The following is a 114,402-nucleotide window of genomic DNA, read 5'->3' as shown; positions in this document are numbered from 1 at the left end:
CGGCTCCCGGCCGGCCTGCGGGGAGTCAGCCGGCGGCGGCTCCGGTGACCCGCTCGGCGTCCTTGGCGGAGACCTCGCGCAGCATGCAGGTCAGACGGGCGGTGCAGACCCGCCTGTCCTGCTCGTCGGTGATGACGATCTCGTACGTGGCGGTGGAGCGGCCCCGGTGGACGGGGGTGGCCACGCCGGTCACCAGCCCGCTGCGGACTCCCCGGTGGTGGGTGCAGTTCAGGTCGACGCCCACGGCGATCCTGGACACGCCGCCGTGCAGCATCGAACCGACCGAGCCGAGGGTCTCCGCCAGCACGGCGGAGGCCCCGCCGTGCAGAAGCCCGTACGGCTGGGTGTTGCCCTCGACCGGCATGGTGCCGACGACCCGCTCGGCGGACGCCTCCACGATCTGCACGCCCATGCGGTTGCCGAGGTGCCCGGCGGAGAACAGCGCGGGCAGGTCGACTCCCAGCGCGGCGTACTCGTCGAGAACCTCCTGCGGGAACTTCACGCCTGTCTGTTCACCCATGGGCCCGGCTCCGTTCGTCGTCGTACGTCGTCAGCCGCCTAAGCGAACGCTCAGGCGGACGGTGATTGTTCCAGACGCACGATCACGGACTTGCTGGCGGGGGTGTTGCTGACGTCCGCGGTGGACTCCAGGGGCACCAGGACGTTCGTCTCGGGGTAGTACGCGGCGGCGCAGCCCCGGGCGGTCGGGTAGTGGGCCACCCGGAAGCCCGCCGCCCGGCGCTCGGTGCCGTCGGTCCACTCGCTGACCAGGTCGGTGTACGCGCCGTCCTCAAGGCCCCGCTCGCGGGCGTCGTCCGGATGGACCAGGACCACGCGGCGGCCGCCCTTGATGCCCCGGTAACGGTCGTCGAGGCCGTAGATCGTGGTGTTGTACTGGTCGTGCGAGCGCAGCGTCTGCAACAGCAGCCGGCCCTGGGGGACCCGGGGGTACTCGACGGGGGCGGCGGTGAAGTTGGCCTTGCCGGTCGCGGTGGGGAAACGCCGCTCGTCGCGCGGGGCGTGCGGCAGTGCGAAGCCGCCGGGACGGGCGATCCTGGTGTTGAAGTCCTCGAAGCCGGGGACCACGCGGGAGATGCGGTCGCGGATCGTCGCGTAGTCCCGCTCGAACTCCTCCCACGGCGTCGTCGAACCCGCGCCCAGCACGGCCCGCGCCATGCGGGCGACGATGGCGGGCTCGGAGAGCAGACGCGGGCCGGCGGGCGGGAGATTGCCCCGGGAGGCGTGCACCAGGCCCATCGAGTCCTCGACGGTGACGAACTGCGCCACCCCCTTCCCGCCGGAGGCGCCGCCGCGCAGGTCCTTGTCGGTGCGGCCCAGGGTGGGCAGGATCAGCGCGCGCGTGCCGGTGACCGCGTGCGACCGGTTCAGCTTGGTCGACACGTGCACGGTGAGCCGGGCGCGGCGCATCGCCGCCTCGGTGACCTCGGTGTCCGGCGTCGCTCCGACGAAGTTGCCGCCCATGGCGAAGAAGACCTTCGCCTCGCCGTCGCGCAGGGCCTGGATGGACCGGACGACGTCGAACCCGTGGTGGCGGGGGGAGGTGATGCCGAACTCCTTGTCCAGGGCGTCCAGGAACGCGGCCGAGGGCCGCTCGAAGATGCCCATCGTGCGGTCGCCCTGCACGTTGGAGTGGCCCCGCACGGGGCAGACACCGGCGCCGGGGCGTCCGATGTTGCCGCGCAGCAGCAGGAAGTTGACCACCTCGCGGATGGTCGGCACGGAGTGCTTGTGCTGGGTGAGGCCCATGGCCCAGCACACGATGGTGCGCTCGGAGGCCAGGACCATGCCCAGGGCCCGCTCGATCTCGTCGCGCTCCAGGCCCGTGGCGGCGAGGGTCTCGTCCCAGTCGGCGGCCCGCGCGGCGGTCGTGAAGGCGTCGTACCCGTGCGTGTGGTCGCGGACGAACTCCTCGTCGACCGCGCCCGGGGTGTCGAGGATCAGCCTGTTCAGCAGGCGGAACAGGGCCTGGTCGCCGCCGATGCGGATCTGCAGGAAGAGATCGGTGAGGTCGGTGCCCTTGAGCATGCCGCGCGGGGTCTGCGGGTTCCTGAACCGCTCCAGACCCGCCTCGGGCAGCGGATTCACCGAAATGATCTTCGCGCCGGCGGACTTGGCCTGCTCCAGCGCCGAGAGCATCCGCGGGTGGTTCGTGCCGGGGTTCTGTCCCGCGACGATGATCAGGTCGGCGCGGTGCAGATCCTCCAGCGAGACGCTTCCCTTGCCGACGCCGATCGTCTCCGTCAGGGCCGAGCCGGACGACTCGTGGCACATGTTCGAGCAGTCCGGCAGATTGTTGGTGCCGAACTCGCGGGCGAAGAGCTGGAGCAGGAACGCCGCTTCGTTGCTGGTGCGCCCCGAGGTGTAGAAGAGCGCCTCGTCGGGGGAGGAGAGCGCCCTCAGCTCCTCCGCGATGATCGCGAACGCGCGCTCCCAGCTCACCGCCTCGTACCGGTCCGCGCCCTCCGGCAGGTACATCGGCTCGGTGATCCGGCCCTGCTGCCCCAGCCAGTACCCGCTGCGCGCGTCGAGGTCCGCGACGGGGTGGGCGGCGAAGAAGTCCGGGGTGACACGGCGCAGCGTCGCCTCCTCGGCGACGGCCTTCGCCCCGTTCTCGCAGAACTCCGCGACATGCCGCTTGTCGCCCTCGGGCCAGGCGCAGCCGGGACAGTCGAAGCCGTCCTTCTGATTGACCTTGAGCAGCGTGCGCGCCGTGCGGCGCACCCCCATCTGCTGCTGGGAGATCCGCAGTGTGTGGGCGACGGCGGGCAGCCCCGCGGCCGCGTGCTGCACCGCCCCGACCTGCGGTGCGTCCTGGACCGGGTCACCCGCGGGCGGCTTGCTGGCCATCGCGCTCTCCTTCGAGCTCGCTGCTTGTGCGCTACACCCACGATCCTGTCACGCGCCACCGACAGGGGCTCCCGCCCGGTCCCGGCCGGTCGGGATTGTCGGTGGTCCGTGGCAGGATCGTGTCCGTGGCTGAGACAGCATCGAAGAAGACCGAAGACAACCGTCCCCGCCTGCTCCTCATGGACGGGCACTCCCTGGCGTACCGGGCGTTCTTCGCGCTGCCCGCGGAGAACTTCACGACCGCGAGCGGTCAGACGACCAACGCCATCTACGGCTTCGCGTCGATGCTGGCGAACACGCTGCGCGACGAGGCGCCCACGCATTTCGCCGTGGCCTTCGACGTGTCCCGCAAGACCTGGCGCTCGCAGGACTTCCCCGAGTACAAGGCGAACCGCTCCAAGACCCCCGACGAGTTCAAGGGGCAGGTCGAGCTGATCGGCGAGCTCCTCGACACCATGAACGCGGTGCGGTTCGCGGTGGACGGCTTCGAGGCCGACGACATCATCGCCACCCTCGCCACGCAGGCCGAGGCCGCGGGGTTCGAGGTGCTGATCGTCACCGGCGACCGGGACTCCTTCCAGCTGGTCTCCGACCATGTGACCGTGCTGTACCCGACCAAGGGCGTCTCCGAGCTGACCCGCTTCACTCCGGCGAAGGTCGAGGAGAAGTACGGCCTCACCCCCCGGCAGTACCCGGACTTCGCGGCGCTGCGCGGCGACCCGTCCGACAACCTTCCGGGCATCCCCGGTGTCGGTGAGAAGACCGCCACGAAGTGGATCAACCAGTTCGGCTCGTTCGCGGAGCTCGTGGAGCGTGCCGACGAGGTCAAGGGCAAGGTCGGCCAGGCCCTGCGCGACCACCTGGAGTCGGTCAGGCTCAACCGGCACCTGACCGAGCTGGTCCGTGACGTCGAGCTGCCCAAGGCGGTCGCCGAGCTGGAGCGCGCGCCCTACGACCGCACCGCCCTGAAGGGCTTCCTGGAGGTCCTGGAGATCCGCAACCCCAGCCTGCGGGAGCGGCTCCTCGCGGTCGACCCCGGTGCGGAGGAGGAAGAGGCCCCGGCGCCCGAGGCGGGCGTCGAGGTGGACGGCGACGTGCTGGGCGCCGGCGAGCTGGCTCCCTGGCTGGAGCGGCACGGCGGACAGCCGCTCGGCGTGGCGACCGTCGCCACCTGGGCCCTGGGCGTCGGCAACGTCAGCGAGGTCGCGCTGGCGGCCGCCGGGGGCGCCTCCGGCACCGAGGGCCACGGGGGCGGGAAGGCGGCCTGGTTCGACACGACCCAGCTGGACGAGGCCGACGAGCGGGCCTTCGCGGCCTGGCTGGCCGACCCCGACCGGCCCAAGGTCATGCACAACGCCAAGGAGGCCCTGCGGGTCTTTCCCGAGCACGGCTGGGACGTCGCCGGCATCACCATGGACACGGCGCTCGCCGCCTATCTGGTCAAGCCCGGCCGCCGGTCCTTCGCCCTGGACGCCCTCTCCGTCGAGTACCTCCACCGCGAGCTGGCCCCGGCCGCCGCCGACGGGCAGCTGGCCTTCGGCACGGAGGAGGAGCACGCCGAGGCGGACGCGCTGATGGCGCAGGCCCGCGCGGTCCTCGACCTCGGCGACGCGTTCGGCGAGAAGCTGGACGAGGTCGGCGCGACCGAGCTGCTGCACGACGTGGAGCTGCCCACCTCGCTGCTGCTGGCCCGGATGGAGCGGCACGGCATCTCCGCCGACCGCGCGCACCTGGAGGCCATGGAGCAGCAGTTCGCCGGCGCCGTCCAGCAGGCGGTCAAGGAGGCGCACGCCTCGGTCGGCCACGAGTTCAACCTCGGCTCGCCCAAGCAGCTCCAGGAGGTCTTCTTCGGTGAGCTGAACCTCCCCAAGACGAAGAAGACCAAGACCGGTTACACCACCGACGCCGACGCCCTGGCCTGGCTGGCCGGGCAGACCGAGCACGAGCTGCCGGTCATCATGCTGCGCCACCGCGAGCAGGCCCGGCTGCGCTCCACCGTCGAGGGGCTGATCAAGACGATCGCGGCCGACGGCCGGATCCACACCACGTTCAGCCAGACGGTCGCGGCGACCGGACGACTGTCGTCCACCGACCCCAATCTGCAGAACGTGCCCGTCCGCACCGACGAGGGCCGTGCCATCCGCCACGGCTTCGTCGTCGGCGAGGGCTTCGAGTCGCTGATGACCGCCGACTACAGCCAGATCGAGCTGCGGGTGATGGCGCACCTGTCGGAGGACGAGGGCCTGATCGAGGCGTTCGCCTCGGGCGAGGACCTGCACAACACCGTCGCCTCCCAGGTCTTCGGTGTGGAGCGCTCGGCGGTCGACGCGGAGATGCGCCGCAAGATCAAGGCCATGTCGTACGGCCTGGCGTACGGCCTCTCCGCCTTCGGCCTCTCCCAGCAGCTGAACATCGAGGCCGGTGAGGCGCGGGCCCTGATGGACACGTACTTCGAGCGGTTCGGCGGAGTGCGCGACTACCTGCGCCGTGTCGTCGACGAGGCCCGTGCCACCGGCTACACGGAGACGATGCTCGGCCGCCGCCGTTATCTGCCCGACCTGAACAGCGACAACAGGCAGCGCCGCGAGGCCGCCGAGCGGATGGCGCTCAACGCCCCGATCCAGGGCACCGCCGCCGACATCGTGAAGGTCGCCATGCTGAACGTCGGCCGGGCGCTGGAGGAGGCGCGACTGCGCTCCCGGATGCTGCTCCAGGTCCACGACGAAATCGTCCTGGAGGTGGCCGCGGGGGAGCGCGAGCGGGTGGAGGAGATCGTCCGTCGCGAGATGTCGGCCGCGGTCGTCCTGCGCGCGCCGCTGGACGTCTCGGTGGGCGTGGGCCCCGACTGGGAGTCCGCCGCGCACTGACACCCCGTGCGTCCGCCCCGGCCCGGGGCGGACGCACCGGCGGGCGCCGCGTGACGCCCTTCGGCGTCCGCCCCGGGCGCGCGGCACGGGCGCCGGGTGCCGTCCCGGGGATGCCGGAGGCGGGATGAGACAGGCGGGACCAGGCAGGCCGGACCAGGCAGGCGGGGATACGGGGGCGGGGCCCGCCCGGTCAGTCCCGGCGCGAGGAGGCCGTCGACGCCGGAACGGAATCCGCGGGGAGAGACCCAGCACGGGTGCGGGCCGGACGCAGGCGCATTCCCGCCCCGTACAGGAGCAGCCCGACCGCGAGTCCCGCTCCCGCGCCGAAGCAGGCGGTCGGAATGATGTCCAGGGGCGTCTCGATCCGCCCCCAGTAGGCGTACCAGCGCAGGCAGCGGTGCACGGCCCCCGCCGCCAGGCACCCCGCCAGCAGCGCCGCGGCCAGCACGCGCCCCCGGCGGCCCAGGACCGGCACCGCCCCCGGAGCCGGGGTCCCCGCCGGTACCCGCCTCAGCGCACTGCCCGTGAACCACACCAGCGCGACGAGCGCCAGGGCGGACCCGCCGTACTGCGCGTGGAGATACAGCGGGAAACCGCCCACGACCTCCCCCAGCACCGGCAGCACCTGTGTGCCCCACCGTCCCGGATGCGTGAACAGATCCCACACCACATGCGTCGTGGCGCCGAGCACGGCCGACGCATAGCCCCACGCCGCCAGCGCGACCGGTCGCCGGTCCCGCCACGGCCGGCCGCGCAGCAGCGTGTGCACCCGCCCCCGCCAGCGGCCGGGCAGCAACGCGACAAGCGGCTCACGGACCATCAGCCACACCGCCACCATGACGAAGGTGATGGCCGCGTCGACGGTGAGGACGCCCCCCACGCCGTGCGTGACGTCACCGAACCCCATCGCGCCCGGGACCAGGGAGTCCGCGAAGTACGTCATATCAGGTGAGAACGATCCCGCGACGAGCGCCGAGGCGACGAGCGGACCGCGCGCGGCGCCCGACCTCCGTATGCCCGGCAGTACGGCCGCGGCATGGCTGAGCGTGAACGGCATGGCGGTGGTGCCCCCCCGTGGTCCCTGTCCCCGTCGGCCCTGGGGCCGCCCCCTGGTGAATGACGCCCAGTATGGGGGAAGTTCAGGTGTGACGAACCGGGCGACGTACAGGTGACGAAAGCGTGAAAAGCGGTCAGGAGGCGGTATCCCAGGGCCCCGAGTTGACGTAGGGTCGCCTGTGTCCTTGCGCTGGGGAGCGCGGGCAGACGTCGACGGGGAGGGACCATGGACATGGCAGCGCAGATCGGCCGTCGTTTGCGCAAGGGGGCCACGAGCACCGCCGTGGCCGCGGCGGCGGTGGCCGCGCTCTCGGCCTCACAGGCGCCGGGTGTCGTGCCCTCCGCCGGCGGGGGCGACCAGGCCGCGGACGCCACCCCGCCGTCCGCCGGTGGCGGCTCGGCGACCGGCGACTCGCCGTACTACACCGATCTGCCGCCCCTCAACACGCCCGGCAAGCCGGGCACTTCGATAGACCTCCCGGCGGCGACGGGCCCTGCGGAAGCAGGCATTCCGGCGACCGTGCTCGCGGCGTACCGGCAGGCCGAGCAGCACCTCAAGAGCAAGGACCCGGGCTGCAACCTCCCCTGGCAGCTCCTCGCGGGCATCGGGAAGGTCGAGTCGGGGCAGGCGCGCGGCGGCCGGGTCGACGCCAACGGCACCACTTTCTCGCCCATCCTCGGGCCGGTCCTCAACGGCGTCGGCTTCGCCAACATCTCCGACACCGACGGCGGCGCGTTCGACGGCGACAGGACCCATGACCGCGCGGTCGGGCCGATGCAGTTCATCCCCGCCACCTGGGCGACCTGGGGCCAGGACGGCAACGGCGACGGCCGCAAGGACCCCAACAACATCTACGACGCCGCACAGGCCGCCGGCATGTACCTCTGCGCCAACAACCGCGACCTGGCGCTCAAGGCGGACCTCGACAAGGCGATCCTCAGCTACAACCAGTCGCGGGAATACCTGCGCACGGTGCTCTCCTGGTTCGAGTACTACAAGAACGCCAGCCACGAGATCCCCGACGGCACGGGCGCCCTGCCGGGCGGCCGCAGCGACTCCGGGACCGGGACCGGCACCACGCCCACCCCGTCCCCCACGCCGACCCCTGTCCCGACCCCCACGCCGAAGCCCACTCCGGGCCCCTCGAAGCCCACCCCGGGCCCCTCGAAGCCCACCCCGGGCCCGTCGAAGCCGGCACCCGGCAAGCCCGGAGGCGGCACCGGTACGCCCACGCCCACCCCGACACCCCCGCCCACGCCTGCCCCCTCGCCCTCCGGGACCGTGGCGCGCCTCACGGACGCGGGCACCGGGACGCTCACCGCGACGGCGGGCAGCCGGTTCGAGGAGAGCCCCGAGATCCGCGCGGTCGACGCGGCGGGCAAGCCGGTCGCCAAGGTCCCCGTCACCTTCGCGATCGTCGGCGAGACGGACTCCCGCTTCCCCGGGGCCCTCACCAAGGCCACCGTCGTCACGGGGGCCGACGGAACCGCCGCGGCACCCGCGCTCCAGGCGGGCGAGCGGACCGGTGACTTCGTCGTACGGGCCACCCTCACGGGCCGGACCCTGCCCGGCGTCGACTACACCGCGACCGTCACCGCCCGCCAGGCCGACGGCCTGAGCCGGGCCGACGACAAGGCGCTCACGGCCGCGCCCGGCGCGGAGTTCACCGGGCAGGTCACGGTGAAGGCGACGTACAAGGGAGCCGTCGCACCCGGCGTCGCCGTGACCGCGACCATGATCACAGCGGCGGACGACCCGAAGGCCAACGACAAGGGCCCCTGGTTCAAGGACGAGCAGGGCAATCCGGTCCGTACCCTCACCGAGCTCAGGACCGACGCGGACGGCGTGCTCACGCTGCCGAAGATGTACGCGGACGAGCAGACCGGCACCTTCCTGCTGCGCCTGACGACCGCCGGCGGGGCGACCCTGACCGTCGAGCTCACGGTCGCCTGACCCGAGGGCGCCGCGGAGACCGCACACCCGCACCGCCCCTCCGCACGACGGAGGGGCGGTGCGCGGTTTCCGGCAGCCGGCGCGGGACGCCGGCTCAGCGCCGTTCGGTCCGTGCCTTCGTGAAACGCGTCGGCTCGGCAGTGGAGGGATCCTCCGGCCACGGGTGCTTCGGGTAGCGGCCGCGCAGCTCCGCGCGTACCGAGCGGTAGCCCTCACGCCAGAAGGACGCCAGATCGGCCGTGACGGCGGCCGGCCGCCCGGCCGGGGAGAGCAGATGGACCAGGACCGGTACGCCCGCGACCCGGGGCGACCGCGTCAGGCCGAACATCTCCTGGAGCTTCACCGCGAGGACGGGCTGCCCACCGCCGTACTCGACCCGGATCCGCGACCCGCTCGGCACCTCGATCCGCTCCGGGGCGAGCTCGTCGAGACGGCCCGCCTCACCGCTCGCCCAGGGCAGCAGGCGCCGCAGCGCCTGCCCCGCGTCGATACGCCCCAGGTCCGCCCGCCGCCGCGCGCGGGACAGCTCGGGTTCCAGCCACTCGCCGGCCCGGTCCAGCAGAGCGGCGTCCGAGACGTCCGGCCACGGCGCGCCCAGCTCCCGGTGCAGGAACGCCAGCCGCGGGCGCAGCTCCGCCGCCTCCCTCGACCAGCGCAGCAGCCCCGGACCCTCCGCCCGCAGCCCGTCCAGCAGCGCGCCGCGCACGAGGGCTGGGTCCGGGTCCCTCAGCGCCCGTACGGCCAGTTCCACGGCGCCCAGCCGTTCCACCGACCTCGCCACGACGTCGCCGTCCGTCCAGCGCACCTCGTCGCCCGCGACGAGCAGCCGTCCGGCAGCGGCCCTGGCGGTGTCCTCGTCGACCACGGCCGCGAGCCGCACCCGGGCGGACGCGGCGTGCACCGGCCGGTCCGCGACCGCCACCGCGAGCCAGGGCGCGGAGCGCAACCGGGACCCCTCGCCGAGCTCGGCACCCGTCCCGGACGCCATCAGAAACGTTCCCTCACCCCGTGCGCGGGCCACCCGCTCCGGAAACGCCAGAGAGGTGACGGTGCCCACGACGGCGTCGTCGGTGAGCTCACCGGCCACGTCGCGCTCCCCCGCGACGCCCCGGTCCAGCTGCCCCGCCAGCCTCCGTGCCTCCTGGCGCCAGCGGGCCCCGTACGCGTCCGTGTTCCGGCGGGCCGCCCGCCAGGCCGCCGCGAGGTCGTCGCCGTAGGCGCGCGGCGGCTCCTCGCTCAGCAGCGCCACCACCTCGGCCGCCCGCCGGGCACCCACGAGCGGAGCACCGTCCAGCAGTGCCCGGGCCAGCCGCGGGTGCAGCCCCAGGCGGGACATCCGCACGCCCCGGTCCGTCACCCGGCCCGACCCGTCCACCGCGCCGATCGCGGCCAGCACGGTCCGGGCGGCCGCCATCGCACCGGCCGGCGGAGGGTCCAGCAGGGCGAGCCCGGACGCGTCCGGATCGCCCCAGCCCGCGGCCTGCAACGCGAACCGCGCCAGGTCCGCCACCTGGATCTCCGGCGCGGGGAAGGACGGCAGCCGCGCCTCCTCCGCCCGGTCCCAGCACCGGTACACCACACCCGGCGCCTCGCGCCCCGCCCGGCCCGCGCGCTGCCGGGCCGCGGCGCGCGACGCCCTCACCGTCGTCAGCGCGCTCAGGCCCCGCGCGTGGTCCACCCGGGGTTCACGTGCCAGGCCCGAGTCGACCACCACCCGCACGCCCGGCACGGTCAGCGACGACTCGGCGACCGCCGTCGCCAGCACGACCCTGCGCCGGGGCCCCGGAGCCAGTACCGCCTCCTGCACTGCCGCGGGCGCCCGCCCGTGCACCTGGAGGACGTCCGCACCCGGGTCGCCCAGCATCCCCGCCACGCGCGCGATCTCCCCGACGCCCGGCAGGAAGCACAGCACGTCGCCGGAGTGCCCGGCCAGCGCCCGTCGTACGACCGACGCCACGTGCGTCAGCAACGCCGGGTCCACCCGCATCCCGTGCGGCGGCCGCACCGCTGCCGCCGGGGGAGCCCACACCACGTCCACCGGATGCGCGACCCCGGCCGCCTCCACCACCGGCGCGTCGCCCAGCAGCCGCGACCACCCCTCGGCGTCCGTCGTCGCGGAGGCCGCCACCAGCTCCAGCTCCGGGCGCAGGTTCTCGCGCACGTCCAGCAGGAACGCCGCCACGGTGTCCGCGTCCAGATGCCGCTCATGGCACTCGTCGAGGATGACCACGTCGACCCCGGTCAGCTCCTGGTCGCGCTGGAGCCGCTGCAGCAGTACGCCCGTGGTCACCACCTCGACCTCGGTGCGCGCCGACACCACCCGCTCGCCCCGCACGGTGAAACCGACGCGGCCCCCCACCGGCTCGCCGAGCAGCCAGGCCATCCGCCGGGCCGCCGCCCGCGCGGCGATCCGCCGCGGCTCGGCCACCACGACCCGCTTGCCGCGTCCGGCCAGCGTCAGCGGCACGAGCGTGGTCTTGCCGGTGCCCGGCGGCGCGCACAGGACGGCCGCGCCGTGCTCGGCCAGCGCCCGCTCCAGCGCCGGCAGAGCGGTGCGTACGGGAAGGCCCAGGCCCTCGTCACGGATCACGCGCGCTCGCACACGAAGATCGCCGTGCCGGGGATCAGACGGCCGCGCAGCGGGGACCAGCCGCCCCACTCCTGGCTGTTCCAGTCCGGCCACTCCGGCTCGACCAGGTCCACCAGCCGGAAACCGCCCGCGACGACGTCCCGCACCCGGTCCCCGAGGGTCCGGTGGTGCTCCACGTACACCGCGCGCCCCTCGTCGTCCTGCTCCACATAAGGGGTGCGGTCGAAGTAGGAGGCGGCGACGGACAGGCCCTCGGGCCCCGGCTCGTCCGGGAACGCCCAGCGGATCGGATGGGTCACGGAGAACACCCAGCGGCCCCCGGGCCGCAGCACCCGCCGCACCTCGCGGAACACCCCGACCGGGTCGGCCACGAACGGCACCGCTCCGTAGGCCGAGCACGCCAGGTCGAAGGAGCCGTCACGGAAGGGCAGCGCGCCCGCGTCCGCCTCGACGAGCGGGACCGGCAGGGCGGGGTCGGCGATCCGCAGCGCGTGCTGGAGCTGGCGGTGGGAGAGGTCGAGCGCGACCGGGCGGGCCCCCTGCGCGGCCAGCCAGCGCGAACACTGCGCGGCGCCGGCGCCGATCTCCAGGATGTCGAGCCCCTTCAGCGACTCCGCCGGCCCCAGGAGCCCGGCCCGCGCCTCGTCCAGTCCCTCGGGTCCCCAGACGAACCGGTCGTCGCCCAGGAAGGCCCCGTGCTCCGACTGGTACTCGTCGGCGTTCCGGTCCCACCAGCCGCGGCTCGCCCGGCTGCTCTCCGCTTCGCCGGCGTCACGCCGGGTCGCATCAGGCTCGTACTCTTGGATCATCTCGCCCGCCGTTGTAGTTTGCGCACCAGCGCGTACGGCCCGCCCGCCCCCGACCGGTGCGCGACCGCGTGCCCCGCCGGGAGCACAGGTGCGTATGAACAGTGTCCGCCGCGGCCATCTTGGCCTCGCGAAACAATAGTTGTGCCGGGTATGCGACATTCCGCCCCGGGTGTGCGCCTTCGCGCATTGACCCTGCCCGGCTGCCCCCGTATGCTAAAGGTTGCGCTGCGGGCCTGCGCGCCTCAGACGGAGCAGGCCGCGCTCGCACCTGTTGTATGTCCCCTCGGTTTTCGAGGCGCCCCACCGTTCGCGGGAAGGCGCTTCCGTGGCTGTCCGGCTTCTTCAGTGCGATACGGGCTCTCGGCGTAGCAGTACCTACGACTTTCTGTCCGTAACCGGAGCCCTTTCCCACATGACGAGCAGCACCGAGACCACCGCCACCACCCCGCAGGTTGCGGTCAACGACATCGGTAACGAGGAAGCCTTCCTCGCCGCGATCGACGAGACGATCAAGTACTTCAACGACGGCGACATCGTCGACGGCGTCATCGTGAAGGTCGACCGGGACGAGGTCCTGCTCGACATCGGTTACAAGACCGAAGGTGTCATCCCGAGCCGCGAGCTCTCGATCAAGCACGACGTCGACCCGAACGAGGTCGTCAAGGTCGGCGACGAGATCGAGGCCCTTGTCCTTCAGAAGGAGGACAAGGAAGGCCGCCTGATCCTCTCGAAGAAGCGCGCCCAGTACGAGCGTGCCTGGGGCACCATCGAGAAGATCAAGGAAGAGGACGGCATCGTCACCGGCACCGTCATCGAGGTCGTCAAGGGTGGTCTCATCCTCGACATCGGCCTCCGTGGCTTCCTGCCGGCCTCCCTCGTCGAGATGCGTCGTGTCCGCGACCTCCAGCCCTACGTGGGCAAGGAGCTCGAGGCCAAGATCATCGAGCTGGACAAGAACCGCAACAACGTGGTCCTGTCCCGCCGTGCCTGGCTGGAGCAGACCCAGTCCGAGGTCCGCCAGACGTTCCTCACCACCCTGCAGAAGGGTCAGGTCCGCTCCGGCGTCGTCTCCTCGATCGTCAACTTCGGTGCCTTCGTGGACCTGGGCGGCGTCGACGGTCTCGTCCACGTCTCCGAGCTGTCCTGGAAGCACATCGACCACCCGTCCGAGGTCGTCGAGGTCGGTCAGGAAGTCACCGTCGAGGTCCTCGACGTCGACATGGACCGCGAGCGTGTCTCCCTGTCGCTGAAGGCGACCCAGGAGGACCCGTGGCAGCAGTTCGCCCGGACCCACCAGATCGGTCAGGTCGTCCCGGGTAAGGTCACCAAGCTGGTTCCGTTCGGTGCGTTCGTCCGCGTGGACGAGGGCATCGAGGGTCTGGTCCACATCTCCGAGCTGGCCGAGCGCCACGTGGAGATCCCGGAGCAGGTCGTCCAGGTCAACGACGAGATCTTCGTCAAGGTCATCGACATCGACCTCGAGCGTCGTCGCATCAGCCTCTCGCTGAAGCAGGCCAACGAGTCCTTCGGTGCCGACCCGGCCTCGGTCGAGTTCGACCCGACCCTGTACGGCATGGCCGCGTCCTACGACGACCAGGGCAACTACATCTACCCCGAGGGCTTCGACCCGGAGACCAACGACTGGCTGGAGGGCTTCGAGGCTCAGCGCGAGGCCTGGGAGACCCAGTACGCCGAGGCGCAGCAGCGCTTCGAGCAGCACCAGGCTCAGGTCATCAAGTCCCGCGAGGCCGACGAGGCTGCCGCTGCCGAGGGTGGCGCCGCCGCTCCGGCCGGTGCCCCGGCGGGCGTCTCCGGTGGTTCGTACTCCTCGGAGTCGGACGACACCTCCGGCGCCCTGGCGTCGGACGAGGCGCTGGCTGCCCTCCGCGAGAAGCTCGCCGGCGGCCAGAGCTGAGCTCACGCTCACTCGCCGCTAGTCGATAGCCGGTAGCACCGAGGCCCGTCCCCGAAAGGGGGCGGGCCTCGGTGTCGTATCGGGGCGGGGCGGGGCGGTGATGCGGGGCGGGGCGCGGGGGCGTGGTTCCCCGCCGGTGCTACGGGGTGATGGGCACGCCCGGCGTGAGCAGTCCGCGGCCGCCCGTCCAGGTGTTGTCGGCGTACACCGTCGTGCGGCAGGACGAGGAGTGGTGCGGGGCGTGGATCGCGTAGCGGTCGGCGCCGGTCGCGCCGGTCAGATCGGCCCTGTTGCCGCGGAAGACGGTGCCGCAGCCCCAGCCGCTCTGCTGGGTGTGGGTCTCGAAGCCGTTGTTGGTGGTGTTGCGGCCCGTGTTGTTCTCGACGAGGACGTTGTTGCCCTTCACGTCCACCCAGGAGTCGTCGTAGTGGGCGCCGGTCAGCCCGCGGCCGTCGAAGGTGTTGCCGATGATCTTCGCCCCTGTGGTGCCTTCCTTGATGTCGACGCTCTCGCCGCCGACGTCCGGCCCGATGGTGTTGCCGAGGATCTGTACGTTGTCGCTTCTGTCGTCCAGGGTGTTGGCGGAGCCGACGTAGACGCCTTCGCCCATGCCCCGGCCGTCATTGCCGGTGTCGTGGATCCGCGAGTTCCTGATGACGCCGTCGCGGCTGGACGCGCGGAAGTGGACGCCTTCCATGTCGAGGCCGTGCACGGTCACCGAGTCGATGACGACCCCGTTGGCGGCGTCCGTCACGATTCCCTTCTGGCCGCCGGTGATCGTGACGCCCTTGACGGTCCAGTACGAGGCGCCGTCGAGGTGCAGTCCGTATCCGCCGCCGGCCGTGAGGACGGCCTTCGGGGAACCGGTGAGGGTGATCCGGGCGGAGATGGTGGCCGCCGTGGTCGCCTTGAAGTTGCCGTTGTACGCGCCGTCGGAGAGCCGGATGGTGTCGCCGGGGCGGGCGGCGGCGAGGGCGGATCTGAGCTGGGCGGCCGTGGCCACGTCGATGACCGCGGCGGCGACGGCCGAGGACGGGGTGTGCGCCGGTGGTGCGGCGCTCGCGGGCGCGGTGACCAGGGCCGGGACGCCCGTCGCGAGGGCGGCGGCGAGCAGGGCGGGGAGCGGCGAGGGGGTGCGCATAGGGGGTAGCCTTCCCGTCGGGTTCCTGTACGTGTACGCCGGGCGGATGACTGAACGAGTGCGCTGCCCGAGACGGTAGGGACGGGCTATGGGCATGTCAAGGTCTGGACCAGAGCCGGGTGCCCAGGGGGACGGCGACCGCCGGGACATGGGAGAGGACCGGGGGAATGCCCGCGCGACCGGCGGCGTTCCTCCTAGGAACACGAGGAGGAGCGGTAATCGTGCTTGATCCGCAGGGATTGTACGAATGGGAGCCGAAGGGCCTGGCAGTCGTCGACATGGCGCTGGCCCAGGAGTCGGCCGGCCTGGTCATGCTCTACCACTTCGACGGATACATCGACGCGGGTGAGGCCGGCGAGCAGATCGTCGACAGCCTGCTGGAGACGCTGCCCCACCAGGTGGTGGCCCGCTTCGACCACGACAGGCTCGTGGACTACCGGGCCCGCCGTCCGCTCCTGACCTTCCGGCGCGACCGCTGGAGCGGTTACGAGACGCCGAGCATCGAGGTCCGCCTCGTCCAGGACGCCACGGGGGCGCCCTTCCTGCTGCTGTCCGGGCCCGAACCCGACGTCGAGTGGGAGCGCTTCGCCCTCGCCGTGCGGCAGATCGTCGAGCGGCTCGGGGTGCGCCTCGCGGTCAACTTCCACGGGATCCCCATGGGCGTTCCCCACACCCGTCCCGTCGGCCTGACCCCGCACGGCAACCGCACCGACCTGATGCCCGGGCACCGCAGCCCCTTCGACGAGGCCCAGGTGCCGGGCAGTGCCGAGTCGTTGGTCGAGTACCGCCTCATGGAGGCCGGACACGACGTCCTGGGCGTCGCCGCGCACGTGCCGCACTACGTGGCCAGGTCCTCCTACCCGGACGCCGCGCTGACGGCCGTCGAGGCGATCACCGCCGCGACCGGACTCGTCCTGCCGGGAATCGCCCACTCGCTGCGCACCGAGGCCCAGCGCACCCAGACCGAGATCGAACGCCAGATCGGTGAGGGCGACGAGGAGCTGATCGCCCTCGTCCAGGGGCTGGAGCACCAGTACGACGCGATGGCCGGCGTCGAGACGCGCGGCAGCCTGGTGGCCGAGCCGGTGGAGCTGCCGTCGGCCGACGAGATCGGCCGCGAGTTCGAGCGGTTCCTGGCGGAACGGGAGGGCGACGCCTGACCGCCCCGGCCCACGGCCTAAGCTTCCGCCCATGCTGAAGGTTGGGTTGACCGGCGGAATCGGCGCCGGAAAGAGCGCGGTGTCGCGGCTGCTCGTCTCGTGCGGGGCCGTGCTCATCGACGCCGACAGGATCGCACGCGAGGTCGTCGAGCCCGGAACCCCCGGGCTCGCGGCCGTCGTGGAGGCGTTCGGGCCGCGGATCCTCACCTCCGACGGGACGCTGGACCGGCCCGCCCTCGGCGCCATCGTCTTCCACGACGCCGACCGCCTGGCCACGCTGAACAGCATCGTCCACCCCCTGGTCGGCCGGCGCTCGGCCGAGCTGGAAGCCATGGCCGACCAGGACAGCGTGGTCGTCCACGACGTACCGCTGCTCACCGAGAACGGCCTGGCACCGCTCTACGACCTCGTCGTCGTCGTCGACGCGTCGCCCGAGACGCAGCTGCGGCGGCTCGTCGAGCTGCGCGGCATGAGCGAGTCCGAGGCGCGTGCCCGGATGGCGGCCCAGGCCACCAGGGAGCAGCGGCGCGCCGTCGCGGACCTGGTCATCGACAACGACGGGCCCCTGGAGGCGCTGGAGCCGCAGGTACGGAAGGTCTGGGCCGAGCTGTCCGGGCGGGCCGCGCGGAACGGCTAGGGGGTGTCTTCCCCATGGCGTCCTCCGCCCGCCGGCCGGACGGGATGCTGAAGACGCGACCCGGGCCCCCTTCCCTTCCTCCGGGGCCTCGGCGGGCCTGACCGAGGCCCGGAAACCACGATCCGCACCGGGCCGGACGGTGGACCGGCCGGAGAGCGGACCGACCGGGCCGTGGACCGGGCGGACGGCGGGCCGGCGGCGGAATACCGCCACCTCCCGGGATGTTGAACCCGCGGAGCAACGGGAAGGATTCGAGCGTGCCCAGCAATCCGGAGACCCACGTCATCGACTATCGCGCGGCGGAGCAGTTGCTCGACGCCCGGGACCCCCGTGGGGCCGTCAAGCTGCTCGATTCGGTGATAGCGGCCCACCCCGAGAACACCGCGGCCCGTCTGCTGCGCGCGCGTGCCTTCTTCGCTGCGGCGCAACTTCGCCCCGCCGAGCTGGAATTCGAGCTGGTCCTGGAGCGCGAGCCGGACAACGCGTTCGCGCACTTCGCGCTCGCCCGCACGTTCCAGCGTTCCGGCCGGCCCGAGCAGGCCAAGCGGCACTTCCGGCTCGCGGCCGCCCTCGACCCGAAGCCGGAGTACCTGCAGGCCGCCCGCTTCGACGCGGGACAGTGAGGCGCCCCCGTCAGTCCCGCGGCCGGTCCCGGCCGCCGGGAGCGCCCCGGTCCGGCTCGTAGGGCGGGACGCTCCGGCTCGGCTGGTAGTGCGGTCCCTGGCGGATGTGGCGCACCACCATCACCAGATCCGCCGTGACGACCAGCAGCAGCAGGCCACAGGCCGCCGCCCAGCCGGGCCGGCCGGCCAGCGCGAAGGCGATCGTTCCCGAGGCGGCCCAGATCAGGCCCCATACGCTCAGCCAGAGCCGCATGCGCAGGGGGCTGCGCGCGGTCGCCGGTTCACTGCCAGTGCGCATCGTGATCGTCTCCCGAGCTCTCCGTTCCGGTCTCTCCTGTGTCCCCTGCGCTTCCTGTGCCTCCGTTTCCTCTGCCTCCCGCGGAGCGGGTACCCGTCGATCCGGCGCCTGATCCCGGAGGTGCCGAGCCCCCGCCGCAACGCCCCGCCACCGGATGCCGGGGCACCCGGAGAGGGGAACGGACGCCCCCACCGCTTCGTTGTCGGCGTATGGGTGGACGCATGCGAGACGGGCACAGCGGTACGGGCCCCGGCGAGGTCACGCCGGACGGGTGCTCGGTGGACCTCTACGCACGGATGGTCGCCGGCGCCGAGCCGGACATCGTCTCCGCCGCGGTGCCGGCGGGGGCGTCCCTGCTCGAACTGGGCAGCGGGGCGGGGCGGGTGACGGGCCCACTGGTCGAGCGGGGATTCGCCGTCACCGCGGTGGACGAGTCGGACGGGATGCTGGAGCGGCTCCGTGAGCGGATCCCGGGCGCCAGGACCGTACGGAGTCCGATCGAGACGCTGGACCTGGGGGAGAGGTTCGACGTGGTGATGCTGGCGTCGTTCCTGGTGCACACGGGCAGCCACGAGGTCCGGGACGCGCTGCTCGCGACGTGCCGGCGGCACGTCAGGGACGACGGGTGCGTGCTGATCCAGCGGGAGGGCGTGGACTGGCACACCCGTGTGCCGCGCGAGCGCGTCGAACCCGGCTACACGGTGCGCATCGTGTCGGCGGAGCCGGTCGGCGACGGGGTGAACTCCGTGCTGGCCGAGTACCTCTTCCCGGACGCGCGGTGGACCCAGACGTTCCTGTCCCGGCCGCTGAGCCGGGCCGACTTCGAACGGTACCTGGACGAAGCGGGTCTGGCCGTCGAGACGTATCTGACGGAGGACGGCTCCTGGGTACGGGCGCGGCCCAAGCCGTCGGTCTGACGGCCGAGGGCCGGGCGCACGAGGGGCGGCGGAGGGGTTCGGGGCGGCGCCGTTCCCTGGACGGCTCCGGGGGCGGGCCGGGGCGGTGAACGGATCCTCCGGGCCGGGAAGTTCCCGTGCGGAAAGTTGTGGTAGGGCGATGAGTTCCGGGCGGGCGTCCGGTCCACCTTGTGGAAGTCACCCGGACCCGGGAACGCCGAGTCCGCCGAGACCGCTGACGACGAGGAGACCACCATGGCGCCCACGACCCCCGTCACGACCGTTGCCCCCGCCCCCGCCACCGCCCCCGCCGCCCCCATCGCCCGGCGCCTGAGCCGTCGCGCCGACATCACCGTGCGGACGCTGCAGATCGTTCTCGCGCTGTTCCTCGCGATCCCCAGCGCCGGGCCCAAGCTGGTCGGTCACGCCTTCGCGGCCGAGTCGTTCGACCGGATCGGGTTCGGCGACTGGTTCATGTACCTGGTCGGGGCCCTGGAGTTGGCCGGCGCCGTGGCCCTGGTGATACCGGTCCTCTCCGGAGTCTCCGCGCTGGCGCTGATCGGGCTGATGGCCGGGGCGTTCATCACCCAGATGACGGTCTTCGACGGACAGAACGCCCTGACCCCGCTGATCATCGCCGTACCGCTCGCGGTGATCGCCCGGACGCGCCGCCACCACAACGCGCAGCTCGTGGCCCTGATGACGCGTGGACGCGCGTGACCGGGGGGCGTACGACGAAGGCCGGATACGGACACCGCGTCTTTACGCGCGGGCACGCGGCACGGTACGAGAGGTACGGTGCCCGGCCCCGGGCACGGCGGCCCGAAGGAGCCTGACGGATGGAACCGGTGTGCACGACCCGGCAGGGTGCGGTACGCGGCGAGCTCTTGCGGAACGGGGTCGCCGCCTTCCGCGGCATTCCGTACGCGGCGCCGCCCTTCGGTGAGCTGCGCTTCCGGCCGCCCGCCCCGCCGCGCGCGTGGAGCGGGACGCGGGACGCCACCGCCCATGGCCCGACCCCTCCCAAGGCGCCCTACGGCCCGCCCTTCGACGTGCTCATCCCGGACGACACCATCGAGGGAGAGGACTGCCTCAACCTCAATGTGTGGACGCCCTCGCCCGGCCCCGGTGCCCGGTTGCCGGTCATGGTGTGGCTCTACGGCGGGGCCTTCGCCAACGGGGCGGCCTCGGCCTCCGCGTACGACGGAAGCGCCTTCGCCCGCGACGGCGTGGTGTTCGTCTCCCTGAACTACCGGCTGGGCGCGGACGGGTTCCTCCACCTCGACGGTGTACCGGACAACCGCGGGCTGCTCGACCAGATCGCCGCCCTGGAATGGATACGGGACAACATCGCGGCCTTCGGCGGCGACCCGGACCGGGTGACCGTCTTCGGTGAGTCCGCCGGTGCGATGAGCATCGGCGTCCTGCTGGCCCACGACGGGGCCCGGGGCCTCTTCCGGCGGGCGATCCTCCAGAGCGGGGCCGCCCACCACTTCCTGACGCCGGGATCGGCCCGCCGGATCACCGCGCGCCTGGCCGCACTGCTCGGCGTCGAACCCACGGCCGACGCCTTCGCGGGAGTCCCCCTCGACCGGCTCCTCGCCGCGCAGTCGGACCTCCGGGGCGAGGTGGTCGCCCGCCCGGACCCGGCCCTGTGGGGCGAGGCGGCGCTCAACGCCATGCCGTTCGAACCGGTGACCGCCGGCTCCGCCCCGCCCGGGCCCGACCGGGGCGTCGACCTGCTCATCGGCAGCAACCGCGAGGAGTACCGGCTGTTCCTCGTCCCGACCGGAAGGCTTCACCGCCTGAAGCCGGCCAGGCTGCGCGCGGCCGCCGAGGCCTACGGCCTGGACCCCGACAAGGCCCTGCCCGTCTACGAGGAGGCCAGGCCGGGCGCCGCCCCGGGGGAGATCTTCGACGCGCTGACCACGGACTGGTTCTACCGGATCCCGGCGATCCGGCTGGCCGAGTCGGTACCCGGCTCCCGCATGTACGAGTTCGCGCGGCGTTCGGACGCCTTCGAGGGCCGGCTGGGAGCCTGCCACGCCGGGGAGCTGGCCTACGTCTTCGACCGGCTCGACGACCCCTGGTACGCCCCGATGATCGGCGGCGGAGCCCCGCAGGCGGTGGCGGACGCGATGCACGGGGCCTGGGTGGCGTTCGCGACGACCGGCGACCCGGGGTGGCCCGCGTACGCCCCGGACACCCGTACGACGATGATCTTCGACGACGTCGGGCCGGGGCCGGTCGACGACCCGCGCCGCGCGGAACGCGAGCTGTGGGAGGGCGTGCGCTGATGCCCCCGGGGCGCCCGGCCCCGGGCCGGTGGGGGCCCGCTCCGACGGCGTGACCCGGCCCGTTGTCAGTGCCCACCCGTAAGGTCGTAGATCCGAGTGAGGATCGTCCACGACCGGCGTGAGGGGAGGTGACGGGGTGTGCCGCACCACACCGAGGGCGTGCCGCGCCACGCGGAGCCGCCGGGCGCTGTGCCGCCCTCGCCGTTCACGCGTACCGGACCGGCGGGCGGCTCCGTGCCGACCGCGTCCGCGACGTCCGCGACGGCCGTGACGGGTGCGCGGGGCGCGGGCACCGATGACCGGCCGCTGCACACCTGCGCCGCCGTCTTCCTGCCCGCCGCCCTGCCGCGCGAGGGCCGCGTCGCCTTCTGGTCCCCGGACGGCAGCCCTCCGCCCGGCACGCCGGACCGGACGGAGACCGGGACGATCACCGTGGTACGGCGGCACGGCACCGGGGTGCGCAGCCGTGACGTCACCGCGGTGCTCCTGCCGATCGACGAGGCCCTGCCGCACCTCGTCGCCGCCCGGCACGCCCCCGGCGCCCACCCGGCGGCCGCCTGCTGGGGCGCCGCCGCCCTGCACGCCCTTCAGCTGACCGCACGGGGCCGACTGCTGCCCGGCCTCACCCCCGACGACCTCGACGCCTGGCGGGCCGGCCCGCTGGACGCCGACGACATCGCCCATCTGCGGACCGTCGCGGCCGCCATGCCGTACGAGGCCCACGCCGTCCCCGTGCCCGGCCTGCGGCCCCTCCAGCTGCCCGAGCCCGAGGCGCTGGTACGGGCGTTCCTCGACGCGGTCGCCGACACTCTGCCGCGCTCACCCGCGGCCGCGTACGCCGCGGGGGCGCCGTTCGCCGCCCGTGAACCGCAGCACCTGCCCCGCGCCCGTGACTGGGCGGCCGAGGCGGCCGCGGGCATGGACGCCGGGGTCCGGGTCTCGCTCCGCCTCGACCTGTCCGCCTCCGAGCTGTTCGACACCGACCACGAGGGCGGCGCCGCGCGTCAGGCCGCCGCCGCGCTGGTCCAGGTACACAGCCTCGCCGATCCGACGCTGGTCATCGACGCGGCCGGGTTGTGGGCGGGCCGGGGGGACGAGCACTTCGGGCCGCGCGCCCGCGTCGACGCCGTGCTGGCGCTGCGCCGGGCGGCCCGCGTGTGGCCACCGCTCGCCCGGCTGCTGGAGCGAGGCGTCCCCGACGTCCTCACGCTCACCGAGGACGAGCTGTACGAACTGCTCGGCCCCGCCGCGACCAGGCTCGACGCGGCGGGCGTCACCGTCCACTGGCCCAGGGAGCTCGCCCGTACGCTCAGCGCCGCCGCGGTCGTCCGGCCCGCGCCCGGCTCCGCGACCGACGGCACGGCCTTCTTCGACAGCGCCGAGCTGCTCCGCTTCAACTGGCAGCTCGCCCTCGACGGAGACCCGCTGACCGAACGCGAGATGGACACCCTCGCGGAGGCGCACCGCCCCATCGTGCGGCTGCGCGACCAGTGGGTCGTCGTCGACCCCGCGCTCGTCCGCAAGGCACGCAAGCGGGAGCTGGGACTGCTGGAGCCGGTCGACGCGCTGGCCGTCGCGCTCAGTGGCACCGCCGAGGTGGACGGTGAAACGGTGGAGGCCGTTCCGGTGGGGGCCCTGGCCGCGCTGCGCGACCGGCTCGTCGCGGGTCCCGCCGACATCCCCCAGCCGCCCGGCCTCGACGCCACGCTCCGCGACTACCAGCGGCGCGGCCTCGCCTGGCTGGACCTGATGACCTCGCTCGGCCTCGGCGGCTGCCTCGCCGACGACATGGGTCTCGGCAAGACCGTCACCCTGATCGCCCTGCATCTGCGCCGTGCCCGGCGGGCCCCGACGCTCGTCGTCTGCCCCGCCTCCCTGCTCGGCAACTGGCAGCGCGAGATCGGCCGGTTCGCGCCGGGCGTCCCCGTGCGCCGCTTCCACGGCTCCGACCGCTCCCTCGACGGGGTCGACGGCGGGTTCGTCCTCACCACGTACGGCACCATGCGCACCAGCGCCGACCGGCTCGCCGAGCAGGAGTGGGGCATGATCGTCGCCGACGAGGCCCAGCACGTGAAGAACCCGTTCTCGGCCACCGCCAAGGCGCTGCGCACCCTTCCCGCACCGGCGAGGGTCGCCCTCACCGGCACCCCCGTCGAGAACAACCTGTCCGAGCTGTGGGCACTGCTCGACTGGACCACCCCGGGACTGCTCGGCCCGCTCAAGGCGTTCCGCTCGCGGCACGCGCGGGCCGTCGAGAACAGCGAGGAGATCGAGAACGACGAAGCGGTCGAACGGCTCTCACGACTGGTCCGCCCCTTCCTGCTGCGCCGCCGAAAGTCCGACCCAGGCATCGTGCCCGAACTGCCGCCCAAGACCGAGTCCGACCACCCCGTGCCGCTCACCCGCGAACAGGCCTCCCTCTACGAGGCGGTGGTCCGCGAGACCATGGCCCGGATCGAGGGCGCCGAGGGCATCGCCCGGCGCGGCCTGGTCATGAAACTGCTGACGTCCCTCAAGCAGATCTGCAACCACCCCGCGCAGTACCTGAAGGAGGAGCAGCGGGCGCGGCTGGCCGGCCGCTCCGGCAAGCTGACGCTGCTCGACGAACTGCTCGACACCATCCTGTCCGAGGACGGCTCGGTGCTGGTCTTCACCCAGTACGTCTCCATGGCGCGGCTGCTCACCGCGCACCTCACCGCCCGTGCCGTACCGTCCCAGCTGCTGCACGGCGGGACGCCCGTGGCGCGGCGGGAGGAGATGGTGGGCCGGTTCCAGGCCGGCGAGGTCCCGGTGTTCGTCCTCTCCCTCAAGGCCGCGGGTACGGGCCTCAACCTGACCCGGGCCGGACACGTCGTGCACTACGACCGCTGGTGGAACCCGGCGGTGGAGGAACAGGCCACGGACCGGGCGTACCGCATCGGGCAGACCCAGCCCGTCCAGGTCCACCGGCTGATCGCCGAGGGCACCGTGGAGGACCGCATCGCCGAGATGCTGCGGGCCAAGCGGGCCCTGGCCGACGCGGTCCTGGGCACGGGGGAGGCGGCCCTGACCGAGCTGACCGACCGGGAGCTGGCCGACCTGGTGTCCCTGAGGAGGTCGTCATGAGCCCGAACCGCCGGCCGGGCGCCCGCACCGCGCCCCTCCACGACGACCGCCGCCGCACCTTCCCGCAGCTCGCCCCGGTCGCCGGCACCGACGGCAGGTTCGCCGCCACCTGGTGGGGCAACGCCTGGGTGGAGGCCCTTGAGGACGTCGCCCTCGACCCGGCCCGGCTCGCCCGCGGGCGCGCCTACGCCGGCGGCGGCCATGTGGACGCCATCACCGTGACCCCGGGCCGGGTCGTGGCCTACGTCCACGGCAGCAGACCCCGCCCCTACCGCGCGGAGATCCGCCTGAAGGTCCTGGGCGACGACGACTGGGAGCGCTTCCTGGAGGCGGCCGCCGCCCGCCCCGACCACATCGCCGCACTGCTCGACAAGGACGTGCCGCACGCCCTGGCCGCCGTGACCGACCTGCTGCCCGGGCCCGGGGATCTGATCCCGGACTGCTCGTGCCCCGACCACGGCTACCCCTGCAAGCACGCGGCCGCGCTCTGCTACCAGGCGGCCCTGCTCCTCGACGAGGACCCGTTCGCCCTGTTCCTGATGCGCGGCCGGGGCGAGCAGGAGATCCTCGGGGCGCTCAGCCACCGCAACGCCGCCCGCTCGGCCGCCGAGACCACCGCCGCGCCACCCCGGATGCCCGCCCTGCCCGCCCGTGCGGCCGTCATCGCCGAGCCCGCGGTGGCCCTGCCGCCCCCCCTGCCCGCACCGGCAGGGCCCGGCCGGCCGCCGGCCTGTCCGGAGCACCCGGACGCGCCCGATCCGCTCGCTCTGGAGCTCCTGGCCACGGAGGCGGCGGCCCGGGCCCACGCCTTCCTCACCACCGGCCATGACCCCGTCGCCGCCCTGACGCCCTGGCAGGACGCCATCCGGCTCGCGGCCGCCCACCCCGGCTCGGGCCTGACCGCCTCCACCCGCGCGCTGTACCGCGACCTCGCCGCCGCGCTCGACCGCACCCCCTCAGATCTGGCCCGCGCGGTGGCCGCGTGGCGCCAGGGCGGCCCGGCCGGGCTCGCCGTGCTGGAGGACGTCTGGGACCCGCCGGCGGGTCCTTTCGACCGGGCGAGGCCGGCCCTGGTCTCCGCCGACTTCCCGCACTTCCGGCCCTGGCGCAATCGCCTCTCCACCCCCTCGCTCCAACTGCGCTACGGCCGCGACGGCCTCTGGTACGGCTATGAGTCGGACCCCGGACGCGAGGACTGGTGGCCCCGGGGCACCCCGGACACGGACCCCGTGGGCGTGCTCGCCGACCTGCTCGGACGGTGACGTGACGGACGGCCCCGGCGGGTAGGCTGCCGTGCACGGCGAGCGGGCCCGGCGTCTCCGGAAGCGAGGCAATCAGCAACCGACGGCCCGTCAACGTCCGTTCGCACAGCACCTGACACACCACCGCACGCACACCTGTACAGCTACAGCACCTGTACCGCTACAGCACCTGTACGACACCGAAGCAGCAGCAAGCGAAAGACCGTGAACAGTCGCGGGGCGTGCGAGGAACCGCGACGCGCATCGACCGAGGGGGTCCGGTGGAAACCGAGTTGATGGCACTGGCCACGGCGGGGGCGAGCGCACTCGTCCAGCAGATGGTCAGCGAGACGTGGGAACAGAGCAGGAGCCGGCTGGCGGGCTTCTTCGCCCGGCGGGCGGGAGCCGACCGGGAAGCGGTCGGCGAGGAGCTGGAGAGCGTACGGACCGAGCTGCTCGCCGCCGGGGCCTCGGGCGACGAGGAGGCGAGGCGCGAAGCCCTGGCCGAGGCCCGGACCGAGTGGCGTGCCCGGATGCGTCGTGAACTGCGGGCGACCCCGGACGCCGCCGACGAACTGCGCGCCCTGCTGGCCACCCTGCCGTCGGAGGCCGCCGGTACGAAGCCCTCGGCGGTCCACAACACGATCAACGGCGGTGTCCAGCACGGTCCCGTGATCCAGACGGGCTCCATCGGCAGCCTCAACCTCGGTGGCACCCGCGGCTGACCTCGTCCGCGCGGACGCCGTCAGGGGGTGGCGCGGGCCTCCCCGACCCGTCCGCGAGGAGCGGGCCGGGGCGTGGGCGGCCCGCTCGCTCGTCCGGGAGACGGCCCGCCGATGGGCGCGCGACCGGTGCCCACGCGTCCACGGTCCCCGCGGCGCGGGCCCGGGCCGCTCCGGCGGCTCATGGGCCGCCACGGGCGACCGGGACGACGCGGCTCCTCGCGCGAGGGGCACGACACGCAGAGACGATGTGAGGGTTCGAACAGGACGCCACTCGATGGGGTGAATGGCGCGTGCCTCATTACCCGGCTTGCCCATAGGGCGTTAATTCCGGTGCGGGCGGGTGCCCGTGAAGATCTCCGGAAGGCAGGAAGCCATGAGGCACACTCGCCGTAATGGTCTGGCCGCACTGATGGCCACGGGTGGCGCGCTCGCTCTGGCGGCGGGTTATGCACACGCAGACTCCGACGCGGCCGGCGGGGCGGCCCAATCGCCCGGTGTCATCTCGGGCAACACCGTGCAGCTGCCGGTGGACGTCCCGGTCAACGTCTGCGGCAACACGATCAACGTGGTGGGGCTGCTCAACCCCTCGGCCGGGAACCGCTGCGAGAACAACGGCGCGTCGGGGACCAGCAACAAGCACAAGGACCAGCCCGCCACCCCCCGTGGCAACAACGGCTCGGGCCAGGGCAGGAGCGACGCGTCGCAGACGGGCGGCGGCGGGGCGTCGGCGGACGGTGCCGCGGTGGGTTCGCCCGGCGTCATCTCGGGCAACGGCATCCAGCTCCCGATCGACCTGCCCGTGAACGTGAGCGGCAACTCGGTCAGCCTGGTCGGCGTACTGAACCCGGCCTTCGGCAACTCCTCCAGCAACGGCGGCGGCAAGACGCCGCCCGTCACGCCGGTCGCGCCGCCGAAGGACCCCGAGGCGGCCACACCGCCAGAGAAGGACGAGCCCGCCGCGCCGGGCCCGGTCGCGCAGGCCCCGGAGCCGCAGATCAGCTCCACGTCGCTGGCACACACGGGCGCCGACGGCCTGCTCGGTGTCGGCGCTCCCGTCGCGCTCGGCCTGCTGATCGGGGGAGCGACGCTCTACCGCCGCTTCCGTCCGGCCCGCCTGGGGGCCTGACCGCTCACCGCCGCCAGGCCCCCAGCACCGCCTCGATGGCGGGTGCCACCCGGGTACGCGCCTGGCGGCGGGGCACCCTGCTCATCAGCAGGGCGTCGTACTCCGTGTCGAGGTGCCGCACCGACGCCCGTACCGCGGCCGTGACGGCGCCCTCGTCGAGTGCCCGCCCGGCCGCCGTACGACCGACCCGCCCGCTGCCCCGGGCCGAGGCGTGCGCCGCGATGCCGACGGCCCGCTCCGGCGGGCAGCCGGGGAAGAGACGGCGGATCTCGGTGGCCAGGGCGGCCGCGACCCGTATGTCCTCGGCCGAGCGCCGTACCGCGTCCCTCGCCCTGCGGCGGGCCCGGGCGTCGGCGTCGGCCAGACACGCGGCCTCGGCCCGCACCAGGGCGGCCTCCTCGACGAGGATCCCCTGGCGTTCATAACGGGTGCGGCGCCTGTTGTGGCGTACCACCACCGCCCACAACGAACTGGCCTCCCGCGCCCGGCGGGTGAGTGCCGCGTCCCCCCTCGGCAGATAGACCAGATGGCCCAGGTCGGCGCAGTCCAGACAGAGCGGCGCGTGGAACTCCAGCACGCCGTGAAGTTCGCCCGTGAGGAGGCGAACGGCGCGGAGGTCACCGACCAGCGCGTCGGTGACGCCGTGTTCGGCTATCTGTTCGGGGCGTGAGCGCCGACAGGTAAGGCCACAGACTCCCCGGTCGTGCGAACGCGGGACCGGGGTGCGCGAGGAGCGCGAAGCTGAAGCTGAAGTTCGTCGTGAACGCGCGGAACCCGCGGAGACGGGACCGCGCTGAATCTCAGACTATTGCTCCAGACTCAGCATTCGCCGCCGATCGCCGGATCGACCGGGCCCGAGCCCTGGGACGTCGAATTGCCGGTTCGAATCCGGCCCGCGCAGCTCGATGCGCGGTGGTCCAAAGGCAGGACGCGACGACATGAGACTGACTCGGGTTCTCAAGCGGCCGGCGTGTGAATCCGGTGGCAATCCGAGGGCTCGGGGGTCGGCTACGCCCCCGGGCCCGCTCCCGTTTCCCGCTCCCGTTTCCCGCGCCGGGCCCGCTCCCCTTTCCGCCCCTCTGCTTCCCCGCCCCCGTTATCCGCTCCGGCTTCCCCTGTCGTCTCCCCTCACGTCACTGCCGGTATCCGCTCAGGAAGCGCCCGATGCGGCTGATGGCCGCGTCGAGGTCGTCGGCGTGGGGCAGGGTCAGGATGCGGAAGTGGTCGGGGCTCGGCCAGTTGAAGCCGGTTCCCTGCACGACCTGGATCTTCTCGCGCAGCAGCAGGTCCAGGACGAACTTCTCGTCGTCGTGGATCTTGTGCACCTTGGGGTCCAGGCGGGGGAACGCGTAGAGCGCGCCCTTGGGCTTGACGCAGGACACGCCCGGGATCTCGTTGAGCTTCTCCCACGCCCGGTCGCGCTGTTCGTGGAGGCGGCCGCCGGGCGCGGTCAGTTCGTGGATGGACTGGCGGCCGCCGAGGGCCGCCTGGATGGCGTACTGCGCCGGGGCGTTGGGGCACAGCCGCATGGAGGCGAGCATGGTGAGCCCCTCCAGATAGCTGCGCGCGTGCTGCCTGGGGCCGGAGACGACGAGCCACCCGGAGCGGAACCCGGCCACACGGTACGTCTTCGACAGGCCGCTGAAGGTGAGGACGACCAGGTCGGGGGCGAGCGAGGCGGCCGTGTGGTGCACGGCGTCGTCGTACAGGATCTGGTCGTAGATCTCGTCGGCGAACACCATCAGGGAGTGCCGGCGGGCGAGGTCCAGGATGCCCTCGACGATCTCGCGCGGGTAGACCGCGCCGGTCGGGTTGTTCGGATTGATGATCACGACCGCCCTGGTGCGGTCGGTGATCTTGGACGCCATGTCGTCGAGGTCCGGGTACCAGTCGGCCGACTCGTCGCAGAGGTAGTGGACGGGACGGCCGCCGGACAGGGTCGTGACGGCGGTCCACAGCGGGAAGTCGGGCGCCGGGATGAGGACCTCGTCGCCGTCCTCGAGCAGCGCCTGCACCGCCATGGAGACCAGTTCCGACACGCCGTTGCCGAGGAAGACGTCATCGACGCCCACATCCGGCAGGCCGAGGGCCTGGTAGCGCTGGGCGACGGCGCGGCGGGCGGAGAGGATGCCGCGCGAGTCGGTGTAGCCATGGGCCCGCGGAAGCATCCGGATCATGTCCTGGACGATCTCCTCGGGCGCCTCGAAGCCGAAGAGGGCGGGGTTTCCGGTGTTGAGGCGCAGAACGCTGTGGCCGGCCTCCTCCAGGGCGTTGGCGTGTTCGATCACCGGGCCGCGGATCTCGTAGCAGACCTCGCTGAGCTTGCTCGACTGCCGGAACTCCATGCGGTGCCTCCCGAGAAGTGGTGTTACTTGGTTTTACCAAGTTCGAGCTTGGAAAGTCCAACAACATGTCTAGACTGCGTCGCATGCCACCTCAGTCGTCACCTCAGCCGTCGCGTCTGCCGGTACCCCCGTCGTCACGCCGGCCGTCACGTCGCCGGAGCTATGACCAGTACTGCGCCGCCGCCCGGGCCCTCGACGCCGTGGGCGACCGATGGACGCTGCTGATCGTCCGTGAACTCCTCGCCGGACCGCGCCGCTACACCGATCTGCACGCAGACCTGCCGGGCGTCAGCACGGACATGCTCGCGTCGCGGCTCAAGGACATGGAGCGCGACGACCTGGCCACCCGCCGAAAGCTGCCGCCACCCGCTTCGGCCTACGTGTACGAACTGACCGCGCGGGGGCGCGGACTGCTGCCCGTCCTGCGCGCGCTGGCCCAGTGGGGCGGGGCCGCGTTGGAGGCGCCGGAGCCCACCGACGCGGTACGGGCGCACTGGTTCGCCGTCCCGCTGCTGACCGCGCTGGAGGCAGCGGGCGAACCGGGCCTCGTCGAAGTCGTCCTGGACGAAGGCACCTTCCACGTACGCGTGGGGGAGGCGGCCGTCGGCAGCGCGTCAGGGCACCGGGGCGCGACGGCACAGGACGACCGGCCGGTCTACGGCGAAGGGGCCCTGCTCGACCGGGTCGAGGTGGACGCCCGGCTTTCCATGGACGCCGCGACCTGTGTGGCGGTCGGCAGGGGAGACCTGTCGATCGAGGAGGGCGTCAAGGCCGGACGGATCGACGTGGCCGGTCAGGGCCCGCTGGCGGCCGCGCTCAGGGGCGAGTCGGCGAGCGCCTGAGCGCCCCTTCGGGGCTGAGCGAGGACAGCGCCGTCGCCAGCCGGTCCCGGGCGGCGGTCTGCGCGGCGATCCGGGCGTCCAGGACCGCCAGCCGCTCCCGGGCGATCTCCAGCCCCCGCTCGGACGGCGGCGCCGCCGAGACGTCACCGTCCAGGCAGGCGCGGAACGCCGAGACGTCCTCCAGGGTCAGCCCTGCCGCCAGCAGGTGGCGGATGTTGCGTACGCGCACAACGGCAGCCTCGTCGTAGACGCGGTAGCCGTTGTGGGCACGGGACGAGGAGATCAGCCCGTGCTCCTCGTAGTGCCGCAGAGCACGGGGCGTCGCCCCTGTCGCCGTGGCGAGTTCCCCGATGCGCAATACCGCCACCTCCGCCTCAGTCGTATCACGCGACCACGGCACCACCGTCCACGGCCAGCACGGTGCCGGTGACGAAGGACGCCTCCGGCGAGGCCAGCTGGACGACGGCCCACGCCACCTCCTCGGGGCGGCCGATCCGGCCCAGCGGCGTATGCGCCACCTGCCACGCGCGCATCGCGGCCAGCTGCTGTGCGTCGAGTCCCGCGTGCGTGCCCATCGGTGTCTCGACGGCGCCCGGCGCCACGGCGACCACACGCACCCCGCGCGGCGCCAGCTCCACCGCCCAGCTGCGGGTGAGGAGTTCGAGAGCGGACTTGGCCGCCGCGTAGACGGCATTGCCGGGCCACGCGCGCTGACCGACCGACGTGGTGATGTTCACGACCACGCCACCGGCCGCTTCCAGCGCGGGCAACGCGGCCTGGGTGAGCAGGACGGGCGCCGTCAGATTGGTGGCCAGCTGCGGTTCGAGCAAGGCCCGGGTGTAGGTGCCGAGCGCGCCGCCGCCCACGACCGCCGCGTTGTTGACCAGCACGTCCAGACGTCCGTACCTGTCGACGGCCGCCCGCACGATGTCCTCGGCGGCTCCGTCGGCGGTGATGTCCGCGACCAGCGGCCGGATGGCCCCCGGGTGGGCGCGGGCGGTCCGGGCGAGGGGCTCCTCGCGACGGCCGACGGCGAGGACCCGGTCACCCCGCGCGGCGAAGGCCGCGGCGGTGGCCCGGCCGATGCCCGTACCGGCTCCGGTGACGACCACGACCCTGCCGTCCGCGACGGCACCGCTCCGGGCGCGCGGGGCGGCCTGTGCCCGCGGCGTTCCGCTCGTCTTCTCCGGCCTGCTGTGCGGGGCCTGCCCGCTGTCCGTGTGCTGCATGGGTGCGATCCTGGAACCCTGCCGCCAGGGGCAAGGTCAAATCGCCCGGCGGCGACCACGCGCCCCTCGTGCACCATGGTTGGGTGCGACTCGAACCGATCACCTGGGAACGCCTGGCCGAGGCCCTCGCCACGCGTGCGGACGGGCTGACGCCGCAGGACGGCGGCCCCTGGTTGAAGATCGCCGTCGACGGGCCGCCCGCCGCTCGCCCCGGGGAGCTCGCCGCGCTGGTGGGCGAGGCTCTGCGAGTGCGGGGGCGGGCGGTGCTGAGCGTCGGTACGGAAGGGTTCCTGCGGCCCGCGTCGCTGCGGTACGAGTACGGGAAGCAGGACCCGGACTCGTACTACAGCGGCTGGTTCGACACCGGCGCCCTGTGGCGCGAGGTCTTCGGGCCGCTGGAACCCGGCGGGAGCGGACGGGTGCTGCCCGACCTGTGGGACCCGGTCAGGGACCGTGCCACCCGCAGCCCCTACACCCGGCTCGCGCCCGGTGGCGTGCTGCTGCTGCACGGGCCGTTCCTGCTCGGCCACTGGTTCCCGTTCGACCTGACGGTGCACCTGCGGCTGTCGCCGGGCGCGCTGGCCCGGCGTACGCGGGAGCCGTGGACGCTGCCGGCGTTCGAGCGGTACGAGGACGAGGTCGGGCCCGCGCAGGCCGCGGACGTCACGGTGCGCGCCGACGACCCGCGCCACCCGGCCTGGGGCGGGCTCGGCTAGCGAAGGGCGGAGCCCGGCCCGGCGGGGACGGACCGTCACTCACTCCCCCGGGGGCCGGCCGCCCACCCGGGTGACGGCCCGCGCGCCCGCCTCGCAGCCCGCCCGCGCGGCGGCGGCAGGGTCTCCGCCGGAGAGCCGGGCCGCCAGGAAGGCGCCGGTGAAGGCATCGCCCGCGCCCGTCGAGTCCACCGCCCGCACCGACGGGGCCGGTACCCGGGCGACGACCTCGCCCGCGGCCGCCACCAGCGCGCCGTCGGCGCCCAGGGTCACCGGGACCAGGGGGAAGTGGCGGCTCAGCTTGACGGCCGCGTCCGCCGCCCCCGGCAGGCCGGTCAGCAGCGTGGCCTCGTCCGCGTTGGGCAGGAGGACGTCCGCCCCCCGCACCGCGGCCAGGAAGCGGTCCACGCCCAGCTCGGCGATGAAGCCCGCTGAGGCGGGGTCGACGCTCACCGGAATCCCGCGCTCCCGAGCGGCCGCCATCGCGAGGGACACGGTCTCGCGGCTGGTCGCGGCGAAGAACAGATACCCCGACAGGTGCAGATGGCGGACGCCGTCCAGCAGCCGCGGCGACCAGTCGGCGGGGGAGAGCCGCAGGGCCGCGCCGCTGTCCGTGACCAGCGTCCGTTCGGCCGCGGCGTCGACCAGCGCCACGACCGTCGCGGTCGGCGCGTCGCCGTCGGCCACCAGCAGCGGACGCACGGCGGCCGAACGCAGCCTTTCCTCGTGCCAGGACGCCTGATCCGTCCCGACCCGTGCCAGCAGCCGCACGTCCGCGCAGCCGGAACGCGCCGCCCAGCACGCCGCGTTCGCGCCCGCGCCGCCCGGCAGCGTACGGATCCGCGCCGCCGTGTCCGTCGCCGGGGCGAGCGGTGACCGGTGCCGCGCCACCACATCGGTGACCACCTCGCCGACCACCAGCAGGGCGCTCACCGAACGGCCGCGATCCGCGCCGCCAGGGTCACGTTCCCCCGGACCGCGGCCAGGTTGGCCTCCAGCGACGCCCCGTCGGTGTACCGCATCAGGTATTCCAGCAGGAACGGCGTCACGCCCTGCCCGACGATGCCCCGCTCCCGGCACTCGTCCAGCGCCAGTGCCAGCACCCGGTCGTGCAGCGCCGGGTCCAGCTGCTCGTCCTCCGGGACCGGGTTGGCGACGACGAGCGCCGACCGGGGTCCGCCGAGCGCCTCCCGGGCCCTCATCACCGCCGCCACCTCGTGCGGCGTCCGCACCGTCCAGTCGACCGGTTCGCCCGAGGACGACAGGTAGAAGCCGGGGAAGTGCTCCGTCCCGTATCCGAGGACGCCCACGCCCAGCGTCTCCAGCCGCTGGAGCGTCGCCGGTACGTCCAGGATGGACTTGACCCCGGCGCAGACGACCGTGATCCCGGTCTGCGCCAGCAGCCGCAGATCCGCCGACTCGTCCTGTGTGGTGGCCCATTCGCGATGCACCCCGCCGAGCCCGCCGGTCGCGAAGACCCGGATGCCCGACCGGGCGGCCAGGAAGGCGGTCGCCGACACGGTCGTCGCGCCGCTGGTGCCCAGCGCGATCGCCGGCGCCAGGTCCCGGTGCCCCAGCTTCCGTACGCCGGTGTCCCCGGCGACCCGCTCCAACTGGCGCGTGTCGAGACCGATACGGGCGATGCCGTCCAGTACGGCGATCGTGGCGGGGACGGCACCGGCGGAGCGCACGAGCGCCTCCAGCTCCTGCGCCACCGCCAGGTTGCGGGGGCGGGGCAGCCCGTGGGCGATGATCGTCGATTCGAGCGCGACGACGGGGCGGCCCGCCGCCACCGCCTCCCGTACCTCTTCGGACAGCACCACAGTCGTCTCAGGCATGTCCCCATCCCTGGCGCGCCGACGGCCCGGGCAAACCTCGCCCCGGCGCGCCCCTGCCGCCTCGCGCTCCCTGTCTCCGCGCGTCCCCCTCCCTCTCGCGCCCGGCTCCTGCACCGGCCGAGCGGCTCCTGCACCGGCCGCCCGGCTCCTGCACCGGCCGAGCGGCTCCTGCACCGGCCGTCCGGCTCCTGCACCGGCCGTCCGGCTCCTGCGGAGCCCGCGCCGGGCCGGGTCCCGCCGCCCCGGCGGGGAGAGGGACTCCCCGCCGGGCTACAGTCACCGGCCATGACGACCCATGACGACCGCCCCTCCTTCGCCGTGCACGTTCCGGACGCCGAACTGGAGCCCGAACCGCTGGACCCCGCGCAGATCGTCTCCGGTGAGCCCGTCGTGACGGGCAAGGTGCTGTGGGAGTCCGCCGACGGCAAGCAGGTGCGCGGTATCTGGCAGATCACACCCGGCGTGGTGACGGACACCGAGGCCGACGAGCTGTTCGTGGTCGTCGGCGGGCGCGCCACGGTGGCGGTGGAGGGCGGCGACACGCTGGAGATCGGGCCGGGGGACGCCTGTGTGCTGCGCGCGGGGGACCGTACGACGTGGACGGTCCACGAGACGCTGCGCAAGGCCTACCACATCTGCCTCTGAGCCGACGGTCCCACGGACGGGCCCCGCCTCTCCCGTACCGGGGCCCGGCCTCTTACCGGACGGGCACCCGGGGGAGGCCCGTACGGTCCCGCCCGCCGTGAGCGCTCAGGCCGCGCGCCGCAGCGAGCGCCCCGCCGCCAGAGCGGCCAGGGGCAGCAGGAGGCACGCCCCCACCACGTTCAGCCAGCCGTAGCCCGCCTGGGCGACGATCACACCGGCCGCCATGCCGCCGATCCCCGCTGCCGTGTTCATGGTCAGGTCCGACAGGCCCTGCACCGCGGCCCGGGTGACCGCCGGCACCGAGTCCGTCAGCAGCGCCGACCCCGAGACCAGGCCCGCCGACCAGCCGAGCCCCAGCAGGAAGAGGCCCGTGGCGGTACGGCCGTGACTCGCCCCCGCCGTACCGGCCAGCAGCGCGGCACAGGCGAGCAGCCCGACCGCCAGGCCGATCACCGGCAGTCGGCCGAGCCGGTCCGACAGCCACCCCATCGCCGGGGAGAACGCGTACATCCCCGCGATGTGGCCACTGATGACCAGGCCGATCAACGGGATGCCCGCCCCATGGTGGCTCAGCGCCACCGGGGTCATCGACATGATCGAGACCATCGCGGTGTGCGAGACGGCCACCGTCACCAGCGCGAGCCGGGCCTGCGGCGACGCCCGTACCGCCCGTACGCCGGCCCGCAGGGAGCGGTCTCCGGACGCGCCCTCCTCCCCGGCCGCCAGCGCCCGCGCCGTCAGCAGGGGGTCCGGCCGCAGCAGCACGGCCACCAGCACCGCCGACACGAGGAAGACACCGGCGGCCCACAGGAACGGCCCGGCCGTGGCGGGGATGCCCAGACCCGACACGCTCCGGCCGGCCGGCGCCGCGATGTTGGGCCCCAGCACCGCGCCGATCGTCGTCGCCCACACCACCGTGGAGATGGCCCTGCCCCGGCGTTCGGGCTCCGCCAGGTCCGCCGCGGCGAACCGCGCCTGGAGGTTCGCGGACGAACCCGCCCCGAACCCGGCCATGCCCACGAGCAGCAGCGGGAAGCTGTCCATGACCGCGGCGACCACCACCACGCCCGCCCCGACGGCCCCGATCAGATACGCGAGAACCAGCCCGGGCCGCCTTCCGCGCGCCGTCATCAGCGCCGCCAGCGGCATGGACAGCAGCGCCGTCCCGGCCACGGTGGCGGTCGGGGCGAGCCCGGCCAGCGCCTCGGTGCCGCCGACCTCCTGCGCCAGCACGGTGGCCAGCGCGATACCGGTCGCCACTCCCAGCCCGCCCAGGATCTGGCTGGCGATCAGTACCGCGGAGATCCGGCGCCGCAGCGCCGGAATCCGGTGTGCCGGGACGGAACCGGGAGAGCCGGGGGAGCCGGGGGAGCTGGGGGAGCCGGGAGAGCCGGGAGAGGAGGCACCGGTGCCGGCGTCGGGTATGCCGGGGAGCGTAGTCACTGCCGCAGTGTGCCACCCCTTACACGGTCAGAACAGTGGCTGCGGCAGCACCCCTTCCAGGGCCAGCAGCCGGCGCTTGGTCTCCAGTCCGCCACCGAATCCGCCGAGACCGCCGTCGCTCTCCACCACCCGATGGCAGGGCACCACCACCGGCAGCGGGTTGGACCCCATCGCCGCTCCCACCGCCTGGGCGGCCCCCGGCTGCCCCACCCGCCCGGCCAGCTCCCCGTACCCGACGACCGTCCCGTACGGCACACCGGAGGCCAGCTCGCGCAGTACCTGCCGGTTGAACCCCGTGGTCAGCGACCAGTCCAGCGCCAGTTCGAACCGGTGCAGCGCACCCGCGAAGTACGCCTCCAGCATGGCTATCGGCTCGGCCAGCCGGCCGGAGGCGTTCGGCACCGGCTCGACGCCCAGTCGGCGCGCCAGCTGGGCCAGCGCCTTGTCCCGCACCGCGTCGTCGGCGTGGAACACCACGCTGACCAGGCCCTCGCCGGTCGCGGCGAGCAGTAGCGGGCCGATGTCGCTGCCGACGACGGCCCACTCCACGAACTGCCCTGTGCTCTCCATGCCGACCACGGTAGGACCGGCCACTGACAACGCGGGTGCGGGCAGGCGTCGTCGCTGGTCAGCGCGGGGCGTTCCGCACGATGCCGGGACGGTCGGCGACGACGCCGGACCGGCCGCCCGCGTCCGGCGTGGAGGTCTCCGCCGCCGTGAGGTCCTCGGCCTTCCAGGGCGACCGGCCCGGGAAGCGCTGCTCGGCGTCGGCCGTCCCGGCCGGCCTGTCGTCGTCCTGGACGACGTCCAGCCCGCCGTCCCGGGTGCGCTGGACGTCGTTCTCCACCCGGAGGAAGCCCATGTCACGGGCGAGGTCGACCGCAGCCGGGGGTGTTCTCCGGCGCGTACGCGCAGCCACCTCGGCGCGCGATGACGAGGGGGACGTCGCCGCCCGTCCGCCGGGCCGGCTGCGGCGCCCCGGGCGGGGTGGGCGTCCGGGGCGGCCGAGGCGAGGCGGGGAAGCAGCAGCGCCACGCCGGCGAGCGTGGCGGCGGTCGGCCCGACAGGACGTACGGACCCGGGGAACTCCCCGTGCCGACGGATCCCGGACGCACCGAGGGTGACAGCCGGCGGCCGACGGGGGACGGGCGAAGGACGGCCAGCAGGTGCCACGCGAACGGAACGCCTCCGGCCGCCTACCCGGGGTGGCCACCACCGGGTGAATCCGATCGCACATGTGTGCCGGACCCCCACGCGCCATAGCCTCGCCCCCCTACCAGCGGGTACACATGCACCACCGGCATGGTGTCCCGGGGCATCATCGGGGTGCGGCGGTACGCCGGCGCATGTTCGGGTACCACCGGTACGCGGCGTCCGGGCAGCGCGGGTGCCACGAAGCGGACACCGGCCCGGTACGGGCATGACGGCCGACTGCTCTTCCGGGCGGCGGGGCACGAGGGGCGAAGGGCATACGGGTATGCAGGGCACGGTGGACGGATTCAGCTACGGCCTTTTCACGCCGGTGGCCGCTTTCCTCATGGCATGTCTGGGCGGAGCCCTGGGCCTGCGCTGCACCATGAGATCACTGCGCGACGGAGGGCCGTTCAAGCGCGGCTGGCTGGCCCTCGGCGCCGCCTCCATCGGGTCCGGCATCTGGACCATGCACTTCATCGCGATGATGGGCTTCACCGTCGCCCAGGCGCCGATCGGCTACGACCTGGACGTCACGTTCGCCAGCCTCGTCGTCGCGGTCGTCATGGTCGGCATCGGGCTCGTCATCGTCGCCTACCGGGGCGCCACCCCCCTGGCACTGATCACCGGTGGCACCATCACCGGACTCGGGATCGCGACCATGCACTACCTCGGCATGGCCGGAATGCGGCTCCAGGGACGGATCGACTACGACACCTCCACCGTCGCCCTTTCCGTGGTGATCGCCGTCGTCGCGGCGACGTCGGCGCTCTGGGCCGCCGTGTCGGTCCAGGGCTTCCTGCCCAGCCTCGGAGCCAGCCTGGTGATGGGGATCGCCGTCAGCGGCATGCACTACGCGGGCATGGCGGCGGTCAGCGTCCATCTGCACGGCGACGCCCCGGCGGCTCCCGGCGGCGAGCCGGCGACCTCCCTGCTCGCCCCGATGCTCATCGGGCCGGTGATGTTCCTGCTGCTCGCCGGAGTCGTGGTGATGTTCGATCCGCTGCTGGTGACGGGCGAGCCGGGCGGCGGCACGCGGCGGGCCGCGCGAGGGTCCCTCCCCGGCGTCCGGGCCCTGCCCCGGGAGTACTCCTACGGCGAGCCCGCCAACTGGTCGGCGGCCCGGCCGCCGCGCCGTCGGGAGCGGTCCCGGCACCGCTGACACGCGCCCCGCCGCACCGCGGGCGGCCCGACTGTCAGTGGCGAGTCGTACCGTTGTTGCATGCGGCCAGTTTCCAAGATCGAACGCTCGGTGGCGCCTTTCGAGGTCGTCAGCCCCTACCAGCCCAGCGGTGACCAGCCCGCGGCCATCGCCGACCTGGACCGGCGCGTCCGGGCGGGCGAGAAGAACGTCGTCCTGCTGGGTGCCACCGGTACCGGCAAGTCGGCGACCACGGCCTGGATGATCGAGAAGCTTCAGCGGCCCACCCTGGTGATGGCGCCGAACAAGACGCTCGCCGCCCAGCTGGCCAACGAGTTCCGCGAGCTCCTGCCGAACAACGCCGTCGAGTACTTCGTGTCGTACTACGACTACTACCAGCCCGAGGCGTACGTCCCGCAGTCGGACACCTACATCGAGAAGGACTCCTCGATCAACGAGGAGGTCGAGCGGCTGCGCCACTCCGCGACCAACTCGCTGCTGACCCGCCGTGACGTGGTCGTCGTGGCCTCGGTCTCCTGCATCTACGGTCTCGGCACGCCCCAGGAGTACGTCGACCGGATGGTCCCGCTCAAGGTCGGCGAGGAGATCGACCGGGACCAGCTGCTGCGCCGCTTCGTCGACATCCAGTACACCCGGAACGACCTCGCGTTCACCCGGGGGACCTTCCGGGTCCGCGGCGACACCATCGAGATCTTCCCGGTCTACGAGGAGCTCGCCGTCCGCATCGAGATGTTCGGCGACGAGATCGAGGCGCTCTCCACCCTCCACCCGCTCACCGGCGAGGTGATCAGCGACGACCGTGAGCTGTACGTCTTCCCGGCGAGTCACTACGTCGCGGGCCCCGAGCGCATGGAGAAGGCCGTCAACGGCATCGAGCGGGAGCTGGAGCAGCGACTGGCCGAGCTGGAGAAGCAGGGGAAGCTGCTGGAGGCCCAGCGGCTGCGGATGCGCACCACGTACGACATCGAGATGATGCGCCAGATCGGGTCCTGCTCCGGCATCGAGAACTACTCGATGCACTTCGACGACCGGGCGCCCGGTTCCGCGCCCAACACCCTCCTTGACTACTTCCCCGAGGACTTCCTGCTCGTCATCGACGAGTCCCATGTGACCGTGCCGCAGATCGGGGCCATGTACGAGGGTGACGCCTCCCGCAAGCGGACCCTCGTCGACCACGGCTTCCGGCTCCCGTCCGCGCTCGACAACCGTCCGCTGAAGTGGGAGGAGTTCCAGGAGAGGATCGGCCAGACCGTCTATCTGTCGGCGACGCCCGGGAAGTACGAGCTCTCCCGCTCCGACGGCTTCGTCGAGCAGATCATCCGCCCCACCGGCCTTGTCGACCCCGAGATCGTCGTCAAGCCCACCCACGGCCAGATCGACGACCTGGTGCATGAGATCCGGGTGCGCACGGAGAAGGACGAGCGGGTCCTGGTGACCACCCTCACCAAGAAGATGGCGGAGGACCTCACCGACTACTTCCTGGAGATGGGCATCCAGGTCCGTTATCTGCACAGCGACGTCGACACCCTGCGCCGGATCGAGCTCCTGCGCGAGCTCCGGGCCGGCGAGTACGACGTCCTGGTCGGCATCAACCTGCTCCGCGAGGGCCTCGACCTGCCCGAGGTCTCCCTGGTGGCCATCCTCGACGCGGACAAGCAGGGCTTCCTGCGCTCCGGCACCTCACTGATCCAGACCATCGGCCGTGCCGCCCGAAACGTCTCCGGTCAGGTCCACATGTACGCCGACTCGGTCACCCCGGCCATGGCGCAGGCGATCGACGAGACGAACCGCCGCCGCGAGAAGCAGGTCGCCTACAACACCGCGAACGGCATCGACCCCCAGCCGCTCCGCAAGAAGATCAACGACATCGTCGCGACCATCGCGCGCGAGGAGGTCGACACCGAGCAACTGCTCGGCACCGGCTACCGGCAGGGCAAGGACGGCAAGGGCGCCAAGACTCCCGTGCCCTCGCTCGCCGCGCACGCGACGACCGGCAGGGCAGCGGCCGGCAAGGGTGCCAAGGCGGGTGCCCGCAAGGGCGACATCGTCAGCGACCGCCCGGCGGCCGAACTGGCCGGGATCATCGAGGAGATGACCGACCGTATGCGCGCCGCCGCCGCGGAGCTCCAGTTCGAGGTCGCCGCACGCCTGCGCGACGAGGTGAGCGAGTTGAAGAAGGAGCTGCGACAGATGAAGGAGGCGGGCATCGCCTGACCCGCCGCGCAGATGTGTTGCAACACCGACACAAAAGCGGACCGGCCCGCGGCCGTCCCGGCCCCGCTGCGTAGGGTGCTGAGCAACCGCACGCAGAGACGGCCGCGGGGGAACGCAAGGGAAGGGGACAGCGCGTGGTGGACGTATCCAAGGGCGGGGCGACCGGAGGGCCGGGCGTCAATCTGACCAAGGGCCAGGCCATCAGCCTGGAGAAGAAGGGCGGCGGCACCCTGACCGCCGTGCGCATGGGCCTCGGCTGGCAGGCGGCCCCGCGCCGTGGCCTGTTCGGCTCGCGCACCCGGGAGATCGACCTGGACGCCTCGGCGGTGCTCTTCGCCGACAAGCAGCCGGTGGACGTGGTCTTCTTCCGCCACCTGGTCAGCGACGACGGATCGGTGCGTCACACCGGCGACAACCTGGTGGGCGGCGTCGGCCAGGGCGGTGACGACGAGGCGGTCCTCGTCGATCTCCAGCGGGTCCCGGTCCACATCGACCAGATCGTCTTCACGGTGAACTCGTTCACCGGCCAGACCTTCCAGGAAGTGCAGAACGCCTTCTGCCGCATCGTCGACGAGACGAACGGCCAGGAGCTCGCGCGTTACACCCTGGACGGCGGCGGCCAGTACACCGCGCAGATCATGGCGAAGGTGCACCGGGCCGGTTCCGGCTGGCAGATGACGGCCCTCGGCAACCCGGCCAACGGCCGTACGTTCCAGGACCTCATGCCGTCGATCCTGCCGCACCTGTAGGCGGCAGAGGCAGGGCAGGCAGGGCGCAGCACGGCCCGCCCCGCGCATTTCCGCACGTATCGCGTACGGGCGGCTCCCGGAGGCAGCGGGCCGCCGGGAGCCGCCCGCTGACGACCGAGGGGACACAGGCAATGACGGCCGAGCTGGTCAGGGGAGAGAACCACCCGCTGTCCCACGCCCGACTCGAGATCCGGGTGTCGGCCGGCGCGCCGGTCATGGCCGGCGCCACGCTCGGCGACGAGCAGGGCACGGTGCACGGCGTCGAGTGGGTCGCCCACCCCGGCTCGCCCGCCCTGCCGGGCCTGGAGGTGTCCCAACAGGCCGCCGCGGACCACCGGCTCGCCGTGGACCTCGGCGCCCTGCCTCCCTCGGTGCACCGGGTGACGGTCCTGCTCGCGCTGGTCCAGGGGGCCGGCGGACCTTCCCGCTTCGGCGCCCTGCCGGCCCCCACCGTCACGGTCACCGGACTGGACGGCACCGGGATCGTCCGCTGCACCCTCACCGGGCTCGACAGCGAGTCCGCCGTCGTCGCGCTGGAGGTCTACCGCCGGCAGGGCGCCTGGAAGGTCCGTTCCGTCGGACAGGGATACGCGGGCGGACTCGCCGCGCTCTTCGCCGACCAGGGGATCGACCGGGCGGCGGAACTCGCCGGCACCGTCCAGGCAGCGGTCGCCCGCGGTCTGACCCGCTCCGTCGCCCCGCCGCCGCCCCGCGCCCCCGAGGCCGACCGCATCCGCCAGGGCGCCCCTTCGGCAGCTCCCGGCGACGCCACCGCCTCGCCCGCCTTCCCCGCCGCCCCGCCGCCGCGGCCGGAGCCGGTGGACGGCTCTCGGCCCGTGCCGGCCGTCGCTCCCGCCCTCGGCACCGACAGCCCCGTCGACTACTCCCACCCCCGCCGCCGGGCGGCCGCTCCACCGCCCCCGCCGGCGCCCGCGGAGACCGCGCCGGCCGGGCGCCCCGCCCCACCGGTGGCGGGCGACGCCACCGGCTGGTCCATGGAAGAGCGCCTCTACAACCAGGTCTGGGGCATGTTCGAGGACCTGGCACGCACCGTCGCGGCCCATCGCAGCGCCGTCGACTTCGCCGACTCCCGTATGGACCAGGAGCTCGACCGCCTCCTGACCGATCCGCGTGTCCGGATCGGCTCCGCCGGCGACACCGCCCGGGCGGAGGCCCAGGCCAGGCGCGACGAGCTGGCCGCCCGCGCCCGTGAGGTGCTCGACCGCGACCTCGCCCAGCTCGTGGCCGAGTCGGAGGTCGTCGAACCGGCGCTCCCGGCCCCGTTCGCGAGCTGGCACAGCCAGGCATGGAAGGACTACCGGGTCCCTGCGGAGTCCCCGATGGCGCTGCGCCTCGGCGACCTGCATCTGCCCGAGCGCACGGACCTGCGCATCCCGATGCTGGTGCGGCTGCCGCTGGAGCGCGGGCTCTGGGTGGACAGCGGCCGCGCCGGCTCCCAGGCCGCGGCCTTCCTGGACGACCACCGGCTGCGCAGACTCGCGATGGACACGGCTGTCGCCCATGCGGCGCGGCTGATCGCCGTCCACCCGGTGGGCGAGTTCGCCGTCCATGTCATCGACCCGGCGGGCTCGGCGGCGCACTCGCTCGCCCCGTTGGCGGGAGCGGGAGCGCTCGCCGCGCTTCCCGCCGCCGGCGCCGCGGGTGTCTCGGCCGTCCTGGCGAAGCTCACCCAGCGCGTGGACCTGGTGCAGATGGCGGTCCGCAGCGGCGCCGCCGACGCGCTGCCTCCCGAGCTGGACACCGCCCAGCAGCTGCTGATCGTCAACGACTTCCCGCACGGCTTCGACGACCGGGCCGTCAACCAGCTCCGCTACCTGGCCGACGAGGGCCCCGCCGTCGGGGTGCACCTGTTGATGGTCGCGGACCGGGAGGACGCCGCCGAGTACGGCCCCGTGCTCGACCCGCTCTGGCGCTCGCTGCTGCGCCTCACCCCCGTACCGGACGACCACCTGGCCGATCCTTGGGTGGGGCATGCCTGGACGTACGAACCGCCCCTGTTGCCCCCGGACGGCGGCGTGCTGCGGCAGGTGCTTTCCCAGGTGGTCGAGGCCAGGAACTACAGACGACGCTGACCTGGGCACTTGGTGCTTCTTTTACCGTTCCCTTTACCTTCCCTTGGTGATTGGGGTACTGTTCTTCGAGCGGAGGGGAGTACTCCCACGTGCGGCGTGCCCGTCAGTACGGACGGTCAGACAGAGACCTGATCCCGGGGCGCCGGCCCATGGTGCGGCCCAGCGAAAAGCGCGGGGACGTCCGGGTGGAAGAGACCTCCGGCAGCGACGACGCTGATCAGTAGCCGTACGAAGCCGGAGGCGCAGTGGACGTTTCGATAACCATGTGGGTGCTGACCATTCTTGGTCTGAGTGCCCTGATCGCTGTCGACTTCTTCATCGGGCGCAAGCCCCATGATGTGTCGGTCAAGGAAGCCGGTACCTGGACGGTCGTCTGGATCGTGCTGGCCGCCCTCTTCGGCCTGGGCCTTCTCTTCTTCGGTGAGAGTCAGGCGTCCGGCGAGTTCTTCGCCGGCTTCATCACCGAGAAGTCGCTCAGTGTCGACAACCTGTTCGTCTTCGTCCTGATCATGGCGAAGTTCGCGGTGCCCTCCCACCTCCAGCAGCGGGTACTGCTGATCGGTGTACTGATCGCCCTGGTCCTGCGCGCGATATTCATCGCCGCCGGTGCCGCGATCATCGCCAGCTTCTCCTGGGTCTTCTACATCTTCGGCGCGTTCCTGATCTACACCGCCTGGAAGCTCATCCAGGAGGCGCGCGCGGACGAGGAGGAGGACGAGTTCGAGGAGAACCGCCTCCTCAAGTCCATCGAGAACCGGTTCGGTGTCGCCGACAAGTACCACGGCACCAAGCTGTTCATCCGGAACAACGGCAAGCGGGTGCTGACTCCGCTGATGGTCGTCATGCTGGCCATCGGCACGACCGACGTCCTGTTCGCGCTGGACTCCATCCCCGCGATCTTCGGTCTGACCCAGGACCCGTACATCGTCTTCACCGCCAACGCCTTCGCCCTGATGGGTCTGCGGCAGCTGTACTTCCTCATCGGCGGTCTGCTGAAGAAGCTGGTCCACCTCAGCTACGGCCTGTCGGTGATCCTCGGCTTCATCGGCGTGAAGCTGGTGCTGCACGCGCTGCACGAGTCCGGGGTGCACGTGCCCGAGATCTCCATCCCGGTCTCGCTCGCGGTCATCTGCGGTGTGCTGGTCATCACCACGATCACCAGCCTGATCGCGTCCAAGAAGCAGGCCGAGCGGGAAGCGGCCGAGCAGGCCGGCGAGGACGGCGCGGCTGTGGACGGCGCGGGCAAGGACGCCAAGGACAGCATCGAGGCCTGACGGCCCTCGACCCGGGAAGCTCCGCACCGGCCGGGGCGGGCTCGCGCTGCGGCCCGCCCCGGCCGGTGTTTGCTTGGACGGTGGACGCCCCGATGCCCGGGGCAGCACGCAGGCGGAGGCCGTCATGAGGTTCGCGCAGATCATCGACCTCGAAACCGAGCGCATGGACGAGGTGGAGGCCGTGCTCCAGCAGCGCCGGGCCCGGATGGCCGGGGGAGAGGGGGGTCCCCGGCACCGGACGGTGCTCAAGGACCGGGCCCGTCCGAACCGCTATCTGATGATCGTCGAGTTCGACTCCCACGAAGCGGCCATGCGCAACAGCGGGGACCCGCAGACCACCGAGATGGCCCGCGCGATCGGTGCTCAGTGCAGCCGCGCCCCCGTGTTCACCGACTGCGACGTCCTCGTGCGGGAGGATGTGCGCTAGGTCGCGTCCGGGGGCGTGGGCTCGCGCGAGGCTCCCGGGATTCACGCGGCCGCGGCGGTCTCCGGCTTCGACTCGGACTCCCGTACCCGCGCGGGCAGCGTCTCGGGGAGCAGGGCGAAGCATCCCAGGCTGAGCAGCGCGATGCCCGTCAGATAGGCGGCCACGCCCCAGGGGGCCCCTTCCCCGCCCGACACGGCCGTCGCCACGATCGGCGTCAGGGCCCCGCCCAGCACACCCGCAAGGTTGTAGCCGACCGCGGCGCCGGTGCACCGTACCCGCGGCTCGAAGAGCTCCGCGAGATAGGCCGCGACCACCGAGAACATCGTGATGAAGGCGAGCAGCGCGACGGTGAGCCCCAGGAAGATCAGCGGTGGCCGCGCCGTGTGCAGCAGGGCCACCATCGGGAACATCCACAGCGCCGTGGCCGCGCAGCCGACCAGGCACAGCGGCCGTCTGCCGTACCGGTCGCCGAGCATCGCGAGGAACGGCGTGGCGACCGCCTTGGCGGCCACCGCCGCCATGATGCAGGCGAGCATCACCGTACGGCTGATGCCGAGCCGCTCGGTGCCGTAGGCCAGCGCCCAGGTCGAGACCGTGTAGAACACGGCGTAACCGATCGCCAGGGCCCCGGCCGTCAGCAGCACCAGCCGCCAGTGCCCGCGCGCCACCTCCATCAGAGGGGCGTTCGACCGGTTCCCCGTCTCGGCCAGCTCCTTGAACTGCGGCGTCTCGTGCAGCGACCTGCGCAGCAGCAGCCCGGCGGCCGCGAGCAGTCCCGCCGCCCAGAAGGGCACCCGCCAGCCCCACTCCCGGAACTGGGCATCGCTCAACCACGCCGACAGGCCCAGCATCACCCCGTTGGCCAGCAGGAACCCGACCGGCGGGCCCATCTGCGGAAAGCTCGCCCACAGGGCGCGACGCCGCTCCGGCGCGTGCTCGGCCGTCAGCAGCACGGCACCGCCCCACTCCCCGCCGAGCCCCAGGCCCTGCAGGAACCGCAGCACCAGCAGCAGGACGGGGGCGGCCACCCCGAGCGTCGCGTACGAGGGCACGCAGCCCACCGCGACCGTGGCCGCGCCGGTGAGCATCAGGGACGCGAACATCACCGGCCGGCGCCCGTAACGGTCGCCGATGTGGCCGAAGAGCGCGGAGCCGATCGGACGGGACAGGAAGCCGATCGCGAACGTGCCGAACGCCGCGAGGGTGCCGGCGACCGGCGAGAAGGTCGGGAAGAACAGCGGGCCCAGGACCAGCGCGGCGGCGGTCCCGTACACGAAGAAGTCGTAGAACTCGACGGCCGTCCCGGCCAGCGCGGCGGTGGCGAGCCGCCCCATGGAAGGGGAAGGGGAAGAGGAACCGGGAGGCCGGGGAGGCGGAGGAGAGGCAGTGTGACTCTGGCGCATGCCGCGCCAACTGCCCGGGAGATCCGTCGGTTACGGGGCGTGCGGAGGCGCGGCGGCCGTGGACCGACCGCCCGCGCCTCCGGCTCACCAGCCCCGTTCGCGCCACTCCGGAAGGTGGGGGCGCTCGGCGCCCAGCGTGGTGTCCTTGCCGTGCCCGGGGTAGACCCAGGTCTCGTCCGGCAGGACGTCGAAGAGCTTCGTCTCGACGTCCAGGATCAGGGACGCGAAGGCGTCCGGGTCCTTGTGCGTGTTGCCCACGCCGCCGGGGAACAGGCAGTCGCCGGTGAACACGTGCGGGTGGCCGTGCGGGTCGTCGTAGACCAGCACGATCGAGCCGGGCGTGTGACCGACCATCCGCCGGGCCGTGAGCCCGACCCGGCCGACCCGGACGGTGTCCCCGTCCTCCACCGGCACGTCCGTCGGCACGTCGATGCCCTCGGCGTCGTACCGCCCGGCGTATGTGCGCGCACCGGTCGCGGCCACGACGTCGCCGAGGGCCTGCCAGTGGTCTCCGTGCCGGTGCGTGGTGACGACGGACGCGATGCCGTCGTCGCCGATCAGCCGGAGCAGCGTCGGGGCCTCGTTCGCCGCGTCGATCAGCAGCTGCTCGCCGGTGGCACGGCAACGCAACAGATAGGAGTTGTTGTCCATCGGGCCGACCGCGACCTTGGAGATCATCAGGTCCGTGAGCTCGTGCACATCCGCGGGTCCGCCGACCCTCACCGCTCCGTGGTACGTCATGGCCGCAAGCCTATAGCGGCGGCAGGACGGGGAGGGGGCCGCCCGAGGCGTCGAGACGGGCGCCGTCGCGGCGCCCGGCCAGCCAGCCGAGGAGTTCCGGCGAAGGGCCCGAGACGGTCACCTCGGCGCCCTCCTCGCCACCGGTGCGCCACTCCCGGCGCCCGTCGCCGTCCGTCGCGACCAGACGCGTCGGCGGCACCGTAGGGTGGGAGGAGAAGCGGTCGGCGAGAAAGTCGATCTCCCGCTCGGTGAACTCCGCGGACAGGTCCTCCAGCTCGTATCCGATGTCCAGGTCCACATGGTGGAGCTCGACCTCGACGAGGCGGCGGAAGGGGATCCGGGCGGCCCGGTCGGTCACGCCGTTGCGCAGCTCTACCGTGCGCCGCCAGTCGGCCGGGACGTCGCCCTCGGCCTGGAAGAGGCCGGCGCTCCGGCGGACGTCGTCGAGGTGGACCGCGAGGGCGCGGGGCGCCCCGCTCTCGATGTCCGCGTCGCGCTGCTCGGCGCTGGCGTACATGGGGCGGCCCTGGAGCACGTTCAGGAGCGCGTCGGCGTTGCGGGCCAGGTGGGCGAGGACATGGCCACGGGTCCAGCCGGGAAGCCGGGACGGCTGGGCGACGGCCGCGTCGTCGGTTCGGGCCGCCGCGGTGAGCAGCCGATCGGTCGCCTCACGTACAGAGGCCAGGTCGTGCACATGGTCGATCATGGCGCCGACCCTAGCGCCGCCACTCGATCGGGTGAAGGTGGCAGCGCGCGGCCGTAAATCGAATGCGCGTGCTATACGCTCGGTAGAGGCATAGTTGAAAGTCAGGCATTCATCGATCTGGCGGCCCCCATAGGCTGGAACAGTCTGGGACGGGGGCTGTGCCCCCGCTTCTCTCAAGAAAGGTGCGGACCGGCGTGGCCGACCGTCTCATCGTCCGTGGCGCGCGCGAGCACAATCTGAAGAACGTCTCGCTCGACCTTCCGCGCGACTCCCTCATCGTCTTCACCGGGCTCTCGGGGTCGGGCAAGTCGTCCCTCGCCTTCGACACGATCTTCGCCGAGGGGCAGCGCCGCTACGTCGAGTCGCTCTCCTCGTACGCCCGGCAGTTCCTCGGCCAGATGGACAAGCCGGACGTCGACTTCATCGAGGGCCTCTCCCCGGCCGTCTCGATCGACCAGAAGTCGACCTCGCGCAACCCGCGCTCGACCGTCGGCACCATCACCGAGGTCTACGACTACCTGCGGCTGCTCTTCGCCCGTATCGGCAAGCCGCACTGCCCCGAGTGCGGCCGTCCCATCTCGCGGCAGTCGCCGCAGGCCATCGTGGACAAGGTGCTGGAGCTGCCCGAGGGCAGCCGCTTCCAGGTCCTGTCGCCCCTGGTGCGCGAGCGCAAGGGCGAGTTCGTGGACCTCTTCTCCGACCTCCAGACCAAGGGCTACAGCCGTGCGCGGGTGGACGGGCAGACCATCCAGCTCGCAGAGCCGCCCACCCTGAAGAAGCAGGAGAAGCACACCATCGAGGTGGTCATCGACCGCCTCACCGTCAAGGACAGCGCCAAGCGCCGGCTCACCGACTCCGTCGAGACCGCCCTCGGCCTGTCCGGCGGCATGGTCGTGCTCGACTTCGTCGACCTCCCCGAGGACGACCCCGAGCGCGAGCGGATGTACTCGGAGCACCTGTACTGCCCGTACGACGACCTTTCCTTCGAGGAGCTGGAGCCGCGCTCCTTCTCCTTCAACTCGCCGTTCGGCGCCTGCCCCGACTGCACCGGCATCGGCACCCGCATGGAGGTCGACCCGGAGCTCATCGTCCCCGACGAGGAGCGCTCCCTCGACGAGGGGGCCATCCACCCCTGGTCCCACGGGCACACCAAGGAGTACTTCGGCCGGCTGATCGGCGGACTGGCCCAGGCGCTCGGCTTCTCCACCGACATGCCGTGGGCCGGACTGCCGCAGCGGGCGAGGAAGGCCCTGCTGTACGGACACAAGACCCAGGTCGAGGTCCGCTACCGCAACCGGTACGGAAGGGAGCGGGCGTACACGACTCCCGCCTTCGAGGGCGCCGTGTCCTTCGTCAAGCGGCGGCACAGCGAGGCCGAGAGCGACTCCAGCCGGGAGCGCTTCGAGGGCTACATGCGCGAGGTGCCCTGCCCGACCTGCGAGGGCACCCGGCTCAAGCCGATCGTCCTCGCGGTCACCGTGATGGAGAAGTCCATCGCCGATGTCTCCGGCATGTCCATCAGTGAGTGCGCCGAGTTCCTCGGCGAGCTGAAGCTGAACGCCCGCGACAAGAAGATCGCCGAGCGGGTGCTCAAGGAGGTCAACGAGCGGCTCCGCTTCCTGGTCGACGTGGGTCTGGACTACCTGTCGCTGAACCGCGCGGCAGGCACGCTCTCCGGTGGTGAGGCGCAGCGCATCCGGCTCGCCACCCAGATCGGCTCCGGCCTGGTGGGTGTGCTGTACGTGCTGGACGAGCCGTCCATCGGTCTCCACCAGCGCGACAACCACCGGCTCATCGAGACCCTCGTCCGGCTGCGCGACATGGGCAACACGCTCATCGTCGTGGAGCACGACGAGGACACCATCAAGGTGGCCGACTGGGTCGTCGACATCGGCCCGGGCGCGGGTGAGCACGGCGGCAAGGTCGTCCACTCCGGCCCCTTGAAGCAGCTGCTGTCCAACAAGGAGTCGATGACCGGGCAGTACCTGTCCGGGGCGAGGTCCATCCCGACGCCGGACCTCCGCCGGCCCGTCGACCCGGCCCGCCGGCTCACCGTGCACGGCGCCCGCGAGAACAACCTGCAGGACATCGACGTGTCGTTCCCCCTCGGGGTCCTGACGGCCGTCACGGGTGTCTCCGGTTCCGGCAAGTCGACCCTGGTCAACGACATCCTGTACACGCACCTGGCCCGCGAGCTCAACGGTGCCAAGTCCGTACCGGGCCGGCACACGCGCGTGGACGGCGACGACCTGGTCGACAAGGTCGTCCACGTCGACCAGTCGCCCATCGGCCGGACGCCCCGGTCGAACCCGGCGACGTACACCGGCGTCTTCGACCATGTCCGCAGGCTCTTCGCGGAGACGATGGAGGCGAAGGTCCGCGGCTATCTGCCGGGGCGGTTCTCCTTCAACGTCAAGGGCGGCCGCTGCGAGAACTGCTCGGGCGACGGCACCATCAAGATCGAGATGAACTTCCTGCCGGACGTGTACGTCCCGTGCGAGGTCTGCCACGGTGCGCGGTACAACCGGGAGACCCTGGAGGTCCACTACAAGGGCAAGTCCATCGCCGAGGTGCTGGACATGCCGATCGAGGAGGCCCTGCACTTCTTCGAGGCCGTGCCGACCATCGCCCGTCACCTCAAGACGCTCAACGAGGTGGGCCTCGGGTACGTCCGGCTGGGCCAGTCCGCACCGACCCTCTCCGGTGGTGAGGCACAGCGGGTGAAGCTGGCCTCCGAGCTCCAGAAGCGGTCCACGGGTCGCACGGTGTACGTGCTGGACGAGCCGACCACCGGTCTCCACTTCGAGGACATCTCAAAGCTGATCAAGGTGCTGTCGAACCTGGTCGACAAGGGCAACTCGGTGATCGTCATCGAGCACAACCTCGATGTCATCAAGACGGCCGACTGGGTCGTCGACATGGGCCCGGAGGGTGGCAGCGGCGGCGGTCTCGTCATCGCCGAAGGCACGCCCGAGCAGGTCGCGAGTGTTCCCGCCAGCCACACCGGCAAGTTCCTGCGCGACATCCTGGGCGCGGACCGGATCAGCGACGCGGAGGTGGCGCCGGCCGCCGCTCCCGCGCGCGGGCGGACGGCCAAGAAGGCGGTCGCCGCGCGTACGGCTCCGGCGAAGCGGACGGCGACGGCCAAGACGGCGACGGCCAAGACGGCGACGGCCAAGTCGACGGCGGCGAAGTCGGGCACGGCCAAGCCGGCGGCGGCGAAGAAGTCGGCCGCCAAGTCCACGACGGCCAAGAAGCAGACCGCCCGGACGCGCAACAGCTGACCCGGACGGCACGAGGCGGCCCTCCGCACCGAAAGGTGAGGGGGCCGCCTCGTCGCGTGCCGGGCCCGCCGGCGCTTCCACGGCGCGGTGCGGGGGCGGCGGGAAGGGGAGGGCCGGCGGCGGTCGTCAGGGGGCGGATCCGCGCGCCAGGCGTTCGGCGAGGGCGGGGAACGTCGGGGCGAACCACAGCCGGCCACCACGATCCCTCTCGCGCACGAAGTCGCTCAGCGACGGGCTCCCCGTCATATGGCGGGAGACGTCCCCCACGATCGCCAGCCGCATCCCGTGGCCGGCGAAGCTCCGCTCCACCTCCTGGGCCATCCCCGTACGCGGGGAGAAGAACGCGTCCGCGACCCGTTCCACCGGAACCACGACCAGTTCGGCACCCCGCCCCCCGGCCTCGCCGATCAGGTCCAGCGCCGAACGGCGGCCGGACAGCGAAGGCCCGTGCGACGCCCAGACCCAGGCGGGCACACCGCGCACCGGCACCAGGGCGTCGGTCGTCGTGAGCTCCGCGGCGTAGGGAGGCTCGGCGCCCGGCCGCGAGCAGGTGAGCGCCGCGGCTCTGGCCGCGAAGTCCAGAAGCTCCCTCCAGGCGGCCGCGTCCAGCACACCGGGGGAGCGGCCGGCCAGACCGTGCAGCAGCGCCGCGTTCACGGTGTCACCCGCACCGATGGTGTCCGCGATCCCCACCGGGACGGCCGGCACCGATACGGAGAGCTCCCCCGTCCACACCGTCAGCCCCTGCGGGCCCCTGGTCAGCACGACCGCCGACGGCCCCCGCGCCAGCCACTCCTCGGGCGAGCCGCCCAGCCACCGCGCGTCCTCCTCGGAGAGTTTCAGCACCGAGACATGGGGCAGCCAGCCCGTGAACCGAGCCCGGAACGCGTCGGCGTCCGGGATCAGGCCGGGCCGGATGTTCGGGTCGAGCAGGGTGAGCAGCCCCCGCCCCGCCTCCCGGCGCAGCAGCGCCTCGTAGGCGCTCGCGCCGGGCTCCAGCGCCAGCGAGCAGGTGCCGAACGAGATCGCCCGCACCTCCTCCGGCAGCCGGTCGGGCAGCTCGAAGAGCCGGTCGGCCGTGCCCTCGGCGTAGAAGCCGTAACGCGCCGACCCGTCCGGCCCGACCGAGGCGACCGCCAGCGTCGTCGGCTCCGGCCCGCGCTGGACGAGAGCGGTGGCCACGTCCGCCGCGCGCAGGCCCTCCAGCAGCGCCTCGCCGAAGGCGTCCGTCGAGACGCGGGAGCAGAACGCCGCCCGCGCGCCCAGGCGCCCCAGCGCCACCGCCGTGTTGTACGGACCCCCGCCGAGCCGCGGCACGAGCGCGGCCGGCGGCGAGGGGGACGTGGCGCCCGCCTCGGGGACCAGGTCGATCAGGGACTCTCCGGCGACGACGATCACGAGGCCGAAAGTAACCCATCGCCCCTGGCCGGGACAGCCCCCCGGAAGGCCCTCCGATCTACGCCGGTATCGTCGGTTCCGTCACCGACGCCCTCGCCCCACGTGGAGTCCCCATGCCCGGCCAGCCCGCCGCCCGCCGTACCGTGCTGAAAGGCGCCGCCCTCGCCGGAGCCGCCGGCCTCGGCGTGGCTGCCTGCTCCACCGAGTCGAAGCTCGGCCACGCCCAGACCCCGACCCCGACCGCCCCGGTGAGCCTGGGCGCGGCGGAGGAGGTCCCGGTCGGCGGGGCGAAGCTGTACCGGGAGCAGCGCGTGGTGGTGAGCTGCCCGGCCAAGGGCCAGTACAGGGCGTTCAGCGCGCAGTGCACCCACGCGGGCTGCGTGCTGGACAAGGTCGAGGGCCTGGAGGGCAACTGCCCCTGTCACGGCAGCCGCTTCGACGTCACCACCGGCAAGGCGCTCAAGGGCCCGGCGACCGTGCCGCTGCCCGAGGTCCCGGTCAAGATCACGAACGGCGAGCTGGTGGCGGGCCCCGACGCCGCCTGACCCTCCCGTCGCCGCCCGATCACCCTGGCGGCGACCGGCGACCGGCGACCGGCGACCGGAGGCCGGTGATCGCGTGCCCGGCCCGCGGCCTCGCGCCCCCCGGCCTCGCGCCCCCCGGCTCGGCCCCGGCACACCGGCCCGTCGCTCCCGGCCCCGGCACGCCTTCGGGACCGGGCCGGGACGGGGGGCGAGCCGGGCCGGCTACTCCCAGTCCCAGTCGATTCCCAGGATCCCCGGTCGCACGCCCTGTTCCACGAAGTGGACCGTACGGTGGCGGCCGCTCAGGGTCAGGTCCCCGCGCCCGCCCCGCGGGGCGCCCGTCGACGTCTGGGAGAAGCGCCGGCAGCGCACCGGCAGGGCGTCCTCGTGGAACCGGACCTGGAGCACGTACTGCCCACCCGCGAAGCCGAACCCGCGCACGTACTCGGCGCTGGGCCCACCGGTGCCGTCCTCGAAGCCGTACTGGAAGACGTACGTCTCCCCGGCCCGGAGCCGGGCGTCGAAGAGCAGCTCGGCGACCACGACGCCGGACTCCACGTGGCGGCGGACCCGCCCGGTACGGCAGTTGTCCCCGGCCCGCACCACCACCCGCAGCGGGTCGCAGCCGGGGTCGCCGAGGTGGATCGCCAGATAGCGGTCGACCCCGTCGCGATGGGCCCGCACCACCTGCCGGGAGTCGCGGCCGAGCAGCTCCCGCCCCGCTCCGATCCGGACCCGCTCGTGGTGCCCCACGGTGTGCAGCCCGCCGTCGGCGGGTGACTCCAGGCCCGCGATCAGCTCCTCGACCGCGCCCGACGGCTCCACCGGCGACCGGTAGGAACGGGTCGCCGGCCGCTCGGCGTCGCCCCGGCCTCCCGCCCCTCCCGTGCCACCAGTGCCACCGGTGCCGGCCCTCCCACCGAGCAGCCGGATCAGTGAGTCGCCGGGCAGCTGGAGCAGCTCCTCCAGGGCGCGTACGGCCTTGAGCGACTCCGGCCGCTGAGGGCGCCGGGCGCCCTGCTGCCAGTAGCACAGGCTCGTCACACCGACCTTGATGCCGCGATGGGCGAGATGGTGCTGGACCCGCTGGAGGGGGAGTCCCCGTGCGGCCAGGGCCGCGCGCAGCGCCAGATGGAACGGACCGGTGCGCAGGGCCTGTGCGAGATCGGCCTCGGTGTGTCCCATGGGGACTCCTCAGTGAACGTTCACGACGGGGCGGTGCGACAGCGGGCCGGCGGTGGCGGGCGGGCAGGTGGGACCCGGAGGTCGTTCACCCGGCAACCACTCCGTTCACAGCGCGCTGTCACCCCGCATTGAAGCGTGTTGACCTGCCCCCGACAACGGCCGATGCTCCTCACCGGCGTCCGGACGCGCTCCTCCCTCCCCGCGTCCCCGGCCGGAGGAACGCGATGCGCGACCGAAACCCCCACGGCAACACGCATAGACCGTCCGGCCTCGCGGCGATCCTCGCCGCGGTGCCGCTCATGGCGCCGGTATCCGCCACCGACGCCTCGCCCGACGACCACCCGTCCGCCCTCACGCACAAGCGTCTGGACATCACCATGCGGGCCGAGCAGAAGACGAGCTGGTGCCGGGCCGCCGCCGGCGACGCCCTCGCCACCTGGTTCGGCCGCACCCTCACCCGGAACCGGTTCTGCGACACCGCCTTCGACCGCGGGCAGGCCGGTCCGCCCAGGCCGGCCCCGGCCAGGCCGGTCCGGCACCCGGGCGGGACGCGTCCGGCGGCCCGGCGGCGGCCCGGGCGCCACTGGCCGGTCCGGCCGTCACCCCGGTGGCCCCCGGCGTCGCGCCGGCCGCCGCCATGATCCTCGCCGGTGTACGGACCCCGCGCGCGCGTCGCGCGGACCGGCACCGGCGCAGGCGGGCGCCGACCCCACCGGCGGAGCGTCTCCGACCCCATCGGAGGTGCTCCGCGGGCGCCCGGAGTGTCGGTGGGCGCAAGTAGGGTGTGTGGCATGGCAGACCCCTCCAGCTACCGCCCCAAGCCGGGACAGATCCCCGACTCGCCAGGGGTCTACAAATTCCGCGACGAGCACCGCCGGGTGATCTACGTCGGGAAGGCGAAGTCCCTGCGCCAGCGGCTCGCCAGCTACTTCCAGGACCTGGCGGGCCTGCACCCGCGCACGCGCACGATGGTCACCACGGCTGCCTCCGTGGAGTGGACGGTCGTCTCCACCGAGGTCGAGGCGCTTCAGCTGGAGTACACCTGGATCAAGGAATTCGATCCGCGGTTCAACGTCAAGTACCGGGACGACAAGAGCTATCCCTATCTGGCCGTCACGCTCGGCGAGGAGTTCCCGCGCGTCCAGGTCATGCGCGGCCAGAAGAAGAAGGGCGTCAGGTACTTCGGCCCGTACGGACACGCGTGGGCCATCCGGGAGACGGTCGACCTGCTGCTGCGGGTCTTTCCGGTGCGCACCTGCTCCGCCGGGGTGTTCAGGAACGCCGCCCGCACCGGGCGCCCCTGCCTCCTGGGCTACATCGGCAAGTGCTCGGCCCCGTGCGTGGGCCGGGTCACCCCGCAGGAGCACCACGAACTGGCCGAGGACTTCTGCGACTTCATGGCCGGCCGCACCGGCACCTACATCCGCCGCCTGGAGAAGGACATGATGCTGGCGGCCGAGGACATGGAGTACGAGAGGGCGGCCCGGCTGCGTGACGACGTGGAAGCCCTCAAGCGGGCCATGGAGAAGAGCGCCGTGGTCCTCGCCGACGCGACCGACGCGGACCTGATCGCCGTCGCCGAGGACGAGCTGGAAGCGGCCGTCCAGATCTTCCACGTCCGGGGCGGCCGGGTGCGCGGCCAGCGCGGCTGGGTCACCGACAAGGTCGAGGCCGTCGACACGGCGGGCCTCGTCGAGCACGCGCTCCAGCAGCTGTACGGCGAGGAGAGCGGCGACGCCGTCCCGAAGGAGGTCCTCGTCCCGGCCCTCCCCGAGGATCCGGAAGCCGTCACCCAGTGGCTCGGCGGGCGGCGCGGCTCGGCGGTGTCCCTGCGCGTGCCGCAGCGGGGCGACAAGAAGGACCTGATGGCCACGGTGGAGCGCAACGCCCAGCACGCCCTCGTCCTGCACAAGACCAAGCGCGCCAGCGACCTGACCACCCGCTCCCGCGCCCTGGAGGAGATCGCGGAGGCCCTCGGCCTGGACGCCGCGCCGCTGCGCATCGAGTGCTTCGACGTCTCGCACCTCCAGGGAGAGGACGTCGTCGCCTCCATGGTCGTCTTCGAGGACGGCCTGCCCCGCAAGAGCGAGTACCGCCGCTTCCAGATCAAGGGCTTCGAGGGCCAGGACGACGTCCGCTCCATGCACGAGGTGATCACCCGGCGCTTCAGGCGCTACCTCGCCGAGAAGGAACGGACGGGGGAGTGGGTCGTTCCCGGCGGGGAGGGCGCGGGAACCTCCGGCGGAACGGATCCCGCCGAAACCGCCTCCGCCGCCTCCGCCCCGGCGAACGGTGCTGCCGTGGCCGCCTCCGCCCCGGTGAACGGCGCTGCCGAGGCCGCCGCCGCGGACGGCGCGTACGACATCGAAGGGCCCGCGCCGACCGAGGACGACGGCAGGCCCAAGAAGTTCGCGTACCCTCCCCAGCTCATCGTGGTCGACGGCGGACAGCCCCAGGTGGCCGCCGCCCGGCGGGCCCTCGACGAGCTCGGCATCGACGACATAGCCGTCTGCGGCCTCGCCAAGCGGCTCGAGGAGGTGTGGCTGCCCGGCGACGACGACCCGGTCGTCCTGCCGCGCTCCAGCGAGGGCCTCTACCTCCTCCAGCGGGTCCGTGACACGGCCCACGACTTCGCCATCCGCTACCAGCGCTCCAAGCGCAAGGCCCGCATCAGGACCAGCCCCCTGGACGACGTGCCCGGCCTCGGCGAGACCCGCAAGCAGGCGCTGATCAAGTACTTCGGCTCGGTGAAGCGGCTGCGGCAGGCGACAATCGAGCAGATCTGCGAGGTGCCGGGGCTCGGCCGGAAGACCGCCGAAGCCGTGGCCGTGGCCCTCGCGCAGGCGGCCCCGGCCGCCCCCGCCGTGAACACGGCGACAGGAGAGATCATTGAAGACGACGACGGGGGAACGCCATGAGTGAGCACGACCCGGAAGCGCAGCGGGACGTGGTGCGTGGCACCACGGCGGAGAGCGGCGCCCCGCAGCACGAAGCGGCACAGCAAGAAGCGGCACAGCGAGAAGACGGAGCAGCACACGTGAGTACGGGCACGACGTTGGAGCCCGGCGGGGCCGCCGAGGCGGCCATCCCCGAGCTGGTGATCATCTCAGGCATGTCAGGCGCCGGCCGCAGCACCGCCGCCAAGTGTCTGGAGGACCTCGGCTGGTTCGTCGTCGACAACCTGCCGCCCGCGCTGATCCCCACCATGGTGGAGCTCGGCGCCCGTTCCCAGGGCAATGTGGCGCGTATCGCCGTCGTCGTGGACGTGCGTGGACGCCAGTTCTTCGACAACCTGCGGGAGTCGCTCGCGGACCTCGACGCCAAGCAGGTCACCCGGCGGATCGTCTTCCTGGAGTCGTCCGACGACGCCCTGGTCCGCCGCTTCGAGTCGGTGCGCCGCCCCCACCCCCTCCAGGGCGACGGCCGGATCGTCGACGGCATCGCCGCCGAGCGCGACCTGCTGCGCGAGCTGCGCGGCGACGCCGATCTGGTGATCGACACCTCCAGCCTCAACGTGCACGAACTGCGCGCCAAGATGGACGCCCAGTTCGCGGGCGACGAGGAGCCGGAGCTGCGCGCCACCGTCATGTCGTTCGGCTACAAGTACGGCCTGCCGGTCGACGCGGACCTGGTGGTCGACTGCCGCTTCCTGCCCAACCCGCACTGGGTCCCCGAGCTGCGCCCGTACACCGGGCTCAACGAGGAGGTGTCGGGCTATGTCTTCAACCAGCCGGGCGCCAAGGAGTTCCTCGACCAGTACACCGAGCTCCTCCAGCTGATCTCCACCGGCTACCGCCGCGAGGGCAAGAGGTACGTCACGGTCGCCGTGGGTTGCACGGGCGGCAAGCACCGCTCCGTCGCCATGTCGGAGAAGCTCGCCGCCAGGCTCGCCTCGGAAGGGGTCGAGACCGTCGTCGTCCACCGGGACATGGGGCGCGAGTGAGGCCGTACCGTCGGCGTACGAGCACCCTTTCGGTACGTACGCTCCGCAGGCGCGGCGCCCAGCCCAAGGTCGTCGCACTGGGCGGGGGCATGGGCCTGTCCGCCTCCCTCGCCGCACTGCGCCGGATCACCGGCGACCTGACCGCCGTGGTCACGGTCGCCGACGACGGCGGATCCAGCGGCCGGCTCCGGGAGGAGCTGGGCGTGCTGCCCCCCGGGGACCTGCGCAAGGCCCTCGCGGCGCTGTGCGGCGACGACGACTGGGGCCAGACCTGGTCGCGGGTCATCCAGCACCGCTTCCAGTCCAAGGGCGATCTGCACGAGCACGCGGTCGGCAACCTGCTGATCGTCGCCCTGTGGGAGCAGCTCGGCGACCATGTCCAGGCGCTGGACCTGGTCGGCAGGCTGCTGGGCGCACAAGGCCGGGTGCTGCCCATGTCCGCCGTGCCGCTGGAGCTCCAGGCCCTGGTCAAGGGCCATGACCCGGAGCGCCCGGAGGACGTGGACACCGTCCGCGGCCAGGCGACCGTGGCGCTCACACCGGGCGAGGTGCAGTCCGTGCACCTGGTGCCGAACGACCCGCCGGCCGTCCCCGAGGCGGTCGCCGCCGTCCTGGACGCCGACTGGGTGGTGCTGGGCCCGGGCTCCTGGTTCTCCTCGGTGATTCCGCACCTCCTGGTGCCCGAGTTGCTGGACGCGCTCGTCGAGACCAAGGCGCGCCGGGTCCTCTCCCTGAACCTCGCGCCGCAACCCGGTGAAACCGAGGGCTTCTCTCCGCAGCGTCATTTGGAGGTTTTGGGACGACACGCCCCTAAACTCGCCCTGGACGTGGTGCTGGCCGACGAGGCCGCCGTACCCGACCGCGAGTCCCTCGCGGACGCCGCAAAGCGTCTCGGTGCCGCGGTCGAGCTGGCCCCTGTGGCCATGAAGGACGGCTCGCCGAAGCACGACCCGGAGCTGTTGGCCGCCGCGTACGACCGTATTTTTCGGATGCATGGAAGGATCGGCCCATGGCGATGACGGCAGCGGTGAAGGATGAGATCTCCCGGCTCCCCGTCACCCGGACCTGCTGCAGAAAGGCAGAGGTCTCGTCGATCCTGCGGTTCGCGGGCGGGCTGCACCTGGTGAGCGGCCGGATCGTGATCGAGGCGGAGCTGGACACCGCGATGGCGGCGCGCCGTCTGAAGCGGGACGTCGCGGAGATCTTCGGCCACAACTCCGAGCTCATCGTGATGGCCCCCGGCGGGCTGCGCCGCGGCTCCCGCTTCGTGGTGCGGGTGGTGGCGGGCGGCGACCAGCTGGCGCGCCAGACCGGCCTGGTCGACGGCCGGGGCCGTCCCATCCGGGGTCTGCCGCCGCAGGTCGTCTCCGGCGCCACCTGCGACGCGGAGGCCGCCTGGCGGGGTGCCTTCCTGGCCCACGGTTCCCTCACCGAACCGGGCCGCTCCTCCTCGCTGGAGGTCACCTGCCCGGGTCCCGAGGCCGCGCTGGCACTGGTCGGCGCCGCCCGTCGGCTCTCCATCGCGGCCAAGGCCCGCGAGGTACGGGGCGTGGACCGGGTGGTGGTACGGGACGGGGACGCGATCGGCGCCCTGCTGACCCGGCTCGGCGCGCACGAGTCGGTGCTGGCCTGGGAGGAGCGCCGGATGCGCCGCGAGGTCCGGGCCACCGCCAACCGCCTGGCCAACTTCGACGACGCCAATCTCCGCCGCTCGGCGCGCGCCGCGGTGGCGGCCGGGGCCCGGGTGCAGCGCGCCCTGGAGATCCTCGGCGAAGAGGTGCCCGAGCACCTCGCCGCGGCCGGACGCCTGCGCATGGAGCACAAGCAGGCGTCGCTGGAGGAGCTGGGCGCGCTCGCCGAGCCGCCGCTGACCAAGGACGCGGTCGCGGGCCGGATCCGCCGCCTGCTGGCGATGGCCGACAAGCGGGCGCAGGACCTCGGCATCCCCGGTACGGAGTCCAACCTGACCGAGGAGATGGCGGACGGGCTCGTGGGCTGATCCGCCGCATCGACGCGGGGAACGCCGTCCGGCCGGCACGCGGTCGGCTCGGTGGCCGACCGCTGGGCACATGAGCGGTGCCCGGCTGTCCGGCGTCCCGCCACCGCCCGGCCGTGGCCCGACCGGCCCGCCCCGCGCTCGCACCCCCGGGGCCCGCCCGGCACGTGATCGGCCGTTCGACCACCACCCCCGGCCCGCCCGGTATGTGATCGCGGCGTACGGTCGTCCGGCCTGCCAGGGCTCGCCCGTCGCACGCCCGGGCCGTCCCCGGCCCGCCCGGGGCCCGGGCAGGCAGCCGACCGTCCCGCCGCCCTTCCCCGCTCTTCCCGGCCCGCCCTCGTCGCCGGAGGCCGAACTCCCACGCGCCGAACTCCCACGCCCCGTGTCCCCCCGCGTGATCCCGCGTGATCCCGCGCCCGCGCCCGTCCGCGCGCTGGGCGCTCCCCCCCCGCCCCCCCCCGCCCCCCCCGCCCGCCCCCGCACGCCTGCCCGGCCCCCCCGGCGGCCGGGTCTCCGCAGGCGCCGCCGGCGGCTTCCGTACGCGCTTCGGCCACCGCCGACCGCCGCCCCTGACGCAGTCTTGACATGATCATGAACGGTCATGAGCCTGGCGTCTGTCCACTTTCGTGGCAGACAACAGCAAGGGGGGCTCATGAGACGCAGAGCGAGATCGATCCTCGCCGCGGCTTCACTGCTGATGGCCGGTCTGGCGGCGGCACCCGCCGCCGGATCCGAGCAGAAGGACGGCGGGGACGGCGACAGCATCTCCGTATGGCACGCGAAGGTGGCCAGGAGCCAGATACCGCTGCTCCTCGAAGCCGGTACCGACGGCCATGAGCTCAGCGAACAGGTGCCCGAACAGGGCTCTGCCACGGTCGAGTTGTACCTCACCGGCGAGCAGGCGGGGGCGCTGCGCGACAAGGGTGTCAGCATCACCGAGCACAACCTTCCGGCCGCCGCCGAGAAGCGTCTCGCAGCCGCCGGCGACGGTGTGTTCCGGCCCTACGGCGGGGACAAGGGGCTCAAGAAGGAGATCCTGGAGACCGCCCGGGCCAACCCCGCCCTCACCAAGGTCGTCAGCATCGGCAAGACCCTCAAGGGCCAGGACATCCTCGCCCTCAAGCTGACCAAGGGCGCCAAGAAGCACAAGGACGGCACCAGACCGGCCACCCTGTACCTCTCCAACCAGCACGCCCGTGAGTGGATCACCCCCGAGATGACGCGGCGTCTCCTCCACCACTACCTGGCGCGGTACGGCAAGGACCCCCGCATCACGCGGATCGTCGACACCACCGAACTGTGGTTCGTGCTCTCCGCCAACCCGGACGGCTACGACCACACCCACGCACCGGACGGGGAGCGCCAGTGGCGCAAGAACCTCCGTGACAACAACGGCGACGGTGTGACCACACCCGGTGACGGCGTGGACCTCAACCGGAACTTCGCCTACAAGTGGGGCTACGACAACGAGGGTTCGTCCCCCGACGCGGCCGACGAGACGTACCGCGGCACGGGCCCCATGTCCGAGCCGGAGACGAAGGCGCTCGACGCCTTCCAGAAGCGCATCGGCTTCCAGTACGGCATCAACTACCACTCCGCCGCCCAGCTGCTGCTCTACGGCGTGGGCTGGCAGGTGGCCACGGACACCCCGGACGACGTCGTCCTCAAGGCGCTCGCCGGCACACCCGCGAACTCCGCCGTCCCCGGCTACCGCCCGCAGGTCTCCTCCGAGCTCTACACCACCAACGGCGAGGCCGACGGACACGCGGCCAACGTCAACGGGATGCAGATGTTCACCCCGGAGATGTCCACCTGCGCCACCGCCTCCCGGGTGGACCCCACCGACGCCTGGAACCCGGCCGACTGCGCGTCCGTCTTCACCTTCCCCGACGACGAGAAGCTGATCCAGCAGGAGTTCGCCAAGAACATCCCCTTCGCGCTGGCCGTCGCCGAGTCCGCCGCCCGCCCGGACACCCCCGTCTCCCCGGTCGGCACGGACGCCCCGGCGTTCGTCCCGGACGCCTTCGCCACCTCCTACGCGCGCGGCGGCGACCAGGAGGTCTCCGTCACCGCGCGCAAGTCCCTGCGGGACAAGGAGCTGAAGTACCGCGTCAACGGCGGCCGTACGTACGACCAGCGGCTCGACGCCTGGGAGGGCGGCGAGACCTACGGCGGCGAGGACAACATCTACTACGACCAGTACCGGGCCGAGGTGCGGGACGGCGAACCGGGCGACAAGGTCGAGGTCTGGTTCACCGCCCGTACGAAGGAGGGCGAGCGCGTCTCCTCCACCCCCTTCACGTACACGATCGCCGAGCGGCCCCGCGGTGACACGCTGGTGCTCGCCGAGGAGGGCGGCAGCGGGCCCGCGCGGCACGCCCGGGCGTACGTCGGGGCGCTCGCCGGCAACGGCCGCAAGGCCGCCGTCTGGGACGTCGCCACCCAGGGCGCCCCGCACGCGCTCGGAGTGCTCCGGCACTTCAGGACCGTCGTCTGGTACACCGGCGCGGACCGGCCGGACGTGGCGACCACTCTCGCCGTGCGCGCCTACCTGAACGAGGGCGGGAAGCTGATCAACGCCGGCGAGCAGGCGGGCGGGTTCGTCGACCTGGGCGGCGCGCTGTCCAACGACTTCGCCCAGTACTACCTCGGCGCCTATCACCGTGCAGGGCTGAAGACGCCGGGGTCCTTCGCCGGTACCGGTCCGTTCGCCGGGGCCCGGGCCGGTCTCGCCGGGACCGCGGGCAACCCGCTGGACGACGCGGGCGCCTACACGGTCACCTCGGACACCCTGCCGCCGAAGGAGTTCCCGCAGTTCCGCAGCGCGGCGGCCGGGGACTACCCCGGCGTCCGCACCCCCTTCGAGCCGTCCGAGGGGGCGTCCTTCGCCGCGGCCCGGCACGCCGACGACGCCTGGATGCGCCTGAGCCGCACCGTCGACCTCACCGGGGTCGCCGCCGCGGACCGGCCCACCCTCGAGTTCCAGATCAGCTACGACACCGAGCCCGGCTACGACCATGTGATCGTCGAGGCCCGCACGGCAGGCCAGGAGGACTGGACGACCCTGCCCGACGCCAACGGCAACACCTCCACCGAGGTGCCCACCCAGTGCGAGGAGGGCTTCTACGTGGGAGGCCACCCCGCGCTCGCCCGTTACCTCGGTACGGGGGAGGACGGCTGCACCGCCACCGGCACCAGCGGTGCCTGGAACGCCTTCACCGGCGCCTCCAACGGCTGGCGCCAGGCCGCCGTCGACCTGAGCGCCTACGCGGGCCGGCAGGTCGAGCTCTCCCTCTCGTACGTCACCGACTCCGGAACCGGGGAGATGGGCGCCTTCGTCGACGACACCGAACTGGTCGTGGGCGGCGCCGGCCGGGACGCCGAGGGCTTCGAGAGCTCGCTCGGCGCCTGGGCCGTCCCCGGGGCCCCGGCCGGCAGCCCGGGCAACGCGGTCGACTGGCTCCGCTCGCCCGCGCTCTTCCATTCCCAGGCGGCCGTCACCACCCCCGACACCGTGCTGCTCGGCTTCGGGCTGGAGCACGTCGTCACGGAGAAAGAGAGGGGACACGTCATCGGAAAGGCGCTCGACGCGCTCCGTCATTGACGCTGAGTAGCACCCGGAACACCCCCGGGGCCCGTACCCGTCAGTAGGTACGGGCCCCCGTTCGTACGGGTGCGCTCGATGTCACTCCGGCGCCTCGGGAGAGGTAGGGTCGTAAGCGGTCGGGGACATCCCATACAACTCGCCGGCGTCGAAAACCGGCGTACCAACGAGGAGATCGGTTTCGTGACGATCCGCGTAGGCATCAACGGCTTTGGCCGCATCGGTCGTAACTACTTCCGCGCGCTGCTGGAGCAGGGTGCAGACATCGAGATCGTGGCTGTCAACGACCTGGGTGACACTGCGACCACGGCCCACCTGCTGAAGTACGACACCATTCTGGGTCGTCTCAAGGCAGAGGTCAGCCACACCGCCGACACCATCACCGTCGACGGCCACACCATCAAGGTGCTGTCCGAGCGCAACCCGGCCGACATCCCCTGGGGCGAGCTGGGCGTCGACATCGTGATCGAGTCGACCGGCATCTTCACCAAGAAGGCCGACGCCGAGAAGCACATCGCCGGTGGCGCCAAGAAGGTCCTCATCTCGGCCCCGGCCAAGGACGAGGACATCACCATCGTGATGGGCGTCAACCAGGACAAGTACGACGCGGCCAACCACCACGTCATCTCCAACGCGTCCTGCACCACCAACTGTGTGGCGCCGATGGCCAAGGTTCTCGACGAGAACTTCGGCATCGTCAAGGGCCTGATGACGACGGTCCACGCGTACACCAACGACCAGCGCATCTTGGACTTCCCGCACTCGGACCTGCGTCGCGCCCGTGCCGCCGCCGAGAACATCATCCCGACCACGACCGGTGCCGCCAAGGCCACCGCCCTGGTCCTCCCGCAGCTCAAGGGCAAGCTGGACGGCATCGCCATGCGCGTCCCCGTCCCGACCGGCTCGGCCACCGACCTCGTCGTGACGCTCCAGCGCGAGGTCACCAAGGACGAGGTCAACGCCGCGTTCAAGAAGGCCTCCGAGGACGGGGACCTGAAGGGCTACCTGTCCTACACCGAGGACCCGATCGTCTCCTCGGACATCGTCAGCGACCCGGCCTCCTGCACCTTCGACTCCTCCCTGACCATGGTCCAGGAGGGCAACTCGGTGAAGATCCTCGGCTGGTACGACAACGAGTGGGGTTACTCCAACCGCCTCGTCGACCTCACCGTCTTCGTCGGCGGCCAGCTCTAAGCACCAGGGCAGGCACCTCGATGTGAGGGCAGGGCTCGGGCAGCGCAACGCCGCGCTGTACGAGCCCTGTCGCTTGCCTCGACTTTCCAAGGAGTAACAGAACCCATGAAGACGATCGACGAACTTCTCGCGCAGGGCGTCGAGGGCAAGCGGGTCTTCGTCCGCGCCGACCTCAACGTGCCGCTCGACGGCTCCACCATCACCGACGACGGCCGTATCCGTGCCGTCCTGCCGACGATCAAGGCGCTGACCGGCGCCGGTGCCAAGGTCGTCGTGGCCTCGCACCTCGGCCGCCCCAAGGGAGCCCCGGACCCCGCCTTCACCCTGCGGTTCGCCGCGGCCCGGCTCGGTGAGCTGCTCGGCGCGCCCGTCTCCTTCGCCGGTGACACCATCGGCTCCGAGGCCCACGAGGCCGTCAACGGGCTGGGCAGCGGCCAGGTCGCGGTCCTGGAGAACCTCCGCTTCAACCCCGGTGAGACGTCCAAGGACGACGCCGAGCGCGCGGAGTTCGCCTCCCGCCTCGCCGCGCTCGCCGATGTCTACGTCGGCGACGGCTTCGGCGCGGTGCACCGCAAGCACGCCTCCGTGTACGACCTCCCCCGTCTGCTCCCGCAGTACGCCGGCTACCTGATCGCCACCGAGGTCGGCGTCCTGCGCAAGCTCACCGACGACGTCAAGCGCCCCTACGTGGTGGTACTCGGCGGCGCCAAGGTGTCCGACAAGCTGGGAGTCATCGACCACCTCCTGGAGCGGGCCGACCGCATCCTGATCGGTGGCGGCATGGCGTACACCTTCCTCAAGGCCCAGGGCCACGAGGTCGGCATCTCCCTGCTCCAGGAGGACCAGGTCCCGGTCTGCCAGGAGTACCTCGCGCGCGCCACGGAGCGCGGTGTGGAGTTCGTCCTGCCCGTCGACGTCCTGGTCTCCTCCGAGTTCCCGGACCTGAAGACCAAGGCCCCGGCCCACCCCACCACGGTCTCCGCGACGGCCATCCCGGCCGACCAGGAGGGCCTGGACATCGGCCCGGAGACCCGCAAGCTGTACGCATCGAAGCTCGCCGACGCGGCCACCGTCTTCTGGAACGGCCCGATGGGCGTCTTCGAGCACCCCGACTACGCCGAGGGCACCAAGGCCGTGGCCCAGGCGCTCGTCGACTCCCCGGCCTTCACGGTCGTCGGCGGCGGAGACTCCGCCGCGGCCGTCCGGATCCTGGGCTTCGACGAGAAGGCATTCGGCCACATCTCGACCGGTGGCGGCGCGAGCCTCGAATACCTCGAGGGCAAGACGCTTCCCGGCCTCGCCGCTTTGGAGGACTGACCCTTAATGACTGCTCGTACCCCGCTGATGGCGGGCAACTGGAAGATGAACCTCAACCACCTCGAGGCCATCGCGCACGTCCAGAAGCTCGCCTTCGCCCTGACCGACAAGGACCACGACGAGGTCGAGGTCGCGGTCCTGCCGCCCTTCACCGACCTGCGCTCCGTCCAGACCCTCGTCGACGGCGACAAGCTCAGGATCAAGTACGGTGCCCAGGACCTCTCGGCACAGGACGCCGGCGCGTACACCGGTGAGATCTCCGGCGCGATGCTCGCCAAGCTGAAGTGCGCCTACGTCGCCGTCGGACACTCCGAGCGCCGTCAGTACCACAACGAGACGGACGAGCTCTGCAACGCCAAGGTGAAGGCCGCCTACCGGCACGGGCTCACCCCGATCCTCTGCGTCGGCGAGGGCCTGGACGTCCGCAAGGCCGGTGACCAGGTCGCGTACACACTGAAGCAGCTCGACGGCGGCCTGAAGGACATCCCGGCCGAGCAGGCCGAGTCCATCGTGATCGCCTACGAGCCGGTGTGGGCCATCGGCACCGGCGAGGTCGCCACGCCCGAGGACGCCCAGGAGGTCTGCGGGGCGATCCGCGGCCGCCTGGCCGAGCTGTACTCGCAGGAGCTGGCCGACAAGGTCCGCATCCAGTACGGCGGCTCCGTGAAGTCCGGCAACGTCGCCGCGATCATGGCGCAGCCCGACGTCGACGGAGCCCTTGTGGGCGGTGCGGCGCTGGACGCCGACGAGTTCGTCAAGATCGTCCGCTTCCGCGACCAGTGAGTATGCGGTAGGGCCGATCCGTCGTACCCTTGCGGGGGCCGAGCAGGCTTGGGAAAGAGCCGGCCGGCCCCCGTTCGTTCGTAGAAGTCCGCGAGAATTGCCAGGAAGTAGGGTCCAGCCGTGGTTATGGGGTTTTCGATCGCCCTGATCGTCTTCAGCGCGCTGATGATGCTGCTGGTGCTGATGCACAAGGGGAAGGGCGGCGGCCTCTCCGACATGTTCGGTGGCGGCATGCAGTCGTCCGTCGGTGGCTCCTCGGTCGCCGAGCGCAACCTGGACCGCATCACCATCGTGGTCGGTCTGCTGTGGTTCGCGTGCATTGTCGTACTTGCTCTTTTGATGAAGCTGGACAACTGAGCCATCGGTTCCGCGTCCGGTGGCCGGGTGTAACTCCAAATACTGGACGCGCGTTGGGCCTTACGTAGACTGGGGCATCTTCGAGCACCATCACGCAGGGAGTTACGACCGTGGCAAGTGGCAACGCGATCCGGGGAAGCCGGGTCGGAGCGGGGCCGATGGGGGAGGCCGAGCGGGGCGAGTCCGCGCCGCGTCTCCGCATCTCCTTCTGGTGCTCGAACGGGCACGAGACGCAGCCGAGCTTCGCCAGTGACGCGCAGGTTCCGGATACCTGGGACTGCCCGCGGTGCGGGTTCCCGGCAGGTCAGGACCGGGACAACCCCCCGGCCCCGCCGCGCACCGAGCCGTACAAGACGCACCTCGCGTACGTCCGGGAGCGGCGCAGCGACGCGGACGGCGAGGCGATCCTGGCCGAGGCGCTCGCCAAACTCCGGGGCGAGATCTGAGCAGTTGGTGACGGCGGGCCCTGTCGGTGGTGGACACCGGCAGGGCCCGTTGTCAGTGGTGCCCCCTACCGTCGTGCGGTGAGACGTCCTTGCGCGCACGAGGGGGAGTTGTGGCGGCAGCGGAGGTGGCGGGCGCCCGGCGGGTGCCCGCCTGGCGTGGTGGTTTCGGCCGACTCTGGGCGGCGGCGGTCGTCTCCCGCCTCGGTGACGCGCTGCGCACGGCCGCGATGCCTCTTCTGGCCGCCTCGCTGACCGGTGACCCTCTGCTGATCGCCGCGGTCACCGCCTGCGGCCACCTTCCCTGGCTGCTCTTCGGCCTGCTCGGCGGGGCCGTCGCCGACCGGGTCGACCAGCGGCGCGCCATGTGGGCCGTCGATCTGGTGCGCGGGGCGCTGATGGCGGGCTTCGCACTGGCGGTCGCCCTCGGGCAGGCGTCCATCGGGCTGCTGATCGCGCTCGCCTTCGCGCTCACCACGCTGCAGACGCTCTTCGACAACGCCGCGACCGCCCTCCTGCCCGCGCTCGTCCCCGCGGAGGCCCTGCCCGGCGCCAACGCCCGGCTGCTCACCGGACAGCAGATCGCCGGAGGGTTCCTGGCCGCTCCGCTGGTGCCGGCCCTGCTGTTCGCGGGCGCCGCCGTGCCGTACGCGGCGGACGCGGCCACCTATGTGCTGGCCGCGCTGCTGGTGGCCTCCCTCCGGGTGGCGGCGCCCGAGCGGCCGCCCCGCGAGGCCGGCTCCTCCCTGCGCGCGGACATGGCCAAGGGCCTCGCCGTGCTGTGGCGGGACCGGGCGCTGCGCGGGCTGTGCGTCGCCACCACCCTGGCCAACATCGGCCTGGGCGCGCTCATCGCGACCCTGGTCCTGCACGTCACCGACTGGCTGGACGCCGGAGCGGGCGGTTACGCGGCCGCCGTCACGGCGTACGGCGCGGGCAGCGTCATGGGCGGGTTCCTCGCCCGGTGGATCGCCGAACGGACCGGCTGGATACGGGGCGTGCTCCTGGCGGGGGCCGTCCAGACCGGCGCGCTCGTCGTCATGGGAACCGTCCGGGCGCCGTGGGCGACGATCGCCGCGCTGGCGGTGTTCGGGTTCATGGGCATGGTGTGGAACGTCAACCAGGTCTCGCTCACCCAGCAGCGCAGCCCCGACGGGATGCTCGGCCGCATCGGCGCGGCCTTCCGCACCCTGGCGGTGGCCGGGGCTCCGTTCGGCGCGCTGGCGGGCGGCGCGGTGGCCGCGGCCTGGGGGGCGAACACGCCCGCCCTCCTGGCGGCCGGGCTGTTCACGCTCGCCGTCGCGTCGTTGGCGCCGCTGATCAATTAGGTTGGGAAGGCAGCGGGGCAAGCAGGCAGGTACGAGAGAAGTGGGCTGATGTCCGAGATGAACGCAGAAGGCCGTACCAGGCTCAATCAGATGCCCGAGTGGACCGCCCTCGGCAAGCACCGCGAGCAGCTGGGGCAGACGCGTCTGCGGGAGCTGTTCGACGCCGACGGGACGCGCGGGAGCGCGTACACCCTCCAGGTCGGCGACCTGTACGTGGACTACTCCAAGCAGCTGGTCACCGACGAGACGCTGGCCCTGCTGCGCGACCTGGCGGCGGCCACGGGAGTGGCCGGACTACGGGACGCGATGTTCCGCGGCGAGAAGATCAACACGACCGAGGACCGGGCCGTGCTGCACGTCGCGCTGCGCGCACCGCGTGACGCGGTGATCGAGGTCGACGGCGAGAACGTGGTGCCCAAGGTGCACGCGGTGCTCGACGAGATGTCGGCCTTCTCCGACCGGGTCCGTTCCGGCGACTGGACCGGTCACACCGGCAGGCCCATCAAGAACATCGTCAACATCGGTATCGGGGGCTCCGATCTGGGCCCGGCGATGGCGTACGAGGCGCTGCGCTCCTACACCCAGCGCGACCTGACGCTCCGTTTCGTCTCCAACGTCGACGGCGCCGACCTGCACGAGGCCGTCCGGGACCTGGACGCGGCCGAGACCCTGTTCATCGTCTCGTCGAAGACGTTCACCACGATCGAGACCATCACCAACGCCACGTCCGCCCGCGAGTGGCTGCTGGGCGAGCTGAAGGCCGGCCCGGAAGCCGTCGCCAAGCACTTCGTGGCGGTCTCCACCAATGCCGGCAAGGTCGCCGACTTCGGCATCGACACGGCCAACATGTTCGGGTTCTGGGACTGGGTCGGCGGGCGGTACTCCTACGACTCCGCCATCGGCCTCTCCCTGATGATCGCGATCGGGCCGGACCGCTTCCGCGAGATGCTCGACGGCCTCCACCAGGTCGACGAGCACTTCCGCACCGCGCCCCCCGAGGAGAACGTGCCGCTGCTGCTCGGTCTGCTGGGGGTCTGGTACGGGGCGTTCTTCGACGCCCAGTCGCACGCGGTCCTGCCCTACTCGCACTACCTGAGCAAGTTCACGGCGTACCTCCAGCAGCTCGACATGGAGTCCAACGGGAAGTCTGTCGACCGCGACGGCAACCCGGTCGACTGGCAGACCGGCCCCGTGGTCTGGGGGACGCCGGGCACCAACGGACAGCACGCCTATTACCAGTTGCTCCACCAGGGCACCAAGTTCATCCCGGCCGACTTCATCGGCTTCGGCAGGCCGGCCGGGGACCTGCCGGCCGGCCTCGTCGCCCAGCACGACCTGCTGATGGCCAACTTCTTCGCCCAGACCCAGGCCCTCGCCTTCGGCAAGACGCCCGAGGAGGTGCGGGCGGAGGGCGTGGCGGAGGAGCTGGTGCCGCACAAGACCTTCCGCGGCAACCACCCCACCACCACCATCCTCGCCGACGAACTGACCCCCTCCGTCCTGGGCCAGCTGATCGCCCTCTACGAGCACAAGGTCTTCGTCCAGGGCGCCGTCTGGAACATCGACTCCTTCGACCAGTGGGGCGTCGAACTCGGCAAGGTCCTCGCCAAGAGGATCGAGCCGGTGCTGACCCGGGGCGAGGACGGCGAGCAGCTGGACAGCTCGACGGCCGCCCTCGTCGCCAAGTACCGGACGCTGCGGGGACGCTGATCCATGACGGGGGAGAACGCGGTGCGGCTGCGGCCGCCGCGCAACACGCCGGACGAGCGGGTCATCGGCCAGTGGCGGACACAGTGGCTGCTGCTGACCGCCGCACCGGTCGTCGTCCTGTCCGTACTGGGCGCGCTGATCGCGCCCGCCCGGACCTGGCTGCTGGTGCCCGCCGCCGTCGTGGCGGCGATCGGCCTGGCCTGCACCGCGTTCTTCCCCCGATGGTGGTTCTCGGTCCACCGGTGGGAGGTGACGGACTCCGCGGTCTACGTCCGTACCGGATTCCTCCGCCAGGAGTCCCGGATCGCGCCGATGTCCCGGATACAGACCGTGGACACCGTCCGCGGACCGCTGGAACAGGCGTTCCGGCTCGCCACCGTCACCGTCACCACGGCCTCGGCGAAGGGCGCCCTCAGGATCGCGGGGCTCGACCACGAACAGGCCGCCGAGCTCGCCGAGCGGCTCACCCGGATCACCCAGGCCACCCCCGGCGACGCGACATGAGCGTCCCGGGGGACGAGGCGCACACCGTCTGGCTGCGGCTCGACCGGCGGACCGTCCTGGTCACGGCCCTGGTCATGGCCGGAGTGGCGGCCGGCGCGGCCGTTCCCGTGTTCCTCGGCCTGACCGGGGCCATGGCCGCATGGCAGGCAGCCCTGCTGGTGCTGTCCGCGGCCGCGCTGCTCATAGCCTGCGCCACGGCGGCCGACTACGTCCGGTGGCGCAGGACCCGCTACCGCATCGGGGAGGAGCGCGCCGAACTCCACACCGGGCTCCTGCTGGTCAGACGCCGCTCCCTGGCCCGTGAGCGGATCCGCAGCGTCGACCTGACGGCCAGTCTGCTGCTGCGCCTCCTCGGGCTGGTCAAGGTCCGCATCGGCACCGGCGAGCAGACCGGCGGCGAATCGACGCTGGAGCTCGACCCCGTCACCCGGGCTGAGGGCGAGCGGCTGCGGCGGGTACTGCTGGCACGGGCGGAAGCGCCGCCGCACGCCGCCCACCCGGACGGTGTGCTCGCCACCCTGGACCCCGCCTGGATCGGGTACGCGCCGCTCTCCTTCGTCGCACCCGCCCTGGGCGGCGCGGCGGCCGGTGCGGTGATGCAGGTCAGCGAATGGTTCGGCGCCCAGGGTGAGGTCATCGCCTGGGTGGGCGACCGCTTCCGCGACACGTCCCTCCTCTGGCTCGTGCTGTCGCTCCTCGCCGCCGCGCTGCTCACGGGCGCCGTCGGCGCGCTCGGCCTGTGGGTCGAGATGTGGTGGAACTACCGGCTGGAGCGGGAGCCCGGCGGCACGATCAGGGTCCGGCGCGGGCTGTTCACCGCCCGCTCGCTGTCCATCGAGGAACAGCGGTTGCGCGGCGTGGAGCTCGTCGAGCCGCTCGGCGTCCGGCTGTTGGGCGCCGCCAGGGTCGACGCGGTCGCCACCGGCCTCGTCAAGGGCGGCGAGGACGAGCACGCCGACCAGAGCACACTGCTGCCCGCCGCGCCCCGGGCCCGCGCCGACGAGGTCGCCGCCCAGGTCCTGCGGGAGCCCGTCGCGCCCACCAGCGGCCCGCTCACCGCCCACCCCCGCGCCGCACGCGCCCGGCGTCTGCGCCGTGCCGTCGGCGCGGCGCTCGCCCCGCCCCTGGTCCTCGCGATGCTCGGGGCCCTGCTGACCGATGTCCTGCTGTACACGGCCGCGATCTGCGCGGTCGTCCTGGTGCCGCTCGCCGTGCTCCTCGCGCTCGACGCGTACAAGAGCCTGGGCCACGGTATCCACGGCGACCACCTGGTCGCCCGCTCCGGCACCTTCCGCCGCGCCACCGTCGCCCTCCAGCGCGGCGCCGTCATCGGGTGGACCGTCAAACAGTCGTACTTCCAGCGCCGTGCCGGGCTGATCACGCTGACCGCCACGACAGCGGCCGGAGCGGGCGCGTACACCGTCCACGACGCGGACGGGAGCGAGGTGCTGCGGTGCGCGGCCGAGGCGGTCCCGGAGCTGATCGAACCGTTCCTGGAGCGCGCCCCTGTTCGAGGAACATGAGTGGCAGGACGTACGATGTCCGCCTGCGTGGGGCGGCAGAGGCTTCCGTGCGCCGTGTCGATCCGAGTCCATCGCTGAACGGAGCCACTTCTTGCGCGCCGCGATCCAGGAAGCCCCCCCGGCCCCAGCACCCGCAGCACGGGCGGAGCGCCCGCAAGTCCCCCTGCTGGGCGGCCAGTTGCCGTCACTGACGGGCATGCGCTGGGCGGCCGCCTTCCTGGTGTTCCTGTATCACATAAAGAACTTCCGGTACTTCGGGGCCGAGGACCACCCCCTGGTGAACTGGGCGTTCGGGCCCGGCACGGTCGGCGTGACGTTCTTCTTCGTCCTCTCCGGCTTCGTCCTCGCCTGGTCGGCACGCCCGGGCGACAAGGTCACCTCGTTCTGGCGGCGCCGGCTGGCCCGGGTCTACCCGGTCCATGTGGTCACCGCGCTGATCGCCCTGGCGCTGGCGTTCAGCGTGCTGCCGGCGCTGAAGCCGAGTGGATACAAGGAGACCGCGGCCAATCTGCTGTTGCTGAGCTCCTGGAAGATCGAGTGGTGGCAGGCCGTCAACCCGGTCAGCTGGTCCCTCGTCTGCGAGGCGTTCTTCTACGCCACCTTCCCCGCCGTATACGCGGTGCTGCGCAGGTTCGGCCCCCGGGCGCTCACGGCGCTCGTCGTGGTGAGCATCGCGACCGTGATGGTCCTGCCGAAGGTCAACGCCCTGCTCGACACGGGCGTGGTCCTCTACAGCTTCCCGGCGGCCCGGATCCCCGAGTTCGTCCTCGGTATCGCCCTGGCCCGGCTCGTCCAGCTCGGCCACTGGCGCGGCCCCGGTCTCGAAGCCGCCACGGCGATCACCCTCATCGGGTACTTCATGTACCCGCACTTCACCCACGCCTTCGCGTCGACGACCGTTCTCGGCTTCGCCCTGATGATCCCGGCCGGAGCGGTCGCCGACATCAAGGGGACGCCCTCGATGTGGCGGAACCGGCGACTGGTGAAGCTGGGCGAGTGGTCGTTCGCCTTCTACATGATCCATGTGCTGGTGCTGCAGACGGCCTCCCTGGTCCTCGGCAGCAAGCCCCGGTTCGACACGCTTCCCGCCCTGGGGGCCACGGCCGCCGTCTTCGCGGTCGCCCTGGCCCTCGCGGCCGCGCTGTACCACGGGGTCGAACTGCCGGGCCGCCGACTGCTCCTGGGCAAGCGCCGCCCCATCAGGAGCAAGGGCGCACAGGCGGACTCGCCGCCCGGCACCGCCGCCGTCCCCGGTCCGCCGGAGCGCGGCGCGGACGCCGAAGCCGCGACACCGGCCGCGCGGCGCCACTGACGCCCCACCCGCACCACCACCGCACGACGAAGGCCCGGCCCACCTCTCGGTGGACCGGGCCTTCCTCACCCCACGGGGCGCCACGCCGTACTCCCGTACGACGGAGCCCGGCGGCGTCCTCAGGACGACGCGGGCGGGTACAGGTCGCGCGGAAGCTGCGAGGCCGCCGCGCTGTCCAGGAGCCACAGCGTCCGGGCGCGGCCGTACGCGCCCGCGGCCGGGGCCTGGACCTCGCCAGCTCCCGACAGGGCGATCGCCGCCGCGTTGGCCTTGTCCTCACCCGCGGCCAGCAGCCACACCTCGCGCGCCGCCCGGATCGCCGGGAGGGTGAGCGAGACCCGGGTGGGCGGCGGCTTGGGAGCGCCATGGACGCCGACCACCGTGCGCTGGGTCTCCCGTACCGCCGGGTGCTCCGGGAAGAGCGAGGCGACATGCGTGTCCGGGCCGACGCCCAGCATCAGTACGTCGAAGGTCGGCACCGACGCGTGGTCCTCGGGCCGGGCCGCGGCGGCGAGTTCGGCCGCGTAGGCCGCCGCGGCGGCCTCCACGTCGGAGCCGTACGGTCCGTCGGACGCCGGCATCGGGTGGACCCGCGCCGGGTCCAGCGGAACGCTGTCCAGCAGTCCCTCACGGGCCTGCGTGTGGTTCCGCTCGGGGTCGCCCTCGGGCAGGAACCGTTCGTCGCCCCACCACAGGTCGAGCCGCGACCAGTCGATCGCGTCCCTGGCGGGCGCCGAACTCAGCGCGGCCAGCAGACCGTTGCCGTTGCGGCCGCCCGTCAGGACCACGGAGGCGAACCCCCGGGACGCCTGGGCGTCCACGACCTTGGTGATGAGCCGGGCCGCGGCGGCCTGTGCCATCAGCTCCTTGTCGTGGTGGACGACGATCTGCGGCGCACTCACTTGGCGGCCGCCTTCTTGGCCGGGGCCTTCTTCGCCGCGGGCTTGGCGCCCGACTCCTCCGCCGGGGCCTCGGCCTGCGGCTTCTGCGCCGGCGGGGCGTCGGCCTCCTTCGCCGGCTCGCCCAGCCGGTCCACACCGAACCGGAGCGCCGAGGCGTAGGTGTCGTCGGGGTCCAGCCGGCGCAGCTCCTCGGCGATCAGCTCGGAGGTCTCCCGGCGCTTGAGCGCCACCGCGCGGTCCGGCTGGCCCTCGATGCACAGTGTGGCGAGCGAGGCGTCCGGCCGGTCCAGCACGATGGGGCCGCAGGTGGTCTGCATCCTGACCGCGGTCAGGCCCGGGCCCGGGGACGTCGAGCGCTTCACCGGGATGTCCAGCCGGTCCGCCAGCCACATCGCCAGCAGCTCGACGCTCGGGTTGAACCCCTCGCCCTCCACCTCGGCCGAGGTGACCTCGCACGTGACCTGGTCCAGGGCCGCCGCGAGCATGGAACGCCACGGCGTGATCCGGGTCCAGGACAGGTCCGTGTCGCCCGGCGTGTAGGCGGCAGCGCGCGCGGCGAGCTCCCGCACCGGGTGCTCGGACGCGTACGAGTCGGTGACGCGCCGCTGCCCGAGGGCGCCCAGCGGGTCGTTGGCCGGGTCGGCCGGCGCGGCCACCGGCCACCAGACCACCACGGGGGCGTCCGGCAGCAGCAGCGGCAGGACGACCGACTGCGCGTGGTCGATGACCTCGCCGTACAGCCGCAGCACGACCGTCTCGCCGGTCGAGGCGTCCGCGCCCAGCCGCACCTCGGCGTCCAGGCGCGCGTTGGCCCGGTCACGAGGCGAACGCGAGGGACGCTTGATGACGACCAGCGTCCGCGAGGGGTGCTCGCGGGACGCCTCGTTGGCCGCCTTCAGGGCGTCGTAGGCGTTCTCCTCGTCGGTGACGATGACCAGGGTGAGCACCATGCCGATGGCCGGCGTCCCGATGGCACGCCGCCCCAGCACCAGCGCCTTGTTGATCTTGCTGGATGTGGTGTCCGTAAGGTCGGTCTTCATGGCCGGCGCCAGCTCCGTCCGTCTCGTGCGAGCATCTCGTCCGCCTCGGCCGGCCCCCAGGACCCGGACTCGTACTGCGCGGGCTTGCCGTGGCGGTCCCAGTACTGCTCGATCGGGTCGAGGATCTGCCAGGACAGCTCGACCTCCTCCGTGCGCGGGAAGAGGTTGGCGTCGCCGAGCAGGACGTCGAGGATGAGCCGCTCGTACGCCTCGGGGCTGGACTCCGTGAACGACTCGCCGTAGGCGAAGTCCATCGAGACGTCCCGGACCTCCATGGAGGTCCCCGGCACCTTCGAGCCGAACCGCAGCGTCACGCCCTCGTCCGGCTGGACCCGGATGACCAGGGCGTTCTGCCCCAGCTCCTCCGTGGCCGTGTGGTCGAACGGGGAGTGCGGGGCGCGCTGGAAGACGACCGCGATCTCGGTGACCCGGCGGCCCAGCCGCTTGCCGGTGCGCAGGTAGAAGGGGACACCCGCCCAGCGGCGGTTGTCGATCTCCAGCTTGACCGCGGCGTAGGTGTCGGTCTTCGACTGCGGGTCGATACCGTCCTCCTCCAGGTAGCCGACGGCCCTGGCGCCGCCCTGCCACCCGGCCGCGTACTGGGCGCGCACGGTGGACTTGCCGAGGTCCTTGGGCAGCTTCACCGCGCCCAGCACCTTGGTCTTCTCGGCCGCGAGCGCGTCCGCGTCGAAGGAGGCGGGCTCCTCCATCGCGGTCAGCGCGAGCAGCTGGAGGAGGTGGTTCTGGATGACGTCACGGGCGGCGCCGATGCCGTCGTAGTAGCCGGCGCGGCCGCCGATGCCGATGTCCTCGGCCATGGTGATCTGGACGTGGTCGACGTACGACCGGTTCCAGATCGGCTCGAAGAGCGTATTGGCGAAGCGGAGCGCCAGGATGTTCTGGACGGTCTCCTTGCCCAGGTAGTGGTCGATGCGGAAGACCTGGTCGGGCGAGAAGACCTCGTGGACGATGCCGTTGAGGTCCTTGGCGGAGGCCAGGTCGTGCCCGAACGGCTTCTCGATCACCGCGCGGCGCCAGGAGCCGCCGCTCTGCTCGGCCAGCTGGTGCTTCTTCAGCTGCTGGACGACCAGAGGGAAGAACTTGGGCGGTACGGAGAGGTAGAACGCGAAGTTGCCACCGGTCCCCTGCGCCTGGTCGAGCTCCTCCATGGTCTTCTTCAGGGTCTCGAACGCCTCGTCGTCGTCGAAGTCGCCCTGGACGAAGCGCATGCCCTGGCTGAGCTGCTGCCACACCTCCTCGCGGAACGGTGTGCGCGCGTGCTCCTTGACGGCCTGGTAGACCTCGTCCGCGAAGTCCTCGTCCTGCCACTCGCGGCGTGCGAAGCCGATGAGCGAGAAGCCCGGCGGCAGCAGACCGCGGTTGGCGAGGTCATAGACAGCAGGCATCAACTTTTTACGGGACAAATCGCCCGTGACACCGAAGATGACCAGGCCCGACGGCCCCGCGATACGCGGGAGCCGTCGGTCTGCGGGGTCACGCAGCGGATTGCTGCTCGACAAGTGTTCAGCCCTCCGAAGGAGCGAGGCGCTTGAGCTCCGCCTCGGTCGACTTGAGCAGGTCGTTCCAGGACGCCTCGAACTTGTCGACGCCCTCGTCCTCCAGGAGCTGGACGATCTCGTCGTAGCCGATGCCCAGCTTCTCCAGGGCGTCGAGCTCGGCGCGCGCCTGCTCGTACGTACCGGCGATGGTGTTGCCCGTGATCTCGCCGTGGTCGGCGACGGCCTCCAGGGTGGCCTCCGGCATGGTGTTGACCGTGCCCGGGGCGACCAGGTCGTCGACGTACAGGGTGTCCTTGTACGCCTTGTCCTTGACTCCGGTCGAGGCCCACAGCGGACGCTGCTTGTTGGCCTGCGCCTTGTCGAGGGCCGCCCAGCGCTCGCCGGCGAACACCTCTTCGTACGCCTGGTAGGCGAGGCGCGCGTTGGCCAGCGCCGCCTTGCCGCGCAGGGCCTTGGCCTCGGGGGTGCCCAGGGCGTCCAGCCGCTTGTCGATCTCGGTGTCCACGCGGGAGACGAAGAAGGACGCCACGGAGTGGATCTTCGACAGGTCCAGGCCGCGCTCCTTGGCCTTCTCCAGGCCGCTGAGGTAGGCGTCCATGACCTTGCGGTAGCGCTCCAGCGAGAAGATCAGCGTCACGTTGACGCTGATGCCGAGGCCGATGACCTCGGTGATCGCCGGGAGGCCCGCCTCGGTGGCCGGGATCTTGATGAGCGTGTTCGGCCGGTCCACCAGCCACGCCAGCTGCTTGGCCTCGGCGACCGTCGCCTTGGTGTTGTGCGCCAGGCGCGGGTCGACCTCGATGGAGACCCGGCCGTCCTGGCCCTGGGTCGCGTCGAAGACCGGCCGCAGGATGTCGGCGGCGTCACGGACGTCGGCCGTCGTGATCATGCGGATGGCTTCCTCGACCGTCACCTCACGGGCGGCCAGGTCCGACAGCTGCGCGTCGTAGCCGTGACCGTCGGAGATCGCCTTCTGGAAGATCGACGGGTTGGTGGTGACACCCACGACGTGCTGCTGGTCGATCAGCTCGGCCAGGTTGCCCGAGGTGATCCGCTTGCGGGACAGGTCGTCCAGCCAGATCGCGACGCCTTCGTCGGAGAGGCGCTTGAGTGCGTCTGTCATGAGAGTTGCATCTCCTACTTGTTCGTATGGGGGCGTCAGCGCGCCGCGGCTTCGATCGATTCCCGGGCGGCGGAGGCCACCGCCTCGGAGGTGAAGCCGAACTCGCGGAAGAGGACCTTGGCGTCGGCCGAAGCGCCGAAGTGCTCCAGCGAGACGATGCGGCCCGCGTCGCCCACGTAGCGGTGCCAGGTCAGGCCGATGCCGGCTTCGACCGCGACGCGCGCCCTCACCGACGGCGGCAGCACGGAGTCCCGGTACCCCTGGTCCTGCTCCTCGAACCACTCCACACACGGCATCGAGACCACACGGGTCGGGACACCGGCGGCCTGGAGCTGCTCACGCGCCTCCACGGCCAGGTGCACCTCGGAACCCGTGGCGATCAGCACCACCTGGGGCTCGGCGCCCTGTCCCTCGGTGTTCTCGGCGTCGGCCAGGACGTAGCCGCCCCTGGCGGTGTCCTCGTTGGCCTCGTACGTCGGCACGCCCTGGCGGGTCAGCGCCAGACCGTGCGGGGCGCCCTTGCCGAACTCCTTGGTCCAGCGGCGCTGGATCTCGCGCCAGGCGATCGCCGTCTCGTTGGCGTCGGCCGGACGGACCACGTTCAGGCCCGGGATGGCGCGCAGCGAGGCCAGGTGCTCCACCGGCTGGTGCGTGGGGCCGTCCTCGCCGAGACCGATGGAGTCGTGCGTCCACACGTACGTCACCGGCAGGTGCATCAGCGCGGACAGGCGCACGGCGTTGCGCATGTAGTCGGAGAACACCAGGAAGGTGCCGCCGTAGACGCGGGTGTTGCCGTGCAGCGTGATCCCGTTCATCTCCGCGGCCATGGAGTGCTCGCGGATGCCGAAGTGGATCGTGCGGCCGTACGGGTCGGCCTCCGGAAGGGGGTTCCCCCGCGGCAGGAACGACGACGTCTTGTCGATCGTCGTGTTGTTCGAGCCGGCCAGGTCGGCGGAGCCGCCCCACAGCTCGGGGATGATCGCGCCCAGCGCCTGGAGGACCTTGCCGGACGCGGCGCGCGTGGCGACGGCCTTGCCGGTCTCGAAGACGGGGAGCTTCTCCTCCCAGCCGGCCGGCAGCTCGCCCGCGGCGATGCGGTCGAACTCGGCCGCGCGCTCCGGGTTCGCACCGCGCCAGGCGCTGAAGTGCTTCTCCCACTCGGCCCGCGCCTCACGGCCGCGGTCCAGCGCCTCACGGGCGTGGCCCAGGACCTCGTCGGAGACCTCGAAGGTCTTCTCCGGGTCGAAGCCGAGGACGCGCTTGGTGGCCGCGACCTCCTCGTCGCCGAGCGCCGAGCCGTGGGCGGCCTCGGTGTTCTGCGCGTTCGGCGCGGGCCAGGCGATGATCGAGCGCATCGCGATGAACGACGGGCGCTCGGTCTCGGCCTTGGCGGCCTGGATCGCGGCGTAGAGGGCGGCGGGGTCGAGGTCGCCGTTCTCCTTGGGCTCGACGCGCTGCACGTGCCAGCCGTACGCCTCATAGCGCTTCTCCGTGTCCTCGGAGATGGCGGTCTCGGTGTCGCCCTCGATCGAGATGTGGTTGTCGTCCCACAGCATGATCAGGTTGCCGAGCTTCTGGTGCCCGGCCATCGAGGACGCCTCGGCGGAGATGCCCTCCTGGAGGCAGCCGTCACCCGCGACGACGTAGACGAAGTGGTCGAACGGCGAGGAGCCGGTCGGTGCCTCGGGGTCGAAGAGGCCGCGCTCGTAGCGGGAGGCCATCGCCATGCCCACGGCGTTGGCGACACCCTGGCCCAGCGGGCCGGTCGTCGTCTCGACGCCGCGCGTGTGGCCGTACTCCGGGTGGCCCGGAGTCTTCGAACCCCAGGTGCGGAAGGCCTTCAGGTCATCCAGCTCCAGGCCGAAACCGGCCAGGTACAGCTGGATGTACAGCGTCAGGGACGAGTGGCCCGCGGAGAGCACGAAGCGGTCGCGCCCGGTCCAGTCGGGGTCGGCCGGGTCGTGGCGCATCACCTTCTGGAAGAGGGTGTACGCGGCCGGGGCCAGGCTCATGGCCGTACCGGGATGGCCGTTGCCGACCTTCTGTACGGCGTCCGCGGCCAGGACACGAGCTGTGTCCACGGCCCGCTGGTCCAATTCGGTCCACTCGAGGTCTGTGGTGGTCGGCTTGGTGCTCACCCTGGGTCAGGGCTCCTCTCCACATGTCGAATGCCGGTGACGTCGATCTCACCGGCCGTTGTCGAGCCTACCCCTGTAAGAACGTGCAATTTTTCGAGTCATTCCAGACTGCGGGCATCCGCTCTCATCCGCCTGCTGACTGGGTCCTTTCGCATTCAGCATGTGAATACGGGGCCGCTCATCTGACTGCTCAATCGAGCGTCGGAACCCCCCTTTGCGGCACCCTCCTCAACACGACCCACCCCCGCGAAGGGCGAAGTATGGGCAACGTCTACAGTGGCGTGGTACGCGCGAGTCTTTACCGGGCCTTCACGTCCGGCGCGGCTCGCTGGGATGTCTCTGTCAGGGGTGTACGTGACGGCCGTCGAATCCCGTCCAGCGGGTGGGGGTACCGCCCACGCCCGAAGGGTCGAGGGGGAGCTCGGGACGAGCCCGGGCAACCGGTCACTCGGGGCCCGCGTGAAGGCGTTCGTGGCGTTGACCAAGCCACGGATCATCGAGCTTCTGCTGATCACCACGGTCCCGGTGATGTTCCTCGCCGAGCAGGGCGTTCCCGACCTCTGGCTGGTGGTCAGCACCTGCCTGGGCGGATACCTCTCCGCGGGTGGCGCCAACGCGCTGAACATGTACATCGACCGTGACATCGACGCGCTGATGGACCGTACGTCCCAGCGTCCGCTGGTCACCGGGATGGTCTCGCCGCGGGAGGGGCTGGTCTTCGGCCTCATCCTCGCCGTGGTCTCCACGCTCTGGTTCGGTCTGCTGGTCAACTGGCTCTCGGCCTGGCTGTCGCTCGGCGCCCTGCTCTTCTACGTCGTCGTCTACACGATGATCCTCAAGCGCCGGACCGCCCAGAACATCGTGTGGGGCGGCATCGCGGGCTGCATGCCGGTCCTCATCGGCTGGTCCTCGGTCACCGATTCCATGTCGTGGGCCGCGGTCATCCTCTTCCTCGTCATCTTCTTCTGGACGCCGCCGCACTACTGGCCGCTGTCCATGAAGGTGAAGGAGGACTACGCCCGGGTGGGCGTGCCGATGCTCCCGGTCGTCGCCGGCAACACGGTGGTCGCACGCCAGATCGTGCTCTACAGCTGGGTGATGGTGGCGGTCTCGCTGCTGCTCCAGCCGCTCGGCTACACCGGCTGGTTCTACACGGCGGTGGCGCTGGCCACCGGTGGCTGGTGGCTGTGGGAGGCGCACGCCCTCCAGGCCCGCGCCAAGGCGGGCGAGACGGGCGGCAAGCTCAAGGAGATGCGCCTGTTCCACTGGTCCATCACCTATGTGTCGCTGCTCTTCGTGGCCGTCGCGGTGGACCCCTTCCTGCGCTGACGTACCGACTTCTCCGCCGACGGGCGGGCCGCGTGGCCAACGCCACGCGGCCCGCCCGTCGCCCGTGCGTCTACCCGCGAGTAGCATCCTGCTCATGGCAGAGACCCAGCAGATCGACGAGAGCAAGAACGACGCCCGCGCACAGCGGAAGGCGGCGAAGCTCGCCAAGCAGATCCAGTCGTTCGCCAAGGAACACGGCGGCGCCGAGGGCCAGCTCGCGTACATCGGGCAGATGGGCACGCGGGTCGTGCTCGTGGGCGAGGACGGCCGCTGGGGCGACCTCGTCGCACCGACGTACGACATCGCCCACAGTGCCGCGGAGAAGGCCGGATTGACCCTGCACGAGGACTTCGACGGCGACTTCGCGGCCAAGGTGCGCACGGGACCGTACGAGTGGACCCGCATGGCGGGCATCCAGATCGGCGGCCCGTCCGACAAGTAGGCCCTCCCTCCGGGGACGGGGCGGGATCCCGGCCGGGCCCGGCCGTGGCTCAAGCGCCGGGCGGCGCCTTGGGCGCCCGGAATTCGCCCGAACGGCTGAAGCCGCGTCTCCCGCGCCGGGCGGAACGCCTCGGCCGGGGACCCGAACAAGGGGACAACGGGACAACTGAGGCAACACCTCGTACGGGGTTCACCCGTTAGGACCGGTGGAAGCACGTCACCCGCGACAACCGCGTCCACGGCAGGGAGCCCCGGCAATGATCGACGTCCCGACGCTCGTGGACCAGCACTGCCACGGGGTGCTCCGCACGGAACTCGGCCTCGGCACCTTCGAGGCGCACCTGAACAGGGCCGCGGGGCCGCCCGCCCCCGGCACCACGTTCTTCGACACCCAGACCGGTTTCGCGGTACGCCGCTGGTGCCCGCCGCTGCTCGGCCTGGAGCCGCACTGCCCGCCCGCCCGCTATCTCGCCAGGCGCCGCGAGCTCGGTGTCCTGGAGTCGGGGCGGCGCCTGCTGAGGTCCACCGGGATCTCCGCGTACCTGGTGGACACCGGACTGCCGGACGACCTGACAGGGCCGGTCGAGACCGCCGCCGCGGGCGGCGCCGACGCCCATGAGATCGTCCGTCTCGAACCCCTCGCCGAGCAGGTGGCCGACACCTCGGGCACCGTCGACGCCCTGCTGGCCAACCTCGCCGAGGCGGTGCACGGCGCGGCCGTCACCGCGGTCGGCTTCGCCTCCGCCGTCGCCGCGCGCAACGGCCCCGCTCTCGCGCCCGAACCGCCCGGTCCGGGGGAGGTGCGCGGGGCGGCCGGGCGCTGGCTGGCGGCACGGCAGGCCGGCGGGAGACTGACCGACCCCGTGCTCCTGCGGCATCTGCTGTGGATCGCCGTCGCGTCGGGCCGGCCCCTCCAGCTGCACATGGGCGCGGACGACCCGATGCGGCTCGGCCCCTTCGCGGCGGGCACCGAGGGGCTCGGTACGGATCTGGTGCTGCTGCACGGATATCCGTACCACCGTCAGGCCGCGCACCTGACGAGCGTCTTCCCGCATGTGTACGCCGATCCGGGCCCCGCCCTCGCCAGGACCGGGGCCCGCGCGGCGGCCGTGCTGGCGGAGATCCTGGAGCTCGCGCCGTTCGGGAAGCTGTTGTTCTCCACGGGCGCGCGGGGCCTGCCCGAGCTGCATGTGGTGGGGGCCCGCGTGTTCCGGGAGGCGCTCGGCCGGGTGCTGTCCGACTGGGTCCGCGACGGCGCCTGGTCCCGCGACGACGCGCAGCGCGTCGCGGGGATGATCGCGGCGGGCAACGCCCGCCGCGTCTACGGGATCTGAGGTGCGGGCCCGGATCAGGCGGTCGCGCTGAGCGCCGCCCCGGGGCGGGCCGGGACGTCCGGCTCGACCGCCGGGCGCTCCCGCAGGCTGAGCGCCAGCCGCAGCACCGCGATCCACATCAGCGAGGAGCCGAGCATGTGCAGGCCCACCAGCACCTCCGGCACCCCCGTGAAGTACTGCACATAGCCCACCGCCCCCTGGAGCAGCAGGATCAGCAGCAGGTCGCGGGCGCGCGCGCGGGTGTCGTCCGGGGCGTCCACCACCCGCAGCACGAAGAACATGGCGAGCGTCAGCGCGCACACCACCCAGGCGGAGACCGCGTGGACGTGCGCGACCGTGCTGAAGTCGAACGGCATGCGCGGCACGTCGCTGCTGTCACCGGCGTGCTTGCCGGACCCCGTCACCGTCGTACCGGCCGCCAGCAGCACCGCGGACACTCCCACCAGCGTCCAGCCGAGCTTGCGCACCGGCCCCGGGACGCGCGGCCGGGGAGCGCCGTCGCCCTCCCGCGTGCGCAGCCAGGTGATGGTGGTGATCGTGAGCAGTCCGTTCGCCAGCAGGAAGTGGGACGCCACGGTCCAGGGGTTGAGCTCCATCCACACGGTGATGCCGCCCATGACGGCATTGGCCACCACGACCCAGAACTGCACCCAGCCGAGCCGGGTCAGCCCACGCCGCCACGGCTTGGTGGACCGCGCCGCGATGATCGCCCAGCCGACCGCCGCGCTCAGCACGTAGGTCAGCATCCGGTTGCCGAACTCGATCGCGCCGTGGACGCCCTGCTCGGGCGTCGCGAAGAGACTGTCGTCCGTGCACTTCGGCCAGGTGTCGCAGCCGAGACCGGAGCCGGTCAGCCGCACGGCGCCACCGGTGACGATGATGAGGACGCTCATCACGACGGCGGAGAGCGCGGCGCGCCGGACCGTCCGGGGGGACGGCGTCCAGCGCTGGGCGATGTAAGAGAGGGGGGTCAACACGCGCACCATGGTAGGCGCCCGCTTGTGCATGGATTCACGAGGGGTCCCCACTCGGGACGAACCGCAAGGAAACGCCCCGGAATCCGCCGCTCACTCCCAGCGGAAGAACTTCGCCGCCGCGCCGAGCCCCAGCACCGCCCACACCCCGAGGACGCCCAGTTCGGCCCACGGCAGCCCCGCGCCGTGCCGGAGCACGTCCCGCAGCCCGTCCGAGAGGGCGGAGATGGGCAGCAGCTCCAGCACCGAGCGGGCCGCCGCCGGGAACTTCTCCAGCGGCACGATCACCCCGCCGCCCACCAGGAGCAGCAGGAAGACGAGGTTCGCCGCGGCCAGCGTCGCCTCCGCCTTCAGGGTCCCGGCCATCAGCAGGCCGAGCCCGGAGAAGGCCGCCGTCCCCAGGACCAGCAGCAGCGCCACCGCTGCCGGGTTCCCGTGCGGGGACCAGCCGAGCGCCAGCGCGATCGCCGTCAGCAGCGCCACCTGGAGCACCTCGGTGACCAGGACGGACAACGTCTTGGCGGTCATCAGCGCCCAGCGGGGGAGGGGCGAGGCCCCGAGCCGCTTGAGCACCCCGTACCGCCGCTCGAAGCCCGTCGCGATGGCCTGGCCGGTGAAGGCCGTGGACATCACGGCGAGGGCGAGGACGCCGGGGGCCAGGAAGTCCACGGCCTTCCCGCTGCCCGTGTCGATGATGTCGACCGTCGAGAAGAGCACCAGCAGCAGCGACGGGATGACGACGGTGAGCAGCAGCTGCTCGCCGTTGCGCAGGAGCATCCTGGTCTCCAGCGCCGTCTGGGCCGCGATCATCCGCCCGACCGGTGCCGCGCCCGGCTTCGGCGTGTACGTGCCGGTGGTCATGAGCGCAGCTCCTTGCCGGTCAGCTCCAGGAAGACGTCCTCAAGGGTGTGGCGCTCGACCGAGATGCCCTCGGGCATCACGCCGTGCTGCGCGCACCAGGTGGTGACCGTGGCGAGCAGCTGGGGGTCGATGGTGCCGCTGATCCGGTACGCGCCCGGGGTGAGCTCGGCGGCGGCCGTGCCGTCGGGGAGCGCCTTCAGCAGGGAGCCGAGGTCCAGGCCCGCGCGGCCGGTGAAGCGCAGGGTGTTCTCGGCGCCGCCCCGGCACAGCTCCTCGGGGCTGCCCTGGGCGACGACCTTGCCCGCGTCGACGATCGCTATGGCGTCGGCGAGCTCCTCCGCCTCGTCCATGAAGTGGGTGGTGAGGACGACGGTGACGCCGCCGGCGCGCAGTTCGCGCACCAGCTCCCAGGTGGAGCGGCGGGCCTGGGGGTCGAGGCCCGCGGTCGGCTCGTCGAGGAAGACCAGTTCGGGGCGGCCCACGACGGCCATCGCCAGGGCGAGCCTCTGCTGCTGGCCGCCCGAGAGCCGCCGGTAGGCGGTGCGGCCGCAGGAACCGAGGCCGAGGCGCTCGATGAGGGCGTCCACGTCGAGCGGCCGGGCGTGCAGCTTCGCCATGTGGCGCAGCATCTCGTCGGCGCGGGCGCCGGAGTAGACGCCGCCGGACTGGAGCATCACGCCGATGCGGGGCCGCAGCCGGGCGGCGTCGGCCACCGGGTCCAGACCCAGCACGCTGACCGTGCCGGCGTCGGCGCGGCGGTAGCCCTCGCAGGTCTCGATCGTGGTGGTCTTGCCGGCCCCGTTGGGCCCGAGGACGGCGGTGACCGTACCCGCTCGGACGTCGAGGTCGAGGCCGTCCACCGCGGTCTTGGCTCCGTACCGCTTGACCAGGCCCCGGACCTGGACGACGGACTCGTATCGCATGCCGGAAGTCTAAGGAGGCGGCGAGGGGTCGTGTGGCTCGGGGGCCCAGGTGTGCCTGAAGGGGTCCTCGCCCTTCCGTGGTCTCCACCCGGGCCCGGCCGGGAGCGCCGGTGGCCGGAGGGGCGGCGCGGGAGGCCGCGGAGGCGGGAGACGGCCTCACAGGGCCGGCGGGCCGTGAGGTGCGGGAATGGCCGGAACCGGCACCCGAGGCGTTCTTCACACGCGCCCGTCACATGGCAGACGATCGTGGGGCGGTGTCCACGCCCGGGCCGCGTCCGCCCCTCGTTCCGGTCCCCGGCCGAAACTCCCCCACGGGAGGGTGCCGGCCGCGCCCGTCCGTCGACGGGCCGCGGCCGGCGCTCGGACGGCCGTCACCCCGGAAGGCGGTTCCCGGCCCGGGAAGCGACCGCGGGGGCCCCGCTGTCACCCGGCCGGGCGCCGGGGGCGCGCGACTCTTCCACGGGTGGGCGGAGAGCGGACAAAGGCCCGGTCACGGGGGGTGCGGACGACTCACGGACCCCGTGGACCACCCCGGGCCGTGGGGTCGAATTGATCCTACGAATGATCATTCATGCAGGTCAGGTTAGGTTTCCCTAAGTGATGCACGGCACCGCGCGAAGATCCGGTGCGGCTTGTCAGGCCCCGAGGAATTACGCAACAATGGCGTTGTGAAAAACGTCGGCGAGACTCCCGCGGCTCCTGCGGAGGAACTCGCGACCGGGCTGCGAACGGACCGTTCGACACGCAACCGGGTCGCGCGGTCCATCCTGGACCACGGCCCGTCCACCGTCGCCGAACTGGCCGGACGCCTCGAACTCACCCAGGCGGCCGTCCGGCGTCACCTGGACGCCCTGGTCGCCGACGACGTCGTCGTCCCCCGTGAACAGCGCGTCTACGGCGCCCGCACGCGCGGCCGCCCCGCCAAGGTCTTCGCCCTGACGGACTGCGGCCGGGACGCCTTCGACCAGTCGTACGACACGCTCGCCGTGGACGCCCTGCGCTGGATCGAGAAGTCCGCCGGAGGAGGGGCAGCGGGCGAGGCCGCCGTCGCCGCCTTCGCCCGGGACCGGATGGAGACCCAGGCCGAGGGCTACCGCGAGGCGGTGGAGGCCGCGGCACCCGAGGACCGCGCCGAGGCGCTCGCCAGGGCCCTGAGCGCCGACGGGTACGCTGCCACGGCGCGCAACGCGCCGGTCGGACAACAGCTGTGCCAGCACCACTGCCCGGTCGCGCACGCCGCGGAGCGTTATCCGCAGCTGTGCGAGGCTGAGACGGAGGCGTTTTCCCGTCTGCTCGGAACGCATGTGCAGCGGCTGGCGACCATCGCGCACGGCGACGGGGTCTGCACGACCTTCATCCCGCACGGCGCCCCACAGACCACCCCATCATCAGCATCCGCAAGTACGGCCGGGAGGAACCCCGCATGACCACCGAGATCAGCCACCCCGAGCTTGAGGGCCTGGGTCGGTACGAGTACGGCTGGGCCGACTCGGACGCGGCCGGCGCCGCCGCCAAGCGCGGTCTCTCCGAAGACGTCGTCCGCGACATCTCCGCGAAGAAGAACGAGCCGGAGTGGATGCTGAAGCTGCGGCTGAAGGGTCTGCGCCTCTTCGACAAGAAGCCCATGCCGAACTGGGGCTCCGACCTGTCGGGCATCGACTTCGACAACATCAAGTACTTCGTGCGGTCCACCGAGAAGCAGGCGGAGTCCTGGGAGGACCTGCCCGAGGACATCAAGAACACGTACGACAAGCTCGGCATCCCCGAGGCGGAGAAGCAGCGCCTCGTCGCCGGTGTCGCCGCGCAGTACGAGTCCGAGGTCGTCTACCACCAGATCCGTGAGGACCTGGAGGAGCAGGGCGTCATCTTCCTCGACACGGACACCGCGCTGAAGGAGCACCCGGAGCTCTTCCAGGAGTACTTCGGCACGGTCATCCCGGTCGGCGACAACAAGTTCGCGTCGCTGAACACCGCGGTGTGGTCCGGCGGCTCCTTCATCTACGTGCCGAAGGGCGTGCACGTCGAGATCCCGCTCCAGGCCTACTTCCGTATCAACACGGAGAACATGGGCCAGTTCGAGCGGACGCTGATCATCGTCGACGAGGACGCCTACGTCCACTACGTCGAGGGCTGCACCGCTCCGATCTACTCCTCGGACTCGCTGCACAGCGCCGTGGTCGAGATCATCGTCAAGAAGGGCGCCCGCTGCCGTTACACGACCATCCAGAACTGGTCGAACAACGTGTACAACCTGGTCACCAAGCGTGCCGTGGCGTACGAGGGCGCGACCATGGAGTGGGTCGACGGCAACATCGGCTCCAAGGTCACGATGAAGTACCCGGCCGTCTACCTGATGGGCGAGCACGCCAAGGGCGAGACGCTCTCCATCGCCTTCGCGGGCGAGGGCCAGCACCAGGACGCCGGCGCCAAGATGGTCCACATGGCCCCGAACACCTCCTCCAACATCGTCTCCAAGTCGGTGGCGCGAGGCGGCGGCCGCACCTCCTACCGCGGTCTCATCGAGATCGGCGAGGGTGCCCCGGGCGCCAAGTCCAACGTGCTGTGCGACGCGCTGCTCGTCGACACCATCTCCCGCTCCGACACGTACCCGTACGTGGACGTGCGCGAGGACGACGTGTCCATGGGGCACGAGGCGACCGTCTCCAAGGTCTCGGAGGACCAGCTCTTCTACCTGATGAGCCGTGGTCTGACCGAGTTCGAGGCGATGGCCATGATCGTCCGCGGCTTCGTCGAGCCCATCGCGAAGGAGCTGCCCATGGAGTACGCGCTGGAGCTCAACCGGCTGATCGAGCTGCAGATGGAGGGCTCGGTCGGCTGACGCCGCCGTCCCTCCACCGCGCCAGACCTCTTGACTGAGAAAGCGAGCACTACGACAGCCATGGCTGAGGCTCAGAACATCCCGGCGGGCTCCACCACCGCCGGTTCCATCGCGGTGGCCGCGGAGTCCACCGTCGCCACCCGCATGAGCGCCCCGCCGTCCTTCGACGTCGCGGACTTCCCCGTTCCGCACGGTCGCGAGGAGGAGTGGCGGTTCACCCCGCTGGAGCGCCTGCGCGGGCTGCACGACGGCACCGCCGTCGCGGACGGCGGCATCCGGGTGGAGGTCGCCGCTCCCGAAGGCGTCACCCAGGAGACGGTGGGCCGGGACGACGCGCGGCTCGGCCGCGCCGGCAAGCCGGTGGACCGTGTCGCCGCCCAGGCCTACAGCTCCTTCGAGAAGGCCTCGGTCATCACCGTCCCCAAGGAGACCGTGCTCACCGAGCCGGTCCGGATCGCCGTGCACGGCCAGGGCGGCGTCGCCTTCGGCCACCAGGTGGTCGAGCTCGGCGCGTTCGCCGAGGCCGTCGTGGTCATCGACCACACCGGTGACGCCGTGCTCGCCTCCAACGTCGAGTACGTCCTCGGTGACGGCGCCAAGCTCACCGTCGTCTCCATCCAGGACTGGGACGAGGACGCCGTCCACGTCGCCCAGCACAACGCGCTGATCGGCCGGGACGCGAGCTTCAAGTCCGTGGTCGTGACCTTCGGCGGCGACCTCGTGCGCCTCCACCCGCGGGTCGCGTACGCCGGCACCGGCGGTGAGGCCGAGCTGTTCGGCCTGTACTTCACCGACAAGGGCCAGCACCAGGAGCACCGTCTCCTGGTCGACCACAACACCCCGCACTGCAAGTCCAACGTGGCCTACAAGGGCGCGCTCCAGGGCGAGGGCGCGCACGCCGTGTGGATCGGTGACGTGCTCATCCAGGCCGCCGCCGAGGGCACCGACACGTACGAGATGAACCGCAACCTGGTCCTCACGGACGGCGCGCGGGTCGACTCCGTGCCGAATCTGGAGATCGAGACCGGCGAGATCGTGGGCGCCGGCCACGCCTCGGCCACCGGCCGCTTCGACGACGAGCAGCTCTTCTACCTGATGGCCCGCGGCATCCCGGAGACCGAGGCCCGTCGGCTGGTGGTGCGCGGCTTCTTCGCCGAGCTCGTCCAGCAGATCGGTCTGCCGGATGTCGAGGAGCGCCTCCTGGCCAAGATCGAGACCGAGCTGGAGGCGTCCGTCTGATGGCTTTCGTCCGAGTCTGTGGGCTGAGCGAGCTGGAGGAGGACACTCCCAAGCGGGTGGAACTCGACGGCACGCCGATCTCCCTCGTCAAGACCGACGGGGAGGTGTTCGCGATCAACGACATCTGCTCGCACGCGAACGTCTCGCTGTCGGAGGGCGAGGTGGAGGACTGCTCCATCGAGTGCTGGCTGCACGGCTCCAGCTTCGACCTGCGCACCGGCAAGCCGTCCGGTCTTCCCGCGACGCGCCCCGTCCCCGTTTACCCCGTAAAGATCGAAGGGGACGATGTGCTCGTCTCCGTCACCCAGGAGTCCTGAGTCACCCATGGCAACGCTTGAAATCCGCGACCTGCACGTTTCCGTCGAGGCCGACAACGCCACGAAGGAGATCCTCAAGGGCGTCGACCTGACCGTGAAGCAGGGCGAGACCCACGCCATCATGGGCCCCAACGGCTCCGGCAAGTCGACGCTCGCGTACTCCCTCGCCGGTCACCCCAAGTACACGATCACCAGCGGCACCGTCACCCTCGACGGCGAGGACGTCCTGGAGATGTCCGTCGACGAGCGCGCCCGCGCCGGTGTCTTCCTGGCGATGCAGTACCCGGTCGAGATCCCGGGTGTCTCCGTCTCCAACTTCCTGCGCACCTCCGCCACCGCCGTGCGCGGCGAGGCACCCAAGCTCCGCACCTGGGTGAAGGAGGTCAAGGAGGCCATGGCGCACCTGCACATGGACCCGTCCTTCGCCGAGCGCAACGTCAACGAGGGCTTCTCCGGCGGCGAGAAGAAGCGCCACGAGATCCTGCAGCTGGAGCTCCTCAAGCCGAAGATCGCGATCCTCGACGAGACCGACTCGGGTCTGGACGTCGACGCGCTGCGCATCGTCTCCGAGGGCGTCAACCGCGTCCGTGAGGGCGGCCAGGTCGGCACCCTGCTGATCACGCACTACACGCGCATCCTGCGTTACATCAAGCCGGACCAGGTCCACGTCTTCGCCGGCGGCCGGATCGTCGAGTCGGGCGGCCCCGAGCTGGCCGACAAGCTTGAGGCCGAGGGCTACGAGGCGTACACGAAGGGCGGCGTATCCGCGTGACTGTGGCCCACCAGGGGCTCCCCGGCCTCCTCGACACCGAGGCGATCCGCAAGGACTTCCCGATCCTCGATCGTGTCCTCCACGACGGCAAGAAGCTCGTCTACCTGGACAACGCGGCGACCTCCCAGACGCCGCGCCAGGTGCTGGACGTGCTGAGCGAGTACTACGAGCAGCACAACGCCAACGTGCACCGCGGTGTGCACGTGCTGGCCGAGGAGGCCACGGCGCTGTACGAAGGCGCCCGTGACAAGGTCGCGGCCTTCGTCAACGCGCCGAGCCGCGACGAGGTGATCTTCACCAAGAACGCCTCCGAGTCGCTCAACCTGGTGGCGAACATGCTGGGCTGGGCCGACGAGCCCTACCGGGTGGACCACGAGACCGAGATCGTGATCACGGAGATGGAGCACCACTCCAACATCGTGCCGTGGCAGCTGCTCTCGCAGCGCACCGGCGCGAAGCTGAAGTGGTTCGGGCTGACCGACGACGGCCGGCTCGACCTCTCCAACATCAACGAGGTCATCACGGAGAAGACGAAGATCGTCTCCTTCGTGCTCGTCTCCAACATCCTGGGCACGCTCAACCCGGTCGAGGCCATAGTCCGCCGCGCCCAGGAGGTCGGCGCGCTGGTGCTGATCGACGCGTCGCAGGCCGCCCCGCACATGCCGCTGGACGTGCAGGCCCTGCAGGCCGACTTCGTGGCCTTCACCGGCCACAAGATGTGCGGCCCGACCGGTATCGGCGTCCTGTGGGGCCGCCAGGAGCTGCTGGAGGACCTCCCGCCGTTCCTCGGTGGCGGCGAGATGATCGAGACCGTGTCGATGAGCTCGTCGACGTACGCGCCGGCTCCGCACAAGTTCGAGGCGGGTACGCCCCCGATCGCGCAGGCTGTCGGCCTCGGCGCGGCCGTGGACTACCTGTCCGCGATCGGCATGGACAAGATCGCCGCTCATGAGCACGCGATCACGGAGTACGCGGTCCGTCGCCTCCAGGAGGTTCCCGACCTGCGCATCATCGGCCCGGTGACGGCCGAGGACCGCGGTGCGGCGATCTCCTTCACGCTCGGCGACATCCACCCGCACGACGTGGGCCAGGTGCTCGACGAGCAGGGCATCGCGGTCCGGGTCGGCCACCACTGCGCGCGTCCGGTCTGCCTGCGGTACGGAATTCCCGCGACCACGCGGGCGTCGTTCTATCTGTACTCCACGCCGGCCGAGGTCGACGCTCTGGTCGAGGGCCTGGAGCACGTCCGTAACTTCTTCGGATGAGGGGCTGACGACGCGTGAAGCTGGATTCGATGTACCAGGACGTCATCCTGGACCACTACAAGCACCCGCACGGCCGGGGCTTGCGGGACGGCGACGCCGAGGTGCACCACGTCAACCCGACGTGCGGTGACGAGATCACGCTCCGTGTGAAGTACGACGGGTCGCGCATCGCGGACGTGTCGTACGAGGGGCAGGGCTGTTCCATCAGCCAGGCGTCCGCCTCCGTGCTGAACGACCTGCTCGTCGGCAAGGACCTCGCGGAGGCGCGGAAGATCCAGGACACCTTCCTGGCGCTGATGCAGTCCAAGGGCAGGATCGAGCCCGACGACGAGATGGAGGAGGTGCTGGAGGACGCGGTCGCGTTCGCCGGTGTCTCCAAGTACCCGGCCCGGGTGAAGTGCGCGCTGCTCAGCTGGATGGCGTGGAAGGACGCGACGGCCCAGGCGCTGGGCGACGCGGAGAGGAAGACGGCATGAGCGAGAACGAGACGGTGCAGATGAAGCCGGCGACCGAGGAGGAGGTCCGCGAGGCGCTGTACGACGTGGTCGACCCCGAGCTGGGCATCGACGTCGTCAACCTCGGCCTCATCTACGGCATCCACATCGACGACTCCAACGTGGCGACCCTGGACATGACGCTGACGTCGGCGGCCTGCCCGCTGACGGATGTGATCGAGGACCAGGCGAAGTCGGCCACCGACGGCATCGTCAACGAGTTGAAGATCAACTGGGTCTGGATGCCGCCGTGGGGGCCGGACAAGATCACGGACGACGGGCGTGAGCAGCTGCGCGCGCTCGGGTTCAACGTCTGAGCATCGTCCGGCGCACCGGTCGACCGGTGCGTGCGCATTCCCGTAGGGACGTGAGGCGTCTTCGGGCGCCGGGCGCGCGGATGGCACGGCGTGCGTGCCGGATTCCCGGGCGCCGAAGGGCCCCGACGGCCATGCCCGCCAGGCATACTGGCGGGCATGGCCGTTTCTCTCTGGGTGGTCCTCGCCGATCCGGAGGGCAACGAGTTCTGCGTGCTGCGGCCCAAGAAGTCGCTCACGCAGTGAACGGCGGCGGCGGAACCGCCGCGGCCTCCGCGAGCGCGGGGGCCAGGTTCTCCTTGCGCATGCGCTGGTCGACGTAGAGCAGGCTCACCACCAGCTGCGGGAAGGCGGCGGTCAGTATCTGACCGATCAGCTGGCTGACCAGCGCGAAGACCATCGTCGTGATGACGATCGTGAGCGCCGCCCCGCTGCTGTTCGCCTCCTCCATCCCCACCGAGGGGATCCAGCTCAGGAACGAGAACGGCAGCTGGATGATGTAGCTCGCGAACCAGGCCATCACATAGGCCAGCAGGGAGATGCCGAAGATCCGCCACCAGGCTCCCCGCACCAGCTGGGAGGAGCGGCTCATCGCGGCCAGGGCGCCCTGGCCCTCGAAGACGGCGGCGGCCGGCGCGAAGCTGAACTTCACCCAGAGCCATGCCGCCAGCGGGCCGGTCGCCAGCGCGCCGAGGAAGCCCAGCAGGGTCAGGCCGAGGAAGCCGTCCGACCCGTCCACCGCCATGGCGATGAACGAGACGACCATCGCGATGAGGGCCGTGGCGAGCAGCAGCAGCGGTATCAGGCTGATCAGCGACACCAGCAGCACGGACCCCAGTACGGACGGCATCCGCGACCAGGCACGGCGCCAGACCCGGCCGAAGGTCGTCGGGCGCCCCAGCACCGCGTCCTGCAGGACGGCGGGACAGCTCGCCTGGATGACCGAGTTGGCCACCAGCAGGGTCAGCATGCCGATGAGGTAGACGGCGCCGAAGGTGATCACCAGCGAGACGACCTCGTCCCGGCCGGGCGCTTCCGCGGGCCGGGCCGCGACCCGGTCGATGGTGCCGCGTACCGACATGTACGCGATGCCGACCGCCGCGCCGACCACGAGGGCCGCCGCGCCGTACACCGCGAGCGCGATCCCGAGCAGCTGCTTCCAGTGCCGGCCGATCGTCGCGAAGGAGCCGCCGAGGATGTCCCCCAGGCCGAGCGGCGCCAGCGGTATCACCCCCGGCTTCGGCGGCGGCGGAGGCGCCCATCCGCCCCAGCCGTACGCGCCCGGCGGCCCCTGCGGTGTTCCCCACCCCATGTTCTGCGTCATCGGCGCCTTTCTCCCGTTGTGGTCTGCCCCCTGACGTGGACACGTTATCCCGGGCGTTGTGGTACGCCCGTACACAGCGTTGTGTACGCTCGTACGCATGGGATACGGACTGCTGGCGGCAGCCATCGCGGCGGAGGTGGCCGGGACGACAGCCATGAAGTACAGCGAGGGCTTCACCAGGCTCTGGCCTTCGCTCATCACGGTCGTCGGCTACGTGCTGGCCTTCACGCTGCTCGCGCAGACGCTGAAGACCCTCTCCGTGGGGACCGCGTACGCGATCTGGGCCGGCGCGGGCACCGCCGCCGTCGCCGCGATCGGAATGCTCTTCCTGGGCGAGTCCACGAGCCTCGTCAAGATGGCCGGCATCGCGCTGGTGATCCTGGGCGTCGTCGTCCTCAACCTCGGCGGGGCGCACTGATGGCCGCCCGCCGGTACGACCCCGAACGGCGCGCCCGCATCATCGACGCGGCGATCAGGGTGGTGGGGCGCGCCGGGATCGCCGGACTGAGCCATCGCACCGTGGCGGCCGAGGCCGATGTGCCGCTCGGCTCCACCACGTACCACTTCGGGTCGCTGGACGAGCTGCTCACCGCCGCGCTGCGGCAGGCCGACGAGGGCTTCGCCGAGGCCCTGCGGGAGAGCCGCGCGCTCGCCGATCCGGGCGCCGACGTGGCGGACGAGCTGGCACGCCTGATGGGGCGATGGCTGAGCGGCGAGCGCGCGGGGGTGGAGCTGGAGTACGAGCTCTACCTGGCGGCCCTGCGCCGCCCGGCGCTGCGTCCCGTGGCGGCCGAGTGGACGGACGGCGTCGTGGAGGTCCTGTCGTCCCGGACCGACCCGGTGACGGCCCGCGCGCTGGTGGCGCTGATGGACGGCATCTGTCTCCAGGTGCTGCTGACGGACGTGCCGTACGACGAGGAGTACGCGCGCCGGATGCTGCGCCGGCTGCTGGGGGAGCGGCCGGAGCGGTAGCCGTACCCCCCGCCCACGTCCTGCGCCGCCGCGCCCCGCTCGCCGTCATCGGCACCGGGCTCCTCCTCGTCGGGCTGGGCCGCGCGGCGCTGATCCCGGGAGCCGGGCTGCCGGCGGCCTTCACCCGTGACGGTGTCGCCGACGGCGGGGGAGTTCCTCAGCCCGCCCACCGCGGCGGCGTGCGTGCCGGACGAGGCGCCCGCCCGCGCGGGGCCGGTTGCGGTCCCTGGACGCGGGGGAGCGTGGATCGGCGGCCAACTGCTCGCCCCGCCGCCCGGCGCCGCGCGTTCGGCGGCTGAGACCGGTTCGCCTGTGCGGGGCGCCGCCGGTTAGGTTTCCTGTCATGACTTCCGTACCTCGCACCACCGGCGCCGTCGCCGCCGGCCTTGCCACCATCGCCGGTGACGGCACCGTTCTCGACACCTGGTTCCCCGCGCCCGAGCTCGTCGCCGAGCCCGGTCCGTCCGGCACCCGGCGGCTCACCGTCGAAGAGGCCGTCAACCTCGTCGGCGAAGGCGCCGCCAGGGCGATCGGCGTCGACGCCCGCCGCGGCGTCGAGGTCGTCGCCGTACGCACGGTCATCGGCTCCCTCGACGAGAAGCCGCTGGACGCGCACGACGCCTACCTGCGTCTGCACCTGCTCAGCCACCGTCTGGTCCAGCCGCACGGCCAGAACCTGGACGGGATCTTCGGCCTGCTGGCCAACGTCGCGTGGACCAGCCTCGGCCCGGTCGCCGTCGACGACATCGAGCGGGTCCGGCTGAACGCGCGCGCCGAGGGCCTGCACCTCCAGGTCACCAGTGTCGACAAGTTCCCCCGCATGACCGACTACGTCGCCCCCAAGGGCGTACGCATCGCCGACGCCGACCGTGTGCGCCTCGGCGCCCACCTGTCCGCCGGTACCACCGTCATGCACGAGGGCTTCGTCAACTTCAACGCCGGCACCCTCGGCACCTCCATGGTCGAGGGCCGCATCTCCGCCGGTGTGGTCATCGGCGACGGCTCCGACATCGGCGGCGGCGCCTCCACCATGGGCACCCTGTCCGGCGGCGGCAACGTCATCATCTCCGTCGGCGAGCGCTGCCTGATCGGCGCCGAGGCGGGTGTCGGCATCGCGCTCGGCGACGAGTGCGTCGTGGAGGCCGGGCTGTACATCACCGCCGGTACGCGGGTGACCATGCCCGACGGCCAGATCGTCAAGGCCCGTGAGCTGTCCGGCGCGTCGAACATCCTCTTCCGCCGCAACTCGGTCACCGGCACCGTCGAGGCCCGTCCGAACAACGCGGTGTGGGGCGGCCTCAACGACGTGCTGCACAGCCACAACTGATCACGGGCGGCAGCCACGACAACCGGTCCGAGCCGCGCGATCACAACCGATTCGTGTGATGAAGCGTGACCTTTGGGCCATCCGGGTGGATATACAGGGTGTCGCACATTCTCACGATCCCGCGAGGCGAGGAACCCATATGAAGCCCAGCCGACTGCTCCTCAAGGGCGTGCTCGCACTGGCGGCCGCGCTGCCGGTCCTGCTTCCGGCCGGCGTGGCGCACGCCGACGAGGCACACCACAACTCGGACAACGGTCACCGCGTGGCACTGCTGTCGGTGGGTCAGGTCGACGACCCGATGGAGGACGTGCTGGAGCATGTCGCGGTCCTCGGCCGGAACTCCGTGATCGGAAGCTGAACCAGCTCCTCGTACGCCGCCCGCAGCCCGTCGGCCGTCTCCCGGTCGGCGGGCTGCAGCGGTTCGCGCACCGGGCCCGCGTCCAGCAGCGCCTTCGCCGTCACCGTGCCCGGCAGCCCGGACGCCATCATCAGCTCCGCCAGCGCCATGGTGCGCCCGTTGAGCAGGGCGGCCGTCGCGGTGTCCCCCGCGTCGAACGCGTCGAGCACCGCCCGCAGCGGACCGGGCGCCACGTTGGCGACCGTACTGATGAACCCCGCGCCGCCGAGCGCGTACAGCGCGAGGTTCGTCTCCTCGCATCCCGAGTAGTACGCCAGGGACGTGCGGGCCATCACCCTCGTCGAACCCATCAGGTCGTACGCGCAGTCCTTCACGGCCACGACGCGTGGATGCCCGGCCAGCCGCACCAGGGTCTCCGGTTCGATCCGGACGCCGGTGCGGCCCGGGATGTCGTAGAGCACCACGGGTAGGCCCGTCGCGTCCGCGACCCGCAGGAAGTGGGCCTCCAGGGCGGCCTGCGGCGGGCGGCTGTAGTAGGGGGAGACCACCAGCAGGCCGTCGGCGCCCGCCTCCTCGGCCCGGCGGGCCAGCTCGGCCGTGTGGCGGGTGTCCGCGCTGCCCACCCCTGCGACGATCGTCGCCGTGGCGCCGACCGCCTCGCGCACCGCCCGGACGAGCGCGGTCTTCTCGGCGTCGCTGGTGGTGGGGGACTCGCCGGTCGTGCCGTTGAGCACGAGTCCGTCGCAGCCTCCCGCCACGAGCTCGGTGGCGAGCGTCCGGGCCCGGCCCAGGTCCAGGGCCCCGGAAGGGGTGAAGGGCGTGACCATGGCGCACAGGGCGCGGCCGAAGGGGCGGGAGGTCGTGGTGAGGGTCATCTCCGCAGTGTCGGGCCCCGGACGGTGAAGGTCTACTTAGTTCTTCTCCGGTCCAAAGGTAAGTACTTCTGCACGATCATGAGACGTTCGTCGATCGTCCGAGCGGGTACCCGGGACTCCCCGTACGAGATGGGAGGCGATCCGCCATGGTCGGAGAACCGTCGGTCAGCGAGTTGGTGAAGCGGGCGTCGGAGCAGCTCTCCGACCTGGTCAAGGCAGAGATGCGTACCGCGCAGGCCGAGCTGGCGCTCAAGGGGAAACGCGCCGGCACCGGTGGCGGGCTGCTGGGGGCGGCGGCGGCCGTGGGCTATGTGGGACTCATCGGTGTCGCGGCCACCCTGGCCGCCGTGCTGGCCCTGTGGCTCGACGTATGGGCCGCGGTCCTCATCGTGACCGGCGTGTTCCTGGTGGTGGCCGGCGTGCTGGCTGTGCTGGGCCGCAAGCAGCTGAAGCGCGCGGTGCCCCCGCTGCCCGCGCGGACGATGGACAGCCTGCGCTCGGACATTGACGAGATCAAGGAGAGGGTCCACCGATGACACGACAGACGCCGGGACCGGACCAGCTCCGCCTGGAGGCGGCGCGCAAGCGGCAGGAACTGGGCGACACGATCGAGCAGCTCGTCGCCAAGACCGATGTGAAGGCGCGCGCCGCCCGGCTGGTGCACCGGAAGACCCCCGAGCCGGTACGGGACAAGGCGGTGCGGGCCGCCCGCGCGGGCCGCCGCAACGCCGGTCCGCTCGTGGTGGCCGCCGCCACGGTGCTGGTCGCCGGGCTGCTGCTGAGGCATCTGCGGAACGAGGGGAAGTGCTGGTGACCACGGCGGCGGCGGTGCGGCCGACGGTGTCGAGCGGAGGGAGGGCCCGGTGAAGAACAGGGCCAAGAAGGCCAAGAAGCAGAAACTGATCTACCGGCCGGTCGGCCTGCTCCTCGGGCTGGCCGGGGGCGCGATCGCCAGTGCCGTGTTCACCCGGGCCTGGGCGGCCGTGGGGCGCGGCAGCGACGCCCCGGACGCCCTGGACGAGGACCGCGAATGGCGGGAGATCCTGCTGGCGGCAGCCCTGCAGGGCGCGATCTTCGCCGCGGTGAGGGCGGCGGTGGACCGGGGCGGCGCGGTGGGCGTGCGCCGTATGACCGGCAGCTGGCCGGCCTGAAGCACCCGAGCCGGCCCCGGGCGTCCGACGCCAGGGGCCGGCTCCGTCGTGTGCCGCCCTCGCCGGGCCCGGCGCCGGTCTCGGCTCGCCGAGCCCCCGGCGGGACCGGGTCCGCGACCGCGCCCGCGACCATCCAGGGGGCCTCGCCGGCCGCGTGCGGCGCCACACGCCCGCGCCGGGCCTCGGCGCGGGCGCATGGGCCGGCCACGACGGCCCCCGGGGTTGCGGGGCCCGGCGACGGGGTCAGGGGCGGAAGCGCAGGACCTGCGGGTCGTGGTCGCTGTTCTGGTCGGCGAACTCCGCGTTGATGTGGACGCTGTCGTACGTGAAGCGGCGGATCGAGGGGCTGGTCAGGATCTGGTCCAGCACCTGGCTGTTGCCCTGGTAGACGTACGAGTAGCGCTCGCCGCGCGGCAGCGACGTGACCGCGGCCCGCAGGGCGCCGCCGTCCGTCAGGGCCTTCGTGGTCTCCGAGAACTCGAAGTCGTTGATGTCTCCCAGCACGAGCACGTCGGCGCCCCGCTCCGTCGCGAGGATGTCCTTGACGAACGCGTTGACCGCCTGGGCCTGCTGAAGGCGCTTGGCCTCGGAGGAACGATTCGGCGGCTGGTGGTGCGAGACCAGCGACTCGTCCCCGCCCTTGGAACCGAAGTGGTTCGCGATCACGAAGACCGTACGGCCGCGGAAGGTGAACTCGCCCGCGAGCGGCTTGCGGCTGTTGTCCCAGGCGGTGTTCGCCGGGTCGATCCGGCCGGGGGAGTGGGTCAGGGCCGCCCGGCCCTTCTCCCGTACGACGCCGGTCGCGGTCGTCGCGTCGCCGGCCGCGCGGTCGGTGAACGTCACCCGCGCCGGGTTGAACAGGAAGACCTGGCGGATGTTGCCGCCGGGCTCGCCGCCGTCCTTGTTGTCCACCGGGTCGACGGAACGCCACGCGTAGGACGGGCCGCCGGCCGCCACGATCGCGTCCGTGAACTTCTTCAGCGTCTGGTCGGCGGCGACCGTGCCGTCGTTCCTGGCGCCGTTGTTGTCCTGGATCTCCTCCAGGGCGACGATGTCGGGCGAGGCGAGGTTCTCGACGACGGCCTTCGCGAGCGCGTCGAACTTCTCCTGCGCGTCGGACGGGTCGAGGTTCTCGACGTTGTACGTCGCCACCGCCAGCTCGCCGCGGTGCTGCTTCTCCGTGGTCTCGCGCTCCAGGCCGCGGTCGGCCACGGTGCCGAGGGTACGGGCGGTGAGGGTGTAGCCGCCGAACTGGTTGAAGTCCAGGGGGCCTTCCGTCGTCCCGGTCAGCCAGTCGCCGACGTTCGCCTTGGGGAACGGCTGCTGGGCGATCGGGACGAGCGACTGGATCTGGAGCCGGCCGGTGTTCTGGGCGGTGTACGAGCCGTAGACCGTCCCGCCGCGGCGGTTGTCGTTCTCGTGCGGCTTCACCGTCACCCACAGCTCGGAGTACGGGTCGGTGGCGCCGACCACCCGGGAGGAGCCGATGCGCACGTTCGTCCCCTCCAGCGACTCGTAGAGGTCCAGGGCGTACGCACCGGGCTTGAGGGGGAGCGCGTTGATGGAGCCGCCCGCGGCCGGGTCGCCCGCCGGGGCGTAGGCGGAGGGGACCGAGCGAGCGGAGAGCGTCACCGGCGCGGGAACCGCGTTGCCGGAGGAGACCACGGTGACGGTGGGCTTGGTGATCTGGGTGAGCGACTGGTTGCCGGAGGAGGTGCCGCCGGGGATGTACTCGCCGACGGTGCCCGAGACGGTGACCGCGTCCCCCACGGCGACGGCCGGGGCGGAGCCGGTGTAGACGAAGACGCCCTCGCTGGTGGCCGGGTCGTCGTCGGTCCGCGGGTCCTGGAACCAGAAGCCCTTCGAGCCGTACGTCCGTACGCCGGTGACGATTCCGGGGACATCGGCGACCTGGCGGCCGACGAGCGGGGAGATCCGGGTGGAGCCCTGGACGTCGTGGATGCGGACGGTCCCGGGGGCGGCGTCGGCCGGGGAGTCCGCGGCGGTCGCCGAGGTGCCGGTGAGCAGACCGGCGGTGAGGGCGGCGGCGACGAGGGCCGTGACGGCGGCGGTTCTCGGCAGGGAGGAAGACATCACAGGGCTCCGAGGGTGGGAGACGAGAGTGGTGAGGGGCTGACCGGTGCGCGGATCCGGCGGACGGGTGCGCCCCTGGATCCGTACGTGAATCCGGTGCGTGGACGCGTGAGCGGGCCCGCTCGGGGCCGCACCCATTGGTCTACGCGCGTCAATCTCTTGTGTGAGCAGGGTAGTTGTCAAGGGGTGGCGGATGGTGGACAGCCGTACGGGAGTTGACCGGTACATGAACCGCCGGGGGTGCGGCCAAATGCGTCTACGCTGGGGGCCGCCCGCAACCCCGCGTACGCCCCGAGGAGAGACGCTTGATGTCCCCAGACCGTCCCACCCTGCCGCCGGTGCGGCTGCACCCGGACGCGGAACTGGCGCGGGACGCGCTCGCCGCCCCGCTGCTGGCCCGGGCCGTCGGGCTCGCCCGCTGGGCGGGACCGGAGACCAGGGTCGGAGCCGGTGGCGAGCTGGTCGAGGAGCTGTTGCCGGCCGCCGCCGAGGCTCTGGGGCTCGCGGCCGACGACGACGGGGCGGCCTGCGCCAGTGAGGCGTGGCGGGTCGCCGTCGACACCGGGCTGGTCGTGGTGGAGGACGCCCAGGGCGCGGAGGACGCCGAGGGCGACGTGTACCCGGGGGACGACGACGAGGCCGGTGACGGCACCGTCACGGCCGGGGACAACCTCGCCCTGATCACCGGCGGTACGCCGCAGGACGTGCTGTCGCTGTGGCTGGACGGCCTGGAGACCGTCTTCGCCGACGCCACCACGCCGCTGGTGGACGACCTCGCCGAGCTGGTCGGCGAGAACGGCGAGATCGACTTCGAGGCACTGGACTGGGACCCCGAGGGCGAGGCCGACTTCCTCGAAGGCGTACTGGGCAACCTGTACCTGCTGACGGTCGCCGGGGGCGACCCCGGGGAAGGGCCGGTTCCGCTGCCCGCCCTCGCCGCGTCGATGATCGTGCCCGACGACATGGGCGAACCGACCGACGACATCCTGGAGCAGGTGTCGGAGGCCATGATGCGGCTGGACGACCAGTTCCGGGTGCTGGAGCCGATGGGGCTGGTCGAGTACCACCCCGTCGACGAGGCGCTCATGGTCGAGGAGGGCGAGGAGCCCGTCCCGCCGGTCGACGACGAGGACGTCTCCCGCTACGGCATGGTGAGGCTGACGCCGCTGGGGCTGTACGGCATCCGGGCCCGGATGCTGGAGGCCGGCGTGGACGCGCCCGCCGTCGGCGACCTCGCCGGCAAGGGCGCCGATGTGCTGCTGGACGGGCTGGGGCACTTCCCGGCGCTGTCCGCCCGGGACGAGACGCAGCAGTGGCTGGCCCGCCGCGAGCCGCTGCCCGCGGCGCGCGAGCTGCTCGCGGCGGCGAAGGGCGCCGACGAGGGCTCGCCGCTGCGCCGCCTCCACTGCCAGCAGGCGCTCACGCTGGTCGGCCCCGAGGCGGAGCCCGCGGTGCGCGAGGTGCTGGACGACCCCGAACTGGGCGGACTGGCGCGGGTCTGGCTGGCCGAGCGGGGCGCGGCGGACGTACCCGCCCCGCCGGAGTCGATGATCTTCTGGCTGGCCATCGACACGATCGCGGCGCAGCTCGACTCCGACGGGGACCTGGAGGAGCTCCAGGACCTCGTCGAGGGCCTGACGGGCCAGCACAGCGGCTTCTTCGAGGCCGCGTGGCGGGTCGAGCACCCGGCGACCCCGGAGGTCCTGGAGGCGATGGGCCGCCTGCACCGGGACAAGAAGGCCGCCAAGGAGGCCCGCAAGGCCGCGTTCAAGGCCCGCTCCCGCGCGAGCGCCTGACCGTCGGTACGCGCCCGCCGGGGCCGAGGGTCCCGGCGGGCGCGTACGGGTCCTCCGCTCCCTGCGCGGGCGGAGTGCGGGCGACAGGACGGCGCCCCCGGGCTCAGGTGCGCAGATGACTCGCGCCGTTCAGGTCGAGGACCGCGCCCGAGGACCACTCCGCGGCGGGGGAGGCGAGCCAGAGGACCGCGGCGGCGATCTCCGGGGCCGTGGCCACCCGTCCGAACGGGCTCTGGGCGCGGATCCCCTCGCCCTCCGGGCCGGCCAGCCGGCCGGCGACGCGCTCGGTGTCGAAGAACCCGGGAGCCACCGAGGCCACGGCGATGCCGTACGGGGCCAGGGAGACCGCCAGGGACTGCCCCAGCGCGTGGACCGCGGCCTTCGTCGCGCCGTACGCCGGATGGTCGGGCTCGCCCCGGAAGGCCCCGCGCGAACCGATGTTGACGATGCGTCCGCCGCCGCCCTGGTCGATCATGCGGTGCGCGGCGAGGTGGCTGAGGTTCGCCGTGGCGAGCAGATTGACCGAGACGTGGCGCTGCCAGAGCGCCACCCACTCCTCGTACGGCGTCCCGGGGAGCGGATGACGCTCATTGACGGCCGCGTTGTTGACCAGGACGTCGATGCCGCCCAGTGCTCCGGCCGCCTCGTCCACGACCCGGGCCGCCTCCGCCGGGTCCGTGAGATCGCCGCCCGTCAGCACGTGCCCCCCTCCTTCGAGGGACGCCAGCGTCTCACCCGCCTCGTCGGCACGGGACCCGAAATGGACCGCGACGCGGTCCCCGTTGGCCGCGAACGCCTGGGCCACGGCCCGGCCGAGGCCCCGTGAGGCGCCGCTGACGAGGACGCGACGGCCGGTGGAGGGGAGATTCATGGCAGTGGTCTCTTCCGGTAGTTCTTTGGCGGGCGGCGTTCAGGCGTCGTTCACCCGTGGAGGCGAATGTATGCCCGGGACCGGCCGAGCCAGGGAGACCGTGATGCCGCTCACCCGCAGAGAGTTCACCAGACAGTCCGCCCTCACCGGTGCGGGCATCGCCCTCACCGGCACCGTCGCCGCGCTCGCCACCGCCCCGGGGGCCCTCGCGGTCCAGGAGTCGCGCCACCAGGACGGCGGCTACGGGGACCTCGTCGACGATCCGCGCGGCATGCTCGCGCTGCCCGCCGGATTCTCGTACCGGGTCCTCACCCACAGCGGCGTCACCACGCTGGAGTCGGGCGAGTACACCCCCTCCCACCACGACGGCACCGCCGCCTTCGAGGGGCCGCGAGGCACCACCCTCCTGGTCAACAACCATGAGCTCAAGGGCCCCCGATCCAGGTGGAAGCACCCCGTCCCGCTCACCGGGGGACTCGTCTACGACCCGGCCGCCGCCGGCGGCTGCACCGTCGTCGAGCACCGGGACGGCCGCGCCGCCGAGTGGGTCGGCATCGCCGGGACCTCCACCAACTGCGCGGGCGGGCGCACCCCCTGGGGCACCTGGCTGACCTGCGAGGAGAACTCCGACCGGGCCGGTCAGAACGGCATGACCAAGGACCACGGCTACGTCTTCGAGGTCGACCCCCTCGACCGGCGCGCCAACCGTGATCCCCGGCCCGTCAAGGCGTTCGGCCGGTACGACCACGAGGCGGTCGTCATCGACCCGCGGCGTGGCGACGCCTACCTCACCGAGGATGCCGCGAACCCCAACGGCCTGTTCTACCGGTGGGTGCCGCCGCGCGGCTTCGAGCACGGCAGGGGCAGGCTGCGCACCCTCGCCGACGACGCGGGCACCCTCCAGGCGCCCAGGTGTTCCGACCGGGGCGGCCGGTTCGTCGACGACCTGTCCCGCGCCACCGCGCTCGGCACGGTGTACGGCGTCGACTGGGTGGACGTCCCCGACCGGGACGCGCGGTCCGTCGCGGTGCGCGAGCAGTTCGGCCCGGGCGAGGTCACCCGGGCCCGCAAGCTGGAGGGCATGTGGTGGGCGGACGGCGGCGCGTACATCGTCTCCTCGTACGCCCGTGACGAGAGCCCCGGCACCCCGCACGACGGCCAGGTCTGGTTCTACGACCCCAAGCGCCGCACCCTCACCCTGAAGGTGCTGCTCGGCGTGCACGCGCACCCGTCCGGCCCGTCGGCGGACGGCGCGTTCGACGGGCCCGACAACATCACCGTCTCGCCGTACGGGGGCCTGGTCATCGCCGAGGACGGCGAGGGCGTCCAGCACCTCTTCGGCGCGACGGAGCGGGGGCGCACCTATCCGATCGCCCGCAACGACCTCAACGGCAGCGAGTTCACCGGGGTCGTCTTCTCGCCCGACGGCGGGACGCTCTACGCCAGCATCCAGACGCCCGGCATCCTGCTCGCCATCACCGGCCCCTGGCGCCGCGCCCCGCGGCACTGAGACCGGCGGCGGGGGAGGGGCGGCGGGCCGGGGGCCCGGGGACCGGCCGCGGGACGCGGGGGGCGGCCGGTCCCACGGGGCTCACCCCGGCGCCGGCGGCCACACGCCGGGTGCCAGGACGCCCAGCACGTACGCCCGGGCGACCAGGGCCGCGCGGTTGGGGGCGTCCCAGCGCCGGGACAGCCGGGTGAGGTGGTAGTTGACGCCGTCCACGGTGAGCCCGACCGACCGGGCGATCCGCTCGGTCGTGGCGCCTCCCGCCGCCAGGGCGAGGATCCGCCGTTCGGCCGGGCTCACCTCCTCGGGCGTGCGGCGGGGCGGCTCGCGGTCGCCGAGCACCTTCAGCAGCACCAGCAGCCACAGCGGGGCGTCCGCCGAGTCGCTGACCGTGTCGGCGGTCAGCTCCCCGTACCGCTCCCGGTCGTCCGGCGCCGACCAGTGCACCCGCATCGGGTAGCGGGACCGGTGCCCGAGCCGCACCGCCTCCACGATCCGGTGCACCTGGCCGGCCGAGCTGGGGTGGAACAGCTCCAGGACGTTGCGCCCCGGCAGGCGCCCCGGGCTCGTGCCCCATTCCGTCGCCATCGCCGGGTTGGCCAGCAGCATCACCCCGTCCGTGCGGCACACCGCCGCGGGCACCGGCACCCGGTCGAAGACGAGGAGCGCGCGGTTGCGCCAGTCGACCAGGTCCCCCTTGTCGAGAATGTCCTGGGGTGTGTCCAACGGACCGTCACCTCCGTGCGGTTGCTGTTTGCTCCGGCAAGTCCGGCACGCTGCGGTCCCCTACACAATCATGTAGTGCGGGGGTACGGACGGCCGGGTCGGCGGAGTGACGCTGAGGACATGACCGAGACCCCCACGCTCCCCGGCGCACCCGTCGCCGTCCCTCCTGTCACCGCCGTCCCCCCTGTCACGGCCGGCCCTCTTGTCACGGCCGGCCCTCTTGTCACCGCCGACCGTGCCGGATCCGCCGGTTCCGGCGTCCCCGTCGTCGACATCTCGGCGACCGGCCCCAGTGCCACGCCGGTCCAGCAGGTCATGGAGCTCGTACGCGCCCACGGCCCGGTGCTCCGGCGGCGGCTGCACGGCCGGGAGGCCCTCTTCGTCAGCGACCCGGACCTGGTGGCCGAGCTCTGTGACGAGGACCGGTTCGTCAAGTTCGTCGGCCCGGCCCTGGAGAACGTCCGCGAGTTCGCCCACGACGGACTCTTCACGGCGTACAACGACGAGCCCAACTGGGCCACGGCGCACGAGGTCCTGATGCCGGCCTTCGCGCTCGGCTCCATGCGCGCCTACCACCCGGTGATGCTGGACGTGGCGCGGCGCCTGATCACCTCGTGGGACGCGCACGCCGCGGCCGGCCGGCCCGTCGATGTCCCGGGGGACATGACCCGCATGACCCTCGACACCATCGGGCTGGCCGGATTCGGCTACGACTTCGGATCGTTCGACCGTGACGAGCCGCACCCCTTCGTCGAAGCGATGGTGCGCTGCCTGGAGTGGAGCATGAACCGTCTCGGGCGTGCCCCCGGCAGCGACCACAGCGAGGCCGACGAGGCGTTCCGCGCCGACGCCGCGTATCTCGCCTCCGTCGTCGACGACGTGATCGCCGCCCGCACCGCCACCGGCGGACCGTACGCCACCGACGACCTGCTGGGACTGATGCTGGGCGCCCGCCGTCCGGGCACGTCCGGCGCGGAGGGCGAGGGGAAGGCCGCCGCCCTGGACCACGCCAACATCCGCAACCAGGTCATCACCTTCCTCATCGCCGGTCACGAGACGACCTCCGGCGCCCTGTCCTTCGCCCTGTACTACCTGGCCAAGCACCCCGGCGAGCTGCGGGCCGTCCAGCGCGAGGTGGACGGGGTGTGGGGCGCCGCCGTGGACCCGGAGCCGACGTTCGAGCAGGTGGGCCTGCTCCGCCGGACCCGGCAGGTGCTCAACGAGGCGCTGCGGCTGTGGCCGACGGCCGCGGCGTTCGGCCGCCAGGCCAAGGAGGACACGCTGCTCGGCGGGCGCATCCCGATGCGCGCCGGGGAGTCGGCCGTCGTGCTGGCGCCGATGCTGCACCGTTCGGCCGTCTGGGGCGACAACCCCGAGCTCTTCGACCCCTCCCGGTTCGACCCGGACGCGGAGGCGGCCCGCCCCGTGCACGCCTACAAGCCCTTCGGGACGGGTGAGCGCGCCTGTATCGGGCGGCAGTTCGCCCTGCACGAGGCCACCATGCTGCTGGCGATGCTGGTGCACCGCTACCGGCCGGTCGACCACGCCGGCTACCGGTTGCGGATCAAGGAGTCGCTCACCCTCAAGCCGGACGGCTTCACGCTGACGGTCGTTCCCCGCGAGCGGCGTTCCGCCCCCCGCCCCCCGGCGGTCGCCGAGTCCGAGCCGCGGCCCGCCGGGGGACCCGCGCGGGTACGCGCCGGCACCGGGCTGCTCGTCCTGCACGGCACCAACTACGGCACCTGCCGGGGCTTCGCCGAGGACCTCGCGGCGGTCGCGGGCGCCATCGGCTGTACGACGCAGGTCGCACCGCTCGACGCGTACGCCGACGGCCTCCCCGCCGATCCCGACCGCCCTGTCGTGATCGTCGCGGCCTCCTACAACGGCCGTCCCACCGATGACGCCACCGGGTTCACCACCTGGCTGGACCGGGCGGAGCCGGGCGCCGCCGACGGAGTGCCGTACGCCGTGCTGGGCGTCGGCGACCGCAACTGGGCGGCCACCTACCAGCGTGTGCCGACCCTGGTCGACGGCCGGCTCGCGGAGCTCGGGGGCACCCGGCTCCTCGCGCGGGGGGAGGCCGACGCCTCGGGCGACCTGGGCGGGACGGTACGGGCGTTCGCGGACGCGCTGCGCTCCCGGCTCCTGGAGCGGTACGGGGACCCGGCGAGCGCCGGGGCCGCCGAGCTGCCCGACGGCCCGGCGTACACGGTCACCGAGCTCACGGGCGGCCCGCTGGACGCGCTCGCCGCCCGGCACGACGTGGTGCCCATGACGGTGACCGCGAGCCACCGCCTCACCGGCCCGGCCCATCCGCGCGTGAAGAGGTTCGTCCGGCTGGAGCTGCCGGCCGGCACCGCGTACCGCACGGCCGATCACCTCACCGTGCTCCCGCGCAACGCACCGGACCGGGTCGCACGCGCGCTGCGGCTGCTCGGTGCCGACCCGGACACGGTGCTGAGTATCACCCCGGCCCGCCCGGGACGCGGCACCGTGGTGGCGGACCGCCCGCTGAGCGTGCGGGACCTGCTCACCCACCGGGTCGACCTGGGGCACCGGCCGGGCGCCGAGCAGCTGGCGCGGCTCGCGGACATCAACCCGTGTCCGCCGGAGAAGGCGGCCCTGCGCGAGGCCGAGCCGGGCGCGCGGAGCCTGCTGGACCTGATCGAGGCGCACCCGGCGCTGCGGGAGGCGCTGACCTGGCCGGTGCTGCTGGAGCTGCTGCCCCCGATGCGGACGCGTACGTACTCCGTGTCGTCGTCGCCCGCGCTGCAGCCGGGGCACGTCGATCTGATGGTGTCCGTCAGCCCCGGCGCGCCGGGCACCGGCTCGTCGTACCTGGCCTCGGTCCGGCCCGGCGACACGGTGCTCGCAAGGGTCCGGCCCTGCGGGGAGGCGTTCCGCGTGACGCACGGCCCCCGGCCGCTGATCCTCGTCGCCGCGGGGACCGGCCTCGCGCCCTTCCGGGGAGTCATCGCCGACCGGCGCTCGCTGCTCGCCGCCGGATCCGGTCTGGGCCCGGCCCTGTGCTACTTCGGCTGCGACGCGCCCGACGCCGACTACCTGCACGCCGAGGAGCTGCTGGCCGCCGAGGCCGCGGGGGCCGTCTCCATGCGGCCGGCGTTCAGCGAGGCCCCGGTCGCCGGGCACCGCTTCGTCCAGCACCGCATCGCCGCCGAGTCCGCGGAGCTGTGGCCGCTCCTCCAGGCGGGCGCCGAGGTGTACGTGTGCGGCGACGGTGCCCGGATGGCGCCCGGGGTCCGCGACGCCTTCCGGGCCATGTACGTCCGGCACACGCCCGGCGCCGACGACGGGGCGGCCCGGGCCTGGCTGGACCGTCTCGTCGCCGAGGGCCGGTACACCGAGGACGTCTACGCCGCCTGACGGGGACGGACGGGCCGCCCGGGCCCCGGCAGGATCGGCGGGACACCCCCTGCTAGAGGGCCTGGGCGGCCGGCTTGACCATGCCGCGGACGGTGCGGGACTTCACGAACTCGCCCATCGCGGTCATCTCCCACTCGCCGGAGAACTGCTTGATCAGCTTGGCCATCATCACGCCGGTCTGCGGCTCGGAGTCGGTGAGCTCGAAGCGGACCAGCTCCTCGCCCGTGGCGGCGTCCAGCAGCCGGCAGTACGCCTTGGCCACCTCGCTGAACTTCTGCCCGGAGAAGGAGTTGACCGTGAAGACCAGGCCCGTCGCGTCGGCGGGCAGCCGGCCCAGGTCGACCACGATGACCTCGTCGTCGCCCGCGCCCTCACCCGTCAGGTTGTCCCCGGAGTGCTTGACCGCGCCGTTCAGGATGGTCAGCTTGCCGAAGTAGCAGCTGTCCAGGTGGTTGCGCCGGGGACCGTACGCGATCACCGAGGCGTCCAGGTCGATGTCCTTGCCGCGGAACGCGGGCTCCCAGCCGAGCCCCATCTTGACCTGGGAGAGCAGCGGCCGGCCGCCCTTGACCAGGGAGACGGTCTGGTTCTTCTGGAGGCTGACCCGGCCCTTGTCCAGGTTGATCTTCCCGGACGCCGGGGGCGCGGGCGGGGCGGCCGGCGCCGGGGGAGCGGCGACGCGCGGGTCCACCGGAGCGGCGGCCGGGGGAGCGGCGGCGGCGGGGGCGGGCGTCGGCGCGGGGGCGGCGGCGGGCTCCTCCTCCACCGAGACGCCGAAGTCGGTGGCGATGCCCGCCAGGCCGTCGGCGTACCCCTGGCCGACCGCTCGGGCCTTCCAGGCGCCGCCGCGCCGGTAGACCTCCACGACGACCAGCGCCGTCTCGGTGCCGAGCCGCGGCGGGGTGAAGGTGGCGAGAGCGCTGCCGCTGTCGGCGTCACGGATGGTCGCGGTCGGCTCGATGCCCTGGAAGGTCTGCCCCGCGGCGTCCGGGCTGGCGGTGACGACGATCTTCTCGATCCCGGGCGGGACGGCGGCGGTGTCCACGACGATCGCGTCGGGGGCGCTGCCGCCGCCGGACCGGTAGGTGACACCGGGTCCCGACGGCTGGTTGTAGAAGATGAAGTCGTCGTCGGAGCGCACCTTGCCGTCGGCGGTGAGCAGCAGGCCCGATACGTCGAGCCGCACGGGGGCCGCGACGTCCACCGTCACGCGCGTGGCGGAGAGAGGGATGTTCGAGCCGGGGGTCATAGCTGTCATGCCTGGGGTAACGAGCGGACTCGCTTTGCCGTTCCCTTACCTGCCCCGATTGCGGTTGCGCGGGTGGTCACGGGCCGTGCGCTCGTTGCCGTGCCGGTACGCGCCGGTCCACCGGGCCATCACCAGCTGGGCGTCGCCGGCCGTCACCTCGGTGAGGAACCGGCGGGCGCGCCCGCCGCGCAGCGTCCCCGCCGGGCGGCCCTGATGGACGATCACGACGGTGCCGTCGGCGTGCTCGGTCCAGTGGAATCCGTGAGGTCGTGGCATGCCGGGCATCCTCCCGGCTGTCGGTCATGCCGGTCACGCGAATATTCTCCGTGCGTGGACGGTGCAAGCACATTCCGGACCGGAGACGTGGACGAGGCGCGCCAGGAGATCGGCGCGCGGTACTACGCGAATTTCATCGACGTGCTGACGGAGGATCGGCCCTTCGCGGCGCGGCTCGACACGGTCCGGGTCGGGCCGTTGACGATAGGGGACCTCAGCTGCGGCACGGACGTGCGGATGCGCTTCGGCGAACTGGGCGCCTACCACATCGACGCGCCCCTGTCGGGAGGCGTGGACTGGCGGCAGGGCCGGCGGCCGGCGGCCCGGGCGACCACCGACCTGGCCGCGGTGTTCGACCCGGTGGGGGACACGGCCCTGGACCGGTGGGGCGGCGACTGCCGGCTGCTGGCGGTGAAGATCGAGCGGGACGCGGTGCGGCGCCGGCTGGAGGAGCTGCTGGGCCGGTCCGTGAACGGGGCGCTGACCTTCGGTTCCGGGATGGACATCAGCCGTGGACCGGGCCGGGACTGGGTCGGGCTCGCGCGGTGGGTGGCCGGGCAGGCGAGGTCCGGCGGGTCGTCCCTGCTCCATCCGCTGGTGCTCGGGCCGCTCCAGGACGCCCTGCTGACCGGGCTCCTGCTCGCGCTGGAGCATCCCTACCGGGACGAGCTGGAGCAGCCGGGGCAGCCGATGCGGCCCGGCCCGGTGAAGCGGGTGATGGACGCCGTCCAGGAGCGGCCCGAGCACCCGTTCACGACGACGGAGCTGGCCGCGCTGGGCCGGGTGAGCGTGCGACGGCTCCAGGAGTCGTTCCGGGAGTACGTCGGTACGTCGCCGATGGCCTATGTGCGCGACATACGGCTGGCGCGGGTGCACCAGGAGCTGCGGGACGCCGAGCCGGGCACGGTCTCGGTGAGCGAGGCGGCGTGGCGCTGGGGCTTCAGCCATCTGGGGCGCTTCGCGGCGCAGTACAAGGGACGGTTCGGCGAGTCGCCGTCGCAGACCCTCAGGACCGGGCGCGCGGGCCGGCGGACGGGGTGAGGACCGCTCGGGACGGCGGGTGCGACGTGGTCCCGGCACCCGGAGCCGACTGTGGTGGTGCCGTGGGGCTGGAGTGAAAGCTGTGGCCAGTGGGGCTGGAGAGGCGGGCGCGCTATCCGGACAGTGATCGCGCGCGGCGGATCGATGATCCACAACCGGGCGCCTACCGTGGAGGTGTCGCGGGCGCCCTCGGCGGCTCCGCTGTGCCGGATGTCCGTGCCGGTGGATTCACAGCGCCCGCGCGACAGGGGCCCGGCCGGGCTCCCCCCGTAGGCTCGGCCGGCCCCGTGTCGTCTTTCGGCCCCCGTCGTTCCCCGGACGGTCGCCGCACGCGTCAGTGCGGCCACCGCGGCGGGTTCGTGGTGAAGTGGCCGCCCAGGTGCGCGTGGTCGGGGTTCGCGTCGTCCAGTTCGCCCTGTTCGGCGACGAGCCTCTCGGCGTACTGCTCGGAGTCGTCCCGCGGCGTGTAGCCCAGGGCGCGGGCGGAGGACAGGTCCCACCACAGCCGGGTGTTGGCCGACGAGCCGTAGACCACGGTGTGCCCGACGTCCGGGGCGGTGAGGGCCGCGTGGAAGAGCCGGGCGCCGTCCCCGGGGCTCATCCAGACGGAGAGCATGCGCACCGAGGTGGGCTCCGTGAAGCAGGAGCCGATCCGCACGGACACGGTCTCCAGTCCGTGCAGGTCCCAGTACAGCTGGGCCAGGTCCTCGCCGAAGCACTTCGACAGCCCGTAGAAGGTGTCGGGGCGCCGGGGCGTCTCCACCGGGATCAGCGGGTCCCCCTCGCGCGGGCGCGGGGTGAAGCCGACGGCGTGGTTGCTGGAGGCGAAGACGATCCGGCCGACGCCCTCCTCGCGGGCCGCCTCGTACAGGTTGTACGTCCCCTCGATGTTGGC

99 protein-coding genes and 3 pseudogenes (1 of these 102 only partly in view) are annotated in these 114,402 nt (G+C 72.4%); 64 read left to right on the top strand and 38 right to left on the bottom strand.

Annotated elements, in window-relative coordinates:
* Positions 1 to 25: 25 nt before the first annotated feature.
* The gene (locus PUR26_RS21400; protein WP_329874054.1) at positions 26 to 520 is read right to left on the bottom strand and encodes a PaaI family thioesterase; all 495 of its coding nucleotides are present in this window, start codon (positions 518 to 520) and stop codon (positions 26 to 28) included.
* 50 nt (positions 521 to 570) lie between these two features.
* Entirely contained in the window at positions 571 to 2,868 is a 2,298-nt protein-coding gene (locus PUR26_RS21395; RefSeq protein ID WP_329874053.1) for an FdhF/YdeP family oxidoreductase, read from the bottom strand.
* Between the two features lie 179 nt (positions 2,869 to 3,047).
* Between PUR26_RS21395 and polA the strand changes: the two genes are divergently transcribed.
* Positions 3,048 to 5,735, top strand: a complete 2,688-nt coding sequence (gene polA / locus PUR26_RS21390; protein ID WP_329874286.1) for a DNA polymerase I — start codon at positions 3,048 to 3,050, stop codon at positions 5,733 to 5,735.
* Between the two features lie 190 nt (positions 5,736 to 5,925).
* Here the strand turns inward: polA and PUR26_RS21385 are convergent, their stop codons facing one another.
* A complete protein-coding gene (locus PUR26_RS21385) occupies positions 5,926 to 6,792 on the bottom strand; it encodes a DUF4184 family protein (RefSeq protein ID WP_329874052.1) in 867 nt (288 codons plus the stop codon).
* Positions 6,793 to 7,023: 231 nt separating this feature from the next.
* Between PUR26_RS21385 and PUR26_RS21380 the strand changes: the two genes are divergently transcribed.
* Positions 7,024 to 8,745 (top strand): lytic transglycosylase domain-containing protein, encoded by a 1,722-nt coding sequence (locus PUR26_RS21380; protein WP_329874051.1) that lies wholly within the window; start codon positions 7,024 to 7,026, stop codon positions 8,743 to 8,745.
* Positions 8,746 to 8,839: 94 nt separating this feature from the next.
* Here PUR26_RS21380 and hrpB read toward each other — a convergent pair whose 3' ends face one another.
* Both hrpB and PUR26_RS21370 read right to left on the bottom strand, forming a co-directional pair.
* Complete coding sequence (gene hrpB / locus PUR26_RS21375) at positions 8,840 to 11,335, bottom strand: ATP-dependent helicase HrpB (protein WP_329874050.1); 2,496 nt, start codon at positions 11,333 to 11,335, stop codon at positions 8,840 to 8,842.
* Complete coding sequence (locus tag PUR26_RS21370; RefSeq protein WP_329874049.1) at positions 11,332 to 12,144, bottom strand: class I SAM-dependent methyltransferase; 813 nt, start codon at positions 12,142 to 12,144, stop codon at positions 11,332 to 11,334. The genes hrpB and PUR26_RS21370 overlap by 4 nt, the downstream gene beginning before the upstream one ends.
* Before the next feature lie 412 nt (positions 12,145 to 12,556).
* Between PUR26_RS21370 and rpsA the strand changes: the two genes are divergently transcribed.
* Positions 12,557 to 14,059, top strand: coding sequence for a 30S ribosomal protein S1 (gene rpsA, locus PUR26_RS21365; protein WP_329874048.1), 1,503 nt, complete (start codon positions 12,557 to 12,559; stop codon positions 14,057 to 14,059).
* Positions 14,060 to 14,198: 139 nt separating this feature from the next.
* On the opposite strand, the gene PUR26_RS21360 is transcribed toward rpsA, so the two are convergent.
* On the bottom strand, positions 14,199 to 15,200 hold the full coding sequence (locus PUR26_RS21360; protein ID WP_329874047.1) for a right-handed parallel beta-helix repeat-containing protein: 1,002 nt from the start codon (positions 15,198 to 15,200) through the stop codon (positions 14,199 to 14,201).
* A 221-nt stretch (positions 15,201 to 15,421) separates the two neighbouring features.
* Here PUR26_RS21360 and PUR26_RS21355 point away from each other — a divergent pair, with 221 nt between their 5' ends.
* The 3 genes from PUR26_RS21355 (at position 15,422) to PUR26_RS21345 (ending at position 17,620) form a co-directional block, all read left to right on the top strand.
* Positions 15,422 to 16,360 carry a PAC2 family protein gene (locus PUR26_RS21355; protein ID WP_329874046.1) on the top strand — a complete coding sequence of 313 codons (939 nt, stop codon included), beginning with the start codon at positions 15,422 to 15,424 and terminating at the stop codon, positions 16,358 to 16,360.
* A gap of 31 nt (positions 16,361 to 16,391) precedes the next feature.
* Positions 16,392 to 16,997, top strand: coding sequence for a dephospho-CoA kinase (gene coaE, locus PUR26_RS21350; RefSeq protein WP_329874045.1), 606 nt, complete (start codon positions 16,392 to 16,394; stop codon positions 16,995 to 16,997).
* 221 nt (positions 16,998 to 17,218) lie between these two features.
* The gene (locus tag PUR26_RS21345) at positions 17,219 to 17,620 is read left to right on the top strand and encodes a tetratricopeptide repeat protein (RefSeq protein ID WP_443077127.1); all 402 of its coding nucleotides are present in this window, start codon (positions 17,219 to 17,221) and stop codon (positions 17,618 to 17,620) included.
* Positions 17,621 to 17,630: 10 nt separating this feature from the next.
* On the opposite strand, the gene PUR26_RS21340 is transcribed toward PUR26_RS21345, so the two are convergent.
* Positions 17,631 to 17,918, bottom strand: coding sequence for a DUF6343 family protein (locus PUR26_RS21340; RefSeq protein ID WP_329874043.1), 288 nt, complete (start codon positions 17,916 to 17,918; stop codon positions 17,631 to 17,633).
* A gap of 221 nt (positions 17,919 to 18,139) precedes the next feature.
* Between PUR26_RS21340 and PUR26_RS21335 the strand changes: the two genes are divergently transcribed.
* From PUR26_RS21335 to PUR26_RS21305, 7 genes are all read left to right on the top strand, one after another.
* Positions 18,140 to 18,835, top strand: a complete 696-nt coding sequence (locus PUR26_RS21335; protein WP_329874042.1) for a class I SAM-dependent methyltransferase — start codon at positions 18,140 to 18,142, stop codon at positions 18,833 to 18,835.
* A gap of 234 nt (positions 18,836 to 19,069) precedes the next feature.
* A complete protein-coding gene (locus tag PUR26_RS21330; protein WP_329874041.1) occupies positions 19,070 to 19,534 on the top strand; it encodes a DoxX family protein in 465 nt (154 codons plus the stop codon).
* A 119-nt stretch (positions 19,535 to 19,653) separates the two neighbouring features.
* Positions 19,654 to 21,111 carry a carboxylesterase/lipase family protein gene (locus PUR26_RS21325; RefSeq protein WP_329874040.1) on the top strand — a complete coding sequence of 486 codons (1,458 nt, stop codon included), beginning with the start codon at positions 19,654 to 19,656 and terminating at the stop codon, positions 21,109 to 21,111.
* Positions 21,112 to 21,378: 267 nt separating this feature from the next.
* Complete coding sequence (locus PUR26_RS21320; protein ID WP_329874285.1) at positions 21,379 to 24,216, top strand: DEAD/DEAH box helicase; 2,838 nt, start codon at positions 21,379 to 21,381, stop codon at positions 24,214 to 24,216.
* Complete coding sequence (locus PUR26_RS21315; protein ID WP_329874039.1) at positions 24,213 to 25,478, top strand: SWIM zinc finger family protein; 1,266 nt, start codon at positions 24,213 to 24,215, stop codon at positions 25,476 to 25,478. Before PUR26_RS21320 ends, PUR26_RS21315 begins: the two co-directional genes overlap by 4 nt.
* Before the next feature lie 260 nt (positions 25,479 to 25,738).
* A complete protein-coding gene (locus tag PUR26_RS21310; RefSeq protein ID WP_329874038.1) occupies positions 25,739 to 26,182 on the top strand; it encodes a hypothetical protein in 444 nt (147 codons plus the stop codon).
* Positions 26,183 to 26,555: 373 nt separating this feature from the next.
* Entirely contained in the window at positions 26,556 to 27,308 is a 753-nt protein-coding gene (locus PUR26_RS21305; RefSeq protein ID WP_329874037.1) for a chaplin, read from the top strand.
* Positions 27,309 to 27,312: 4 nt separating this feature from the next.
* Here the strand turns inward: PUR26_RS21305 and PUR26_RS21300 are convergent, their stop codons facing one another.
* Positions 27,313 to 27,885, bottom strand: coding sequence for a DUF2293 domain-containing protein (locus tag PUR26_RS21300; protein ID WP_329874036.1), 573 nt, complete (start codon positions 27,883 to 27,885; stop codon positions 27,313 to 27,315).
* Between PUR26_RS21300 and PUR26_RS34715 the strand changes: the two are divergent.
* Positions 27,871 to 27,978: pseudogene (locus tag PUR26_RS34715) on the top strand (DUF7873 family protein); the annotation flags it as partial. The gene PUR26_RS21300 and the pseudogene PUR26_RS34715 overlap by 15 nt on opposite strands.
* Positions 27,979 to 28,441: 463 nt before the next feature.
* On the opposite strand, the gene PUR26_RS21295 reads toward PUR26_RS34715, so the two are convergent.
* Positions 28,442 to 29,653, bottom strand: a complete 1,212-nt coding sequence (locus PUR26_RS21295) for a pyridoxal phosphate-dependent aminotransferase (protein WP_329874035.1) — start codon at positions 29,651 to 29,653, stop codon at positions 28,442 to 28,444.
* 83 nt (positions 29,654 to 29,736) lie between these two features.
* On the opposite strand from PUR26_RS21295, the gene PUR26_RS21290 reads away from it, so the two are divergent.
* Positions 29,737 to 30,495 (top strand): winged helix-turn-helix transcriptional regulator, encoded by a 759-nt coding sequence (locus PUR26_RS21290; RefSeq protein ID WP_329874034.1) that lies wholly within the window; start codon positions 29,737 to 29,739, stop codon positions 30,493 to 30,495.
* On the opposite strand, the gene PUR26_RS21285 is transcribed toward PUR26_RS21290, so the two are convergent.
* On the bottom strand, positions 30,470 to 30,853 hold the full coding sequence (locus PUR26_RS21285) for a MerR family transcriptional regulator (RefSeq protein WP_329874033.1): 384 nt from the start codon (positions 30,851 to 30,853) through the stop codon (positions 30,470 to 30,472). The two genes, PUR26_RS21290 and PUR26_RS21285, sit on opposite strands and share 26 nt — an antisense overlap.
* Before the next feature lie 25 nt (positions 30,854 to 30,878).
* Positions 30,879 to 31,724: an SDR family NAD(P)-dependent oxidoreductase gene (locus tag PUR26_RS21280; RefSeq protein ID WP_329874032.1), complete on the bottom strand. Its 846-nt coding sequence runs from the start codon at positions 31,722 to 31,724 to the stop codon at positions 30,879 to 30,881.
* A gap of 83 nt (positions 31,725 to 31,807) precedes the next feature.
* Between PUR26_RS21280 and PUR26_RS21275 the strand changes: the two genes are divergently transcribed.
* Positions 31,808 to 32,440, top strand: a complete 633-nt coding sequence (locus tag PUR26_RS21275) for a uridine kinase (RefSeq protein ID WP_329874031.1) — start codon at positions 31,808 to 31,810, stop codon at positions 32,438 to 32,440.
* Positions 32,441 to 32,479: 39 nt separating this feature from the next.
* On the opposite strand, the gene PUR26_RS21270 is transcribed toward PUR26_RS21275, so the two are convergent.
* Positions 32,480 to 33,370: a carbohydrate kinase family protein gene (locus tag PUR26_RS21270; RefSeq protein WP_329874030.1), complete on the bottom strand. Its 891-nt coding sequence runs from the start codon at positions 33,368 to 33,370 to the stop codon at positions 32,480 to 32,482.
* Positions 33,367 to 34,275, bottom strand: a complete 909-nt coding sequence (locus tag PUR26_RS21265; protein ID WP_329874029.1) for a pseudouridine-5'-phosphate glycosidase — start codon at positions 34,273 to 34,275, stop codon at positions 33,367 to 33,369. Before PUR26_RS21265 ends, PUR26_RS21270 begins: the two co-directional genes overlap by 4 nt.
* A 285-nt stretch (positions 34,276 to 34,560) precedes the next feature.
* Here PUR26_RS21265 and PUR26_RS21260 point away from each other — a divergent pair, with 285 nt between their 5' ends.
* On the top strand, positions 34,561 to 34,920 hold the full coding sequence (locus PUR26_RS21260; RefSeq protein WP_329874028.1) for a cupin domain-containing protein: 360 nt from the start codon (positions 34,561 to 34,563) through the stop codon (positions 34,918 to 34,920).
* Positions 34,921 to 35,025: 105 nt separating this feature from the next.
* On the opposite strand, the gene PUR26_RS21255 is transcribed toward PUR26_RS21260, so the two are convergent.
* The 3 genes from PUR26_RS21255 to PUR26_RS21245 form a co-directional block, all read right to left on the bottom strand.
* Complete coding sequence (locus tag PUR26_RS21255) at positions 35,026 to 36,246, bottom strand: MFS transporter (protein ID WP_329874284.1); 1,221 nt, start codon at positions 36,244 to 36,246, stop codon at positions 35,026 to 35,028.
* Positions 36,247 to 36,390: 144 nt separating this feature from the next.
* Positions 36,391 to 36,933, bottom strand: coding sequence for a methylated-DNA--[protein]-cysteine S-methyltransferase (locus PUR26_RS21250; RefSeq protein WP_329874027.1), 543 nt, complete (start codon positions 36,931 to 36,933; stop codon positions 36,391 to 36,393).
* Positions 36,934 to 36,991: 58 nt separating this feature from the next.
* Positions 36,992 to 37,282, bottom strand: a complete 291-nt coding sequence (locus tag PUR26_RS21245; RefSeq protein WP_329874026.1) for a hypothetical protein — start codon at positions 37,280 to 37,282, stop codon at positions 36,992 to 36,994.
* A 558-nt stretch (positions 37,283 to 37,840) separates the two neighbouring features.
* Here PUR26_RS21245 and PUR26_RS21240 point away from each other — a divergent pair.
* The 6 genes from PUR26_RS21240 (at position 37,841) to PUR26_RS21215 (ending at position 45,473) form a co-directional block, all read left to right on the top strand.
* Entirely contained in the window at positions 37,841 to 38,716 is an 876-nt protein-coding gene (locus PUR26_RS21240; RefSeq protein ID WP_329874025.1) for an MHYT domain-containing protein, read from the top strand.
* A 60-nt stretch (positions 38,717 to 38,776) separates the two neighbouring features.
* On the top strand, positions 38,777 to 40,930 hold the full coding sequence (gene uvrB, locus PUR26_RS21235) for an excinuclease ABC subunit UvrB (protein ID WP_329874024.1): 2,154 nt from the start codon (positions 38,777 to 38,779) through the stop codon (positions 40,928 to 40,930).
* 182 nt (positions 40,931 to 41,112) lie between these two features.
* Entirely contained in the window at positions 41,113 to 41,679 is a 567-nt protein-coding gene (locus tag PUR26_RS21230) for a TerD family protein (RefSeq protein ID WP_329874283.1), read from the top strand.
* Positions 41,680 to 41,810: 131 nt separating this feature from the next.
* Positions 41,811 to 43,772: a TerD family protein gene (locus tag PUR26_RS21225; protein ID WP_329874023.1), complete on the top strand. Its 1,962-nt coding sequence runs from the start codon at positions 41,811 to 41,813 to the stop codon at positions 43,770 to 43,772.
* Between the two features lie 245 nt (positions 43,773 to 44,017).
* A complete protein-coding gene (locus tag PUR26_RS21220) occupies positions 44,018 to 45,046 on the top strand; it encodes a TerC/Alx family metal homeostasis membrane protein (protein WP_329874022.1) in 1,029 nt (342 codons plus the stop codon).
* Positions 45,047 to 45,170: 124 nt separating this feature from the next.
* Positions 45,171 to 45,473, top strand: a complete 303-nt coding sequence (locus tag PUR26_RS21215) for a hypothetical protein (RefSeq protein WP_329874021.1) — start codon at positions 45,171 to 45,173, stop codon at positions 45,471 to 45,473.
* A 41-nt stretch (positions 45,474 to 45,514) separates the two neighbouring features.
* Here the strand turns inward: PUR26_RS21215 and PUR26_RS21210 are convergent, their stop codons facing one another.
* The 3 genes from PUR26_RS21210 to PUR26_RS21200 all read right to left on the bottom strand — a co-directional run bounded on the left by PUR26_RS21210 (position 45,515) and on the right by PUR26_RS21200 (position 48,323).
* Positions 45,515 to 46,807, bottom strand: coding sequence for an MFS transporter (locus tag PUR26_RS21210; RefSeq protein ID WP_329874020.1), 1,293 nt, complete (start codon positions 46,805 to 46,807; stop codon positions 45,515 to 45,517).
* A 153-nt stretch (positions 46,808 to 46,960) separates the two neighbouring features.
* Positions 46,961 to 47,617: an MBL fold metallo-hydrolase gene (locus tag PUR26_RS21205; RefSeq protein ID WP_329874019.1), complete on the bottom strand. Its 657-nt coding sequence runs from the start codon at positions 47,615 to 47,617 to the stop codon at positions 46,961 to 46,963.
* 10 nt (positions 47,618 to 47,627) lie between these two features.
* Positions 47,628 to 48,323 (bottom strand): maleylpyruvate isomerase family mycothiol-dependent enzyme, encoded by a 696-nt coding sequence (locus tag PUR26_RS21200; RefSeq protein WP_329874018.1) that lies wholly within the window; start codon positions 48,321 to 48,323, stop codon positions 47,628 to 47,630.
* Between the two features lie 194 nt (positions 48,324 to 48,517).
* Between PUR26_RS21200 and uvrA the strand changes: the two genes are divergently transcribed.
* Entirely contained in the window at positions 48,518 to 51,607 is a 3,090-nt protein-coding gene (uvrA, locus tag PUR26_RS21195; protein ID WP_329874017.1) for an excinuclease ABC subunit UvrA, read from the top strand.
* 126 nt (positions 51,608 to 51,733) lie between these two features.
* Here uvrA and PUR26_RS21190 read toward each other — a convergent pair whose 3' ends face one another.
* Entirely contained in the window at positions 51,734 to 52,081 is a 348-nt protein-coding gene (locus PUR26_RS21190; protein WP_329874282.1) for a DUF4180 domain-containing protein, read from the bottom strand.
* Positions 52,082 to 52,114: 33 nt separating this feature from the next.
* Positions 52,115 to 53,005: pseudogene (locus PUR26_RS21185) on the bottom strand (carbohydrate kinase family protein); the annotation flags it as partial.
* A gap of 113 nt (positions 53,006 to 53,118) precedes the next feature.
* On the opposite strand from PUR26_RS21185, the gene PUR26_RS21180 reads away from it, so the two are divergent.
* Entirely contained in the window at positions 53,119 to 53,550 is a 432-nt protein-coding gene (locus tag PUR26_RS21180) for a Rieske (2Fe-2S) protein (protein WP_329874016.1), read from the top strand.
* Positions 53,551 to 53,751: 201 nt separating this feature from the next.
* Here PUR26_RS21180 and PUR26_RS21175 read toward each other — a convergent pair whose 3' ends face one another.
* Positions 53,752 to 54,714, bottom strand: a complete 963-nt coding sequence (locus tag PUR26_RS21175; protein ID WP_329874015.1) for a hypothetical protein — start codon at positions 54,712 to 54,714, stop codon at positions 53,752 to 53,754.
* A gap of 224 nt (positions 54,715 to 54,938) precedes the next feature.
* On the opposite strand from PUR26_RS21175, the gene PUR26_RS21170 reads away from it, so the two are divergent.
* The 16 genes from PUR26_RS21170 to PUR26_RS21095 all read left to right on the top strand — a co-directional run bounded on the left by PUR26_RS21170 (position 54,939) and on the right by PUR26_RS21095 (position 74,731).
* Complete coding sequence (locus tag PUR26_RS21170) at positions 54,939 to 55,355, top strand: hypothetical protein (protein WP_329874014.1); 417 nt, start codon at positions 54,939 to 54,941, stop codon at positions 55,353 to 55,355.
* Between the two features lie 150 nt (positions 55,356 to 55,505).
* Positions 55,506 to 57,632, top strand: coding sequence for an excinuclease ABC subunit UvrC (gene uvrC, locus PUR26_RS21165; RefSeq protein WP_329874013.1), 2,127 nt, complete (start codon positions 55,506 to 55,508; stop codon positions 57,630 to 57,632).
* On the top strand, positions 57,629 to 58,657 hold the full coding sequence (gene rapZ / locus PUR26_RS21160) for an RNase adapter RapZ (protein WP_329874012.1): 1,029 nt from the start codon (positions 57,629 to 57,631) through the stop codon (positions 58,655 to 58,657). Before uvrC ends, rapZ begins: the two co-directional genes overlap by 4 nt.
* Entirely contained in the window at positions 58,654 to 59,676 is a 1,023-nt protein-coding gene (locus PUR26_RS21155) for a gluconeogenesis factor YvcK family protein (protein WP_329874011.1), read from the top strand. Before rapZ ends, PUR26_RS21155 begins: the two co-directional genes overlap by 4 nt.
* Positions 59,667 to 60,656 carry a DNA-binding protein WhiA gene (gene whiA / locus PUR26_RS21150; RefSeq protein WP_329874010.1) on the top strand — a complete coding sequence of 330 codons (990 nt, stop codon included), beginning with the start codon at positions 59,667 to 59,669 and terminating at the stop codon, positions 60,654 to 60,656. The genes PUR26_RS21155 and whiA overlap by 10 nt, the downstream gene beginning before the upstream one ends.
* Positions 60,657 to 61,308: 652 nt before the next feature.
* Positions 61,309 to 64,260, top strand: a complete 2,952-nt coding sequence (locus tag PUR26_RS21145) for a M14 family metallopeptidase (protein WP_329874009.1) — start codon at positions 61,309 to 61,311, stop codon at positions 64,258 to 64,260.
* Positions 64,261 to 64,443: 183 nt separating this feature from the next.
* The gene (gene gap, locus PUR26_RS21140; protein ID WP_329874008.1) at positions 64,444 to 65,454 is read left to right on the top strand and encodes a type I glyceraldehyde-3-phosphate dehydrogenase; all 1,011 of its coding nucleotides are present in this window, start codon (positions 64,444 to 64,446) and stop codon (positions 65,452 to 65,454) included.
* A gap of 105 nt (positions 65,455 to 65,559) precedes the next feature.
* The gene (locus PUR26_RS21135; RefSeq protein ID WP_329874007.1) at positions 65,560 to 66,771 is read left to right on the top strand and encodes a phosphoglycerate kinase; all 1,212 of its coding nucleotides are present in this window, start codon (positions 65,560 to 65,562) and stop codon (positions 66,769 to 66,771) included.
* Between the two features lie 6 nt (positions 66,772 to 66,777).
* Complete coding sequence (gene tpiA / locus PUR26_RS21130; protein WP_329874006.1) at positions 66,778 to 67,554, top strand: triose-phosphate isomerase; 777 nt, start codon at positions 66,778 to 66,780, stop codon at positions 67,552 to 67,554.
* Between the two features lie 126 nt (positions 67,555 to 67,680).
* Entirely contained in the window at positions 67,681 to 67,911 is a 231-nt protein-coding gene (gene secG, locus PUR26_RS21125; RefSeq protein ID WP_329874281.1) for a preprotein translocase subunit SecG, read from the top strand.
* A gap of 110 nt (positions 67,912 to 68,021) precedes the next feature.
* Entirely contained in the window at positions 68,022 to 68,357 is a 336-nt protein-coding gene (locus PUR26_RS21120; RefSeq protein WP_010352468.1) for an RNA polymerase-binding protein RbpA, read from the top strand.
* A gap of 110 nt (positions 68,358 to 68,467) precedes the next feature.
* Complete coding sequence (locus PUR26_RS21115; RefSeq protein WP_329874005.1) at positions 68,468 to 69,682, top strand: MFS transporter; 1,215 nt, start codon at positions 68,468 to 68,470, stop codon at positions 69,680 to 69,682.
* Positions 69,683 to 69,739: 57 nt separating this feature from the next.
* Positions 69,740 to 71,392, top strand: coding sequence for a glucose-6-phosphate isomerase (gene pgi, locus PUR26_RS21110; RefSeq protein ID WP_329874280.1), 1,653 nt, complete (start codon positions 69,740 to 69,742; stop codon positions 71,390 to 71,392).
* Between the two features lie 3 nt (positions 71,393 to 71,395).
* A complete protein-coding gene (locus PUR26_RS21105) occupies positions 71,396 to 71,896 on the top strand; it encodes a PH domain-containing protein (protein WP_329874004.1) in 501 nt (166 codons plus the stop codon).
* On the top strand, positions 71,893 to 73,419 hold the full coding sequence (locus tag PUR26_RS21100; protein WP_329874003.1) for a PH domain-containing protein: 1,527 nt from the start codon (positions 71,893 to 71,895) through the stop codon (positions 73,417 to 73,419). Before PUR26_RS21105 ends, PUR26_RS21100 begins: the two co-directional genes overlap by 4 nt.
* 91 nt (positions 73,420 to 73,510) lie before the next feature.
* Positions 73,511 to 74,731: an acyltransferase family protein gene (locus tag PUR26_RS21095; protein ID WP_329874002.1), complete on the top strand. Its 1,221-nt coding sequence runs from the start codon at positions 73,511 to 73,513 to the stop codon at positions 74,729 to 74,731.
* A 119-nt stretch (positions 74,732 to 74,850) separates the two neighbouring features.
* On the opposite strand, the gene pgl is transcribed toward PUR26_RS21095, so the two are convergent.
* The 5 genes from pgl to tkt are packed head-to-tail and all read right to left on the bottom strand — an operon-like array spanning position 74,851 to position 81,454.
* Positions 74,851 to 75,633 (bottom strand): 6-phosphogluconolactonase, encoded by a 783-nt coding sequence (pgl, locus tag PUR26_RS21090; protein WP_329874001.1) that lies wholly within the window; start codon positions 75,631 to 75,633, stop codon positions 74,851 to 74,853.
* Positions 75,630 to 76,673 (bottom strand): glucose-6-phosphate dehydrogenase assembly protein OpcA, encoded by a 1,044-nt coding sequence (opcA, locus tag PUR26_RS21085; protein WP_329874000.1) that lies wholly within the window; start codon positions 76,671 to 76,673, stop codon positions 75,630 to 75,632. Before opcA ends, pgl begins: the two co-directional genes overlap by 4 nt.
* Positions 76,670 to 78,193, bottom strand: a complete 1,524-nt coding sequence (gene zwf, locus PUR26_RS21080) for a glucose-6-phosphate dehydrogenase (RefSeq protein ID WP_329873999.1) — start codon at positions 78,191 to 78,193, stop codon at positions 76,670 to 76,672. The genes opcA and zwf overlap by 4 nt, the downstream gene beginning before the upstream one ends.
* 4 nt (positions 78,194 to 78,197) lie before the next feature.
* Positions 78,198 to 79,316, bottom strand: a complete 1,119-nt coding sequence (gene tal, locus PUR26_RS21075) for a transaldolase (protein ID WP_329873998.1) — start codon at positions 79,314 to 79,316, stop codon at positions 78,198 to 78,200.
* 35 nt (positions 79,317 to 79,351) lie between these two features.
* Positions 79,352 to 81,454, bottom strand: coding sequence for a transketolase (gene tkt, locus PUR26_RS21070; RefSeq protein WP_329873997.1), 2,103 nt, complete (start codon positions 81,452 to 81,454; stop codon positions 79,352 to 79,354).
* Positions 81,455 to 81,808: 354 nt separating this feature from the next.
* Here tkt and PUR26_RS21065 point away from each other — a divergent pair, with 354 nt between their 5' ends.
* The 3 genes from PUR26_RS21065 (at position 81,809) to PUR26_RS21055 (ending at position 84,558) form a co-directional block, all read left to right on the top strand.
* Positions 81,809 to 82,783, top strand: a complete 975-nt coding sequence (locus tag PUR26_RS21065; RefSeq protein ID WP_443077126.1) for a heme o synthase — start codon at positions 81,809 to 81,811, stop codon at positions 82,781 to 82,783.
* A 94-nt stretch (positions 82,784 to 82,877) separates the two neighbouring features.
* The gene (locus PUR26_RS21060; RefSeq protein WP_329873995.1) at positions 82,878 to 83,225 is read left to right on the top strand and encodes a hypothetical protein; all 348 of its coding nucleotides are present in this window, start codon (positions 82,878 to 82,880) and stop codon (positions 83,223 to 83,225) included.
* 256 nt (positions 83,226 to 83,481) lie between these two features.
* Entirely contained in the window at positions 83,482 to 84,558 is a 1,077-nt protein-coding gene (locus tag PUR26_RS21055; protein WP_329873994.1) for an amidohydrolase family protein, read from the top strand.
* Between the two features lie 14 nt (positions 84,559 to 84,572).
* On the opposite strand, the gene PUR26_RS21050 is transcribed toward PUR26_RS21055, so the two are convergent.
* Genes PUR26_RS21050 through PUR26_RS21040 form a run of 3 tightly spaced genes read right to left on the bottom strand, consistent with a single transcriptional unit; the run spans position 84,573 to position 87,316 of the window.
* Positions 84,573 to 85,565, bottom strand: a complete 993-nt coding sequence (locus tag PUR26_RS21050; protein WP_329873993.1) for a COX15/CtaA family protein — start codon at positions 85,563 to 85,565, stop codon at positions 84,573 to 84,575.
* A 60-nt stretch (positions 85,566 to 85,625) separates the two neighbouring features.
* Positions 85,626 to 86,393 (bottom strand): ABC transporter permease, encoded by a 768-nt coding sequence (locus PUR26_RS21045; RefSeq protein ID WP_329873992.1) that lies wholly within the window; start codon positions 86,391 to 86,393, stop codon positions 85,626 to 85,628.
* A complete protein-coding gene (locus tag PUR26_RS21040) occupies positions 86,390 to 87,316 on the bottom strand; it encodes an ABC transporter ATP-binding protein (protein ID WP_329873991.1) in 927 nt (308 codons plus the stop codon). Before PUR26_RS21040 ends, PUR26_RS21045 begins: the two co-directional genes overlap by 4 nt.
* Before the next feature lie 668 nt (positions 87,317 to 87,984).
* Between PUR26_RS21040 and PUR26_RS21035 the strand changes: the two genes are divergently transcribed.
* From PUR26_RS21035 to PUR26_RS20995, 9 genes and pseudogenes are all read left to right on the top strand, one after another.
* Positions 87,985 to 88,743: a helix-turn-helix transcriptional regulator gene (locus PUR26_RS21035; RefSeq protein WP_329873990.1), complete on the top strand. Its 759-nt coding sequence runs from the start codon at positions 87,985 to 87,987 to the stop codon at positions 88,741 to 88,743.
* Positions 88,740 to 90,155 carry a Fe-S cluster assembly protein SufB gene (sufB, locus tag PUR26_RS21030; RefSeq protein ID WP_329873989.1) on the top strand — a complete coding sequence of 472 codons (1,416 nt, stop codon included), beginning with the start codon at positions 88,740 to 88,742 and terminating at the stop codon, positions 90,153 to 90,155. Before PUR26_RS21035 ends, sufB begins: the two co-directional genes overlap by 4 nt.
* 60 nt (positions 90,156 to 90,215) lie before the next feature.
* Positions 90,216 to 91,394, top strand: coding sequence for a Fe-S cluster assembly protein SufD (gene sufD / locus PUR26_RS21025; RefSeq protein WP_329873988.1), 1,179 nt, complete (start codon positions 90,216 to 90,218; stop codon positions 91,392 to 91,394).
* Complete coding sequence (locus tag PUR26_RS21020) at positions 91,394 to 91,711, top strand: bifunctional 3-phenylpropionate/cinnamic acid dioxygenase ferredoxin subunit (protein ID WP_329873987.1); 318 nt, start codon at positions 91,394 to 91,396, stop codon at positions 91,709 to 91,711. Before sufD ends, PUR26_RS21020 begins: the two co-directional genes overlap by 1 nt.
* Before the next feature lie 7 nt (positions 91,712 to 91,718).
* Positions 91,719 to 92,483 (top strand): Fe-S cluster assembly ATPase SufC, encoded by a 765-nt coding sequence (gene sufC / locus PUR26_RS21015; RefSeq protein ID WP_329873986.1) that lies wholly within the window; start codon positions 91,719 to 91,721, stop codon positions 92,481 to 92,483.
* 2 nt (positions 92,484 to 92,485) lie between these two features.
* On the top strand, positions 92,486 to 93,748 hold the full coding sequence (locus tag PUR26_RS21010; RefSeq protein WP_329874279.1) for a cysteine desulfurase: 1,263 nt from the start codon (positions 92,486 to 92,488) through the stop codon (positions 93,746 to 93,748).
* 14 nt (positions 93,749 to 93,762) lie between these two features.
* Positions 93,763 to 94,224, top strand: coding sequence for a Fe-S cluster assembly sulfur transfer protein SufU (gene sufU / locus PUR26_RS21005; RefSeq protein ID WP_329873985.1), 462 nt, complete (start codon positions 93,763 to 93,765; stop codon positions 94,222 to 94,224).
* Positions 94,221 to 94,559: a metal-sulfur cluster assembly factor gene (locus tag PUR26_RS21000; RefSeq protein ID WP_329873984.1), complete on the top strand. Its 339-nt coding sequence runs from the start codon at positions 94,221 to 94,223 to the stop codon at positions 94,557 to 94,559. Before sufU ends, PUR26_RS21000 begins: the two co-directional genes overlap by 4 nt.
* A gap of 171 nt (positions 94,560 to 94,730) precedes the next feature.
* Positions 94,731 to 94,802, top strand: a pseudogene (locus PUR26_RS20995) (VOC family protein); the annotation flags it as partial.
* On the opposite strand, the gene PUR26_RS20990 reads toward PUR26_RS20995, so the two are convergent.
* Entirely contained in the window at positions 94,792 to 95,880 is a 1,089-nt protein-coding gene (locus PUR26_RS20990) for a DUF7847 domain-containing protein (protein WP_329873983.1), read from the bottom strand. The pseudogene PUR26_RS20995 and the gene PUR26_RS20990 overlap by 11 nt on opposite strands.
* 97 nt (positions 95,881 to 95,977) lie before the next feature.
* On the opposite strand from PUR26_RS20990, the gene PUR26_RS20985 reads away from it, so the two are divergent.
* The 4 genes from PUR26_RS20985 (at position 95,978) to PUR26_RS20970 (ending at position 98,537) form a co-directional block, all read left to right on the top strand.
* Positions 95,978 to 96,298, top strand: coding sequence for a DMT family transporter (locus PUR26_RS20985; protein WP_329873982.1), 321 nt, complete (start codon positions 95,978 to 95,980; stop codon positions 96,296 to 96,298).
* Positions 96,298 to 96,852, top strand: a complete 555-nt coding sequence (locus PUR26_RS20980) for a TetR/AcrR family transcriptional regulator (protein ID WP_329873981.1) — start codon at positions 96,298 to 96,300, stop codon at positions 96,850 to 96,852. Before PUR26_RS20985 ends, PUR26_RS20980 begins: the two co-directional genes overlap by 1 nt.
* Before the next feature lie 343 nt (positions 96,853 to 97,195).
* The gene (gene dapD / locus PUR26_RS20975; protein WP_329873980.1) at positions 97,196 to 98,179 is read left to right on the top strand and encodes a 2,3,4,5-tetrahydropyridine-2,6-dicarboxylate N-succinyltransferase; all 984 of its coding nucleotides are present in this window, start codon (positions 97,196 to 97,198) and stop codon (positions 98,177 to 98,179) included.
* A 139-nt stretch (positions 98,180 to 98,318) separates the two neighbouring features.
* Positions 98,319 to 98,537 carry a hypothetical protein gene (locus PUR26_RS20970; RefSeq protein ID WP_329873979.1) on the top strand — a complete coding sequence of 73 codons (219 nt, stop codon included), beginning with the start codon at positions 98,319 to 98,321 and terminating at the stop codon, positions 98,535 to 98,537.
* On the opposite strand, the gene dapA is transcribed toward PUR26_RS20970, so the two are convergent.
* A complete protein-coding gene (gene dapA, locus PUR26_RS20965) occupies positions 98,462 to 99,412 on the bottom strand; it encodes a 4-hydroxy-tetrahydrodipicolinate synthase (RefSeq protein WP_329873978.1) in 951 nt (316 codons plus the stop codon). The genes PUR26_RS20970 and dapA overlap by 76 nt on opposite strands.
* Before the next feature lie 146 nt (positions 99,413 to 99,558).
* Here dapA and PUR26_RS20960 point away from each other — a divergent pair, with 146 nt between their 5' ends.
* Genes PUR26_RS20960 through PUR26_RS20950 form a run of 3 tightly spaced genes read left to right on the top strand, consistent with a single transcriptional unit; the run spans position 99,559 to position 100,563 of the window.
* On the top strand, positions 99,559 to 99,948 hold the full coding sequence (locus tag PUR26_RS20960; protein ID WP_329873977.1) for a phage holin family protein: 390 nt from the start codon (positions 99,559 to 99,561) through the stop codon (positions 99,946 to 99,948).
* Positions 99,945 to 100,226 (top strand): DUF3618 domain-containing protein, encoded by a 282-nt coding sequence (locus PUR26_RS20955; RefSeq protein ID WP_329873976.1) that lies wholly within the window; start codon positions 99,945 to 99,947, stop codon positions 100,224 to 100,226. Before PUR26_RS20960 ends, PUR26_RS20955 begins: the two co-directional genes overlap by 4 nt.
* Positions 100,227 to 100,275: 49 nt before the next feature.
* Positions 100,276 to 100,563: a DUF4235 domain-containing protein gene (locus tag PUR26_RS20950; protein WP_329873975.1), complete on the top strand. Its 288-nt coding sequence runs from the start codon at positions 100,276 to 100,278 to the stop codon at positions 100,561 to 100,563.
* Between the two features lie 243 nt (positions 100,564 to 100,806).
* On the opposite strand, the gene PUR26_RS20945 is transcribed toward PUR26_RS20950, so the two are convergent.
* Positions 100,807 to 102,657, bottom strand: a complete 1,851-nt coding sequence (locus PUR26_RS20945) for an endonuclease/exonuclease/phosphatase family protein (protein WP_329873974.1) — start codon at positions 102,655 to 102,657, stop codon at positions 100,807 to 100,809.
* A 308-nt stretch (positions 102,658 to 102,965) separates the two neighbouring features.
* Between PUR26_RS20945 and PUR26_RS20940 the strand changes: the two genes are divergently transcribed.
* Positions 102,966 to 104,453, top strand: a complete 1,488-nt coding sequence (locus tag PUR26_RS20940; RefSeq protein ID WP_329873973.1) for a hypothetical protein — start codon at positions 102,966 to 102,968, stop codon at positions 104,451 to 104,453.
* 103 nt (positions 104,454 to 104,556) lie between these two features.
* Here PUR26_RS20940 and PUR26_RS20935 read toward each other — a convergent pair whose 3' ends face one another.
* The gene (locus PUR26_RS20935; protein WP_329873972.1) at positions 104,557 to 105,324 is read right to left on the bottom strand and encodes an SDR family NAD(P)-dependent oxidoreductase; all 768 of its coding nucleotides are present in this window, start codon (positions 105,322 to 105,324) and stop codon (positions 104,557 to 104,559) included.
* Between the two features lie 103 nt (positions 105,325 to 105,427).
* Between PUR26_RS20935 and PUR26_RS20930 the strand changes: the two genes are divergently transcribed.
* Complete coding sequence (locus PUR26_RS20930) at positions 105,428 to 106,834, top strand: alkaline phosphatase PhoX (protein ID WP_329873971.1); 1,407 nt, start codon at positions 105,428 to 105,430, stop codon at positions 106,832 to 106,834.
* 81 nt (positions 106,835 to 106,915) lie between these two features.
* Here the strand turns inward: PUR26_RS20930 and PUR26_RS20925 are convergent, their stop codons facing one another.
* A complete protein-coding gene (locus tag PUR26_RS20925; RefSeq protein WP_329873970.1) occupies positions 106,916 to 107,557 on the bottom strand; it encodes a helix-turn-helix transcriptional regulator in 642 nt (213 codons plus the stop codon).
* Between the two features lie 120 nt (positions 107,558 to 107,677).
* Between PUR26_RS20925 and PUR26_RS20920 the strand changes: the two genes are divergently transcribed.
* Complete coding sequence (locus tag PUR26_RS20920; RefSeq protein WP_329873969.1) at positions 107,678 to 110,941, top strand: cytochrome P450; 3,264 nt, start codon at positions 107,678 to 107,680, stop codon at positions 110,939 to 110,941.
* Positions 110,942 to 110,993: 52 nt separating this feature from the next.
* On the opposite strand, the gene PUR26_RS20915 is transcribed toward PUR26_RS20920, so the two are convergent.
* Positions 110,994 to 112,199 carry a TerD family protein gene (locus PUR26_RS20915; RefSeq protein WP_329873968.1) on the bottom strand — a complete coding sequence of 402 codons (1,206 nt, stop codon included), beginning with the start codon at positions 112,197 to 112,199 and terminating at the stop codon, positions 110,994 to 110,996.
* A 36-nt stretch (positions 112,200 to 112,235) separates the two neighbouring features.
* Positions 112,236 to 112,466: a hypothetical protein gene (locus tag PUR26_RS20910; protein ID WP_329873967.1), complete on the bottom strand. Its 231-nt coding sequence runs from the start codon at positions 112,464 to 112,466 to the stop codon at positions 112,236 to 112,238.
* 54 nt (positions 112,467 to 112,520) lie between these two features.
* Here PUR26_RS20910 and PUR26_RS20905 point away from each other — a divergent pair, with 54 nt between their 5' ends.
* Positions 112,521 to 113,507 carry an AraC family transcriptional regulator gene (locus PUR26_RS20905; RefSeq protein WP_329873966.1) on the top strand — a complete coding sequence of 329 codons (987 nt, stop codon included), beginning with the start codon at positions 112,521 to 112,523 and terminating at the stop codon, positions 113,505 to 113,507.
* 334 nt (positions 113,508 to 113,841) lie between these two features.
* On the opposite strand, the gene PUR26_RS20900 is transcribed toward PUR26_RS20905, so the two are convergent.
* On the bottom strand, positions 113,842 to 114,402 hold the 3' portion of the coding sequence (locus PUR26_RS20900; RefSeq protein WP_329873965.1) for an NAD-dependent epimerase/dehydratase family protein. The gene runs 249 nt beyond the window's last position; 561 of the gene's 810 nt are visible here — the last part of the coding sequence; its start codon lies beyond the right edge, outside the window; it ends in the stop codon at positions 113,842 to 113,844.

Source organism: Streptomyces sp. SP18CS02 (genome assembly GCF_036322365.1).
In the GTDB taxonomy this organism is placed as follows: Bacteria; Actinomycetota; Actinomycetes; order Streptomycetales; family Streptomycetaceae; genus Streptomyces.
This window is presented reverse-complemented; position numbering and strand designations above follow the sequence as displayed.

Bases quoted from the DNA above. Each gene is read 5' to 3' on its own strand.
- PUR26_RS21400 (WP_329874054.1), bottom strand. From the start codon at position 520: ATGGGTGAACAGACAGGCGTGAAGTTCCCGCAGGAGGTTCTCGACGAG.
- PUR26_RS21395 (WP_329874053.1), bottom strand. From the start codon at position 2,868: ATGGCCAGCAAGCCGCCCGCGGGTGACCCGGTCCAGGACGCACCGCAG.
- polA (WP_329874286.1), top strand. From the start codon at position 3,048: ATGGACGGGCACTCCCTGGCGTACCGGGCGTTCTTCGCGCTGCCCGCG.
- PUR26_RS21385 (WP_329874052.1), bottom strand. From the start codon at position 6,792: ATGCCGTTCACGCTCAGCCATGCCGCGGCCGTACTGCCGGGCATACGG.
- PUR26_RS21380 (WP_329874051.1), top strand. From the start codon at position 7,024: ATGGCAGCGCAGATCGGCCGTCGTTTGCGCAAGGGGGCCACGAGCACC.
- PUR26_RS21370 (WP_329874049.1), bottom strand. From the start codon at position 12,144: ATGATCCAAGAGTACGAGCCTGATGCGACCCGGCGTGACGCCGGCGAA.
- rpsA (WP_329874048.1), top strand. From the start codon at position 12,557: ATGACGAGCAGCACCGAGACCACCGCCACCACCCCGCAGGTTGCGGTC.
- PUR26_RS21360 (WP_329874047.1), bottom strand. From the start codon at position 15,200: ATGCGCACCCCCTCGCCGCTCCCCGCCCTGCTCGCCGCCGCCCTCGCG.
- coaE (WP_329874045.1), top strand. From the start codon at position 16,392: ATGCTGAAGGTTGGGTTGACCGGCGGAATCGGCGCCGGAAAGAGCGCG.
- PUR26_RS21345 (WP_443077127.1), top strand. From the start codon at position 17,219: ATGTTGAACCCGCGGAGCAACGGGAAGGATTCGAGCGTGCCCAGCAAT.
- PUR26_RS21340 (WP_329874043.1), bottom strand. From the start codon at position 17,918: ATGCGCACTGGCAGTGAACCGGCGACCGCGCGCAGCCCCCTGCGCATG.
- PUR26_RS21335 (WP_329874042.1), top strand. From the start codon at position 18,140: ATGCGAGACGGGCACAGCGGTACGGGCCCCGGCGAGGTCACGCCGGAC.
- PUR26_RS21330 (WP_329874041.1), top strand. From the start codon at position 19,070: ATGGCGCCCACGACCCCCGTCACGACCGTTGCCCCCGCCCCCGCCACC.
- PUR26_RS21325 (WP_329874040.1), top strand. From the start codon at position 19,654: ATGGAACCGGTGTGCACGACCCGGCAGGGTGCGGTACGCGGCGAGCTC.
- PUR26_RS21315 (WP_329874039.1), top strand. From the start codon at position 24,213: ATGAGCCCGAACCGCCGGCCGGGCGCCCGCACCGCGCCCCTCCACGAC.
- PUR26_RS21305 (WP_329874037.1), top strand. From the start codon at position 26,556: ATGAGGCACACTCGCCGTAATGGTCTGGCCGCACTGATGGCCACGGGT.
- PUR26_RS21295 (WP_329874035.1), bottom strand. From the start codon at position 29,653: ATGGAGTTCCGGCAGTCGAGCAAGCTCAGCGAGGTCTGCTACGAGATC.
- PUR26_RS21290 (WP_329874034.1), top strand. From the start codon at position 29,737: ATGCCACCTCAGTCGTCACCTCAGCCGTCGCGTCTGCCGGTACCCCCG.
- PUR26_RS21280 (WP_329874032.1), bottom strand. From the start codon at position 31,724: ATGCAGCACACGGACAGCGGGCAGGCCCCGCACAGCAGGCCGGAGAAG.
- PUR26_RS21265 (WP_329874029.1), bottom strand. From the start codon at position 34,275: ATGCCTGAGACGACTGTGGTGCTGTCCGAAGAGGTACGGGAGGCGGTG.
- PUR26_RS21260 (WP_329874028.1), top strand. From the start codon at position 34,561: ATGACGACCCATGACGACCGCCCCTCCTTCGCCGTGCACGTTCCGGAC.
- PUR26_RS21250 (WP_329874027.1), bottom strand. From the start codon at position 36,933: ATGGAGAGCACAGGGCAGTTCGTGGAGTGGGCCGTCGTCGGCAGCGAC.
- PUR26_RS21240 (WP_329874025.1), top strand. From the start codon at position 37,841: ATGCAGGGCACGGTGGACGGATTCAGCTACGGCCTTTTCACGCCGGTG.
- uvrB (WP_329874024.1), top strand. From the start codon at position 38,777: ATGCGGCCAGTTTCCAAGATCGAACGCTCGGTGGCGCCTTTCGAGGTC.
- PUR26_RS21225 (WP_329874023.1), top strand. From the start codon at position 41,811: ATGACGGCCGAGCTGGTCAGGGGAGAGAACCACCCGCTGTCCCACGCC.
- PUR26_RS21215 (WP_329874021.1), top strand. From the start codon at position 45,171: ATGAGGTTCGCGCAGATCATCGACCTCGAAACCGAGCGCATGGACGAG.
- PUR26_RS21210 (WP_329874020.1), bottom strand. From the start codon at position 46,807: ATGGGGCGGCTCGCCACCGCCGCGCTGGCCGGGACGGCCGTCGAGTTC.
- PUR26_RS21205 (WP_329874019.1), bottom strand. From the start codon at position 47,617: ATGACGTACCACGGAGCGGTGAGGGTCGGCGGACCCGCGGATGTGCAC.
- PUR26_RS21200 (WP_329874018.1), bottom strand. From the start codon at position 48,323: ATGATCGACCATGTGCACGACCTGGCCTCTGTACGTGAGGCGACCGAT.
- PUR26_RS21180 (WP_329874016.1), top strand. From the start codon at position 53,119: ATGCCCGGCCAGCCCGCCGCCCGCCGTACCGTGCTGAAAGGCGCCGCC.
- PUR26_RS21175 (WP_329874015.1), bottom strand. From the start codon at position 54,714: ATGGGACACACCGAGGCCGATCTCGCACAGGCCCTGCGCACCGGTCCG.
- PUR26_RS21170 (WP_329874014.1), top strand. From the start codon at position 54,939: ATGCGCGACCGAAACCCCCACGGCAACACGCATAGACCGTCCGGCCTC.
- uvrC (WP_329874013.1), top strand. From the start codon at position 55,506: ATGGCAGACCCCTCCAGCTACCGCCCCAAGCCGGGACAGATCCCCGAC.
- rapZ (WP_329874012.1), top strand. From the start codon at position 57,629: ATGAGTGAGCACGACCCGGAAGCGCAGCGGGACGTGGTGCGTGGCACC.
- whiA (WP_329874010.1), top strand. From the start codon at position 59,667: ATGGCGATGACGGCAGCGGTGAAGGATGAGATCTCCCGGCTCCCCGTC.
- PUR26_RS21145 (WP_329874009.1), top strand. From the start codon at position 61,309: ATGAGACGCAGAGCGAGATCGATCCTCGCCGCGGCTTCACTGCTGATG.
- PUR26_RS21135 (WP_329874007.1), top strand. From the start codon at position 65,560: ATGAAGACGATCGACGAACTTCTCGCGCAGGGCGTCGAGGGCAAGCGG.
- tpiA (WP_329874006.1), top strand. From the start codon at position 66,778: ATGACTGCTCGTACCCCGCTGATGGCGGGCAACTGGAAGATGAACCTC.
- secG (WP_329874281.1), top strand. From the start codon at position 67,681: ATGGGGTTTTCGATCGCCCTGATCGTCTTCAGCGCGCTGATGATGCTG.
- pgi (WP_329874280.1), top strand. From the start codon at position 69,740: ATGAACGCAGAAGGCCGTACCAGGCTCAATCAGATGCCCGAGTGGACC.
- PUR26_RS21105 (WP_329874004.1), top strand. From the start codon at position 71,396: ATGACGGGGGAGAACGCGGTGCGGCTGCGGCCGCCGCGCAACACGCCG.
- PUR26_RS21100 (WP_329874003.1), top strand. From the start codon at position 71,893: ATGAGCGTCCCGGGGGACGAGGCGCACACCGTCTGGCTGCGGCTCGAC.
- opcA (WP_329874000.1), bottom strand. From the start codon at position 76,673: ATGAAGACCGACCTTACGGACACCACATCCAGCAAGATCAACAAGGCG.
- tal (WP_329873998.1), bottom strand. From the start codon at position 79,316: ATGACAGACGCACTCAAGCGCCTCTCCGACGAAGGCGTCGCGATCTGG.
- PUR26_RS21060 (WP_329873995.1), top strand. From the start codon at position 82,878: ATGGCAGAGACCCAGCAGATCGACGAGAGCAAGAACGACGCCCGCGCA.
- PUR26_RS21055 (WP_329873994.1), top strand. From the start codon at position 83,482: ATGATCGACGTCCCGACGCTCGTGGACCAGCACTGCCACGGGGTGCTC.
- PUR26_RS21050 (WP_329873993.1), bottom strand. From the start codon at position 85,565: ATGCACAAGCGGGCGCCTACCATGGTGCGCGTGTTGACCCCCCTCTCT.
- PUR26_RS21045 (WP_329873992.1), bottom strand. From the start codon at position 86,393: ATGACCACCGGCACGTACACGCCGAAGCCGGGCGCGGCACCGGTCGGG.
- PUR26_RS21040 (WP_329873991.1), bottom strand. From the start codon at position 87,316: ATGCGATACGAGTCCGTCGTCCAGGTCCGGGGCCTGGTCAAGCGGTAC.
- sufB (WP_329873989.1), top strand. From the start codon at position 88,740: ATGACCACCGAGATCAGCCACCCCGAGCTTGAGGGCCTGGGTCGGTAC.
- sufD (WP_329873988.1), top strand. From the start codon at position 90,216: ATGGCTGAGGCTCAGAACATCCCGGCGGGCTCCACCACCGCCGGTTCC.
- PUR26_RS21020 (WP_329873987.1), top strand. From the start codon at position 91,394: ATGGCTTTCGTCCGAGTCTGTGGGCTGAGCGAGCTGGAGGAGGACACT.
- sufC (WP_329873986.1), top strand. From the start codon at position 91,719: ATGGCAACGCTTGAAATCCGCGACCTGCACGTTTCCGTCGAGGCCGAC.
- PUR26_RS21000 (WP_329873984.1), top strand. From the start codon at position 94,221: ATGAGCGAGAACGAGACGGTGCAGATGAAGCCGGCGACCGAGGAGGAG.
- PUR26_RS20990 (WP_329873983.1), bottom strand. From the start codon at position 95,880: ATGACGCAGAACATGGGGTGGGGAACACCGCAGGGGCCGCCGGGCGCG.
- PUR26_RS20985 (WP_329873982.1), top strand. From the start codon at position 95,978: ATGGGATACGGACTGCTGGCGGCAGCCATCGCGGCGGAGGTGGCCGGG.
- PUR26_RS20980 (WP_329873981.1), top strand. From the start codon at position 96,298: ATGGCCGCCCGCCGGTACGACCCCGAACGGCGCGCCCGCATCATCGAC.
- dapD (WP_329873980.1), top strand. From the start codon at position 97,196: ATGACTTCCGTACCTCGCACCACCGGCGCCGTCGCCGCCGGCCTTGCC.
- PUR26_RS20970 (WP_329873979.1), top strand. From the start codon at position 98,319: ATGAAGCCCAGCCGACTGCTCCTCAAGGGCGTGCTCGCACTGGCGGCC.
- dapA (WP_329873978.1), bottom strand. From the start codon at position 99,412: ATGACCCTCACCACGACCTCCCGCCCCTTCGGCCGCGCCCTGTGCGCC.
- PUR26_RS20960 (WP_329873977.1), top strand. From the start codon at position 99,559: ATGGTCGGAGAACCGTCGGTCAGCGAGTTGGTGAAGCGGGCGTCGGAG.
- PUR26_RS20955 (WP_329873976.1), top strand. From the start codon at position 99,945: ATGACACGACAGACGCCGGGACCGGACCAGCTCCGCCTGGAGGCGGCG.
- PUR26_RS20945 (WP_329873974.1), bottom strand. From the start codon at position 102,657: ATGTCTTCCTCCCTGCCGAGAACCGCCGCCGTCACGGCCCTCGTCGCC.
- PUR26_RS20940 (WP_329873973.1), top strand. From the start codon at position 102,966: ATGTCCCCAGACCGTCCCACCCTGCCGCCGGTGCGGCTGCACCCGGAC.
- PUR26_RS20935 (WP_329873972.1), bottom strand. From the start codon at position 105,324: ATGAATCTCCCCTCCACCGGCCGTCGCGTCCTCGTCAGCGGCGCCTCA.
- PUR26_RS20930 (WP_329873971.1), top strand. From the start codon at position 105,428: ATGCCGCTCACCCGCAGAGAGTTCACCAGACAGTCCGCCCTCACCGGT.
- PUR26_RS20920 (WP_329873969.1), top strand. From the start codon at position 107,678: ATGACCGAGACCCCCACGCTCCCCGGCGCACCCGTCGCCGTCCCTCCT.
- PUR26_RS20915 (WP_329873968.1), bottom strand. From the start codon at position 112,199: ATGACAGCTATGACCCCCGGCTCGAACATCCCTCTCTCCGCCACGCGC.
- PUR26_RS20910 (WP_329873967.1), bottom strand. From the start codon at position 112,466: ATGCCACGACCTCACGGATTCCACTGGACCGAGCACGCCGACGGCACC.